Origin of the sequence: Aeribacillus sp. FSL K6-8210, assembly GCF_037963925.1 — a bacterium.
GTDB lineage: Bacteria > Bacillota > Bacilli > Bacillales > Aeribacillaceae > Aeribacillus > Aeribacillus composti.
Window position 1 is genome coordinate 3,912,351 of record NZ_CP150172.1, and the last position, 115,343, is coordinate 4,027,693.

Consider the following 115,343-nt stretch of genomic DNA (forward strand, 5'->3'; position numbering starts at 1 on the left):
AGATTGCCCTTGCCATCCGCGAAGAAGTATTAGCTCTGGAGAAAAACGGCATAGGAATGATTCAAGTTGATGAACCTGCTATCCGTGAAGGGCTGCCGTTAAAAAGATCGAAGCAAAATCAATACATCGAAAACGCCGTCGAAGCTTTCAAACTTGCCACCAGCTCCGTCAAACCGGAAACACAAATTCATACTCATATGTGCTATTCCCAGTTTGAAGATATGATGGAAGCGATCGATAAGCTTGATGCAGACGTTATCTCGATTGAATCGTCCCGCAGCCACGGAGAACTTGTTCATGCTTTTGAAAAGTACCAATATAAACGGGAAATCGGTTTGGGCGTTTATGACATCCACAGCCCGCGTATACCTTCCGTCCAAGAAATAACCGAAAATATCGACCGTGCATTAAAAGTACTCGATGTACATCAGTTCTGGGTGAATCCTGATTGTGGTTTAAAAACAAGAGCGGTCACCGAAACTGTCAATGCACTCAAAATCATGGTGGAAGCGACAAAAGCGTATCGGCAAGCCATCGCCGCAAAACAAATTTGATCCTATTAAGCAAAAGGTACATTTGCTGACACCGTTTCAGATGTTCCTTAGAAAGGATAAAGACCGCACAATTCAACGATGACTTTCGCTGTATGAAAAATAGCGCAACCATCATTGAACACAGTTTTCTCCAAACATAAACAAAAGGCGCCCGGATTAAGGCGCCTCTTTTGATTTTGCACGCCATTTGCGAATGATTGTTCCTAAAAAAATGATTCTACAGTCTGTTTCAATTTTGCCGCACTCTTCTTGACATCGTCCGCATAACTTATGGCGGATATGACGGCGACGCCGTCGGCTCCGTTTGCAACGACTTGTCCGGCATTTTCACTGTTGATGCCGCCGATGCCGACGATCGGAATCGCAATGCCTTGGTTGCGCATGCTGGAAATGATTTGCGGACCTTGCGCTTTTTTGGCGTCTTCTTTCGTCTTCGTCGAAAAAATGGGGCCGACGCCGATATAGTCTGCGCCTTGCGCAATGGCTCTTTCCGCTTCCTCAAACGTATGAGCCGACACTCCTAAAATTTTATCGCCAATTTTTTGGCGGACAATTTCGGCTGATTCATCCTCCTGACCGATATGAACGCCATCCGCATCAAGTTTCAAAGCCAGATCAACATCATCGTTTACAATAAAAGGAATTTGATGTTTTTGGCATATTTTTTGCAGTTCTTTTCCGAGCTTTAGCTTGTCCTCGCCCGTTAATGCGCCTGTTCCTTTTTCGCGGTACTGGAAGATGGTAATCCCCCCCGCTATCGCTTCTTCAAGCACATCAAGAGGATTTTTCTTGCAATTTACACTGCCCATAATAAAATACACTTTTAAAAGCTTTCGCAGTTCATCTGCTGTCACTTTCGGCATAATCCATCACCTGCGTATTGAGATTTTCCAAAAAAATTGCTGAAAACATTGGCCCCTTATTTTCGGCAAAATGAACCCCTTTTCTTCAAGTCGTCGCTTGTCACTTTTTCCAATTGATTCAAAAACTCGATTTGAAAGCTTCCCGGTCCCCTGCCTTCTGTCACACTGTATGCTATTTCCGCCGCCACACCATAAGAGACAAGGCTTGCCACTGAGGCAACGAGCAAATCTTGTTCAACTGCGGAAAAAGCGCCGATAATGGATGATAACAGACAGCCTGTGCCCGTTACTTTTGTTAAAATCGGATGTCCGTTCTGGACTTGATATGTCGTTTGGCCATCTGTCGCCACGTCTTCTTTCCCGGTTATGACGACAACAGCGTTTAACTGCTTTGCCGCTTTCTCAGCCAATAAAACTGGATCGGCAGCTGAACCAACGGCATCCACTCCTTTCATTTGGAGCTTTTCGCCGATAACATTGGCAATTTCAGGCGCATTTCCGCGAACGATGGAAACACGAACCTCTTTTAATATTTGTTGGGCAGCTTCTGTCCGGTAAGGTGTGGCGCCAGCGCCAACAGGGTCTAAAATGACCGGTACGCCGTTTTCGTTTGCCGATTTTCCCGCAAGTATCATCGCTTCCACGACATCACTTGTTAACGTCCCGATATTTAAGACGAGTGCGCCGGCTATTTTCGCCATATCCGCCACTTCTTCCTTTGCATATGCCATTACCGGTGAAGCCCCAATCGCCAACAAACCATTTGCTGTAAAATTGGTGACAACGACATTTGTAATATTATGAACAAGAGGATTTTGGCTGCGCACCTTCTCCAGTGCGGAACCTAACATTTCAATATTCATCATCTCACTCCTTCCAACATCGGAAAAAAAACGCTTATTTGCAGCATTTTTCCCGAAAGCAAAACGCTGTTAAGGACATTATATCAGATGCAAAACTTTTATCGGCACGCTGCAGTTTCGGTGGTTAAATTATGTTATAATACTATATTATCAAAATGGATTGTAAATCATTTCATATAAAAAATGTGTATGAATCATTATCCAAATTGTTGAAAGAATATACATGTTCATTTATAATGTTTCAGAATAAAGTTGAAAGGATCTTCAAAAATTTGTTTTCTATATTTTTTTTAGGAGGTACAACATGAATCAATATTTGAGAAAAATAATAGCCTTTGCGGCTATGGCAACTTTGCTGTTTATGCTTTCCGCTTGCGGATCGAACAATTCCGGCAAAAACGATGCAGCCGGCAATGATGAGAAAAAAACATTGAAAGTAGTGACAAACGCGGCATACGCACCGTTTGAATATATGGACAAAGGTGAAGTTGTCGGCTTTGATATCGATTTTATCAACGCAGTGGCGAAAGAGGCCGGATATGATGTAGACATCAAGCATACCGGATGGGATCCAATGTTTGCAGAAGTTCAAGGCAAACAAGCCGACTTGGCAGCTTCTTCTGTGTCCATTACAGAAGACCGCAAACAAACATACGATTTTTCGGTTCCATATTTTGAATCTACACTTATGATTTTAATTCCCGAAGACAGCGATATTCAAAATGCGCTTGATCTGAAAGGAAAAACGGTTGCCGTCCAAAATGGCACAACCGGCCAGACCGCTGCCGAAAAAATACTTGGCGGCGATGGAACGGTTAAAAAATTTGAAGACAACGTCCTCGCGATCATGGAACTTCTGAACGGAGGCGCAGACGCAGTTGTGGCCGATAACGCGGTTGTCAACGAATATATTAAAAACAATCCTGACAAAAAATTAAAAGCCATTAAAGATCCGGAAAACTTTGATTCGGAATATTACGGTTTGATGTTCCCGAAAGGAAGCAAATTGAAAGCAGAGCTTGACAAAGCGATCAATTCAATATTGGAAAACGGAACGTACAGTGAAATTTACCAAAAATGGTTTGGTGTAGAACCAGATATCGATATATTAAAAAATCAGCAATAATTTTTAGCATTTCGCCGGCATTTTGCTTGTCCGGCAATGCATGCGGGGAGATATATGTATGAATTTTCGTTTTGATCTGATAGCTGAATATGCGCCCTTTTTCTTCCAGGGAATGCTCGTCACAATTGGGCTTTCTCTTGCGGCGATCGCCATCGGCACTGTTTTAGGTCTTTTCATCGGCATCGGGAAAATTGCTCAAAATAAATTTATTCGCCTGCCCTTTTCATGGTACGTTACATTTTTCCGAGGGACGCCTCTTTTTGTGCAAATGCTGCTTGTCCACTTTGGCCTCGTACCGCTGATAATCGGCGATACAAATGGAGTTATTGCTGCCATTGTTGCACTTTCCTTAAATTCCGCCGCCTATATAGCGGAAATTTTTCGGGCAGGCATTCAATCGATTGACAAAGGTCAGATGGAAGCGGCAAGATCGCTTGGCATGAGCCATAAACAGGCGATGCGCTACGTTATTTTGCCGCAGGCGACAAAACGGATGATTCCGCCGCTTGGCAACGAATTTGTCGTCCTTATTAAAGAATCGTCGATTGCAGCGATTATTGCCACTCCAGAACTGATGTATTGGGGACGGGCAATGCAAGGGCAATATTATATTGTATGGGAGCCATACCTCACCGTTGCGCTCATCTATCTTGTTCTGACATTGTCCTTAAGCAAATTATTAAGCTTTGTTGAAAGGAGAACAAAATCCGGATGATTCAGGTGAAGCATTTAAAAAAGAACTTTGGAAAAATAGAAGTATTGAAAGATATCAGCGTCGACATTAAAGAAAAAGAAGTTGTCTGCGTTATCGGCCCTTCCGGTTCAGGGAAGAGTACGTTTCTCCGCTGTTTAAACAAGCTCGAGGACATTACTTCAGGACAAGTTATCATCGACGGACAAGATATTACCGATCCACACGTGGACATGAATAAAGTGCGCCAAGAGGTTGGCATGGTATTCCAGCAGTTTAACTTATTTCCCCACAAAACAGTAATTGAGAATATTATATTGGCACCTGTCAAAGTAAAGGGAGTTTCTGAAAAGGAAGCAATTGAAAGAGGGATTTCACTGCTAAAAAAAGTCGGGCTCAGTGAAAAAGCCGACAGCTACCCTGACGAATTATCAGGCGGGCAAAAACAGAGGGTGGCCATCGCCAGAGCGTTGGCGATGAATCCAAAAGTCATGCTTTTTGACGAACCAACTTCCGCCCTTGATCCGGAAATGGTCGGTGAAGTGCTGAATGTCATGAAAGAATTGGCAAACGAAGGAATGACAATGATTGTCGTAACACACGAAATCGGATTTGCCAAAGAAGTTAGCGATCGAGTGATTTTCATGGACGGCGGATATATTGTAGAGGAAAACACACCTAGCGAGCTTTTTAACAATCCTAAACACGAACGAACAAAAGCTTTTTTAAGCAAAGTGCTGTGAATAAGGCAAGTATCCGGCATGCGGGTTGACTTAAACTCCTTTTCAATCAAATCTCATACGAATTCATTTCGGACAAGCCGAAAAGCTTGTCCTTTATCTTTTTCTCAATGGAGCTTCTCCCCTCTTACGCACTACGCACTCGTTCTTCATATATTATTTGCCATCAGCATCCAAAAGTGTTTGGACGGTAAGCCTTTCGTATATTTCCCAGCCTGAAGTTCCTGCTTGGAAGTACTATTTGAATTGTCGTAGCATCGCGGCTTGTACCAAAGTTGTTCAGCTTTTGAAGACTGACATTTCTCATCTTGGATTAGAAAGCAGAAGGCACAGATGCCGATAACACATCCAATTTTTTTAGGTCAGTAACTTTTTTTCTAAAAAAAAACAGGGTCTAAGACCCTGTAAGCAAAAAAACATTAAATTTCATATTTATACTCGCGGTATGCATCGATCAAGAGGAAAATTGCCGTTATGATATGCATCACCATTCCAACAATCGGAATCCATGCAATGCAGGAAGTAATAATTCCTAAAATGCTGCCATGCTTGTTTTTATTTGTTATAATGGCAAAAATCAACGTCACAAGGTGCAGTACAAACATAAACGCCAAAGGCGTCCATAGGAAAGATAATATAATCGTTCCACCTATAACTGGAATTCCGAAAAATGCTTCAAGACCCCCGCTTACCCATTTTAAAATGTTGACTACTGACATATAAATCCACCTCTGTATCCGTTTTTTCAATATACGAATTGGCGAATTGAAATGTTTCAAATATTCTTCAGCCCGGCACAAAAACTATTTTTGCAAGACAATTCATCTTGTTAGAGTTTTCACAATTTTTATTTTATGATAAAATCTTACAACAAAATAATTTTTAACGGGAGTTTATGGAGATGACATATAAACTTTTATTTTTGGACATAGACGGAACAATTTTGACACCGGATGATCAAATTCAAGAATCTACGAAAAGAGCTGTAGCTGCAGTTCAGAAACAAGGTGTAGAGGTCTTTCTGGCAACAGGGAGACCTTTGCATGAAATTTCGCATATCGGCAAAGAGCTGAACGTTCAATCGTTTATTGGCTATAACGGCGCATTTACGGTTTATAGGGGCCGCGAGATTTTAAAAGAGCCGATGAATCCAGATATTGTTCAAAACTTTGTGCATACCGCCAAACACCATGGACATGAGCTCGTCATGTATACAAGAGAAAAAAATGTCCTTAGCTCGTTTGATTCCCCTGCCATAAAAGATTTCATTCAAAAATTTCATTTACAAAAAAATGAGTTGTTTTCGTATGATATCATCGATCAAGTTTTAGGAATGACGATATTAAATTTAGCTGATCGCGATGTTTCTCTTTATGAAAAAGACGATCTTATATACTTATCCCAAGTGAATATCGAAGGCCTGGCCCAATGCTACGATGTCATTAGGGAAAAGGTCAATAAGGGCAAAGCTGTCAAAGCAATATTAAATTATCTTGGCGTGCCAAAAGAAAGCGCCATTGCCTTTGGCGATGCCATGAATGATAAAGAGATGCTCTCAATAGTCGGCGAAGGTTTTGCAATGGGGAACGCAGATCCAAACCTTTTGCCATATGCGAAGCACCAAACAACAGACGTAACAAATTCCGGTGTCTATCACGGTTTGAAAAAGCTTGGTCTCGTTGAATAAGTAAGTAGACTGTGTAATAGTCTTTTCCCTGCCAAATAGACAGTTGTAAAAAAAGATTATGCAAAACTGTGTTTCGGTATTCAGCTGGAGCACAATGCAAAAATTGTTCATGATGTTGTTTTACAGTAAGAAAAATACAACATTTCTATTTTCAGGTAAAAAAGAACTCGATGCAACGTGATCCAGGCAGCTGTCTTTGCCAAAACGGCTGCCATGTGACCGAGTCCTTCTATTCTGCTTAGACGAATACCAGAAAATAGAAAACTGGTCTTCCTTCATCTTCAAAACGAAGTGAGTCATCTTTGTTCACATTGGAAAGAAAAAACGGGCGATGAAGGTTTTGCGGCAGGGAGAGGACCGAATTAATTTATTTGACGAAATAAACTGAAAGGTCAGGAAATGTGCTCCTAATTATGAGCGTGAACCGATACAATATATATTCCTTTATCCGCATAAAAAGAAACTATTAGACTATTATTGAAATCATGAGCAATCGATTGGTGTTCAGAATTACTGGAACATACTGAGTTAACTTTATTGCATATAGTTTATGAAGGTGTATTTATTTTATCCTCATGAGTGGAAAGGAGAAAAAGCTTTGATAAAAGCAATTATTTTTGATTTCGACGGTTTAATTATAGACACAGAGACTCCCTGGTTTGAGGCTTATAAAGAAACTTTAGGTTATTATAATGTTGATTTGCCCCTTGAACATTATGTAAAAAGCGTTGGGTCAGATAATACAGTACTTTACGAGTTTTTCAAACAACAATTGGGAGAAAGCTGTAATATTGAGGAAATTGATACCAAAGCAGAAAGCATTTATAAAGAAAAGATGAAAACACCTCAGGCACGTGAAGGTGTAAAGGATTATTTGCAAGAAGCAAACGATTTAGGATATAAAATTGCTATTGCTTCAAGCTCCACAAGGGAGTGGGTAACTCATTATTTAGATGAACTTGGGGTGTTAAACTATTTTAATACTATTATCACACAGGATGATGTTGAGAAGGTAAAACCGGCACCTGATTTGTATTTAAAAGCAGTTGATGCCTTAAATATCAGCTCAAATGAAGCATTAGCATTTGAAGATTCTTTAAATGGGCTCCAAGCAGCTCTAGCTGCTGGACTGAAATGCGTAATTGTGCCAAATCCAGTAACGAAGTCTTTACCTTTCGAAAATTATGATTTACGACTTCAATCCATGGCAGAAAAAAGTTTAAGTGATGTCATAAAACTTATTGAACAATAAAGAATTAAAATCTCGTATTAATGCTAAAGCTCTATCAAATAATATTTGATAATCCCGCTAGATAAAGAACCCCCAAGGAGGTCCTTTATCTAGCTGCTTCCTCAATGAACACCACCTGCAAATGTTTTCGTGAAATCATTTACGTGTGCACTCATTTCTTTATAACGAGTCCAATGAAGATAATGATTTCCTTCTAAAGTAACTATTTTACTTGAAAAACTGCGGCTTAATTGCGTTTGATAAAACGTTACCATTGGATTTCCCATCTTCGTTCACTCGATCTTCTTTCGAAGTAAAAATCAAGACAAAGGATACAACAAGAAGCAAATGAAATAAAAAATATATTGAGCAAACAGTCAATTTAACTTTCCCGCCTGATATGCCTAGAAATGGCTTTGGTCATTGTTAAATTCTCTTCGGAATAAGTACCTTTTTCAGCTACTAGGAAGGAAATCATCAGGAATGATATATAATGCCAATCGTGCAATTCCAGTTGGTGAAAACATACTTCATATATTCGGACATTGTTGGAGCTGACTCGCCGAAATACTCTAAAACCTGCGGCAAGGTGAAATCAATCCCTATAACTGCTTTCACTTCATCTGGATATGCATTAGCATAATACATGCTGTATATGCCAGAAATAGAGTGCGGCATCAATATGTATGGACCTTCTATATTTGATTTTTTTAGAGTGGTTCTAATTTCCTCCACTATATTTTCCACTGTTCGTTCCTTATTCGTTACGTTGCTCCATCCATATCCAAAGCTCTCTACTACGACCACTTTATGATTCTTTGCCAATTCATTTACTAAGGGTTCGAAATCTAACACGGGAGCTGCTGTGCCTAAACCGCTTAATAACACAATCGTGTTTTCTCCATCACCTTTTGTATAAACGTGCATATTCTTTCCATCTACTTCAACTAATTGTCCTAATGGTGGATATTTTGCTTATACACTGTCATGATGTGATGGAAAACGCCTCAATCAGAGCCGCTGTAATCATAAACAAAAAAATATTTTTTGGAATTATCCAAAATCAAGATTTCTTTTTACTGTTCATTCTTTCACTTCTCTCTATAAAACATTCTATTGATCGGCTATGCCAACGCCATTCGAACCATCTCTCCCGCCCTGATTCCTTTGCAATAGGCCAATTGCTTGCAGAGGTTAAACAAAAATAAAAAACGCGAATTTTCTAAAGGGTGCTTTTCGTCAATAAGGAAGCAGAGCCTTTTTCTTAATAATGACGAAATATTTGCTCTTTTCGTTTCAAAAAAATCCCCTCTAAGTATATGGGCCTTGTCCACTGTCTTCTTAAAGAATATCTTATCAAAATTGGTTCTTTTTTCTTTTACCTTGTCAAAAAATATTTATATAAAAATATTTGAATTCGAGATATTTTTCGGTTATGATAATATCAAAACAAAAGGAGGAAAATAAAAAATGGCAAATTTTCAATTAGATAAGGTGCACAGCTCTATTTCTTTCCAAGTAAAACACTTAATGGTTTCCAAAGCAAAGGGAGAATTCACACAATTTGATGTAGAAGTTGACGGCGATGTCGATCAGCTCGAATCTGCAAAAGTAAAAGTAACAATTCAAGCTTCTTCTATTGACACAAAAAATGAAGACAGAGACAACCATCTTCGTTCCGGGGATTTTTTTGATGTCGAAAACTATCCGGTCATCACGTTTGTCAGTGAATCTATTAAAAAGGTTTCCGACGATGACTATGAAGTAACAGGAAAATTGACAATTAGAAATGTTACTAGAACCGAAACGTTCAAAGTAGAATTCAACGGTCAATCGAAAAACCCGTTGGACGGAAGCATTGTCGCAGGATTTGATGTAGAAGGAAAAATCAATCGCGAAGACTATGGTTTAACATGGAACGCTGCTCTTGAAACAGGAGGATTCCTCATCGGCAAAGATGTAAAATTATTCGGCAGCTTCGAATTTGTCATTAGCTAATCTTTCGCAGGCAAGTGATTTGCCCTTGGCCGCACATGGCGGCTGAGGGCTTTTATTTTATGAAAATTTATCAAAAAATGTCATTCATACCTCTCTAATGAAAAATCCCCCTGCTTATAAAGTTTACTTTTCTTTTATTTTTTGTTATTATTCATAATATTTCAACCGGAGAAGGAGGAAAACAGCATATGTCCAATCAATCATTGCAACGCCACTTGCCGCCTTACCGAGCAGATCATGTAGGCAGTCTGTTGAGAACAGACCGAATTAAACAAGCCCGATTGAAAAAAGCAAATGGGGAAATAACAGCTGAGCAATTAAGAGAGGTGGAAAACGAAGAAATCACACGCATCGTCGAAAAACAAAAGGAAATTGGCCTCAAAGCGGTGACAGACGGCGAATTCCGAAGAGCTTGGTGGCACTTTGACTTCCTTGAAAATTTAGTAGGTGTTGAAGGATACGACACAGAGACCGGAATCCAATTCCATAAAAAACAAACAAAATCTCATTCTATTAAAGTTGTTGACAAACTAGATTTCAATGGCCATCCGATGCTTGAAGATTTCAAGTTTCTAAACAGCATCGCTTCCGGCCATACAGCCAAAATGACTATCCCGAGCCCGAGCATGCTTCATTTCAGAGGGACAATTGAAAAAAGCGCTTATGCAGATCAAGACGAGTTTTTCCACGATTTAGCCCAAACGTATAAAAAAGCAATTCAAGCATTTTACGATGCTGGATGCCGTTATTTGCAGCTGGATGATACATCATGGGCATATCTTTGTTCAGAAGAGCAAAAGGAGCAAATGCGGGCCCGCGGCTTAAATCCGGATACGTTAGGACAATTGTATGCGAAAACAATTAATGAAGCTGTTGCCAATCGTTCTGATGATATGAGAATTACGATGCACATATGCCGAGGCAATTTTCGTTCCACTTGGATTTCATCCGGCGGCTATGAGCCAGTGGCGGAAATATTGTTTGAAGGCGTAAATGTGGACGGCTTCTTTTTGGAATACGACAGCGAAAGAGCCGGCGGCTTTGAACCCCTTCGCTTCGTAAACCGGTCAAATTTATCCATCGTTCTCGGCTTGATCACGTCAAAATTTGGAGAATTAGAAAATAAGGATGAAATTAAACGGCGCATTGATGAAGCATCCCGATTTGTTGATCTCAATCAGCTTTGCTTAAGCCCTCAGTGCGGTTTTGCATCAACTGAGGAAGGAAACCTGCTCACAGAGGACGAGCAATGGGCAAAACTTCGCCATGTCGTAGAAATTGCCGAAGAGGTTTGGAAATAATCGTTTACTAAAGAAATACTTACATAAATGTGTAATGTTAAGAGCCTGTCGAACGTGAATTTCGTGCAATGAACTATCGATTAAGCGAGGCTTGCGGACAGAATGTGGCGGAATTTCGATAAAGGGCAGCAGCTTGCTTTACCTATATTGATTGGTTTCATCGTTCATTCCGAAGCAATTGCAGCATGTAAGAGTTCCAAATTGAACCTTTTTCTGCTTTGCGAAAGCTCTATTCGGGTTATGCATCAAGAATCAATATTTCTAGAAATGATACCCGTAAATTGCAGCAGCTCTGTTTTTCTTTTGGAAAATTTGATTGCAAATCGCCGACAATTTATTTTTGCAAAATAAGGTGCTGCCCGCTCATCAGTTTATTTAGGAAAATCACCGTAATGACCTGTTTCTTCCGTTCTATTATTCTGGAAAATATGTAAAAAAGGGGGGCTAATAAGTCGATTTTACGGCTTATTAGCCCCCATTAATGTTTTAGAAACGTTGTTATATCGGTGTTTATGATTTTTTGTTTTCAATGGCGATTTGACTTTCTAAGAGCCCCTTTTTCTTTTTGACAGCATCATCATCAGATGTTTCTGAACAATTTACGAACTTAACAGCAAATATTTATGCTTTACAGCAGAGCTTAATTCGTCGGGAGAGCCTTCAAACACGATCGAGCCTTTGTTTAAAATATATATGCGGTCTGCAAGCTCAAGCGCCATCGATAAATTTTGTTCAACTAAAAGCATTGTAAGACCTTGCTTCTTTAATTCACGAATAATCCGTTTCACTTCCTGAACCATCAATGGGGACAATCCTTCTGACGGCTCGTCAAGCAGCAGTAATTTAGGATTCGTTAGCAAAGCGCGTCCAATTGAGAGCATTTGCTGCTCTCCTCCGCTCAAAGCCCCTCCCATCGATGCTTCTCTTTCTTTCAGCCTTGGAAACGTGTCATAAATTTGTTCTAATGTCCAGCCATTTTCGGCAGGCCTATAAGTGGTCATTAAATTCTCCTTTACAGTCAAATTCGGAAATATTCTTCTCCCTTGCGGAACAAGAGCAACGCCTAATTTCGAAACCTGGAAGCTCGTCTTTGATTGAATTTCCTGTTCTTCAAACACAATTTTTCCTTTTTTTGATTGAATGATTCCCATGATAGAATGAATCGTTGTTGTTTTCCCCATTCCGTTTCTTCCCAGCAGGACGGTTACCTTGCCTTGTTCAACCGTTAACGAAACATTATGGAGGACGTGGCTGTCGCCGTAAAATGTATTTAAATCTGAAACTTTAAGCATGTGCTGCCGCTTCCTCCTTTCCAATATATATTTCGTTCACCCTCCTGTCGTTTCTCACTTCATTTGGATCGCCGTCAATGAGAATTCCTCCGTCATATAAAACGACCATTCTATCCGCCAGTCCAAATACGACCTCCAAATCATGCTCAATAATTAAAACGGTCAAGTCCTTCGGCAAATTGTGCAGCAAATCGACAATATAATCCGTTTCCGCCTGCGACATGCCGGCAGTCGGCTCATCTAATAATAAAACTTGCGGATTGATCGCAATGCCAAGCAAAATTTCGATTTGCCGCTGTTCGCCGTATGACAGCTTTTTCACTATTTCATTTGCGCGCTTTTCCAATCCCCAAGTTTTGATCAATTGGTTTGCTTCCTCGAAAAGCTTCGGGTATTTTTTTTCGTTTCTCTTTTTAAACCACACGTTTTGCAAATGATGTTTCCGCTGTAAAACTAATAATAAATTGTCAAGCACCGTCAGTTCGTTCAACAAATTGTTTCGTTGAAAGGTGCGAACGATTCCGGCGTTTGTCCGTTTAAAGTTGGCAACATTCGTTATATTTTCTCCTTTATAATAAATGGACCCGCTGCTCGGCTTCAGGTCGCCGGTTAAAATGTTGAAAAAGGTCGTTTTCCCGGCTCCATTCGGACCGATAATGCCTATCCGCTCACCTTTTTTCACTTCCAATGAAACATCCTTAAGAATTTCAAGACCGCCAAAATGCATGCCGACGCGATCAATCTTCAAGATTACAGGATTCTCCATGCCCCATCCCTCAATTCTTCACATCATTGTTATACAACGCATTGGATTTTTTTCCGGAAATAGCTGACAGCTTGTTGGATTTTGAAAATGACTGAAAGAGCAATTTTCCAAGCCCGACAATTCCTTTTGGGAAAAATACGACAAACAAGATAAAGATAATCCCGATAATCATCATCCACATGGTCGTATAAGAGCTGACAATCGTTTCTAAAATGACGATAAATGCTGCTCCCAAAACGGGCCCGATCATTGTTCCGGAACCGCCGATAAGAACCATAATTAAAACAGAGCCAGACATCGTCCAATATACATCGCTAGGCGAAATGAAGCTGTTAAAGCTTGTATATAACGATCCTGCTACTCCGCCGAGCCCGCCGGCTAAAACAAATGCGGCAAGCTTATATAGTGTTGTATGATAGCCCATCGATTTCAATCTTGTTTCGTTTTCGCGAATCCCTATTAATACTTGCCCAAAAGGAGAGTGTACGATGAGGCTTAAACCGCCGTAGATCAATATAAACAAAAGCAATATCAAATAATAAAAGTAAACCGGGTTTGAAAAATCAAGTGATCCAATTAAAGGGCTTGGAATGCCTGATAATCCGTTTGAACCGCCCGTGATAGTCGTTGACTGGTGGACAAATGAATAAATCATTTGCGAAAAAGCCAATGTTAACATAAGAAAATAAAAGCCGCTCACCTTTACGCAAAAAATTCCGATGATGGCGGATGCAATGATTGCAGCCGCAAGCGAGGCGAAAAGAGTAAGGAAAAAGTTTGGAGATATCTCCCTTGCAAGAATGGCGGACATATAAGCCCCGACTCCAAAAAACGCCGCGTGGCCAAGCGAAACCAGCCCGGTATATCCGACCAAAATATTTAAACTAAGAGCGAAAATAGCTAAAATTAAAATTTCAGTTACCAAATTTAAATAAAACAAAGAAAAGATAAAGGGGGAAAAGATGAGCAACATAACTGCGGCAATAAGAACGAAACCTTTTTTGTTCAATGCTTAACCACCTGCCTTCCGAGCAATCCGTTCGGTTTGACGATTAAGACGACCGCCATTAATCCGAAAACAACGAACAAGCTTAACTCAGGAACTAAAAATCGGCAAAAAGTCTCAACAATCCCAATCGTTAAGCTGGCCACAAACGTTCCAGCGATCGACCCTAAACCCCCTATAACGAGAACAACTAATGCCAAAATAAGCGTTTGGAATTCCATGCTTGGATAAAGCCCGAGGATCGGCGCAGCAATGACTCCGCCAAAACCTGCTAAATATCCCCCTATGAAAAACACGACGGTAAAAACTAGTTGAATATTTACACCTAAAGCACATATCATCTCTTTATCGCTCAGTCCAGCGCGAATGATCGCCCCCCAGCGCGTTTTTTCTTGAATGAACCACAACAGCCCCGCTAAAATTAAACCTATTGCAATTACAGCTAAACGATAGACAGGAAAGGCTTGATTAAATAAGGTTACCGTACCTGATAAACTTTGAGGCAAAGGGATCGATAAAACATCCGATCCCCATATCGCCGCTGTCATATCATGAATGACATACGCAAGCCCAAATGTTAACAATACTTGTGACAGGTGCCCTAGCTGATAAGTTGGCCGCAATAAGATCATTTCAATAATGAGAGAGCAAACAGCTACTGCTAAAGGTGCAATGATTAAGGCAAGCCAAAAATTTTGTCCAGAATGGACGGTAATCGAATATGAGACATAAGCTCCTATCATATACAACGATCCATGCGCCAAGTTCAATACTCCTAAAATGCCAAAGACGAGCGACAATCCGCATGTAATGACGAAGAGCAAAAGCCCGTATGAAATGCTGTTTACTAGCTGCGCCCCGATAATATCCATGATTATCACCTCTTTTTTTATCTATTTTCCTGGATCTCTCACCTCTTCAATAATTTCGATCACTTCGTTTTCCGTCTGTCCATTCACAAGCTTGGTTTCAATGATATACATGTTTTGAATAACGTGGTGGGTCTCCTTGTCAAACTTAATCGGGCCTCTCGGGCTTATGAATTCAACATTAGAAATCGCTTCTACCACTTTATCTGGATCTGAGGCGTCGCCGTCAAGCGTTGTCAGCGCTTCTGCAATAATTTTGGCAGCATCATAGCCTTCCAATGCTTCAATGGTCGGGCGTTCATTATATTTCTTTTCAAAAGCCTCTTTAAACTGTCTATTTTCTTCTGTTTTTATACTATAATCCCAGAAAATAGAGGAAATTGTTCCAACTCCTGCGTTTCCTTGTGATTTCCGCACGTCCTCTGAAACAAGCCAGCCGGAACCAATTAATTTCTTATCTTCTTTTAACCCGAATTGATCGTATTGCTGAACAAATCTCACCGCATCACTTCCTGCGAAAAATGCATATACTGCTTCAGCCTTTGCATTTTTAATCGTGGTCAAATAAGAGGAATAATCATTGTTTCCGAGAGGCGGGTAAACTTCACCGACAATTTTTCCTCCTGCGGCAGTATAAGCTTCTTTAAACGCTTCAGATACTTCCCGTCCAAACGCATAATCTGCTGCTGCAATGTACATTGTCTTTCCTACGTTATGAAACGCCCATTCTCCTAATGAATTGCCAATCTGCCACGAGGAAAAAGAAGAACGCCAAATATAGTCACTTCGTTTGCTTCTCGTTAAATCATTTCCTCCCGCATGCGAAACAAGGAACGGAATTTTTTTCTTATCCACTTCATCGCGAATGGCATAGGCTACCGCCGTGCTTACCGTTCCTGTTAAAATGTCCACTTTATCTTGATCAATCAATTTTCTCGCTTTCCTTAATGCTACTTGCGGATCAGCTTCACTGTCTTCTTTAATAATTTCGATTTTTTTGGATCCAATTTTCCAATCAATGCTGTCAAAATACAGCTCCATACCTTTGTGCAAATGCTTTCCAAGTGAAGCATAAACCCCCGAATCTGGAAGCAGCACACCAATTTTTATTGTTCCTCCGCTTTTGCTCCCGCCTTCTTCTTTTTTCGATGTTGACTGAATCGCGCTGTTGCCACAAGCCGATAAAACGGCTAAGAAAACAACTAGCATAATCAAAAATAACTTCTTTTTCATCAAAATCCCCCCGTACTTGTCAAGTAAAACGCTTTCAAAATTCGCCTCCCGTTTTTAAAACGCTTTCATTTTCCTGGGTATCTTTTCTCCTCCCTTTTCCTCCGGAACTAATATTTCAAATATTATAATATATCTGAATTTTTAAAATTTCAATATTTTTTATTCATTTCGTCAAAAAAACATATAGTTAATGAAATCTATGATCGTCGCAGAAAACGCTGGAAATTCTTGTTTTTCTCATCATTCAATCTTCATTTTTTCTTTAATAACGAAAATTTTATTATTTATTTTTTTTACACTCGTCATACAAACAAATGGCTTAATGAATAAATTTTATTCGTAATTGTTTAAGAAAGACAGATGATTATCCTAAGCTTTTATTTGCAGAGGACTTTCCGCAAAAAAATAAGCATTAAAAGTGATGCCCATCGTAACCCAAATAAAAAAACCTAGGGACTCTCAAAATTCCCTAGGGATTGCCTTTACAATGTGACTGTTATGCCCACCACATTTCAGCAACTTCTTCTTTAAAAAGAATTTGCTTTAATAAGCTTACTGCCTTTCCTAATCCTTCATCAATGGATGCCAGCATATCCTCATGTTCAATTGAAAGAACATAATCATATCCGGCAGCACGCAAGGCACTTACAATATCCTTCCACACTTTTTCACCTTGGCCATAGCCAACCGACCGAAATGTCCATGATCGGTCCAAAATTTTACTGTAATGCTTTGTATCTAAAACGCCATTCACTTGTATATTTGCTTGATCCAAATAAGTATCTTTAGCGTGTACATGAAATATGGCATTTTCACGTCCTAATTTTTTTATTGCTTCAACAGGATCAATGCCTTGCCAAATGAGATGGCTTGGATCAAAATTCGCTCCAATACTTGGCCCTACATTTTCTCTTAACTTTAATAAAGTTTCAGGATTGTAAACAATAAAACCTGGGTGCATTTCAAAAGCAATTTTATAAAATCCCGTTTGAACGTACAGCTCCCCCGCCGACAACTAGATGATTATAAAGCAATACTTTTTCTACTTTTTTAAAAATTAATTGTTTGTAAAACTTTATTAGCGTTAAAAGGGAAAAAAGGTTTTTAGAATAAAAAACAAATTGTTATATATTCCGAGGCGGCATTTTAAATGATTGACAAAGTCAATTCTTCAAACTACGCAACACATTGTATCCGATGGCAAATATCCAATCACAGCAATAACTGAACCATTGGGTGCCAATAGAAAAAAACCGGGTTTCTGGTCATAACAGGTAATCCAATATTATTCATCCAGACAGTTTAGCAGTCTTTTTTTCAGCAAAATGCAGATGTAAAGTGTAAAATATACTGCCAATTGCAAGAGACATCCAGCATACATGCACGTGTACAGTAATGAAATATTGAAAAACAAAACTCGAACAACTCTCCGATCAAAAATTAGAATTTTTTATTTATGAATGCCTATTGGATCTTACTATAAAATAATTTGAAATCGACATCGCCTTAATCTGCGATTAAAGCCCCAAATTTATCATTCAATTACCGCTCATTTAACTTCATTCAAATGCTAAATGAACAGTTACGGATAGACGGCTGAATGACTTTATTAAAAAAAAAGAACCCTTGATGCTTTAAGCAAGGGCTCGTTTTTCCACTGAATTATGCCGGTACCGCATAAATAATATATCGCTGTGGCGCATTTCCAATATAACCGAACGGATAGCATGTTGTTAACGTTAAAACTTCGTTTGGAGCAGTAGATCGGATCACTGTTCGGTCATCGGCATCAACAATCTCTGTTTCTTGAATCAAATATGTGAAACGACCATACTCCATTTCAACAATGAGTTCATCTCCAATTTTTAAATCGCCAACATTGCGAAAAACTGTATCCCGGTGTCCTGATAAAACGATTTGGTCGTTTTGCCCAGAAAAAGCAGTTCCTCTGTAATGACCGACGCCTTTCTCCAATTCGTCTGCATCCGTCCCCTCAACGATCGGCAATTGTGCTTTAAGTTTCGGGATGTGCAAAATGCCAATCACCTCGTCCATTTTCGGTTGAAAGTCGCTTGGTACAACTTCGCTTCTCTCCTTTTTCTTTAGACCTTCTGCACCAACAAGCTGATGGGCTTCCTTCAACGCCTCATTTTGTGCGCTGTGCATTGACCATAACTTCCATCCGCCATATGCGACACAAAACAAACCACAGCCAATAAACAAAATGGGCAGCCATTTTTTCACATGCATCCTCTTCCTTTAATTGAGACTGTTGTTAATTATTTTACCATAAAAAGTCGAGAAGACATCCGCTTCATTTTGCGGAGAAAACCAAAAAATAAAATAATCGGACCCCAGCTACTGTTCTTAGGGAAACCTGTTAAAGCAGCCCATAAAAATGCTAGGCGTCGGTCTGTTTTCAATTGATCTGAAATAAGTAAAAAAGTAAGAACGTCTCAAGGGCAGAATTTAAAATTGTTGTGAAGGACAAAGGGGCTTGTCTATAAGACTTTTTCGGCTTATAGACGTGCCCCTTTAAAAACGTTGATATTTGATGTTTTTTGTTTTCAATGGAGATTTGACTGTCTGAACAGCCCCAATATTGTCTATATTTCTTCAAACCCACATTAATTGACAAAAATGAAATTTGGCTCGTTCAAATATTTTTTTAGCTCGTTCAATGCTTTTTGTGCCAACACTCCGTCCATAATCCGGTGATCATAACTGAGCGATAACGCCATCATGGATGCAATTTCAATCGAATCATCGACCACAACAGTTTTTTTCTCGATTCGGCCGATGCCAAGAATACACGATTGCGGATGGTTGACAATCGGTGTAAACCATGCGCCGCCAGCTGATCCGATATTCGATATCGTACATGTAGAGCCTGTCATTTCATCCGCTTGAATGGAACCATCTCTTGCCTTTAGGGTAAGCTCGTGAATTTCTTTAGCAATTTGAAATAATGTTTTTTGGTCTGCATGCCGTATGACCGGCACGACAAGACCGCGGTCTGTATCAGCAGCAAAACCGATATGGTATTGTTTCTTCAAAATGATTTCTTCACGTTCTTCATGAAAGGAAGCGTTTAATTGTGGATACTTTTTCAAAACGATCGTCAACGCTTTCACAACATAAGCTAAATAGGTGAGTTTGATTGCTTCCTCTTCCGCAAACGATTTTATGCTTTGTCGATGCTGAACAAGCTTAGTAACATTCGCTTCATCAAAATGTGTTACATGCGGAATCGTCTTTTTCGAATGAACCATTGAACGTGCAATGAATTTGCGAATGTTTGAAAGCGGAATATATTCATCTTGTACCGAATTGGTCTTTGTTTCTTCCTTCTGATTTTTTTGCTGACTTTCCATCTCAGGCTGCTGATTTTTGCGCCTATTGATCACGGCCTCAATATCTTCTTTTAATATTTTGCCGTTTGGACCCGATGGAATTACCTCTTCAAGATTCACTTGATGTTCTCTTGCAAATTTGCGCACGGATGGAGCGGCCACTATGAATGAAGAATTTGTTTGCTTCTCTTTTTCCCGCTTCTTGTACTCGTTGCGAATATCTTCTTCCGTTACTTTCCCGTTTAAACCAGTCGGCTCCACAAGCCGCCAATCCACCCCTAGTTCTTTCGCTAATTTCTTCACTCGCGGCGTCGCCCTTTTCTCGACCTTTTGCTCCGTTGCTATTTGTTCTTCCGATCTTTCATTCGTTTCTTCTTGTTTTATGTCTGGCTGCCCGTCGCGTTCAGCTGTTTCAATTGTTGCAAGCACTTCGCCGACAGATGCTGTATCTCCTCTTTTTTTACGGATTTCCTTCACGATTCCGCTTGCAGGTGCATGCAGCTCCGATACCGCCTTTTCCGTTTGAACTTCAACAAGTATGTCATTTTGCTCCACCTCATCCCCTTCAGACACATGCCAAAATGCAATTAAGCTCTCATTATATTCTTCCGACAATTGCGGCAATTTAATTTCAATAATCATGTTGGCCTCCTGTGAAAGAAATGGTAGATTTATTCATTAACGAGTTTTATAGCTTCTTGATAAATTTTTTCTGCATTCGGTAAAACAAACTGTTCAAGCGGGCGGCTGAAAGGAATCGGCACATCTGGTACAGCCAATCGTTTGACCGGAGCTTCTAAGTCATACAAGCCTTCCTCTGCAGCTATGGCAGCAATCTCCGCCGTCATGCCGTATGATAAATAATCTTCATCTACTACAAGTAATCGATGAGTCTTTTTAATGGATTTCAGGATTGTTTCACGATCTAACGGGACAAGTGAACGCAAATCGATGACTTCTGCTTCAATTCCTTCTTGCTCCAGCTTTTTGGCAGCCTCAAGCGCATGATGAGTCGTCATTTGAATCCCTACAATTGTTATATCCTTCCCTTCCCTAACAACGTTTGCTTTTCCTAACGGCACCGTGTAGGCTTCTTCCGGAACATGACCGACTGATGCGTCTAATTGATCCATCCATCCTAAGCCTTGCAATGTTTTATGGAACATAAAGACTACTGGATTATCATCCCGAATGGCTGAAATCATCATCCCTTTTAAATCATATGGAGTGGATGGAGCCACCACTTTCATTCCCGGCAAATGCGCAAACGTTGCATACAAAGTTTGAGAGTGCTGAGCAGCATCACTGTACCCTCCGCCAACAGCGGTCATCAGCACGATCGGCAGCTTCACTCGACCGCCCGACATATAAGGGATTTTTGCCATATGGTTATAAATTTGATCCATGCAAACGCCAAAGAAATCGACAAACATCAATTCAACGATCGGCCGCATTCCTTCGGCTGCTGCGCCAACGGCCGCTCCAATAAATGCAGTTTCAGATATCGGGGTATCAATCACTCGATCTGATCCAAATTGTTGAAATAATCCTTCTGTCGATCCGAAGATTCCCCCGTAAACCCCGACATCCTCCCCCATAACAAACACGTTTGGATCCCGCTCCATCTCCAATTTAATCGCTTCCGCCATGGCTTTATTTCCCGTTAATAAGCGCGTTTTTGTTCCTTGCACAGCTTATAACCCCTTTCCTGTTTATTTACGAAACGTATAAATCTTTTAAAGCATCTTCCGGATTCGGATAATTGCTGCTGCGTGCAAATTGATAAGCAGCGTCTACTTCCTGTTTTGCTTTATTTTCAATGATGTCAAGATCGTTTTCCGCTATGTTTTGTTCAGAGATTAATAGATTTCGAAGGCGGACGATCGGATCTTTATCCCGAAGAAGCGACACTTCATTTTTATCTCTATACAACTCCGGATCCCCTTGGAAATGTCCCAAGTAACGATATGTTTCAATTTCAATAATCGATGGACCTTCGCCTCGTCTGGCGCGTTCCACTGCTTCTTTTGATACTTCGTACATGCTGATCGGATCGTTGTCTTTGACGTAATATCCTTTAATGCCATATGCAGCTGCACGAACATCGTTAGATGCTACAGATGTCGATGCTGTTTTCGGAACAGAAATTCCGTACTGATTATTTTCAATCACCACAATAAGAGGTAAATTCCAAAGTGCTGCCATATTTAATGACTCATGGAAAGCTCCTTGATTGGCAGCTCCCTCTCCAATAAATGAAACCGCAACCCAGTCTTTCCCTTTTTTCTTAGCAGCTAAAGCTGCTCCAAGAGCGTGTGGGATTCCTGCTCCAACAATTCCTCCACAGGAAAACTTGACATCCGGATCAAACAAATGCATATGTCCTCCCTTGCCTTTGCCAAGCCCGGTTTCTTTTCCGAAAATTTCAGCCGTCATTTTATTTAGGTCAACGCCTTTCGCGATGGCATGATGATGAGGCCTGTGCGGCGACGTAACCGTATCTTCTTTTTTCAAATGAACACATATGCCGACGGCTGCCGGTTCTTGCCCTGTTGCCAAATGCATCTCGCCAGGAACAGGACCCGCCCCAATATTGAAAACCGGATTTTTCCCTTCAGTATAAGCTTCTGCCATTTTGTCTTCGTAATAACGGATTTTGTACATGTTTTCATACATCCATAAAAGATCATTTTTAGAAATTACCAATGTATTCTCTCCCTTCTACCAAAATAGAAAACGGTTTTAAATAGTTAAATGCAAAAATTGTGCCAAACTACATTTTTTATGATTGATATATTTAGTTTCATTGAAAATGAATAAGATTTTTTATGCTACAAAAAAAACGTCCCGTTTTGGGACGCTTTTTAGAGACACAATGATACAATTTGATACGAAATGAAACAAAATGATATTAATAAGGGATTTGAAATCTTTGCATTTGCCGATAAAAAGTGCTTCGTGATATCCCTAAATATTGCGCAGCTTTTGTGATGTTGCCGTTATATAGACGTAAAGCTTGCAAGATCGACTGCTTTTTCATTTCATCTCGATGAATAAACACCGTTTCCGATTTTGGCTTGGAGTCCGTTTTTATAATTTCCTCAGGCAAATCTTTAATAGTTAAAACAGGCTTCGTCAATTTGTTTAAAGTTCTTTCTACTATATTTTGCAATTCTCTAATGTTTCCCGGCCAATGATAATGTATTAACGCTTGAAAAAAATCCGGTTTGATTTCAGGAAAAGGCTTATTTAACTTTTCACAATTTTTTTCAATAAAATGATGAACAAGGAGCGGTATGTCTTCTTTTCTTTCTCGCAATGACGGCAAAGTGATCGGCATGACATTAAGCCGGAAAAACAAATCCTCCCGAAAGCTGCCTTTTTCGACCTCTTCCCGAAGATTTTTGTTCGTCGCTGCGATGATGCGAACATCAACAGGCAAAACTTTATGCCCGCCGATTCGCACCACTTCCTTTTCTTGTATGACTCGTAAAAGCAATACTTGCATTTCCAAAGACATTTCTCCAATCTCATCTAAAAAAAGCGTACCGCCATCGGCAAGCTCAAATTTTCCTGCACTTCCCCCTTTTTTCGCTCCGGTAAAAGCACCGTCCGCATAACCAAACAGTTCGCTTCCTAATAAATCTCGAGGAATTCCGCCGCAATTGATGGCTATAAAAGGCTTATGCTTTCTGTCGCTTTCATTATGGATCGCTTGTGCAAACATTTCTTTTCCCGTACCGCTTTCTCCTAAAATTAATACATTTGAGTCCGTTTTTGCTGCTAGCTTCGCTTCGTTTACTTTTTGGAGAAACTGAGGATGCTTCCCGATCATATCAGAAAAAGTGATTTTCGCCTGATTGCCTGATAAATGATTAATAAATTGTCTTATCTTTTGAATCTCTTTTATAATCATCATTGAACCGATCCATTGGCTGTCTTTATAAATGGGGAGTTTATCAACTAGAACATGAAAAACTTTGTTTGACTGTTTTATTTTTAAGTGCAGTTCATGATTTTGAAGATGTCGAGGGCGATTGGAAATAATCGATTTGTTGCTAAAAACTTCGCTGATCTTTTTCCCTTCCAGGCAAGAATGATTCAATTGAAGCAGCTTTTTTAATTGATCATTCACTTTAATAATGAGCCCTTCCGTATCGAAAATGAGGATGCTCTCTTTCATATTATTGGTAGTCGCTTCAAGAAATCTTTGCATCATAATGTTTTTTTCTGTCTTTTCAATCAGCTCCAGCTGGTACTCAATCGCTTTCACTGCTGATACTACCATTCCTAAAGTATGTGGATGCACTTTTTCATATGGGCCTGAAACATTTAATACGCCGATTATCTTTCCTTTTGAATCGTGAATGGGCGCAGCCGAGCATGTCCATGCCTGGCAAATTTCCGAATAATGCTCCTCAGCATATATTTGTACAGGTTGATTGATCACAATCGAAGTTCCGATTGCATTCGTTCCCATTGCTTGTTCACTCCAATCAGCACCTTCCACAAATTGAATATCAGCTGCCATCTTTAACGTATCAGCGTCGCCAATTGATTTTAACAACTGTCCCTTTTCGTTGCAAAGAATCACTAAAAAACCCGAGCCCTTTACGATTGAATACAATCCTTCCATAAACGGAACCGAACATTCAATTAAAGGCTTGTAATGGTCTATTTTGATTTTTTTCATTTGACCGTATCGTTGAAAAGGATCAACATTCATTTCTTTGGAACGAATCCATGAATCCTTTACAATGGGAGATAATTTTTCGTCGAGCTTATTTTCAAAAATAAAGCGCTTCCAACATTGTTTGACATACTCTCTTTTCTTCATCATAAAACACCTCCTTCAATTGTTGATTAAAGCTTTTCGTCCAATTGCATCACATGCCAGCTTACAATGTTTATCGAATTTTTCTAATATTCTCCTATATTGTAGCATTACAAAAAAGCTGTGAGAACTAGCGATCCACTGAATGAAGCTCCTTTTATTTTTGAAACTTTTTAAACCAAAAATGCTGGAAACCCCTTTTACTTTTTCAATCATGAGAAATTGGGGCGCCCTTCTTTTGATATCCCGAAAATACAGAAATTTACAGTTGTCGATCGTACTGGACGCATCGACAAAATTGGTCATAAAAAAAACCGATTCCAAAAGATTGGAATCAGTCTTTCTTGCTGCTGCACGGAAGGCCAAATCATTCTCTTTTTTCCATTATGCATGTGTTTGGAAATTTGTATTGCCAGTTATCAACTTGATCGGATGGTGATTTGGCAAAGCTCTGTTTTTTCTAAAAGAAACGGTTTCATGGCATTTAAACAGTAATTCCTAATGTTTAAAATCAGTGATTTTTTAATATGTTTCATAAAAAAAGACGAAACGACTTTCAAACGACTCCCCATTGTGAACAAATATTGATCAGTGTGATGATGTTTTCAAACGGCTTCCTTCATTACATAACAACTGAATTGAACTGATAAAAAAATATATACAATGGTAGGAATTTGGGCAGCTATAAAAGAATAAAGGTTTTGGCAATGGGAAAGAAGTATAATATATTGAAATAATAAAATGCTCTATATTCTGGGAGGATAACATAACGTTATAACGGGGGGAACGTGAATCGTATTAAAACGATCATAAAAATTATTGTAAAAAAAATTATCATCGGAGCTGTCCTATTCATTTATATTATGTTTTCTTTCTCCTTTTCTTTCGTTAATTGTTTTAATTTGTTGGACAGCTCCATAAACCAATTTTCATCTTTTGTTAACAAGGCCAAATCAATTAATGCTTTAATCTGTTCTTCATTTTCTATTGGAGATACGGGCAATTTTTTTACCCAATGATTTAATGTTTCAACTGTTTTACCAACGACGATTTCATTGTCGCAAGCCATAACTTTTACTCTTATAATCTTTTGTGATGAATCTATCGTTTCAACATAACCGTAAATAAATTCGCCGCTTTTTGTTTTTCCTTTTACCCAATCCCCTACTTTCACTGGCAACTGATTGATTCCTTCCATTTTATACACCACCACTTGCAGTATTATAGAGATCTGTTTTGAAATACTAAATATCTATGTTGTTAACAGAAATTATTACATGATAATAAGGGGAACGCAAACAATTTAACCTGGGAAATAATAAAAATTTTAAAATTCCATTAAATATATAACTCAACTTTCGCACACAGAAATATTTAAGCATTGCTTGATATAATTAGGTATAGTGGCCAACCATTTATTCATTTGATTTTTAAAGATGGCCATGTTCAAAGAAACCTCGGCTTCCGCCAAAGTTTGGAAAAGGTCAATAAGTGATTGAAGGGCAGTAATAAAATCTATGTCTTTTACATCTTCGCAAAGGATGTAAAAAAGGTTGCCAATCGTCTTAGGATCCTCCTCTTTTCGCATTTGCCAAGCAATGAGAATATATCGTGTAAAAACAATGGTTGTATGGCTAATTAACATGTCGTAGGAACGTCCCTGGAATTCTTTCTCTAAATTTAAAAGGGATTTATTGCATTTGAAGAAGACTTCAATGTCCCAACGCATGCCGTAAATACGAATGATCTCTTCATTTTCTAATGTTGTATCTGTGCTGAGAATGGCAAGCCATTCGCTCCGTTTATTACGGTTTCGTACAAATAGAATTTTTACTGGAATTCCATTGTCTAAAGTAGCATAAACGGATCCGCGAATGTCTTTTTTACCCATGTGAGGTTTTGCCAATTTGTAAAGTTGATTCAGTGTGAAACGTTCACCATTGTAAACGTATCGCTGCTTTAATTGCTTCACCAAGCCAATGACAAATAACCCTTTGTTCGTAATCTTCTCAATTAAAGGCGCTTGTGTAAACCAGGAATCCATGAGAACATAGTCAGCTATAATCCCTTTTTCAAGCGCATGATCAAGTAAAGCTGAAGCCACGTCCGGTTTTGATTTCAGAGCTTCCTGGCGACGCTTATAGCCAGATGTTCGTTTATCAATATTGGTATTGATTTCTTGCAGGCGATTTTCCTTTTTCGGTGAACTTAGAAGAGCAAAATCAACGGGAATAAAAGTAAAACTATCGGTCCAGCCAAGGGTAAGCATTTGAAACCCTTTCAAGTACTGATGGGTAGAGTGATCAAAAACCTTAGCCAACAGTTCAACCGACTTACTACGGTTTCTTGAAAAGACAGAATCATCAATCACAAAAGCTGTGACACGATCTTTTGAAGTTAATGGTTGAAGCAGACGGATCATTTCACTGCTTAATGAAAGCAGAAACTTTCTCCAATGATAGGTTGGTGTATTTAAAAAGCGATAGACTGTATCCTTTCCGGGCAGATCCTGAGATCGTTTACTCATAAAAGCACGAAACCAGTTCTTATATTGGAAGACTAAAAGAAAAATCAGTTTGAAAACAGTAAGACAAGAATACCCGGAAAGTTTCGTAATATTCGCTTTTCTTAAATGATATCCAATATTTAATTCGGAAAATCCTTGTTTAATTTCTTTTGGTAATTGCGCAAAGTAGTCTTTATTCGTTATCATAGTGGTGACACCTTTCTTTTGGATTTGGTTTCGTCACCAATATTTTACCAAAAGAATAGGTGTCTTTCTTTATGTTTTAAAAAATGTCAAATGATAATTTTGTACTTCCCAAAACCATTTACATCAAGCATTTAAACAAGATTTTGGACTGCGAAAGCTGAGTATATAACTTATATTAAATGTTTTCATATTTATTGCAATAGACAAACGTTCAGCACATTTGTTCCATGTGAAACATAAATCAGACAGTCTGCTCAAATTTTACCTTTTGTGCAGCAAATCGTTATTGAAGGAAGGTGCAACTTTCGGCTGTCCTTTCGTTTAAAGATGAAAAAATTCTACCCTTTGTGATCAGCTGAGCAATAGCGAGAAAAAAAGTTTTTTTAAAATAATTCTTCATGCAAATGAACCATTACATGCTCTTCCTGAAGCATGTACACAATCGACGAAGGAAGCCCGTTAATACATCTTTTCCAAAGCTGGCGCACGATCTATCCACAAGCAATTTCATACTGTATTTTCCATTTTAAAAAACAAAAATTTCTAATTAGCCGCTTCCCACTCTGTGATAAACAAAAACTATTGCATTTCTTCCGTCTTTTCCTTATTAAGGATCGCTATGAATCTACTAAAATGAACATTTAGCATTTATTGATTTAAATAACCTTTTTTGTAGTCGGTGATGTTGGAAAAGGCGGCACAAATTCACTTAATAAATATTCATAAATTGCTTTTTCAACTGATAAGCCACTTTTTGTGATGCCCATATTACCAAAAAGCACATTAAACTCGAGAATATAAAAATGCCCTCCGCTTACCAGCACATCAAAACCAGCATGATTAATGTTCAATTGTTTCGAGACATTCAACACAAGATCACAAGCTTCTTTCGGTATAAATTCAAAACAGAGGCTTCCGCCTTGGGCAACATTGTGGAGAAACTCCCCTTCCGCCCCAACCCGCCAATAGGCGGTGAAAATATCTTTTCCAATGACACAAATGCGTAAATCTTTTCCGTCGTTTTCTAAATATTCTTGTACGTACAAAACATCATTTTGATTAGCATATTGATAAAAATCATACTCATTTTTAATTAAAAAGGTTCCTTTTCCCATTGAATTCCGGACTTCCTTTGCAACAAATGGGAACGGGAACGTTTCTAATACTTTTTCGATATTGCTTGGGGTGCTCGCCAATATTTCCGTATATGGAACATGCTCAGGCGCCACCGTCCAAAGCGCTCTCGTCATTTCTACTTTGCTAAAGCCCAGCTGCAATGATTCAATGCTTGGGAAAATTTTTTTCTTTAATCCGTATACTAGAGCAGGGGCTTGCCACGTCTCAGGAAAAAGAACAATATCCGCTTGTCGAATGGTTTCTAATTCTTTAAACATATTGTCAGGCTTTATATAGTGTACACCTGGAATTCCGATGGTCCGGTATGCATTAAAGGAAACCATTTTCATAAATTCGTGACCACACTCCAAAACATATAACAATTTTCTAAATAAATAATAGAATCTTCATGAATTTTTCGCAAATAAAATTTTCAATAGTTTCCCCTTTCAAATGCCGTGAGAAATTTTTTACTTCATTATGGCATCTTGAAAGGACGTAGAACAGGCGGATGTTTTTTTGCTATTACTTCGACTCTGAAGCGGAAAAAGGGAATCCCCTTGTTTTTATTTATAGTGATCCCGCCAGTGCTGCCTGAGAAAGCGTATCACCATTGCTCCCGGGGCGCAGGCAATATTTTATGATCTGCCATTCCGTCATTACTAAGTATGTGAGAGAGGCGTAATCGCAGCAACGACTTGGGTGTCCTTCTGACAATTATGGACGAATCCAGTCAGTATTCGGAGCGTGATGTATGCGACCAATGTAATCGAACAGACGATCAAGGAGATTCGGAAACGTTTGAAGTCGATGTACAGTTTGAACTCAAAAGCTGAGGAAAACAATTCAGGATTTTAATGAGAAATAGCGGAGAGAAAGCTTCAAGAATTTGCCGAGGCTCATGAAGGGATAACCGTCATCCGCCAGCTGTTTTCTAAGAAAAATTGTAAACATATACAAAAGCCAGTATAGAAAAATGAGCTGTTTTTCTATACTGGCTTCATCTTATTAGGACTTATCGAACCGTCCCTATATTAACTAAATAATGTAAAAAGGGGCATATAAGGAACACCGCTTTTCCACACATAAGAGTAAATATTTAGTCTTATGTTTGGAGACAATCTCCTTCTTTCAGCTGAATAACATTTTAGTGATACCTTATCGAATGGGTAATGTAAACATAATTATTACCCCCGTTGCCGTTGCAAAATACTGTTCTAAAAACCTGATACACACTAACACATTTTCAATTTGTAATGGCTATCTCATAGTTACCTTCTGCGTGAGAACGTTATTGCCCGAACCTAGTCGCAGGCGAATATAGGCTTCATAAGCCGATACATTTGGATTGATGCGCATCATGATCGTTTTCTTTGCTTTTCCATTTTCATCTGCTGTCAGTTTGCCGATATTGAAATAACCGTAAGTGGTTGGTGTGCCATCCTCAAATTGGATTTGCGAAATGCTTTTGCCGCCTGACAAATATATTTGGATTTGTGCATTTGCTACTGTTTGGCCAGGTGTTAAACCATTCATCACCACTTCTACCGGAAATGGTATACCTCCAAGCGGAATGAATTTCGGTGTTAACAATTGATATTTTTCTTCACCGCCAGGCGGCGTCTCAACAATTGACTGACCGATATTGACTGTTTTGGTGAAGACGTTGTTTCCAGCCCCTATTCGAAGGCGAATATATCCTGTTGTTCCGTCTTGTACCGTTGGGTTAAGTCTCATTGTCAGTACTTTTTCCGCCACACTATGCTGATTAGCTTGAATGCTCCCAACACTTTGATAACCGTAAGTGGTAGGCCATGTTCCATTCGGAAGCCGAACTTGCGAAATTGATGTACCACCTTCTAAATATACTTGAATTTCCCCATTTTCAATGACTTGTCCCGGTTTCATATCTGTTAATTTGAGTGTTACTTGAAAAGGTTCTCCGCCAGTTGGCAAATATTCAGGGGTTTCAATGTTATATTTAATATCTTTTGGAGGATCCATTTCCGAGCCAAATGAACCGTCAGCAAATGTCGATTGATCATACCAAAGATAACCTTCATTCGGTGAACGCCAAGGCTCCGGCTTCAGCTCCTCAGAATGTTCTGGGGTCTCCATTTCTAATATTGGTGAAGGCTGATCAAGCGGTATACCAAGTTCAGAGAAGGTCAGATAACTTTCTTTATGAGACAGCCATTCGACAATTTTCAATAGCAATTGGCCATTATCTTTTTCAGTAAATCCGTCGTACGTTCTCTTGACTCCTCCGTGTTCTTCATTTCTATATTTAGGGGTGCTGTCTTCCACCACAGAAGAGTCGCCGATGAAAGCGGCCTTTCCTCTTTCCTTTTTTCCTATCGCTACAAAGGGCCCTTCATGAATTCCGCCGCCAAAATAAACCCCTTCGTCAACTGCATTGCTCCATTTGTTTTCTTCTACAGTAAGCCCATCAGGCAAATAAACAATCCCTTTAGCAATTTCAGGATTCATAATAGCCAGTGTAGAACCAGCATGAATCGAAATTTCATCAATGCCACTCGTTATACCAAAGGATTCATCAGATGGTATAATCACATTTGCTGTTGTGTTATCTATCGAGTTAAAACGAAATCTTACACCAAATTCTTCACTTAGCCAATCGGTGCTTTCAACACCAGCCATTGCAGCTTGTTCACCTTGATCCATTCCTTTTGTTGGATTATCAAAAGCCCCTCTGCGCCAACCATTCATAATTTCATTTGAATCCCAACGGTTAAAATTTCGGTCGGCATTATAGTGGTCGGCAATAAAAAATACGCCTCCCCCTTGTTCTGCAAACTCGGCAATAGCATCTTGTTCAGACTTCTTAAAAGGAATTTGTGCCTCTGGAATAATAAAAACATCATAACCTTCTAAATCCTCCAGAGTAAGTGGATCTAAACTCCGATGCTCCTTCACTGTATATCCCGCTTCAAGCAATGCATTGGCAAAATCGGAAAATGCACCATCAATCACCCAATCGGACTGTCCTGCTGTTTGCCCATGGCTGTTATCAAACAAAACTTTCTTGCCGTTCGGATCGCTAGGAACTAAGATTGGGGCCGGATCATTCGGACCTTCTGCACTTACAGTTACGTTTTCCAAAGCAAAAATTAAAAACGCCAATACTGCCACAAGGCCCTGCAACAGCATCTTTCTCATAATTACTCTACCTCCATAATTTATTAACTCAACGAGGCAAAAGCCTTTTATTGAGTTCAGCCACTATTGCTGGAGCTTTCGATATACATTGCTGCCTTATGAGCATCTGCTAAACCACCTTCTTGCGCAAATAGCCGGAAATGATATCGACGATCGTAACCATGGCAATGATTCCTAATAAAATTATACCGACACGACTCCAGTCGCGAGACTGCATGGCAAATATAAGCGGTGTACCGATTCCGCCTGCACCGATGATTCCTAAAATGCTTGCGGAACGGAGGTTAATTTCAAAACGATATAAGGTGTAAGAGATAAACCCAGGAATGATTTGTGGAACAACGGCAAACCACAGCGTTTGCAAGCCGCTTGCTCCTGTTGCTTTCAAAGCTTCAATTGGTCCGAAATCAATATTTTCCACTTCTTCTGAAAACAATTTGCCAAGCATCCCGATGGAATGGAGTCCGAGCGCCAACACACCGGCAAAAGAGCCAGGGCCTACTACTTTAATAAATAACAACGCCATCACTAGTTCCGGAAATGTCCGGATAAAGCTTAAAATAAATTTTCCTGTTCCTGCCGCAATCTTCCCCTTCGTCATATTGTTAGCCGCCCAAAAAGCAAACGGTATACATAGAAAAGCTGAAATAAATGTGCCTAATATGGCAATCGCTAATGTATCTAATAGCCCTCGGAGCAGATCTTCGCCTTCGGGCAAGTAAACATATCCCCAATCAGGAGAAAGAATGCCGGATAAAATCGCTTTTGTAATTTGGCCGGCCGTTTCTTTAAATCCTTCTATTGGAATACCGGATAATGCCCATATATAAATAACAGCCAACAACACATATATACTCCAAAGCATGAACCGGTTCTTTTTTGGTTTAACTGGTCTTGCAACACTCTTCATAATAGTTTCTCCCGCAATTTAGTACTAATATGGTCGATCAACAAAACAACCATTAATGTAAAAATAATGATTGTACTCACTTTGTCGTATTCAAGAAAACCTAATGTTTTATCATAATATTCTCCGATTCCTCCTGCTCCCACTAGTCCTAATATAGCTGCAGCCCTTATATTAATTTCAAAGGTGTAAAGAACGAAAGAGACAAAGTAAGGGGACACTTGCGGAACGACAGAGTAGACGATCCATTGAATTTTATTGGCGCCAACTGCCGTCATCGCCTCCAATGGGCCTTTATCAATACTTTCCATCGCTTCATAAGTTAATTTCGCAATAATGCCCATTGAGAAAACAGCTAATGCAAATATTCCTGGTAATGGCCCCAATCCGAAAATCGCAACAAATATAGCGGCTAAAAGAAGTTCAGGAATGGTACGAATTAAATTTAAAATAAATCTGAACGGGTAATAAATCCAATTGCTGGCAGCGATGTTGCTTGCGCATAACAAAGCAAATGGAACCGCAAGCAAAGCTCCCATCGTTGTCCCAATAACCGCCATGCGGAATGTGTCAAGCATTGCCGGAACAATATCATCAAAATATGACCAGCTGGGAGGATACATTTGTACAAGCAAATCAAACATATTTGGAAACCCTTCAACAAAATCGATGAAAGAACTTTCCGTTTGATAGGCGCTCCAGCCGATCAGCAGCACAATCAACGCTGTTGTCAAGTAATGCTTTATTTTAGTAGGTGCTTTAGGAATTTCTTGTTTAGTTAATCGATTCATATTTAAACTCTCTATCCGCTTCATTTGTTCCCACCTCAAAAGGCTTTCCATATATTTCAGAAAACCGTTTATCTGTCGCTTCCCTAGCAGATCCGTCAAACACAATTTGTCCTGCTTTCAGGCCGATGATCCTTGTGGCATATTGTCTAGCTAAATCGACCGAGTGCAGGTTGACAACAAGCGTTATTCCTAACTCTTGATTGATCTTTTTTAAATCATCCATTACTTGTTTTGTTGTCAAAGGATCTAAAGATGCTACAGGCTCATCCGCTAAAATGATTTTAGCTTTTTGCGCCAAAGCTCTAGCAATCGACACTCTTTGCTGCTGTCCTCCTGAAAGTTGATCCGATCTGGTGTACGCTTTTTCAAGAATATTCATTCGTTCCAGAGCATTCATGGCCAAATCCACATCTTCTTTTGGAAACCATCCCAAAACGGTTCGGAGAGTAGAATGGTAGCCAACTCTTCCAGATAAAACATTTCGCAAAACAGTCGACCTTTTCACTAAATTAAAATTTTGGAAGATCATCCCAATGTCGCGACGGATGCGGCGGAGTTCCTTCCCCTTTGCTTTCGTGATGGATTTCCCGTCTATTGTTATTTCTCCGGAACTAATTTCATGCAATCTATTAATAGAACGTAGCAACGTTGATTTGCCAGCGCCAGATAAACCGACAATCACAACAAATTCCCCTTTTTCAATTTTCAAATCAATATTTTCCAATCCTACTACACCATTAGGATAAATTTTTGTAACACGATGAAATTCTATCACTCTGCATACCAACCTTTTTTAAATATTTATCTAAACATCCCGACGTTGCTTTATCTATTCATAGAGGATTAGCCAGTACGAACGATTCGCCTGGCTATATTTTATGAAAATACATTATTCAGTTTTCACTTTTTCAGCATACTCCCTGACGATATCGAAGTTACTGTCTTTCGATTCTATGTAGCCTTCATGCGTGTAAATGTCTTTTATAATCGCATGCCCTTCTTCGTCTTTTCCAATATCAATGAAAGCTTGCTTGATTTTTTCAACCCATTCTGAATTCATGTCGGAACGGACGGAAATCGTATCGTTCGGAATCGGTTCTGTAAACTCAATGACTTTCGTATCTTCGAAAACAGTTGGGTAATCTCCTGCTACGGTATTGCGGGCATCTTGGAAAACAACCGCACAATCGACATCACCGTTCAAAACAGAAATAATTGCTTGGTCGTGCCCTTTTACTGTTATTCCTTGTACATCTTTTAATGGATCAATCCCATTATCCATCAGCGTTGCGGCCGGCCAAACATAACCTGCAGATGAAGTGACATCTTGAAAAGCGATTTTCTTTCCTTTTAAATCTTTCACACTAGTAATACCAGAATCTTTTTTCACTACGAAAATTGATTTGTAATTGTCTACTAGTTCATCTGTTGGCTGCCCGGTCTCATCATCCACTCCGTAACGTTGCGCTTGAAGAATTACTTCAGCAGCTCCTCTTTCTTTCGCCAGCACATAAGCATTTGGCGGCAAAAATCCTACATCTACTTTTTTGGATTCCATTGCTTCAACAATGGTATTATAGTTCGTTGAAACACTTACCTCTACAGGTATACCCAAACGATCTCCCAATAACTTTTCAAGCGGCTTTGCTTTGGCCTCCAATGTATCTGCATTTTGAGAAGGTACAAATTGTACAGAAAGGGTTTCCGGAATATATCCATCTGATTCTTTGCTGCTATTAGTTTGTTGGGAATTGCTGGATTCCCCGCATCCGCTGATGACCACCGCTGTTAAAGCTAGTATTGTTCCAAAAGCTACTAATTTTTTAAACATATTAATTTCCCCCATATCTTTTTGAAAATCTAATTTCCATTTTAGCACCAAATTTTTAATTATTTGTAAATTTTGTTACAAAATATCACGAATATTTTATTAACTTTGTAAATTATTTCTTTTCATTTAATTATCTATTTTATTTTTACAACGATTTGTTATGATGAAAAAAAAGGAGGAGGAAAATAATGGAGAAAGAAACTGCGATTCATCTGCTTGTAACCAGCGATCTTCACGGCTACATTTACCCGACCAATTACAGAGACAAAGAAGAACAAAATTTCGGACTGGCTAAAATAGCCACGATTATAAAAGAAAAAAGAAAAAAAGGCAATGTACTTTTACTTGATAATGGAGACTTGATTCAAGGAAGCCCGTTGACTTATTACCATGCAAAAAACAGGCCCGACAGTGAAAATCCGATGATTCAAGTTATGAATGATCTCCAATATGATGCATGCGTATTGGGAAATCATGAATTTAATTATGGACGAAGTTATTTACAAAAGGCGATTGATCAATCAGCTTTTCCTTGGCTGTCCGCTAATATCTTGAAGCAAACAACAGGAGAGCCCGCTTTTGGAACACCTTATCTCGTCAAGGTATTGGACGGAGTCAAAATTGCTGTACTTGGTGTAACCACTCATTTCATCCCTAATTGGGAAGAGCCGCGAAATATTGAGGGACTTGTTTTCAAAGATGCATTGCAAACGGCTAAATTATGGGTGAGCGATATTCGCCAAAAAGAAAAACCAGATGTGATGATCGTCTCATATCATGGGGGATTTGAAAGAGATCTACAAACTGGAGAGCCTATAGAACAGCTGACAGGAGAAAACCAAGCATACCAAATGTGCCAAGAACTAGAGGGTGTTGATATTTTAATCACAGGCCATCAGCACCGCCCACTCGCAGATAAACTAAACGGCATCACAATCATTCAGCCAAGCCATAAGGGGCAATTTTTGGGTGAAGTGACGATGAAAGTTAGACAGAAGGCAAATGGAAACAGCCCCGCAATCGTTAGTCATTTCAACTTAATCAAAATTGATGAAAAAATGGAAGCGAATCAAGATGTTTTGGCATTGATATCCGATATTGAACAAGAAACGCAAAAATGGCTGGATCAGCCGATCGGAACCGTTATTGGTGACATGACCGTATCTGATCCATTGAAGACCCGATTACAAGACAATCCTTTTATAGAATTTATCAATAAGGTGCAAATGGAAACAGCCAAAGTTGATATTTCTGCCACTGCCTTATTCAATAATGACTTGCCTGGATTCAAACAACATGTTACAATGCGCGATATTGTTTCCAATTATATTTATCCGAACACATTAACTGTCATCCGCATCAGCGGCCAAGATATTAAAGATGCTTTAGAGCAAAGCGCCAAGTATTTTACGGTTCAAAACGGAACAATCTCTGTCAATCCCGCTTTCTTATATCCTAAACCGCAGCATTACAATTATGATATGTGGGAAGGAATTGAATACGAATTAAAAATCTCTAATCCAGTTGGCCAACGAGTTGTGAAGCTAAATTATCACGGCAGCCCATTGGAGCTTGACAAAGAATATGATGTCGTCATGAACAGCTACCGCGCAGGTGGAACAGGCAATTTTGATATGTTTAAAGAAAAACCGATCGTTAAAAATATCCCCATCGACATGACCGAACTCATTGCCAACTACATATTAAAGCACAAAACTATCATCGCAGCTTGCAATCATAATTGGAGGGTAGTTTTATAGTAGTAAAAGCATTTTCCGATTTGCCCGCTTTTTATTTAAAACAAATGCCACTAATAGGTATCAAAGAATACTTGTCCAAATATCACAAAGGCTTACAGCAACAAAAAGTCATTAATAACAAATTTGATATCAACGATGATTATATAAAAATGATTTTTTCGTTATGAAAATGTGAAGCGTTTTATTCGCACACATCAAAAAAGAAGATTTAGGATTTTCCTAATCTTCTTTTTGCATGAAAGTATATTTCACCATTCCCCTGAACAGGACATGGCTTATTTAAGCAGCTGTCTTAACTCTTCGGTCATTTGTTCAACCAATTCAGGTCTGCCATGAAACTGGGCTGGAGTATTTTGAAAAAGTTGAATACGCCAAATTCCTTCCGTTTTCACTGCAACAAGTGTATGATGAGTGTTCACATCAGGATTTAAATCGGACTGGCCGTGAGGAACCATACCGGCAATCGCTCGTAAAATAGCGATATCAGGAGCTAGAAACCGGACATTTTTCACTTTGCTGACAAATTTAGCTGTCTGGTGGTGTTCAAAGACGGACTGGAGATGTGCGAATATTTCATCGCGTCCAATCGACTGACTGCCATCGAAACCAATGCTTTCGCCATCCTTAGTAAACAGATCCGTCATTCCGCTAGCAGTTCGATTGTTCCACGCATTGATTAGTTGCTGGTACAGCTCTTGAACTTCATTTATTTGAGAATTTTCCATCGTTTATCACTCCGAAATGTAATTCTTTGTTCTATGATAGCCAATCAACTGAAAAATTATTTTTTATAAAATGTTGCCGATTTAATATTTACGTGCAGTTTTTTCTACTGAAACCTCTGCTTTGAAACGCTGAGACGAATGATCAAAAGCATTTTTTATAGAAGCTTGACAGCGTATAATACTTCAAAATGAAAATTTTCTTCTTTTTTCACTTCAAACGGCATTTATTTGATGTGCAATCACTTTAAAAGGGCATTATTTTTCCTTCTGTTATTGTAAGAATATGTTTGTTCTTCAATTAATCTGTTGGAAATGAATGCCTGCGACAGTCTGCAAATACCTTCCGATCCTCTAAAGCCACTACTATAATCAGCAAACAATCATTCTTACAATCATATTGCCATTCATTTACTGGGAGTGTTGCTACTGACGGCTCTTTTTTTCTATTTCCATACTGCTGCATATTTTTTTTGATATTTCGGATCTTCTTCCTTTTCAATTAAATCGAAGGCAAGCTGCTTGATCGCTTCATCCTGCACTTTATCATACAAGTTTCGCAGCCCTTGAATAATATCGAACCGAATAAGTGTCGCATGTTTTTCGTCAACACAGTTGTCAAACCGAGCTGCCAAATGACGGATAACCATCTCTTTTTGCTTTTCCCCAGCTAAACCAATCCTCCAAATAGCCTGCAAACTATGTCTGGCAGTTACAAACTTTTTATCATAGGTTACTTCCAAAACTTGAGGAAAATCCTCCAACATTCGCTGTTCGGGATCGCTGATCGCTAAGCGGCTTAAAAACTGAGCAGCACGCGAGCGCTTATGAGGGTCTTTACTTGTCAGCTCTTCCTTCAGCTGATCCCATACTTCATACGCCCAATCGACTTTTTCTTCAGTGATCTTCATAATGCTGCTGTACGCTTCGTACTGCGCATTTTTATCACTTGACTGCAATTCCGCAAAATAATGCCTCGTTCGTTCATCCACTATTTATCGCCCCAGTCATGCCTTATTATGCTTGATTTTACCTTAGGCAAAAGTGAATAGGCAATGGCTGCAATATGTAAATGCCGAACGATCATATCGGAAGTACAGATCCAAAAAGCCGAAGTTTGATATGGAAACTGGCTCATATTCCATGTGAATGCAAGTTTAAAATATTAGCAGAGAGCGAGCATGAAAAAAAGCCGCTGTATCACCAATAATTGGCGTTCAAGCAGCTTTTTTCAATTACTTATTTAAACGGATTTTTCCATTCCATTAGAACAGCATAGTTACGGGATTCCTCATCCTCCAAATAATTAGCCACAATTCCAAGAGGCGTCCGTCCGCAACGGAGAAGGAATGAAATAACCGGGTCTTTTAAATTTCCGCTGACGACAGCATCGACATATTGTTCAGCTGACATCTCATCCGCATATTTATAATATCCCGGCATTCTGCCGCCGCCGAGCAAGCGATCCAATCCTTTATGGACAACTACTTCGTACATTGATTGCATAAGCCATTTTCCTAAATCCAGCTTTCTGTGGGACGGACGGATGCAAATATCCACAACATATAAAGTGTTGCCATTCGGATCATGGTTACGGATATAGCCGTTGTCCGTTATCTCTTCCCAAGTATGATCAGGATGGGCGGGATCAAAATTCACGATTAAAGATGTCATCGATCCTGCTAACGTTCCTTCTACCTCAACACATAAAGCGCCTTCCTGAAACAATGTCACGTGATTCGTTAATTGCTCTTTATTCCACCAAAGTTCTGATGGAAAAGGCGGCGGAAAGCTTTCCTTTTGAATTTCAATTAATTCATCAAAATCTGCTTCATTATAATTCCTTATCACCACTTCGACATTGCGGCCTTGATTATTCAGATAAAATCTCTTTCTGTAGCGGCTCATCTCCATTCCCCTTTCGTCCATGAACACTTAAATCAGGATATAAATCAAAGCGGCGGTCTCTCCAAGTGGTGACAGATCCGTTTTCTCTCACTTTGTATAAGAGAGATAAATCAAGATCCGCCGTAATAATCATATCGTGGTTTATTTCCCCCTCCATCAAAATCCCGTTTTTCGGAAATGGGACGTCGTTCGGAGTAATGACCGCTGCCTGGCCGAAATTTGCCCTCATAAAATCAACGGTAGGAAGCGAACCTACTGTCCCTGTTGTCACCACATAGATTTGATTTTCAATCGTTCTGGCGTGGCTTGTATACCGCACTCGTTGAAATCCGTGGCGGTCATCTGTACAAGACGGACAGAACACAACGTCAGCTCCCATTCCTCGTACAATTCGAACGATTTCTGGAAATTCGATATCATAACAAGTCAACATGGCAATTTTTCCTTTTTCGGTCTCAAATATTTGAACCGTTTCTCCGGGAGTCAGATGCCATTCTTTCACTTCCGTCGGCGTCAAGTGAAGCTTCGCTTGTTCAGCTATCCGGCCATCGGGATAAAATAAATGGGCTGTATTATACAATCGTCCCTCTTTTTCGATAATATGAGTGCCTCCAATAATATGCATGCCCGTTTCTTTAGCAAGCGATGTAAATAGTGAATAATATCGGTCCGTATAATGAGGTAAATTTTGAATCGTCTGCTTTTGATTCGGAATGGACAGCAATTGAGTCGTAAAAAATTCAGGAAAAAGAACAAAATCAGCATCAAACTCTTCTGCGGTTTTCACATAATGCGTTACTTGGTTTGCAAAATCTTCAAAGCTTTCGATGGAATGAAGATGATATTGAACAGCAGATACACGTATTTTCATGTAGCCTCTTTCCCTTCATCATAATCTGTTCCCCGCTTATTACTGAACAAAGTATAACATAAAACCAGTTTATTTTAATTTGCTAAATACAGTATAATAATTATGCAAAAATAGTGAACGAAAATGAATTATCACGTGATATTACAATCTTCAGAAGACCGAAAAACTTTTGAACAGCCACACATTCAAAATGTGTTCTGGAAATTATAGAAAACATCGAAAAAAACGAACCGCTGTTCTTTTAATCGACAGCGCTATGGAATAGCGAAACGTTTAAAAAGATCAGAGGAAAAGTGTGGTGAAAGCATTGTTTAAAATTTTGCTGATTGAGGATGACACCACCCTGTTTCATGAAATAAAAGAACGGTTATTACAATGGTCTTATGATGTATACGGCATTACTGACTTTGGAAAAGTGATTGAAGAATTTACAGCCATCAAGCCTGATTTGGTCATCATTGATATTCAGCTGCCAAAGTTTGATGGATTTCATTGGTGCCGAATGATCCGCTCCCATTCAAATGTTCCGATTATTTTTTTATCATCGCGGGATCACCCGACCGATATGGTGATGTCAATGCAGCTTGGAGCGGATGATTTTATACAAAAGCCGTTTCATTTCGAGGTGCTTATCGCAAAAATACAAGCAATTCTCCGCCGAGTATACAACTATAATACAGAACAAATGAAGCTGAAGGCATGGTGCGGGGCGACGGTCGATTATGAGAACAATACGGTCACAAATGATAAAGGAACAATTGAACTAACTAAAAATGAACTATTGATATTAAAGCATTTGCTTGAGAAGAAAAACAAAATCGTCAGCCGGACAGAATTAATCAAAAGCCTGTGGGAGGATGAGCGCTTTGTCAGCGATAATACCTTAACGGTCAATGTCAATCGTTTGCGAAAAAAATTGGATGAGCTCGGGTTGGGACGCTTTATTGAAACGAAAGTCGGCCAAGGCTACATGGCAAAGGAAGAGGCAGCCGTATATGATTAAAAAATATATTATTGAAAGAAAGAGCTGGATCCTTCTCTTTTTATTCATGCAGCTGTTTATCCTTTTTATTTCTTATCTTGATTCAACCATTTCATTAAAGTCCGTTCTCTATATTGTCTTTTTATTGATGATTATTTTTTTCATTTTTGTCATCATCCGCTACAATAAAGAAACAAAGTTTTATAAAAGCTTGGAAGGATGGGAAAACAGCCTTGATTTAACAAGTATAGCGAATGCTGAAAGCCCTTTTGAAAAAATGATTGAACAGCGGATAATAAACCAAACGAAGCTTTTGAAACAAGAGGCTTCGCAAAATCGAATTGCGCTCGAGCAGGAAAAAGATGAATTGCTGTCATGGATTCATGAAGTTAAAACACCGCTGACAGCGATGCATTTAATCATTGAACGATTAGATGATGAAGTTATCAAAGCACAATTGACATATGAATGGCTGCGCATTCATCTGCTGCTTGACCAGCAGCTTCATCAAAAACGGATTCCTTTCATGGAAAATGATTTATATATTGAAAATGTTGCACTGGAACCACTCATTTTCAAAGAGATAAAAGCTTTGCAATCATGGTGTATGCAAAAAGGAATTGGGTTTGAGGTCGAGCTAGAGGCTGCCGAAGTGCTAAGCGATGCGAAATGGCTCGCCTTTATCATGAGACAGCTGTTAACAAATGCGGTAAAATACAGCGATTCATCCGATATCATCATTCAAAGCTATCGGCAAAATGATCAAACAATGATCAAAGTGAAGGATTTTGGCCGTGGCATTGACCCGAAGGATCTGCCGCGTATTTTTGACAAGGGCTTCACATCCACGACCGCACATCAGGACAATGCCTCAACAGGCATGGGATTATACTTGGCGAAAAAAGCCGCCGAAACATTGCTGATAGATATTAAAGTAGAGTCAAAGCTTGGAGAAGGAACGACTGTTACCTTAACCTTTCCAAAGAAAAATGAATTTGTCCGCATTACAAGCATGTGACAATTTTGTCACATGCTTTTTCATTTTGTTCGCTGAATCGAAGGAAAAATACAAGAAGGACGATTATGATAAAAATATCAAGGAGGGACGCGATATGTATATTTTAGAGGCAACAAAAATTTACAAAAGCTATGGAAACAAATTTAATAAACAAGAAGTGTTAAAGGGATTGGACATTCGTGTCGAAAAGGGAGAATTCGTCAGCATCATGGGGGCATCCGGCTCAGGGAAAACGACATTGCTCAATGTTCTATCCTCCATTGATCAAGTCAGCCAAGGAACGATCAAAATAGAAGGAACAGACATTGTCGGCATGAAAGAAAAACAGCTGGCGGAATTCCGCAAAAGACATTTAGGATTCATCTTTCAAGAATACAATTTGCTCGATACACTGACAGTGAAGGAAAACGTCCTGCTGCCTTTATCCATTACAAAAACAGCAAAAAAAGAAGCGGAACAAAAATTCAATGAACTGGCAACAGAACTGGGCATTTATGAAATAAAGGATAAATATCCAAACGAAATTTCCGGCGGCCAAAAACAGCGCACCTCAGCAGCAAGGGCATTTATTCACGAGCCGAGCATTATCTTTGCCGACGAGCCAACAGGCGCCCTTGATTCAAAATCGGCATCTGATCTGTTAAACAAGCTGCAAGAATTAAATCAAAAACGAAAAGCCACCATTGTCATGGTCACCCACGATCCGGTCGCAGCCAGTTTCTCAAGCAGGGTCATTTTCATAAAAGACGGGCAAATTTATACCCAATTAAATAGAGGGGAAGAAACAAGACAAACGTTCTTCCAACATATTATGAAAACCCAAGGGGTATTAGGCGGGGTGCAACATGAACGTTAAGCAGCTGATATTCCGTAATTTGAAAAAAAATCTGAAAAACTACTATTTATATGTATTTGCCTTAATGTTTACAGTAGCCCTTTATTTCGCGTTTGTCACATTGCAATATGATCCGTCAATGGATGCAACAAAAGGGTCGATTAAAGGGGCTGCTGCCATTCGAACAGCATCCGTATTATTGATTGTCATTGTGACTGTCTTTCTCTTGTATGCCAATAACATCTTCATTAAACGGCGCAGTAAAGAAATTGGCTTGCTTCAATTAATCGGCATGACAAAAGGGAAAATATTCCGCATTCTTACGGCTGAGAATTTTATCATTTATTTCAGCTCATTATTCATTGGAGTCTTTATTGGATTTGCCAGCTCCAAATTATTCATTATGATTTTGTTTAAAATTACCGGCGTCAATGCCATTGCAACGCTTACTTTTTCACCTAATGCTTTGATCCAAACAGTGATCGTTTTTAGTGCGATTTATCTTTGTATCATGTTGTTGAATTACGTATTTATTAAAAAGCAGAACATTTTATCTTTATTTAAAGTTGCTTCCACTACAGAAGTAAAAAAAGTATCCCTGTTGGAAATGATTATCGGGATTCTCGGCATATTCTTCATCATTATAGGCTACTATATTTCGTCTAAGTTATTTGGCGGCGATTTTACTACGATGAATGAGCTATTCCTTGCGATGATCTTTATACTAGGATCTGTCATTATCGGAACCTATTTATTTTATAAAGGGTCTGTCAGCTTTATTTTTTATCTCATTAGAAAAAAGAAGGATGGTTATTTAAATATTCATGAGGTACTATCTCTTTCATCGATTATGTTCCGAATGAAGTCAAATGCTTTATTATTAACGATCATTACAACCGTCTCTGCTCTTGCCATCGGATTGTTATCTTTAAGTTATATTTCCTACTATTCATCGGAAAAATCCGCTGAAAATTATGTCGCCGCCGATTTTGCTCTGACGAATGCGGAAGATGCAAAGCATTTTAAAGAAGCATTACATGCGCATCACATTCCATACAGTGAAAAAATGATTGATGTGATCCACGCAAACATCAATATGGAGAAAATATTAGATACAAAGCTGAAGGAATTGAAAGTTGACCCGGCATCCATGCCTCTCCCAATCATTAGTGACGACGATGTAGAAAAGATCAATCTGTCTCCAGATGAAACTCTTTTTGCAGGGTATAACGATATGATGCAGAAGTTTATGCCGCTGAAAAGTTCCGGTCAAATCGAATTAAAAGGCCGGCACGAAGTCATACCGCAAAAATATTTAGGTTTACAAAAGGAATACTACATTTCCTATTTTTTCACAGGCGGCGGCCTGCCTGTTGCCATTGTCGACGAAACGATATTTGACCGTTTACAAAAGGACATGGACATGAAACCGTCTGTTCATATAGGAATTGATATTCAAGATGAAGCTAAAATACAGGAAGCTAATGAAATCTTTCAAAAAACGACGTTTAGCGGCAATCATGATTCACGGCTCGCCATGAGCAGTAATCAAAAACGATCTATGGGGCTCAGCATGTTTATTGTCGGCTTTTTAGGTTTAACTTTTCTGATTACATCCGGCTGCATTCTTTATTTCAAACAAATGGATGAGAGCGAAGATGAAAAGCTAAATTATACCATTTTAAGAAAACTCGGCTTCACACAAGGCGACTTGCTCAAAGGAGTTCAAGCCAAACAAGCTTTTAATTTTGGGATTCCTTTGATCATCGGGCTTTTCCACAGCTACTTTGCCGTTCAATCCGGATGGTTTTTATTCGGCACAGAGCTCTGGACGCCAATGATTCTCGTCATGCTGCTATATACAGCTTTGTATTCGATTTTCGGCTTTCTCTCCGTACTTTATTATAAAAAAGTAATAAAAGCGGCTCTTTAATATTAAGGAACTGTCCAAAAAGTCAGTATAAGTTGACTTTTGGGAACCCCCTCTTTATTAAAAAAACCGCCCGTTTGAAAAACGGGTAGTTTGTTCAACTTTATAGAAAAATATAAGCCTCAGCTCCCCACAGGGTGTCTGAGGCTTATATTTCATTATATGAATAACCCCCGAAATCCTCCCAAATCTCAAACCGTAAAAAAATAAGAAAATCTGCACCGCTCGGCAATCAAGCTTTTATTTGGATACGACGGAAAAACGTTTATTAATGTGCTTACGGTTTTCAATTTCATCTACAAGTGCTATCGCATAGTCTCTATAACTGATGTAGCTTTGGCCTTCAGAGTTGACAGCAAGCACATCGCCTGAAACTTTATATTCACCTGTGCGCGGACCTTGCGGATCAAAAAATGCAGCTGGGCTAATATAAGTCCATTGAATCCCTTCAGAGTTTTCAAGATCTTGCAAATTTTGAGCTGAGCTTTTCGCTACCGGCAAATATTCTTTCGGAAAATCCGGTGTGTCAAAGAGGCGGGTTGTTTTCGCTTCATCGACAAACAGGCTGCCCGCTCCGCCTACAACAATAAGCCGCGTATTAGGCGCTCCTTTCAAGGCATTGATTAATACTTTTCCTGCCTCCACATGTTTATGCTCTTCACCAGGTGCAGTGCCAAATGCATTTACAACAACATCAAAATCTTTTATATCCTCTGATGTAATATCGAAAATATCCTTTTCAACAGCTGGTACATCAGTCACTTTAGAAGCATTGCGGACAATAGCCGTAACATCATGTCCTCGTTCCTTTGCTTCCTTTACTATTAAACTTCCTGCTTTTCCCGTTGCACCAATAACGGCAATTTTCATTAACAATTTTCCTCCCTTTATGTAACTAATTCAGTTACAAATTATATGTAACTATTATAGTTACAAATATAAATCCCTGTCAACTTATTGATTGAAGCTGTCATCCGGAAATCATTGCCTGCCAACCTGTTTGACAAAATTTCAAATTTGTCACTAAAATAGTGACAAATGGTGGTGGAAACTTATGATTAACAGCCGTTTAGCAGTGGCGATTCATATTATGATCTTAATAGCATCAAATCCCCTTGAGCATATGTCTTCAGAATTTATTGCCAAAAGCGTCAACACGAATCCCGTGGTGATCCGGCGAATTACAAGCATGCTCAAGAAAGCGGGACTATTAACTTCCCATGCCGGCAGAACCGGAGCAAAATTAACAAAAAACCCTGAAGACATAACACTTTTGGATATTTTTAAAGCGGTCGAACCGAAAGATGAATTATTCGCTATTCACGAAAATCCGAACCCCAATTGTCCCGTTGGAAAAAACATTCAATCCGCCCTGGACAGCACATTTACGCGCGTTCAAAAAGCGATGGAAGACGAGCTGTCCAGCCAATCCCTAAAAGACGTAATGGGCCATTTCTTACAATAAGAATGGCCCATAAAAAATGAAGCTGTAGTTATCTCCTCTTTTTCGGCACTTATAACCGTTTCGCTGTTTTGAATAAGGTGAATGATTCATTTTTACTTTCGTAAGTTTGCACGCATGCAGGGAATCTTTGAAATCGATTTTATTCCTCCATCAAGTGCTTGATTTCAAAATAAAAAGCATGGATAAATTTTTTCGTATTGATTCGTATAGACGATGCAGCTGCAGGCCGATCGGCTTTTAATTCCTCCATTTTTTGACGAACAGCAGTGAAATCAAAAAATTTGGATGAGTAATTTTCAAACTTTGGATGGATGAAGTCTGTGAGCCCAAGTGACGCTAAGTTGTTCAAGGAATGATAGATCGCCCTCCGCACACGTTGTTCAGACGCTTTAATTTCCCTTTTCAGCTCCTCTTCACTGGCTGCTTCTCCAAGCTTCTTCAACGCAATATTTCTAAATATCTCCTTTAATGAAGGAAATCCGCCGGCAAATGTTTTCTCTTGTTCGTAATCATATAAAAACTGCATGATTTCAATGAGATCTTTACTGCCGCTTTCTCCGGCAATGCCTAGTTCTGAAAGGAGGAATCGTGCACTGGCAGAAAGAGAATTTTCTTTATAAGGATTTACATTTTGCTTTAGAAGATGATCAACGTTCATAACACTATATAAAGAGTGATGGATATCCTGAATGGTTTTTTCCAAACGTATATGACCCATCACCTTCTTTAAGATTGACAATACTTCAATTTTATTAATCGGCTTCGTTATATAGTTTTCGATTCCGTATTCATAAGCTTGGCCGATCATATCCTTTGATTCCACCTGCGATATCATAACAATTTTTCCTTTAAAAATCGGCTTGATTTTCTTAATCGTTTCAATGCCGTCCTGAACGGGCATTAACAGGTCAACTAATAAAATATCGACTTTCTTCAAATTTAAAAATTCACCGCTAACATCAGCACCGTCTGCTGCTTCGCCTACGACTTCACCAAGTTCCTCGTCTTCAATGATATGCCATAGCATAGTACGAATTGACTCATCGTCATCTATTATAAAAAACCTCATAAAATCACCTTTTCTGGGTTAAATTTCCAATTGGCAGACGAACGATAAATGTTGCCCCTTTGCTATCTTCCTGATGCGCAATCATTACTTCCCCGTTAAGCTTTTCTGCCAATTCTTTCACATATGAAAGCCCAATACCTGTTGATGAATTACCCGTGCTGTCGAATTTCAAGGTGAATCCTGGTTTAAAAATAATATCTTTATATTGATCGGGAATTCCGGGACCATCATCATGAACGCGTATTTGGAGCCAATCATTTTCCCGCTCCACTGCAATCTCAATGCTGCCAGTTCCTTTGATGGCCTCCACTGCGTTAGCGACAAGGTTATTCACAATGGAAATAAACGTATACACATGATACTCAGGATGTGACCCATTATATGCAATACTGAATTCAATGTTTTTCCCCAACAGCTCAGCATACTTCTCATGTGTTCGAACAATGATTGATAAAAGTGATCGGACATCTAAATAATCAAGGGAGCTTTCTTCTGAAATTACTTTTGAAAGTCCAGACAAAATGCGTTGATTATCTTTTTTGATCTCATGAACCTCGCCGGCAATCCTCAAGGCATGCCGTGAAAGCTCCTCCAGCGACAGCCTTTTCTTCCCTTTCCTGATCTCCTGCAATTTTTGATACAGGTTGTAAGATTGCCTCGTAATTTCCTCAGCATCTTGAACGGATTTTTTTAATAGCACCGACTCTTCGTAAAGGTTCGATACAAGCATGATCATATGTTCATTGCGTTTTTGAATTTCCGCTTCCCTTAGCTTAGATTCATGCAATTTTATCATACTAAATAAACCGATCACAAAAAAACTTCGGAATATGGCAATAATCATAATTTTATTAAAGGCATCTAAAGTCATAACCGTTCCAATCATAATATTTTCAGCGAGTAGCTCGACAATCCCGGCTGCCAATTCTATCACAATCCCCAAAAGGCCGATCACCCATGGTCGATTGTAAAATCGGTGAATTCTTAAAACAGAAAAAACAAGCGCATACGTGAAGTAATAGAAAAAATAAGGGGAATTTGTATGAATGGAAGCCATCCAATCAACAGATGTAAGGGATATCAAATCGAGAAGAACCCGAAATGTCACAATTGATAAGCCTGCAAGAACACCACATATAACAGCTGGTACCTTTCTCAGCCACAATAAAAAAATAAACAATGTTGGAGGTCCAAAACTCACCCGATAAACTTCATTAAATGGATAAAATTTAATTTCGCCAGCGAGCGGAACCAAAATGATCATTGCAACCAATAATTGAAGTTCTTTTTTTTCAAGAGAGTGCAAGTTCAATATTACCACAACCTTGTTATAATGGTTCCTCTTAAAAAATTGAATAAAAGTTAGAATTTTAAAAACGAAGTAAATAATCAATTTGTAGAATTTTGTAGATTTATCGTCTGATCTTGTAGTTTCAATTTTAAATTAGATGAGATAACTCGTAAGCGCTATCGCAAACAACTCTACTAATTATTATAGCTTATTATTTCGACGAGTAACCATTTAAAAGATAATGATAATCAATTTTGTCATCCATTCGTTTTGGAGGCAATTATAAAAGAAAAGAGGTGCTATGATGAAAAGAATAAGCTTGGCTTGGCAAATTTTAATAGGTCTTGTACTAGGTATTGTTGTTGGTACTATTTTTTATGGTAACCCAGATGTTGCGAAATTTTTGCAGCCAATTGGGGATATATTTTTACGATTAATTAAAATGATCGTCATTCCAATTGTTATTTCCAGCTTAATTGTCGGTATTGCAAGTGTAGGTGATACAAAAAAGCTCGGAAAGCTTGGCGGAAAAACAATTTTGTATTTTGAAATTATTACAACTGTCGCCATTATTGTCGGACTTTTAGCAGCTAACATTTTTCAGCCTGGTTCCGGCGTCGATATGAGCTCATTAGAGAAAACAGATATTCATAGTTATGTCGATACGGCAGAAGCAGTTGAAAGCCACGGAATAGCTGATACATTTGTCAACATTGTTCCACCAAACATTTTCCAGGCATTTGTTGAAGGAAATATGCTGGCGATCATTTTCTTCTCTGTATTTTTCGGACTTGGAGTCACAGCCATCGGAGAGCGTGGAAAACCGATCATTGCCTTTTTCCAAGGTACAGCTGAAACGATGTTCTGGGTGACGAACCAAGTGATGAAATTTGCACCATTTGGTGTGTTTGCCCTTATCGGTGTGACTGTGTCTAAATTCGGTATCGAATCATTGGTGCCGTTGGGTAAATTAGTAATTGTCGGCTATGCAACAATGTTATTCTTCGTTGTCGTCATTCTTGGATTTGTTGCAAAATTAGTCGGTCTAAACATTTTTCACATCATCCGTTTACTTAAAGAAGAGCTTATCCTTGCCTATTCAACCTCAAGCTCAGAAACAGTTATGCCAAGAATAATGGAGAAAATGGAGAAATTTGGATGCCCAAAATCCATTACAGCATTTGTCATTCCAACAGGTTATTCCTTTAACTTAGATGGTTCAACCCTATACCAAGCATTAGCAGCACTGTTTATAGCACAAATGTATGGCATTGATTTGTCCATCGCTGATCAAATTTCATTGGTGCTAGTATTAATGTTGACCTCAAAAGGAATTGCAGGCGTTCCAGGCGTTTCATTTGTTGTATTGTTGGCTACGCTGGGAGCAGTAGGCATCCCGCCTGAAGGTCTTGCATTTATCGCAGGTATTGACCGTATTCTCGATATGGCTAGAACAGTGGTCAATGTCATTGGAAATTCATTAGCCGCTGTCGTTATGTCTAAATGGGAAGGTCAGTTCGATGTTGAAAAAGCTATTTCATATATCAATTCTTTTAAAAATAATAAGCAATCCGCAGCTTAATATAACCGATATAATTCCAAAAACTTTGCAATCAAAAAGCCGGAGTGGTTATGATACCCTTCCGGCTTTTGCTATAGATTGAAGATAATGATTTCAACAGCTTTGTTAGATTCATTCGTAAAAGATGATACTTCTGATCTTGATCGTTTTCTACATAGTTAAACGTTAAGAAAAAACAGAGCGTATTTTCCATCATTTCTGTCATTTCCTATTATTTCTTTATCTTTGTTTGTTCCAAAGTGCAATTCTTTCCCAAAAAGCTTTTCGCATGTAGAATGATTTTTCACAGGAATAAGCAGACAGCTCAAACTCGAAAAAAAGGTGTCACCTATAATGATTATTAAATAAAACTTGAAACTGTTTCCAAATTCAAGTATTATATAGAAAGACTTAGAAATAGGCACGTTTGAAAAAGTGAAAATTAATAATTTTATAGTGGACGGATGTTTATTATTTTCTTGTTGTCTTCAACACAAAATCACAATAGCCGAATCTGAAATAATTGGTATATCGCTTAATTTTGCAAAATTACCATAAAACAACTTCTTCGTTTATTAGAGAGATAGAAACTTAAAAAACTTTGAACATATTTTTAAAAAGATAAATCAGGAGTTCCATTGCTTTCAATTCATTTCAGATTAGAAAAACCGTAAATTAAATTTATGGTATCTTAGGCTATTTAACTTATATAAGTTAGGGCCTTTGTTCAATCTAATTTTGAATAGTGGACGTGGTGAGCCGTCCGCGATTGCAAAAGTGAGCATTGCCTTATTTGCGCCATTTGCAAAAACACCACGTCCACAAAAGTTAAATCTCAAGGGAGTACTGTTTTCATATCTCTAATCTCCTAATGATTATTTTTCTTTTTAATACTAATATCTATAAAATTGTTGATAACGTTTGCAAGCAAAGAATCTCCAATTACACAAAACCATTTGTTTACCTTTTCCCTAATTCATCAATTAATTTTAATAAATTAGGATCTTCTATATAATTTTCTATAGTGATAATTCTTTTGTTTTTATGAGATAATCTTGCTCTTTCTAATAAATCTTTATGAACGACGATAATGTCAGTGTCTTCTGGAACATCCTCTATTCTATAATGTTTTACTTCAATACCGTCAATATTTGCTTTTTGCAGTCTTTTTCTAAATGTGGTTGCACCTAATGCACTGCTGCCGGCACCTGCATCGCAAGCAAATGAAATTTTACTTATTTTTGTATTAGACAGTTCATTAGATGGATTTAAAATTTGTTTCCCTTCAGATTTCATTGCTTTTGACTTTTCGATTGAACTTGTAAAATCTTCTTCATCTGTTTTTTTATCAAACTTTAATATTATTGCAGTAACGATGAAGGATACTACCGCAGCTACGATTACACCTGAAATGATTCCTAGGAAATTACCTTTAGGGGTTAAAGCTAAATAAGATATTATGGATCCCGGACTAGGTCCAGCTACAAGACCCGCATCGAAAAGATAAAAAGTTGTAATACCTGACATCCCGCCGGCAATCATTGCTAAAATTGTTAATGGTTTCATTAATACATATGGGAAGTATAACTCATGAATGCCTCCGAAGAAATGAATTATTATAGCACCCGGAGCAGTCCGCTTAGCAGCCTTTTTGCCGAAAAAGCTAAAAGCTAATAATAATCCAAGACCAGGTCCTGGGTTTGACGCAACGGTAAAGTAAATTGATTTTCCTGCTTCAAGCGTTTCTTGCATACCTAAAGGATAATATATTCCTTGATCAATGACGTTATTTAAAAACAATACTTTAGCTGGCTCATTAATAAGAGATAATAATGGTAAGTACCCTGTATCCACTAGAGATTTAATAGCGGATGAAACAACATTATTTGCCGCTTCAATAACCGGTCCTATAAAATAAAAGGAGAAAATCATTAGAAAGAAGCCTAAAATACCAATTGAAAAGTTATTAACAATCATTTCAAATCCTGCAGGTATTTTACCATCTATCAATTTATCAAATTTCTTTATAAGCCAGCCTCCCAAAGGACCAATAATCATCGCGCCTAAAAACATTGGTATATCGGATCCAACTATTAGCCCTATGGCTCCGATGGTACCCATTACAGCGCCCCTTTGGCCGGCAACCATTCTCCCTCCTGTGCTTGCTAAAAGCAAAGGCAATAAATACTTGATTGCCGGATCAACTATACTAGCAAGATTCTCATTTGGAAACCAGCCAGAAGGTATAAACAAAGCTGTTAATAACCCCCATGCAATAAAAGCTCCAATATTCGGCAAAACCATATTGGTCAAGAATCCTCCAACAGCTTGGATGCGTGCACGAAAAGATGGGGTTTTGGCTTTAATTACATTTTCCATGTATAACACCCTTTCTTCATATCAATATTTATAGAAGAAATTTCTATACTTTTTTGAAAAAAAAAGATGTTTAAATTTTAAATTTAATCAAAAAAACATTTTTTATTCTACCATTTTAATAACATTCATTATTTCTTCTTCATTGCTTGAATTTCTAAACTTATTTACAACATCTTCATCAATTAGTATAGAAGATAAGTCGGATAGCAAACCTAAATGACTTGAATTGTCTTCAGCCGCTAAGACGATAATAATATTCACTTCTTTTCCCTCTGGGAACTGCACGTTGTTTTGTAATTTCAAAAAAGAAATGCCTGTTTTGATTACTCCTCCTTCGTTTCTTGCATGCGGCATGGCAATTCCCGGAACAATTACTATATATGGACCATTTTTATTGACATTATCAATCATATCTTGAATATATTTAGGAGTAATATTACCTTTTTTTAATAAAGGATCGGAAGCAACTCTTATAGATTCCTCCCATGAAGATACTCTATTCAAGAAATTTATATTACCTTTTAAATATTCACTTAACACACCGTTTCACCTTTCTTCATGATTCTATTTACACTACCATTTCTGTATTTTTAGTTGATAATAAATTTCTTTAATTTTTTCTCTAATTGTTTTATTTTCTAACTCTGTAAAATGTAAAATGGCTTGTTCGATCCCATTTTCACAAATGTAGTTTTGCAAAATTACAGACTCTTCATCATCAGGGTTATCGAATAAAAATGCAGCAGCAACGGCAACTGATAAATATTCTATTGAAAGTCCTAAATCAAAAAGTTCTCTAGTGGGTTTAATTAATCGTTCATTATAGCCCAGTTTGCGAATCGGCGATCTTCCTACTCGCAAAATCGAGTCGCTAATATTTTTGTTTTTAAAGCGCTTTATAATTCTTTCAATAAAATCACTCATATCTTTTGGATCCATATTAAATTTCCTTAAAATATATTGGGAAGCTTCATTTAGCGTTTCCCGTACAAGATGTTCAATTTTTGCATTTCTCAAAGCGCTCTGTATTGTAGATTCTCCTGCTAAAAACCCAATATAAGCAGTTGCCGCATGACCCATATTCACTAAATATAATTTTCTTTCAATATAAGGCTGTAAATCTTCAACATAGATTGCGTTTTTTATAATAGGCGAATCTGCATTAACGATTTCTGATTTGTTAATGATCCATTCATAGAACGGTTCTACAAGAACACTCTCACCCCCTTCGCTATGTTTTGATAAAGCTAGGCGATCAATAGCTGAATTAGGAAAGCCAACAAAAGTACATATATTTTCCATTTCTTTATTTGAAACATATCTCTTTATCTCACGTTTCAAACTGGAAGAAGCGTTAATTGCATTTTCATTTGCGATAATGTCGATCTTCTTTTTATTTTCTTTTGCTCTTTTCAAAAGGCCTTGAGATAATATATTAGCTATTTTAGGTATGTTATTGATGCCGACAGATGTTGTAATTAAATCTGCATTCACAATAGCATTGATCACTTCTTCTTCTTGTGTTACACTGTTTAATGCTGAAACCGGAGAGATAGTCTCTATCGTATGATTATCATCTAATATCTCAACCTGATAACTATTGTAATTGTTAAATTTATCAACCGTTTTTTGATTTATATCCACGAAACAAACTTCATACCCAGTTTTGTTTAATAAGTAACCAATTAAACCTTTCCCTATATTCCCTGCACCAAAATGCAACGCTAGCATAATATTATCTCCCTTTACAATACTTAAAACTCTTTATCAAAGAATATCCAATCCAGCGAAGCTATTAACTTTTTACTCTAAATTCGCGTGATATTGCCAAAGACTAGACATATCAATATTTTGCTCTCTAATCATCATTAAGGCTAACGCGTCGCCTAATAACAATAAGCTTTGTTCAAATAAGCTTGTCATTGGTTGTACAGATTTCACTTCATTTGGCAGCTGTAGTTTTGTACCTACTGGTATCCTTACGAAACAATCTGAATACTCATTCATTGAGCTATTTGGATTTGCACCTATATGAGCAACTTTTGCTTTAAATTGCTTTGCCTTCTTTGCAATGATTAATGGAAAAGCCGTTTCTCCGCTTCCCGATCCCACTATCAACAAGTCTTTTTCAGTTATTGCAGGCTCAGTGATTTGGCCGACAATATAAGTTTTAATACCAAGATGAGCTAATCGTTTAGCGATAGCTTTCAAAGATAATAGAACTCTTCCAACCCCGACAAAAAATACTTTATCTGCTTTTTTTATCTCGATTAACAATTTATTGACTTCATTCATATCAATTTGGTTTAAAGTAGTGGTGAGTTCGTTTGTAATTTCCTTTACAATATCATAGTAATTAACCATTATTTCCCCTCTTTTCACAATAAACCTTCTATGATGCATTTTTCCATCGCTTTTTTATTCTCAGCTAAACTTTTGTCTCGAATAAATAAGCTTGTACTCCCGGCAACTAGTATGTCGGCCCCAGCTTTTACTAAGCTTGGTATTGTGTCTAAAGATACTCTGCCATCAACCTCAATATTTGTATCCAATTCTTTTTCTTTTATTAATCGCGCCAAATCTTCTACTTTTTTTATTGCATAAGAAACTTGCTTTTCATTTTCATCAGTTGCAAAGCCTGGATTGATTAACATTAACAAAATGGTATCGCACTGCGGCAAAATATAATCCAGGACAGACAGGGGAGTTGCTGGGTTGAGTGCTAAACCTGCTTTAATTCCATTGTTTTTTATTAAGTTAATGTATCGATCAATATGAGTGCTCGTTTCATAGTGAAATGATATTTGTTGTACATCAATTTTGATCATCTCTTGTATAAAAAATTCATTATTATTGGACATAATGTGGACATCAAAATTCATATCAGTTATTTTTCGTAATTGCTTAATAGTATCTATTCCCAATGGCATACTAGGGCTAAAGTGTCCATCTATAATATCAATATGTAAAGTATCCAGTCCTTCTTTCTCAATTTCTTTTACACTTTTTTCTAAATTACATAAGTCAGCACACATTATAGAAGGTGCAATCGTTATTTTTTTATTATTTTGCATGTTTGTGCCTCCATTTGCATGTGTTTGCATGTTTTCCTTTATTATAAAACGCATACAATGAAAAGTAAAGCATGTTTTTGCGTTTTCATGCCATTATTTGCGCGAATGCGTTTTGATCAATTGTTGAAATTATGATAAACTATAAGAAAGACTTAAAGGAGTAAAGTCACTATGCTAAAGGAAGAACGTCAACAAAAAATCTTGCAGATTTTAAATGAAGAACATAAAGTTATTGCAAGCGATTTAAGTAAACGCCTGTCAGTTTCGGAGGATACAATTCGAAGAGATTTAAAGGAGCTTGATAACCGCGGACTTATTAAAAGGGTTCATAGCGGAGCTTTGAGGATAGGGCCTCCTGTTGTTGATTTTTCAACAAGGCAGCACATGTTTAATGAAGTTAAAATTAAATTAGCTAAAAAAGCTTTATCCTTTATAAAAGAAGACATGGTTTTATTAATTGATGGAGGAACGACTAATTTACATCTAGTAAACCAATTACCTTTAACATTAAAAGCCACCGTCATTACAAACAGCCCGCCAATCGCTATGGCTCTGACTAATCATCAACATATTGATGTTATTATGATCGGCGGAACTTTATTCAAACAATCAATGGTTAATTTAGGAATAGACACTGTCGAATCTTTAAGTAATATGAGAGCAGATTTATATATCATGGGAATTTACAAAATTGATCCTTATATAGGAATCAGCGTCCCAAGCTTATCAGAAGCATTAGTAAAGCGGAAAATGGCTTCCATCTCTTCTGAAATATTAGGGATGGCAACATCTGATAAATTAAGCACTGTTTCCAATCACATTGTATGTCCTACTAAAGATTTAACATACTTAATAACAGAAAATATTAGTCCTAACATTAAAAAGATATATGGCAGCCAACAAGTAGTGGTGGTTGATTGATAATGCATTAACAAATTTGATAATCAGCAGTTTGATGAGAAAAAACGAGGGTAAATGAAATCAGATTCAACAAGCCGCTGGTATTGCTAATATATACCATATTGCTAAATTTCGAAGACCGCTTGGTTAATTCCAATTTAATTAAAAGAGGATAGTCTTCCTTCAGGGTAGACTATCCTGCAAAAAATCATGTATCTTTGATGATTGATTAAGCCGTCAAATCCCCTTTAACCCGTTCCGAATAAATTGGATCGTGTATTCCATTTCTTTCTCGTCATCCCATGGATAGTCCGGCATGACCAAAAAGCGGGTAATGAAAAACCCAACGATCGCGTTAATCGTTAAACGAATGACAGTCTCGGTGGGAAAATCACCTATTTGCCCATTTTGTTTAAAATGGTTGACAACTTTTATAAACTGAGGCAAAACTTTTTCAGTAAAAACCGCGCTAAATTTTTCTTGAATTTCTGCATGGAACGCCATTTCCTGAAAAAAAATTTTTAACAATGGGACATTGTTTTTGACAAATTGATAGCGGTTGCGGATGATTTTCCTTAACAGATCTTCAAAATCATCAAGTCGTTGATCCTGGAAAACTTCATTGATAAACCTTTCAGCAAATAAGGGGACGGCAAATTCTATAATGATCGGTGAAACGATGGATATCAGCAAATCTTTTTTTGTTTTATAATGGCGAAAAATCGTTCCTTCCGCTACCCCGGCTCTTTTCGCAATTTCGCTCGTGGATGTCGCAGCATACCCTTTTTCGGCGAAAATTTCGACTGCCGCTTGAAGAATTTTTGCCTGCTTTGGCGTTAAATCTTGATTCGCTGCCTTCATGAACTCGTCCATAAAATTTTTCTGGTCCATACACTTTCCTCCTTATTTCTCTCTTTTATTGTTATAACCTGCGATGTTTTTTCAATGCAAATATATTTAAGACATAGAAAAGCAGCACAAAGCCGAACAATATTAGCAAATCCTGCCAAAGATCGACCAAGTCTTTTCCTTTAATCATGATTTCTTGAATGGCGTCCGCTCCGTAAGTAAGCGGCATAAATTTACTCAACACTTGCAACCACTCTGCCAATGTCTCCAAGTTAAAGATTCCCGAAAAAAATGCTTGTGGAATGATGACAATCGGAATAAACTGCATGATTTGCAGCTCATTATTTGCAAAGGCTGATAAAAGGGTAGCAAGCGCCAGCGCAGTGATGGCTAATAAAAATGTAACTACTAACAGCTGCCAAAAATCCCCTGCCATCCAAATATCAAGTACATATACGCAATACGTGACAATAACGAACGATTGAATAATCGTGAATAAGCCAAATCCTAGCAAATAGCCTGTTACAATCTCCCATCTTTTAATCGGCGTCGACAGCAATTTTTCTAATGTTCCTTGTGTTCTTTCCCGCAAAAATGAAATACCGCCTAGCACAAAAACAAAGAAAAAGACAAAAAAACCGATTAGTACTGAACCCGTCTGATCAAAAAGATTGATTTTGTCAGAGCCATAATAATATTCGACATCAGGCTGAATATTTTTTTGGTCTGACAGGGAGCTGAAGGCGGTTTGAATCACCTTCATAACCGCTGAATTGGCTGTCGGGTCGCTTCCTTCCAGCAAAACATACGGAACATGATTTTTTATCGTTATAAATGCATCTAAATCCTCTTTTTGAAAAGCCTCCTTCGCTTCACTTTCGGACATTTGAACAACATCTTTCTCCAATTCATTTTGCAATACTTGCTCAAGCGGCGCCGGTATATTTTCTGCTGCTATTTTCGGTTCGTATGGGTCGCCGTCTAATACAAGCCATACAAGAGTGATAACTAAAAGCGGCGCAAAGATCAATAAAGCAATCGACCGTTTATCCCTTAACAGCTGTCTTATAATTCGGATGACAACAGCTCCTACTCTCATTTCTCATTCCTCCCGTATGCTAAAAATGCTTCTTCAAGTGAATCGACCTTTTGGTTTTCCTTTAGCTTTTCCGGCGTGTCACAAGCAATGATATAACCGTCTCTTAGCATGGCCAGACGATCACACTTTTCCGCTTCATCCATGACATGTGTCGTAACTAAAATGGTCATCCCGTTGTTTTTTAGTTTTCTTAATTCACTCCATATCGATTGGCGAAGCACTGGATCGATTCCAACCGTCGGTTCGTCTAAAATTAATAGATCCGGTTTATGCATGAGCGAAGCAGCTAGAGACAACCGCCTTTTCATCCCACCTGAAAAGTCCTTGACAACTTTATCCATATGATCAGTTAAATCGACAATTTCCAAAACTTCCTGAATCGCTTTCTTCCGTTCTTGGCGTTTTAGCCCGTAAATAGCGGCTATAAATTCCAGGTTTTCTTTCGCGGTCAACTCCTGATAAAGAGCATCCGATTGCGCCATATAACCGATTGATTTCATTAGCTCGAGTGAAGGAACCTTTTGATCTTTGATAAAAATTTCTCCTTGATCTCCCTCTAAAATTCCTGTGATCATTTTGACCAACGTCGTTTTCCCGGAGCCGGATGGACCAAGAAGCCCGAAAATCTCTCCCTCATTTACGTCCAAATCAATATTTTTTAGCACTTTTTCCTTCCCAAATGAAATCGCAGCTTTACGGACAATAATCATTGAGGCCATTTTTTCCCATCCTTTCGTATAAAATGAGTGAGTACTCACATACATTATAGTTGTGCAAACGAATTTTGTGAAGTGAGTAATCACTCATTTTTTTGCGAATGATAGGAAAATTTTTTTAACAGATTCGGCTTTAATAGTTATCGTCTTAAAAAAGCTGACCGCTGCGGATTTATACAAAAAGCAACAATAAGCATTTGAACTAGAAAAAACATCCACACAAATTGACTGAGGAATGAACATCAGAAGATGCGCTTTTTTGCACAAATTATGCCCATTTATTAATAGGCAGGAGAAATCGGGGCAATCGGTTAGCTATTGGCTCATTAGGAGTGTTTTACAGGAACGACTAGATGAAGATAGCTTTGGTATTCGTTCCTTAGAGGAAATTAAACAAGCATTTTTAGTTATTTTACATAATGATTAAAGGAGATTTTAGATACAATACACATTCAATAAAAATGGTTGAAGTGATACTATATGGGCAAGTGGTACTGTAAAACAATAATGATTGATTCAATATAATAATTCTTCTCATGCGGATTTCTGTTTACGGATAAGGCTGACATATGTGACTTTCAAATTCTTACAGTTGAAAGAAGTGAAAAAAGATGAGCTTAGAGGCATTAAACAAACAAGTGAAAACCGATCTTTCCTATCTCGCCTTCGGAGGTCCAAGCTGGGTGCGAACGCTAAAAAAACCTGAAGGGCATGTCTACGATGTCGTGATCGTCGGCGGCGGCCAAAGCGGCTTAGGTGCGGCTTTCGGTCTTCTACGCGAACGGATATCCAACATTCTTGTCATTGATGAAAACCGAGAGGGCTGGGAAGGACCGTGGGAAACCTACGCCCGTATGGTGACCTTGCGAACACCTAAACATTTGACCTCCATCGACCTTGGGATTCCTTCCCTAACCTTCCGCGCTTGGTGGGAAGCACAATTCGGACCGGAAGGCTGGGAAGCGCTAGACAAAATTCCTCGGGGAGATTGGATGAATTATTTGCGCTGGTTTCGGAAAGTTCTCAATCTGCCCGTCATCAATGAAGTAAAGTTGAAGTTGATAGAGCCGACTGATGAAGGGATTCATCGGCTTCATATTGAAGGAACGGGTGCACCATCTGACATATTGCTCGCACGAAAGGTTATTTTAGCCACGGGAATTCAAGGCGGCGGCGAATGGCATGTTCCTCCTTTCATTGCTGAAAAATTGCCGCATCATCTCTATGCCCACTCCTCAGAAGCAATTGATTTTACAGCACTACAAGGGAAAAAGATCGGAATTTTGGGCGGCGGCGCATCTGCCTTTGATAATGCCAATTTTGCCTTATCAGAGGGTGCTGCCGAAGTTCATGTCTTTGTCCGCCGCAAGAAATTGCAGCGTATCAATCCGATCCGCTATATGGAAGTTTCCGGTCTAATTGAACGTTTCCAAGCTCTATCGGACGCTGATAAATATGCAATCATCGCTCATTTCTTTAAATATAATCAGCCGCCGACCAACGATACCTTCGGACGCGCAGCCTCATGGCCCGGTTTTCACCTGCACTTAGGAGCACCATGGCTTGATGTTGAAGCTGCAGATCAAGGTGCAGTAGTGACCACACCTCAGGGCAAGTTCACCTTCGATTTTCTGATCATCTGCACCGGACTCGTCACTGATCCTGCTTTGCGTCCGGAGCTGAGACTTGTCGAAAGCCACATTGCTCGTTGGGGAGACCGCTATCATCCCCCGAAGGAGCTGGCCAATCCAATGCTTGATGCCCATCCTTATCTCAGCCCTGGTTTCGCTTTTATAAGCCGCGATGAAAAGGGCAAAAAGCTTCTGTACGGAATTTTCGCTTTCAACTATTCGGGTTTGATCAGCTGCGGCATTACAGCAGCTGCTCTTTCCGGCCTGAAATACGGGATACGCAAGCTCGTGTCAGAAGTAGCGGATCAGCTTTTCTTAGATGATCGCGAAAAGATATTGAAAGACTTCTATTCCTATAACGAAATCGAATTTGTCGGTGAATGGACTAAAAAGGAGTAAGGCCTTAGAATAACCGTTGGTGGTGTGGGGGCTGTCTCAAGCTGATTTTTCAGCTAAGAGGCGCCCCTTTTTCAAATAAAAATAACGTTTATATTTTTTTCGGACAGCTGTTTGTAATGCAAGGAATTTATGGTCTGAGAAAGCGGCCTTTTAACACTCTTTAAAAATAAATAAGGTGAATCGAATCAAAGTTCGATCCACCCAATTAAATTTTTTCAGTTTCCTTCGAACAATTAATGGACCACAGCTGGACCAATTAATGCTGCTGGTTTTTCCCCTAAAGCCAGCTTGCTAATGTTTGTATAGCTAATATGTTTATATGATTGCAGCAATTGTTTTAATTCCGGAAATCTTTTATCTTTTTTTAGTTTTTCGATTTCCTGATGATAGATAGACAATACATAATCATCCTGAAATTTCGGTTGGAATCGATCCGGGTCTTCATCCATTAGTAAAGAGCCCATATATTGATATCCATATTGTAATTGACGAGTCAAATGGACGATATTTAAAAATTTACGATAAATAGTTGGTGTTGTTGCCTTTAAGTTTTCGATAGCGGTTTGTGCATTTTTCAACTCATCGTAACTAGAGTCTATTATCACACTATATCATTCCTTTGTTCCGTATTAATCCCACGGTTTATTCAGTGAAAGTCTGGACACGAGTTCTTTATTTTGTTGTCTTTTTAACTTGCGAATGCTTTCACGTTCTTTTCCTGTTTCGTAGAGATATTTTTCTTCCTCTGTTTCTGGAATAATAGGCGGTACTTCCAACGGTCTTTTATTCTCATCCAAGGGAACAAAAGTGAAAAATGCAGTAGCTGCAATTCTTCGTTTCCCAGTTTCTAGATCTTCTGCAATCACTTTACAGAAAATCTCCATGGATCTTTTACCTGTATAGCTAACAAATGATTCAATACAAACCGAATCACTTACCCGGATCGGTTCAAGGAAATTAACGGAGTCGGTCGACGCCGTAACACATTCCTTTACCCTTGTATGTCTGCGGGCGGAAAGCGTCGCACATGCATCCATCTTCTTCATTAAAACTCCGCCAAATAATGTATGATAATTGTTCAAATCATTAATGAGCACTTGATCTGTTTGAACAACACGTGTTTCTTTAACTTTTTTTGCTTCCATCATGATCACCTTACGTATAAAAATACTTTTGAAGCGTACGCTTCATCCGTATTAAAATTTTTACAAAGAGAATTATAATATAGCTGGTTTGCAAAGATACAATGCCAATCCTATATACAATTCATAACAAAATAGTATGGAAGCGCTCTTTAACCTAAACAAAAAACCACCCGTGTGATGAGCTGTCCCCAGTCAAGTAGACAGGAATAAAAAAGCACATATAGAAAAATCCCTCCATAATAGACAGATGAACAGGCTTTCTTTTTCCTGTCTACTATAAAGGGATCGTATCATTGAGCTTGGTCGTGTGTTACATTCTATTCCAAATAAACTTTTATTTCATCATTTGCTTTATCAATTCTCGGTTGAGTTCTTTAAAGATTTCGTTATGGGATGATACCATGCCAAATTTATCAGCCTTAGGTTCAATAAATTGTTTAGCGCTATTTACCGCATTTGCGGCATCCTGAAAGGCCCCCGCAATCAAATGCAATTTCCCATCGTATTTTAGAATATCCCCCGCTGCATAAAGTCCCGGTACAGAAGATTCGCTATGGGCGTTGCCCGCAATGTAGTGATTGTCAATCATTTGAATATTCAGCTCGCTTTTTTCCAGCAAGGAGGAATCGCGCTCATAGCCATGATTCACAATTACTTCATCAATCGATAAATAGGTGATCTCTCCTGTTTCACGGTTTGTTAGCTCGACTCGTTCAATCCGTTCATGGTCCTCGCTGGCAATCAATTTGGTAATCGAGGTATGAAAATAACAAGTAGCCGAGCTGTTTAGAAGCTGCGTCACCTGCGATTCATGACCTTTTAACATCTCCCCTCGATACGTCAAATACACTTTTTTAGCAATCGGCACTAATTCATTCGCCCAATCAATAGCCGCATTGCCTCCTCCTGAAATGATGACCGTTTTATTTTTGAAGAGCTTTAACGATTTCACTGTATAATGCAGATTAGCCACCTCAAACTTTTCTGCACCCTCGATCTCCAGTTTTTGCGGCTTCAATATACCGCTTCCCACTGCGACAATGACCGTCTTGGAAAAATGCTGCCGTCCAGAAGCGGTCTGCAATATAAAAGTGCCATCTTCCTTTCGTTTCATCGATTCAATCTTTTCATTTAGAACCACTGTAGGATTAAATGTTAATCCTTGCTTGACAAGCTGCTTAATTAATTGCTCTCCTGTAATCGGTGCATGTCCTCCAACATCCCAAATCATTTTCTCCGGGTAAACATGAAGCTTGCCGCCCAATTGCGGCTGATACTCAATCAGCTTTGTTTTCATTTCCCGCAATCCGCTATAAAATGCCGCATACAACCCCGCTGGTCCGCCGCCAATAATCGTCACATCGTATAATTCGTCATGTTTCATCTATTTCCACCTCTCCTAGAACTCAGGAAATGATTATCATTCTCAATTAAATATACATTGTTTTTACCTCTTTTACAACGAATAGTGATTGACTATTGAAAAAAATGTTTACACCATATAGAGCTCGTATTGTTTATGGACGGTCGGACCACTGTCTCGCATTCGCACAACGAGAGCAAGTCCCAGACGGTCCCTAACCGTTGGAAACATCCGTCTTTCTTCAAGCTATCTATGAAAATCGTTTGTAGATGCAGGAAAGCAACGGACATCTAGAACCTCTATCTATTCTTCATGAAAAGATAGCGGCCGCTTCCACGAACATATGAAACATGATATTCATATGAATCCTTCCTAGCCCCTGCTTAAGTACAAGAGACGGCTCCACACAAAAAAGACACTTTTTTCTTGTTTCTGCTTCAAGTAAAAAAAGCTTCCTTTCATAAAAGGAAGCCTTCTTATAGTTGACTCAATCGGATTTAGAATCCTGGCCGGGATTAGCCGTCGACAGCTTTTCTTTTGCAAATCGTATAAATTCCTGCGCAATCTGTGATAAGCTTGCATCCTTTCTCCAAATCATTGCCAGATTCCATTCGATTTCCGGATTAGTGACGGTGATCGTTTTAAAATCATCTGTTAGTTCTATACACGTACTTTCAGGCAGCAAAGTAATACCTATATTGTAGGCAACCAATTCTTGAATAAACTCCAGTTGTGATGTTTCCGAAATAATTTTCGGTTGAAAACCGGCTTCTTTACAAGAATTGATGACAAGATTTCTTAGCACAAAATCCCGGTCGAACATAATAAAGTCCTCTTTTTTTAGCTCCTGCAAAGACACTTCTTGTTTTCCCGCCAGACGATGAGACGAAGAGACAACTAGTTTTAATTTCTCATTCACAAATATAATACTGTCAAGATTTTCATTTTCCTCAGAAAGAACAACGACCCCAAAATCCAATAAATTATTGAGAACCTTCTCTTCAACTGGTTTGGAACCATCCTCTTCTAGTAGGAAAATCACCTCTGGATATTCTTCATGAAACGATGCAATCAATTTTGAGAAGAAAATGGAATTCGTAATCGTAGGTAGCCCGATGCGAATTTGTCGTTTTCTTTGCATAAACATTTTATCTAGTTCTGCATCCAATTGCTGCAACTGATTTTCAATTTTTAAAGCATGTTTTTTTAAAATACGGCCTGCATCCGTCAATATCAGCTTTTTTCTAGTACGTATGAAAAGCGGTGCTCCAATTTCATCCTCCAATGATTTGATAATTCTGCTGAGAGCAGGCTGCGTAATGAACAGGTTCTCAGATGCAGTGGTAAAATTGCCGGTACGTGTAACCTCAAGAAAACACTTCAATTGTTTAATTTCCAATTGAATCAATCACCCTATTACATTTTAATGATAATAAAGTTTACCACACTTTTCACTTTAGCGCTTTAAATTTGTTTCATCAAATAGGCGAAGCATAAAGCCTTGATGTTAGACTAAAAAAATGGATACGGAGAACAGAGAGAAATAAACATAATTGGTTAATCGCATTTAAGAAACAAGAGTTTGTATATTTTATTGCAAATTCACTATTACATGGAGAGGCTTGTTCGTCTTGCAAATTCTTATCACTTGCTTTCGCAAAAACTCATACGTTAGAGGCTCACAGTCAAGCATATAGAAATGAAAAAAAGTGAATGTTCTGATTTGCCACTAGCTGTTCTAGGAGGCGCCATCTTTTCTCCTTAAGCCGAGATATTTTTAAAATCGATTTTCATTTCGTATTTGGACTTTTTTGGCAGGTAATGGTCATTTCTATTATTGCCACATTACTTTGATTTTATTTACTAAAGAAATCCCTCCGTTAAAGCAAAAAAATTTTTTTTCTAACACTCATTTTCGGATATGCATGCAACATTTCTCAATGAAACAATAACCATTTTAACATGTTATAGGTACTCTAATTTGTTACGATTCAAAACAACATCATTACTTTCTCGTATTGCTGTTTTCTAAAGTGCTTTTTTAGGTTTGTTTTGAAATATGCAACTTAAAAGCCCTCTCATACCTGCATTCTAAAAATAAAACGGTAAATATAAAAAAATCTTGTTTACCAGTTCCATAATAGCAATAACAGGTAGCGGCAAAATGGAAAGAACATAAAACCTAAATTATTAAAGCATTTATCCACTATTAATACTACGGCTATCTTTACTAGAAAAACATTCTTCATTTAAAACTTGTCAACATTTTTTTCAGCAATCCGCTTGGAGTTGCTTCACTATTTGAAAGACAGCCTATCTCACCAAAAACTAGAAAACTATCTTTTGCTCTTGAAACCGCCACATTCAACAAACTTTTTTTTGCATCAATAAAATAACATCCATCATCCTTACCATATACAGTGGACATAATAATCACATTTCGTTCTCCGCCTTGGAATGTATGCACAGTTCCAACATCAACCACTTTTTTAAGCTCTTCTGGCAAAATTTTCTTAATCTCTGCAACCTGCATTTTAAAAGGGGTTATAATACCTAGAATATTTTTGGGGTTTAACGTTGGGAACTCAGCTTTGTATGCAGCTTTTATTTGTTCAAAATTCTTCATTATCCAATTTACAATTTCTCTGGCTTCCTTTTCATTATATCTACTACCCGCTCGTTTACTAGATTTCTGACTATCTACTTGATAATGCCCAAAATGAGGAATTGACAGTTTCCTTAATGGACATTTTTCATCATTTCTACCATAGCCCCTTTTTGGTTCTAAATTCCCTTTATAGACTAGATAATTACAGTATTCAATAATATCATTATAGCAACGACGATGCTCGCTTAAAAACAACCCTCTTTCACCAAACTTTTCGTATTGACAGCTTTTGCAAGCAACTTTCATCACACTAGACTCTGAAGTGTTTAAGCCTAAAGTTCTTAATTTTTCAAACTCGTCTTTATTTTGGATCACTTTGGCTGCTATAGCTAATGAAATATCTAATGATTTATTAATATTCCAAACAGGTTCAATTTGATATATATCTCCTACTACAACTGCCCGTTTAGCTAATGAAAACGAACATGCAGCAATTTCAGGAGTCACTTGTCCTGCCTCATCGACTATTAATAAATCAATTTTATTATATAAGTACTGTTCTACTCCATCATACGCAAGAAAAAGCTTTGGTAATTGGTAAAATGTCATCACATAGCAGGGTGTAAGCATACTTAAGTTTTCATAAAACAGCTCTAAAACATTTTTGAAATTTTTTCCCCTTTGTTCAGCACTTAATTTCTTTGCTTTTAACCATTTACATTCATAATAATGGACCGATAGCCAAAAGGAAGTATACCTTAAGCAGGTGTCTAATAATTTATTCAAATCATCTATTTTTGATTTACTTGAGATCTTAAAGTCTTCTCTGTTTATCAATTTTAGGTTTATTAAATTATCAATAACGGACTGTATAGATGATTTTAATGCTTTTACTTTTTTTGAAACTTCTTCCTTCTCCCTGAGATTTGTTCTGACTTCTTTAGCTATCGAACTGTATTTATCAAAAATTTCATCTATGTCCATCGATTCTTTTAAAAAATCTTCCTCTGGACTAATAAAGATACTTAATCTGTTCAAAATTTTCTGTTTGAAAGTTGGTATAAATTTTAGCCATCGATAATAAAATGGAATTCTTCTATATTCATTTTGCCATTCATTTTTCCGATGGTTTATATAATCTAATTTTTCTCTATCAGCTGCTATTTCTTTTTCAATCGCTTGAATAAAAGCATTTATACTTTTCTCACCATTACAAATTTCAAAAAATTCATGGAATAACTGTAAAATATCATCAGTATATTTTTTTATTTCCTTTAACCGTTGCCAAATTATATCTTCACATTCGTTTAAAGTGTTTATTTTTGTATTAAAATAATGAGAGCATTCCCGTAAAAATTTTTCTTTGGAAGCTTGAATGTTTTCGTCGCTTTCCACTCTCTCAAAGAAGTTTTCACCTTTTTGATTCGTATGTTGAAAACCTTTTTTTTCCGCTTCATTCACTTTTCTTGTGGATGGAAAATAGACCGCAAAACTATTAACACCTTCTATCCATCTATTTTCTAAATTACTATGCTTCCACTTTTTTGTAATTTTCCCGAATGATTCTATAATATTTGTAACGGCTTGATTATTTGTAGATGAAGCTACAATTAAAGGAGGTTTTTCTTTTTTTAAAGCTCTCTCGACATATAAATTGGCAACCAAAGATTGCAATAACGTCGTTTTTCCCGTACCAGGAGGTCCATTTACGGCCAAAATATCACCATCCTCCATATTATTGAAATGTATCAAACACTCCCTCTGAGAAGGAGACAGCTTATGAATCCCATTCATTTGACCGATGTGCTTTTTTGACTCCTCTATTGAATTTTTTATTAGCGGCTTTATAGGACTAAATTCTTGTTTTATAAAGTTTAAATATAATTTGGATTTTAAATAATCTCCTTCTTGTAAAAAATCATATAGCTTTAAAATACTTCTTGTCGAAACAATAGAATTATCTTTCAGCAAATAGATTTTATCTTCAAGCTCTATCCCATTCACTGATTGATCTGTTATCTTACTTCCTGTGACGGCTTCATACATTTCTTTGCATAAATTAAAATAAGTTTTCCAATCCGTGCTATTTTTTAGTTCGTTGTGATGGTTAGTCATAAAATCATCAAAAGCTTCTAAATGGCCTACTGCTAATGTAGTATCGACTATAGGATATAGATATTCTCTTGGTATCCACGGAGATTTATTTTCTGAAGGATAAAGTTCCCCATTTTCATCTAATAATGCGGGAATAAAAAATATGCCAGATAACGTATCATTATTGTTATTAACCCCTTCTTGCACTGTAAAAATCCTTTTAATCGTTTTCGCTACAATTATTACTTCAAGTTTATTTCCACTTTTTTCTTTAAATATTTTTTGTAAGTTGTTTTCTGATATCTTACCTAGTTCAACTTCTTCCAAAGATACAATTTCATATTCACTGTTTTTAAAATCAATCGGGAGTTTTGCGGCAATACTATCTCTGAAATACTTCGTCATTCGTAAATTGCTGTCCATAAACTCACTCCATTGAAGTTGTTTATTATATTATAATATATTTCGAAAGATAGTTATTTTCTAAAATTTTTGACCAAATTAAAAAGACATTGATCATTCAATCAGTTCTTTATGTGTCCCTTGTTCTATAATTCCTTCTTTCGTGATAACTAGAATTCGATCGGCATTTTTAATTGTAGCTAAACGATGAGTTCCTTTTATCATAGCTATTTTAAGAACTTTTATAAAACAAAAAACAGCCTAACTAATTTAGTTAGACTGTTTATATGACAAGATCCAAAAACTCATTCACTTATGGTACGTTTTTGCAAACTTTATGAGATGGTAAAACTTTATCTGAGGAAACCAAAACGTTATCTCCTTTATATCTATATCCTTCCGGTTCTCTTACATTCGAATTTTTTTAATTAATGGCCTTACAGTAACTTTTTTCATCATCGCTTACGATTTTAAAAAATCTATTAAATTCTTAAGAGTATTAATTAATGTATCCTTGTTTATAATATCAGCGGTAGTGGTTAATACATTGAAAAAATTGAGAAATTATGATAAATTAGATTAGAAACACATTTTTGTTTAAATTAAAAAATATTTACCCTATTATAATTTTACAACATAAAGTTCCTTCAGTCAACCCCTATTTCTCATTATTTTTAAAGTCCTGCGGTAATATGTCAAGGTGAAAAATCATAGAAATTGGAAATTCCCTTGTCCGATGATCCGAAAAAAGGCAATACTGAAGAAACCCAGTATTGGTACATGTAATAAACTGGGTCTAAAGGTTGATATTGGTATACCAGATCGATCCTCTTATCGATCTTCCCCCTTTCTTGGCGTGTAGATTTGACCGTTGCGTAGCAGCGCATCGATCACACGCACGAGTTTTCTAGCGGTGAGGACGAGGGCTCGTTTATGTTGGTGTTTGGGCACTTCCTCATACTTCTTCCGGTAGTACGCACGAAACGTCGCATCATGCCGTTGTACCGAGTTGGCAGCCTCCACTAGGTAGTAACGGAGATAGCGATTGCCGGAACGAATGAGGGAGGTGTCCTCGGCTTGAAAACGGCCCGATTGGTGCTTGGACCATGTCAAGCCGGCATATTTTGCCAAGGCGGCCTGATTGTGAAACCGCTCGATTTGCCCGATTTCGGCCAGGATGCCTGCGGTATAAACCGGTCCGATGCCTGGGATGGTTTGCAGTGTGTTCGGAATGCCTTCAAGATGGCGGGTAATGGCTTTATCGAGCTCTTTGAGCTGCGATTGCAGGCTGCGGATTGATTGAATCGACAGCCCTAACAGCAAGTCGATGGAATCCTCGACACACTTGGACAACCGATACGACGAACGGGCCGCCTTTTGAATCGACTAAAATGAAATTTTTTCAGATTGTGGTGGGCTGGCCCACCACGATCTGAACTAGCTCCCATGAAGTTATCAAAGAACAAAAATCTAACTGGAAAATACCTCAAAAGAGGATTCTAAAAATACTATACGAGGAGTGCTTAATATGAATACAGAACTTCGGCAGGAGCAAGAACGATTAGACAGCATAATGGCGATCATTGTGGAGCAAATCGGCATGCTGGAAAACGAAACCTCCCAGCGTCGAAAAGAAGTGATTGATTTCCGCAAACATTTTTGGGATGACGTCAAGGTGAATACTGATACGTTCGACGATTATCTTGAGACGATCATCGCCTTGAGACAACAGGCGCAGAACCTGTCCGTGAGCCAAAGCACCCACAGACAAGCCTTCAAGAGGTTGTCCGCGCTGCGCCGCATGCAGGAGGTGCCTTATTTCGGTCGAATCGATTTCATTGAGGAAGGGTCTTCAACTGCTGAACGAATCTATATCGGTATCTCCACGCTCACGGATACAAGCGGAGAGAACATCCTGATCTACGACTGGAGGGCGCCGGTCTCGAGTGTCTACTACGATTACGCGCCCGGCCCGGCCGAATATACTACTCCCGGAGGCACAGTCCGCGGCATGCTGGAGAAAAAGTGGCAATATATCATCCGCGGCGGCGTTATCAAGTCGATGTTCGATACGAGTCTCACCATTGGAGACGACATTTTACAGCAGGTGCTTGGCAGAGTGACAGACAAACATATGCACAACATCGTGGCCACCATTCAACGGGAACAAAACCAGATCATCCGTCATGATCGCGGGCGGCTGCTCATCGTGCAAGGACCCGCCGGCAGCGGCAAGACATCGGCCGCCCTGCAGCGGATCGCTTACTTGCTCTACAAGTATCGGGATAAGCTGAGAGCCGATCAAATCATTTTATTTTCACCTAATTCGATGTTTAACAGCTACGTATCCAATGTGCTGCCCGAACTAGGCGAAGAGAATATGCAGCAGGCCACCTTCCAGGAATATTTGGAATATCGGCTGAGCAAAGAATTTCAAATCGAGGGTCCATACGAGCAATTGGAATATGTGTTGACTGAAGCGGATGACTCTTTATACCGGACTAGAACTGCGAGCATCCGATTCAAGGCATCAACCCGTTTCTTCGAGACGATTAAAACATACTGTAAGTCGCTGGAATTATCCGGCATGCTATTCAAAGATATTCTATTTAGAGGAAAACCGATCATCACCGCCAAACAAATCACAGAAAGGTTTTATAGCAGCGACACCTCGCTCCGTTTTCACAGCAGACTTGAAAAGCTGGCAGATTGGCTAAACAAGCAAATCGATGAAGCGGAGAAGCTTGAACGGACTAAGCCATGGGTGCAGGAAGAAATCGAGCTGCTTAGCAACGAGGATTATCATAAAGCTCATACTCTCTTACGGAAAAAACGCGGCTTTAAAGCAGAAACGTTGAACAACTATGAGAACGAGATCGAAGCGCTGGGCCAATTGATCGTTCGCAAGAAGCTGAAACCGTTGCGCAAACGGATCCGAACGCTTCGTTTCATCGACATGAAGGGAGTATACAAGCAGCTTTTCGCCGATCCAACGCGGGTCAAACAGTGGATGGAAGTGGAAACACCCGAGGAGTGGGAGGATATTTGCCGATTGACTGTAAAAACGCTAGACGAAGGCAAACTGTTTTACGAAGATGCAACTCCGTATTTATTTTTGAAAGAGCTGATTCAAGGCTTTCAGACGAACGTCTCGATCAAACACGTGCTTGTAGACGAAGCGCAAGATTATTCTCCGTTTCAATTCGAATTTTTGAAGCGTTTGTTTCCTTCGGCGAGGATGACTGTGCTCGGCGACTTTAACCAAGCGATATTCGCTCATGCCAGTGAAACGGTCGATTTCCACACGCTTACCAGCCTATACGGACCGGATAAAACGGATTCGATCACCTTGACCCGCAGTTACAGATCCACAAGACAGATCATTGAATTTACGCGCGGACTCGTGCCCGATGGCGAACGGATCACTGCTTTTGAACGCGACGGCGATAAGCCTGTGTTGACGAGAGTGTCCGATCAAGCTGAACTGCACCGCTGCATTGCTTCCAAAGTCGTGGACTTGCGGAAACGGGGATATAATACGATCGCGATTATATGTAAATCTGCTGCGGAAAGCACCGCCGCATACGAAGCACTGAAAAGCGTTGAAGATATAAAACTTGTGAAGAGCGGCTCTACCGAATATGAACAAGGTGTTGTCGTTATACCGGCGTATTTGGCGAAGGGCATCGAATTCGACGCCGTCATCATTTATAACGCTTCATCGCACGTATACGGCGTTGAGAGCCTGCGCAGATTGTTCTACACCGCCTGCACCCGGGCTATGCATTACTTGCAGCTTTACAGTGTAGGCGAACCGAGCCCCTTTTTACAGAACGTTGCGCCGGGTAGTTTCCTTCAGATCCCGGGTTAACACGAAACTGGTCTGGTGTCTGAAATGTATCACTGTCATTAAACGGCCATATATAATATAAAAAACCACTTGCCAGCATCCCTTCAATACCATACCCCGAGTTAGGCAACTTGTTTAATGGAAGGTAATGAAGGGATGTCAGCAGTGGCTGAAATAATTAAATCAGACATGTGAAATTCTATATGATGTGTTAAAAGTTCTGTAAGCAGCAAGGTTCCGTAATTTTTCGGTAAAAGCTTTTTTACTAGGATATCGCGAACAGATCAATACACACTATCCAATTTATGCCCGGCGCATATATACACGGACGGTGATGGGCGCAAAGATTGCCACAATGGCAGCAGCCCCGATGAGAGAGACGGCGAAATCTGAGCCAATAGTTCCATCATTGATCAGATCACGGACGGCAGTAATAATATGCGAGATCGGATTGATCTTCGCAAACCATTGGAGCCAATCGGGCATCGTCTTGACTGGCACAAAAGCATTGGAAAGAAACGTAAGTTGAGCTTTTCATCCTAACAAGCCTCGCAGCAGTTTGTAATCGGGAATTGGTTTTCCCAATCCTTGTTTCCTAAACGTTCCCGGTACAATGGTCACTATAGAGCATGTCGCTTTGCCATCAAGTGGATTAAATGACAGATTTCATCGTATCTTTTAGCACTGAAACGGAATAATTAAATTGTTCTTGTTCCTTTTCGTTCAGTTCAATTTCGATTATTTCGTGCACGCCGTTACGATTAAGCTTGGCTGGTACTCCAATATATACATCATTTTGTCCATATTCACCTTCTAGATAGGAAGATACTGTCAGGATACTATTTTCATTTTTAAGAATTGCTTTTGTAATTCGGACAAGGGACATTCCTATTCCATAGTATGTCGCCCCTTTTCGCTCAATGATATGATAAGCAGCGTCACGGACGTTTACGAAGATCTCCTCTAAACATTCTTTCTTTAAATCTTTCTTTCGCTCTAAAACATCATCAAGATTCTCTATTCCGATCTTGGCATGGCTCCAAACCGGAAGCTCGGTATCTCCATGTTCCCCTATGATAATTGCATGAATATTTCTTGTATCCACATTGAAATACTTCCCTAATTCAAATCTTAGACGTGCAGAATCTAAGACTGTTCCTGAGCCAATGACGCGTTCCTTTGGCAGTCCTGACTCCTTCCAAGTGACATAAGTTAAGATATCTACTGGATTTGTTGCCACTAAAAATATGCCATTAAATCCACTTTTCATAATCTCTTTTATAATTTGTTTAAATATTCGCGTATTTTTCTCAACTAACTGCAATCGGGTTTCACCTGGTTTTTGTGCCAATCCCGCAGTGATAACAACTAAGTCCGCATTGGCGCAATCTTGATAAGAACCGCTCCATACCTTTATTGGCGAAGGTGCAAACGGCACTCCATGATTAAGATCCATCACCTCGCCTTCAGCTTTTGCTTCATTTATATCAATTAAAACTAATTCCTCAACGACCCCCTGATTAATTAGTGAATAGGCATAACTGCAGCCTACAGCACCTGTTCCAACGATTACAACACGATTTACTTTTTCTTTATTCATGGTTATACATCCCCCTTAAAATGTTATATGATTAAAATAGGAACCAGCTAACTAATCCAATTACAGCAAGCAAACATAAGCTATATTTAATTGTCACTTTAAATAAATCACTTTCTTTTCCTGCAAATCCAACTGCCGCAGCTGCAACTGCAATTGATTGAGGTGAAATCATTTTAGCCATTGTACCACCCATTACATTGACAGCAACCATCGTTTCGGGTGCTATTCCAATTTGTGAAGCAGTGACAGCTTGAAGTGGAGCAAATAAGGAACCGCTGTTTACAACAGAGCTGGACTAAATCCAAGCCCTACTAAAATTGCTGCTGTTATGGCAACAGGTGCTCCAAATCCTGCAGCTCCTTCTAAAAATGCCCCAAATGAGAATGCCCCAATAAGAACTTGCAATTCTTTGATCCGCTGTAATAAAAGAAATACTTTTTTCTATAATGGCAAATTTTCCGGTTTTTTCTGTTATTTTATAAAGGAAAATAGCAGCAAATACGATTGATGCTACTGGCCATAAACCGACTAAAATTCCATATATCGCAGACATCAAAACTAAGATTGCAGGCATTTTATAAATAAAGACGGCAAAAATGCCTGCAGCAATTATGCTGAAAAGCCCTGCTATATATCCTTTTAATTTAAATACTGTCAGCAAAACAATAAAAACGATGATAGGAACGGCAGCTATAATAGCTGAAAGCCATATATTTTCCAATGGATTATAAACTTGCTCCCATACATGCATCTTGTTCAGCCCCTATACTTTAAAATCGACGAAATGATTTTGTGATATATTTCACAATATGTATTACATCCTCCCCCTAAATTATTTATTTTGCTTACAAAGTTAGTATAACATCTGTTTGTGAAATTTTTCACAATATATATGAAAAAAATATGAACTTTTGAGACATGTCGAGTAAAGTAATGATAAAAAGGAGAAAATCATTTATGAAGGAATAAGAGGGTTAGATAATCTTTAAAATTTAATATAAAAATATAATAATTAACTAGATGAAAAGTGATGAGGACGACTAAACTTACTATTTTATAAAAAAAAATTTTACGTAAATTTTTTTACATGTCTATTTTCTTGACATAATACCAAGACGAATATAGTAAAAAAGGGCTGTTCAGAATGAGGCATCCAAGTTTTTTGATGGAAGATCTACACACTAGGAATAAGTAAACTAAAATTCATTTTACCCATAATAACAAAATGCAACTGTTCGTAAATTCACCGGTCTAATCAACTTAGAACTCCGGAATCTTCTTGATCGTCAGCAATTCACCATGATGTAGAGCGAGTTGTTTAGGATTCGATAATTGATTCAATAAGAGTTTTCTCCGTTCTACAATTTTTAAAGGGTGTCGGTGTGTATTTAAAATGTGAGCAATTTGAATGGTACATGTCTTATAGTAACTGCATACGTCGAGAATATATTTATGAAGCAATGGCAATCCAAAATCATCATATGCTTCTAAAGTTTCAGGATCACACAAACCATAAACGATTTCAATTTGCACGGGATAATCGAATCCATCTACTTTTTCATCACTTTCTGTTAAGTCAAGAGTTTGATCAAGAGCTATTTTACTCCCATTTAAATTAATAAAACCACTTTTAGAGTATATACCTGATGGTAGTTTAATATCTGAGGCAAGGTAATAATAATATGTCATAGAAAACCCCTCTCATTTAATGACTTCATCTGTATTTGCGCTAGATAAATTAATTCGGGTCGCAAAACGTCCTTGGATTTTGGAAAAATCTTTTTTCGCTATGGACATTAAGTGACGCTTTTATTTTTTCTTGAGATGTGACAATGACCCATGCTTGGCCCATTGTTGCACTTCGTACACCCTCATTAATCGGACGAAAAATTTCTTTTTTAAATATTTCTTTAACTAACACATAATCTTCTCCTCTATGATATTCTCGTTAATTGATACTGATCTTCATTATGTAAAATCCCAAATAGTCGTAGGTCTAATCCGGTAAAATGACCGGGGTAAAAAAGTATAATTGGTTTACGTTTTTTTGCAAGCAAAAAGTGCAGAGAATTGCAAAATCCTTATGCAGTGATATGCAATGGGGATTTACATGGAGGAGGAGCCATGATAACCTTTTTTGGTTTTGCCAAAACTGTTGGCTAAAGAATCATGGCTACAGAGGATCCATGTCAAGCCCTTGATGGATAGATCACATATATGTATATTTATTCAAAATTTTGATAAAGATATACTGCAACACTCTGTATTTTTTTCTTGCAGAAAACAGATGAAGACTTGATGGATCAAGTTTGGATTAATTTAATCCATAACAGCATTAAATTTACACCAAATCATGGGACAATAACGATAAAAATATTGAAAAACGATACGGATAGTATAGAGGTAATCATTAAAGATACGGGAATTGGGATGACAAAAGAGGTTCAAATGCGCATATTTGAGCGCTTCTATAAAGCCGATCCATCAAGAAACAGATCAAATGGCGGGAGTGGATTAGGACTTTCCATCGTAAAGAAAATCATTGAAATGCATAAAGGTGATATACAGGTTGAAAGTTCACCTAAAGAAGGTACGGAAATAAAAGTAAAATTACCAATAAACAATCCTGGCACATAAAAGTGAATAAAAGATTACAATTACTTATTACTTTCACAAGAATACCATTTTTTGAAAAACGGTATCCTTCTAGTTTCATTGAGAAAGAAAGTTGTTTAATCACTTCAAATTCTGGTAATTCTAGTGATATAGAAAGCACTTACGAAACCTCCTTATGTTTGTGTGGTAGCTAACATTATTGCCAGGTTTTCGTAAGTTGTTTTCTTCTTTTTTGCCAAAATCACCAAAAGTAGTGATGAATCATACTTTTTTGATTCACTCCAATTCTAGGAGCAATTTAAGGCATTTTTTTGGTGAATATTAAATAGATATGAGGTAAGAAGGGGCTGTCCGATAAGTCCCTAAAATGAAGCAAGTGGAGAAAAACAATTCGTTTCTCTCCACTTGCTTTTATATTTTTTCGATTTTTATCTGAAAGTAGCTGGCGGATGCCGGCTACTTTCAGTATGTTGTGGGCTAATGCCACAATCCCAAACTCAACATGTACCTTGTCGAGGCCCCGCAAAGAAAATCTGCGGAACGACCGATTGCCCTTGATGTGACCGAACACACTTTCTGCCTCGACTTTGCGTCGAGCGTAGATTGCGGCTTTCTCTTCACATTCAAGGGCTGTTTTGGCCTTTGCTTTCATTTCTTCGAAGATGGGATTCCAGTGAACTTGACGATTTCCCTTCGCTTTTGTGCATTTCGCTTTCAATGGGCAATCGGTACAATCTTCACATTCGTATATTTTGAAGCTTTGTTCATAGCCAGATGGATTCTTTTTGTTTTGGTATTTTTTAAACGTTACTCTCCTTCCATTCGGGCAAATAAAACAATCATCCTCTTCACAATAGGTCCAGTTTTTGGCATTTTTAATGTCTTTTTTGTATGTACGTGTTTGTTCTTTTACATAGCTCCCATAAGGAATTAGAAACTCAAAACGGGGCTCTTTCTCATCACCAACTGCATATACATAGTTTTCTTCACTACCATAGCCTGCATCCGCAATAACTGTTTGGGGCATCGGTAATGAACTGGAGGCTAGCTTCTCCATATGTGGGATAAAGCAACGTGTATCGGAAGATAAACTGATTCTCTGTCCCCATTTGCACGTTGTATCCGGGCTTGAGCTGACCGTTTTTCATATGGTCTTCTTTCATGCGCATGAAGGTTGCGTCTTTGTCTGTTTTCGAGTAGCTGTTACGGTCACCGAACATTTCCTTTTGTTCCTTGTATCTTGCCATTCGGGGCAGGAAATCTTCACGAATTTGTTTCACCGATTTCTTTAATTGACTGCGTTTTTTTCGCTTCTCTTTCCGAATGGATGTATCGGTCTCCTTTTCGATTTCTTCCGTTAGCGTTTCAACTTTTTCTTCTATTTCTTTTGCGATTTCCTCCAGGTTTTGTTCGGTGATCTCTGTATGTTGATCGCTTTCCTTTTGCCCTGTTCCGGCTTCTAATTGGGTTAATTCATGAATGTGCTTTAGTGTTTCTTGGATTTTTTCTTTTAATTTCTCTTCGAATTTCAAAGTGGATTTTTTCCACACAAAAGAATACTTATTGGCATCGGCTTCGATCTTAGTGCCATCCAAAAAGTAGTTTTCCATCGTGATGTAATGTTCTTTTATCAATTTGAGAATCATGACTTCAAAGAGCTCATCCATGAAAGCTTTCATCCGTTCCCCTCGGAACTCATTAATGGTGCGAAAATCTGGTTGTTGCATCGCTGAAAGCCACATGGCAGGAATATTTTCTTTAACGAGTTTTTCGATTCCTCGGCAGGAATAAACCTTTTGAGAATAAGCATACAGAATGATTTTCAGCATCATTTTGGGATGATAGGAACTTCTGCCGCCGCCTTTATAATGAGAAAACAATTGTTTATCTGGTATCGCCTCCACCATTTCGTCCACGACACGTGCCACGTGATGTTCGGGTATAAGAGATTCAATATCATAAATCATTTGAACTTGACGGTTGTCATATGGTTTGAAAGTAGGGGCTAAATTTCTTTTGGCAGGAGTTTTTTCTTCTTTTCCATCTAGAGGAAGTGTCATTTGTGTGTTATAATTTTCACGAGTAATCATTTGATTGCTCATAAAAAATCGTCCTTTCTGTAATGTTGTGTCGCAACTTCATTTTACTAGAAAGGACGATTTTTTTGTGCATTTTTTTTTAAAAGTGAAAAAATGAGGGGCTCCAAGATTTGACGCTTACATACATACGTTCCTACTTTCATTAGAATCATCTCCTCTTTAATCATTCACTGCTACTAGTGTGTTTGAATATTTATACCAACTGTATGTCACTATCTGCAAAAAGACTTTATATCGTAAATTTTGAAATATTCAATTCCTCAAGCCATATGTGAGTTTCATTAGTTAATTCAGTCCAATCCTCTTCCGTAAGCTTCGACTGTTTCTGCAATGATATCTTTTGCACTGTTTGTTTCCATAGTCACTTCAATGGAACGAACTCCTCCACCGAAAAGTGCTTTAACAACGGAAGCACTTTTGGTATACGGAACGGTTCTGAGGATGAATCGCCGGGAACACACCCGTAACATGCAAAATTTTTGCTCGTTTTATATAATCTTCTGGCAGCAATTCCGGAGTCAATGTTTCCGTGGGTGAAGGATTACGGTAGTAAAAGGTTCTACCTTTTCCGGATTCAAATACTTCTTTAAAATTGAGGGATGTTGCGTACTCTTCCATTAATTTCACTTCTGAAATATCTATACCTGTTTAGTGCAAAATGAAAGTACAGAGTTCTGCAACAAAAAAGTGCAGAGAATTGCAAGAAAAAATACATAGGCTTGCCGGCTCAATGAATTTACCTTTCAACTGAGTGAGAAGGGAGCGACTGAACGGCAGAAAGCGCATGCCGCAAGCGGTAGCTCTCACCCGTAAACGCGAGAATGTGGGCGTGATGGACCAAACGATCCACCAGCGCTGCCGTCAGGCGGTTGTCCCCAAACACTCGATTCCACTGTCCAAACTCTAAATTCGATGTCACGATGACACTTTTTCGTTCATAACAATCGGCAATGATGTGAAACAGCAGTTCCGATCCCTGCTTTTGGAAAGGTACATAGCCGAGTTCGTCCAAAATCAACAGCTCGCATGTGTCGATTTGCCGTTTGAGCCGTCCGAGGGTGCCGTCTTTTAACGCCTCTTCGAGCTGGTCGACAAGATCGGCGACACGGAAAAACCGAACTTCATGGCCCCGTTCACACGCTTTTAATCCTAATGCGGTGGCGAGATGGGTTTTTCCTGTTCCCGGCGAACCTAAAAGCAGGACGTTCTGTTTTTGCTCCAAAAAGCGAAGGTCGCAAAGTTCTTCCTTCGAGGTCGTGGTCGGCCAATGAATCTGATCCGACCATTCGTAATCTTTGAGCCATTTCAACTCCCGGAACTTCGCCTTCTTGATCAAACGAGCCTGTTTTGCTTTCTGACGGAACGACAGCTCCAACGCCAACACATCACGCAAAAACTGTTCCTTGGTCTCGTAGGCCACCTCCTCGAATCGATCTGCGATGTACGCCAAATGCAGGGCTTTACAAATCTCTTTTAAATCCATCTTCATGCCCGGCTTCCCCCTTCCCTTGACGGACAAAGACGTTGATCATACACATGTAAATCGGTTTCATAGTCGACTAAAACGGAAGGGGTATCGGCTTCTTCCCATTTCGCGGGATACTCCGAACGCTTCGCCTCCATCAACACCCCGATCTCATGGGGCGCCAAATCCCACCGTTGATACTTGTCAAGCCACTGAGCGATCTCATAGACGGTGTACCGGTCCAGCAGCTTCTGCACCCCTCGAATGCGTGAAGCCGTCTGTTTCGGTTGTTCCATGAAGTATTTCCTAATGGCCTCCGGTAAGTAAACTCGAAACCGCGAATACTCCACCACCCGGGGCTTTTGCGCCCATTCCGCCAAAATGTCCTTCCAAGGGAGCTCCCGTTGCTTTTTCGTGTACGGCCTTGGCGCTTCCAGGTACACCTCCCCTTCTTGGGACAAAACCATGAAACGATCCCATTCCTTTTTGACAAGGACACGGTTGGGGACCGGGATCCCATGAACCACAAACGCCTCCCCATCCACCGTTACTTCCCCGTATTTATTGACATTGGCGTGGTGGAAGGAGAAGATCGGGAGATCTCTCTCCGGCAGGACAAGCAACTCCTTTTGTTCTTCCTGCCATAATTCCTCAATGGTTCTCCCTTTTTCATAGTGGGGGCGGGCTCGATCTTCGATCATCTTGCGATGCAGCCACTCCGCCAGTTCTTCATCCCCCTTGATCAACGGAGCAGGGACAAAGCAGTGTTGACGAGTATAGTAAACTTTCCGTTCGACATTCCCTTTTTCGTGTCCGCTATACGGATTGCACGCCTGTACGTCAAACCGGTAATGAAGCCGGAATCGCTCAAATGCTTCAGTATATTGACGTTCGCCTCCTTTTCGGATCGAAACCACCGCCGCCGCCAAATTGTCGATGCGGAGTTTTCTCGGGACGCCTCCGGCTTGGCGAAACAGCTGAGTGAGCCCGTAAAGAAAACATTCGCTGTTTTCCGCTGGCAATGGATACGCATACGCGGCGTTGCTGTACGGAAAGCTCAAAATCAGAATTGATCGGTCTTCCTCTTTTCCCTCCTTCGTCACAACGGACATGGTGCCGAAATCCACCTGCGCTTCCCCCGGAGGGTGTTCCAGCCTCTCGTAACGCTGTTCCTTCTCCAGCTTAAGCTGATGTCTTCGTTTTTGAACGTAGGCGCAAACCGTTCGATAAGACCCTTTAAAGCCATGTTCCTGCTTTAATTGTTCGTACATCTTCTTGCTTGTCCGCCGTTGTTTTCTTGGCAGTTTGGCGTCCTCCTCCAGCCAGTCATCAATGATTTGACCGTATCCTTCTTCCTCCATCATTCCCCGTTTTCTCTTTATTTTTTGTCTGACCGAAATGTCTCCATCCGCATATTTCTTGACTGTTCTCCAGTTAAATCCCGTCCTGCGGACAATTTCGGAAAGCGATAACCCTTTCTTTTCACGCAAATGTTTGATATGATGAATTTCAGGCATTGCTAGCATCCTTTCATTACCTCCACTGTTTTGTTCTTCACAACCTTAAACAGTAGAGGGTATTTTAGGAGCTGGCAAGCCTTTTTTTATGCCATGAAGCTCTGCACTTTTTTGTTGCAGAACTCTGTACTTTCATTTTGCACTAAACATGTGGGACGACCTCAACACCTAGATGCGCTTCCTTATCGTCCAAAACAATGTGCCATAAAGTAGGTCGACAAATACCCCCACGACTCTTTGACAAACCGTTCCTCTCCCCATTGTTGGATTTTCCCGATCGATCGACAAGCTTGTTGTTGGGTATCTCGCTCCCAACCGAAAGATTCCTTCACCGAAGCAAAATACATATAAATCCATGAAATTGTTTGGATAAATCGTCGGAGATAGAAAGAAATGAGTTGTCTTTTTGATGGATTTGTGCCGGTTTGATGAAGCACATCATGGAGCCACTGAACGATGGTACGAGTCGTATGTTGAAAGTATGGGAGAAGAAAGTGAGGGAGGATGGATACCGTTTGGAAACAAATCGAACAACGAAAACGGCAGATCAAGAGACGATATTCCTTTTCTGCGGTGATGGCATTCCGTTCATAAAAACCATGGCGATGAAGAAAATGCTTCGCATGACAATGTGGGCACTCCTCCACCATAGGAAAGTCATTGTTTTTTCCTAATTCATGATAGGTTTCGAGATCGACTCCAAAATCATGAATCAAGATCACAGATCCTCCATCCCCCTATGAAATAATTCACAAAAAATTTAGCACATTTTTTCAGAGGATGGCAAAGATGATTCCGAAGGAATTTGAAAAAATCGTACTCTTTTTAGATGAGATAAAATGAAAGTTTACAATAAGGGGGTAACTTACATTTCACCCAAATATTGAACAGCCAGAGAAATATAAAATCGAATGGAATCCAAGTAATTCTGTATATCTACCCATTCATCCGGCTGGTGAGCCATTTGGGGTTCTCCTGGTCCATAAATCAATACCGGCACTTCAGGTAAATGCTTAGAATACACCGAAGCATCCGTATAGTAGTTTACACCACCTGCATCTTCCTTTATCTGGAATAAAGCTTTTTGTGTGTCTTTCGCAAGTTTAATAAAGGGATGATTGGATTCCGTATGTACACATGCTAAATCATTAATCTTTTCCAATTTATAAGTCATAGAATTTTGTAATGTGACTTTTTCTAATAAATTACGAATGTCTTTTTCAATGTCCTCATGATTTTGTCCTGGCACTGTTCGTATATCTAATTGGATTGTACACTGATCAGGTACAACATTTGTACTCACGCCGCCATGAATGGTTCCGATATTTATGGTAGATTCTCCTAATATATCATGGCTTTCAAATGGAATGGAATAGTCCTTCAGCTCATTGATAAAAGCGTTCATGCCCATTATGGCATTAACCCCAAGTGAAGGCATCGAGCCATGAGCTGTTTTTCCAAAAATTGAGATTTTCAACCAAAGAACTCCCTTATGGGCAATTTTAATCTTATTGGCTGTTGGTTCACCTATAACAATTGCAGCAGCATCGTCAATTTGCCCCTTTTCAACAACTCTTTTGGCACCAATACAATCAACCTCTTCACCAACCGTACCAACAAAACGAAGTTCTCCGTTTAATGGAATCTGCGCTTTATTCAAACATTCTAAGGCAATAATCATGGATGCTACTCCACTTTTCATATCGGTTGAACCTCGGCCATACAGTTTATTTCCTTTTAATACTCCACCAAAAACAGGATGATTCCACTTTACATTTCCAGGTGGTACGGTATCCAGGTGCCCGCTAAAGATGAGTGCTTTTGAATTCTTATCATGATTCGAACTTTTGTACGATACAATGAGGTTTTCCCTTTTATCTGATAAAACATCCGTAACTATTTCAAAATTATACCCCCTCAAACGATTTATAATGGCATCTGAAACAGCTTTTTCATTACCTATAAGGGTTACACTGTTGATTTCAATTAGTGAACGCAAAAATGCTATTGCGTCTTTTTCATCAATCAAGTCAAAAATCTTCGAACAATCTATCATGCACCTTACCTCCCTTAAAAAAAAAGAAGTAGTCTTAAATAACTACTCCAAATGTCGATTCCATCACATTTCCTGGTTGAAAATCACACTTCTCCCTTAAATTCCAATAAATCCTGGCTTAAAAATCCTTTCAAAAACTCTAATGCTTTCATCATATTCAGGAATATGAATCGATTAGGAATGTCTCTTTCAGAATGGATGATTTCCTGGTCATTAACCGTAAACATAACAACAGGTATGCCTTTTTTGAAAAATGGAGTATGGTCTGAACCTGGAGGAGGAGGACTTTTCATTTTCCAACGGGGAAAAAGACGATTGCTGTTCAGCTTCTGCCAAATCATCTGTTCTAACCAATCGGCCCCCACCCAGCATTCCAATTCTTCTCCCCGGCCAAATCCATCAAGATTGATCATCAAATCAATTTCTTCCCATTCACTTTTTGTCAGTTTTTCCACAAAGGCGTTACTGCCGGCAAGTGCAAACTCCTCTGCTCCGAAGAAGACACACTCTATCTGAAAAGGCAGCTTTTGATTTTGAAGCCATTGAATGAGCGCTAATAAAACGGCTACTCCCGAAGTATTATCATAAGCACCTTTTGTATTATACATCGTGTCATAATGAGCACCAATTATAATCTTAAAAGGCTTTACTTCTTTTGGAATAGGATTGGCAGAAAATTTAACACAAATATTCTGCCCTTCTTTATTTGGTGTTTGAATAACTTCGAGCTCAAAACTCACTCTTATTTCTTTCTGTTGGTTTAACTCTTCTTGCCAACGTCTATACGTATCTTCACCAACAAAAAGATGCGGCTTCGAATTATGACTCATAATCAATGTTTGCGATAGGGCTTTACCTCCTTGGCGTGCACTAATATAGGCTGCAATATTTCCGTCTTGAGCAAAAACACCAAAGCGAGGCCAATTGTACATGTCCCAAATCACGGATTCTCCTATTTCCACGAGTCGGCCTTGAACTACCTTACCACCAGGACTTCCAAGAGCCGGATAGGATTCTATCATTTCCCCAACAGGTGATTCCATGTATAATTCTGAAAAAGACACCAGCTCCCATCCAGGATAGGTGAAAGATTGGATTTCAACCGCTATTCCTAGATGGTTCAGTTCATGGATAAGATAATTTACTGCCTCTTTTGCTCCATTACTTCCCATTACCCGCGGACCGAAACCGACAAGACTCTCCCACCACTTCTTTAATTGATCCTGTTGAATATCATTCACGTTCTCAGCTCTCTCTATCAAAAACTCGTCGTGGATTATCAATGAGCAATGTGTCAATTTCTTCTTGGGAGACGCCCATTTTCCTTAAACGTGGAACAAAATTTTCCAGAATATGCGAATAGCCCCATCCTCCATACGTTTTAAGACAAATTTTTAGAAATACATCCTGGGAGAGAAGTAGTGATTCTCCATATCCTTTTTCTATTAAATGAATGATGGCTTTAGCATTTTCTTCATCCGAAGGAGATTGACCTTCCGGGAATAAAAGGTCCATTCCAATCATGTCATATTCCAAAAAGGCACCTCTTTTAGCTAGAGACGTTTGGTATTCAACATCATTCATACTTGGATTCATATGACCCAGAATAGTCTTGTGTACGGATCCGCCTTCTTTTTCGACTATATCAAGAACTTTATGTCCATAGCGTTCCCATCCGGGAAGATGGATGGTTAAGACATGCCCTGTCTTTTTCTGGGCACGTGCCGCTGCACGTAAAACCCTTACTTCAAGTTCAGTCATATCAGGACTAATGCCGATTTCGCCAATGATACCTGCCTTGATGTCAGTACCGTCAATTCCAACTTCCAAATCTGAAAGAATATCATTCTCAATTTCTTCAATTGACCAATCCTTGACATATGACGGCATGCTATTTTCCAGATAATATCCACAACCCATGATAATGTTTAAGCCCGTTCTCCTTGATAAACGATACAATGCCCTTGGATCTCTGCCAATGCCGACAGGGGTAACATCCACAATGGTCTTTCCACCAGCGTAATAGAATTCCAAAGCTTCTTTTACCGCCACTTCTTCATCGATCATTAAGCCATTATCTTTATTACTATAAGGATTTAACCTTAATTTACCTAGTATCCCCATCGAAACAGGCTGGTCGGCAAATTGTTTCGTAGGTCCATTGGGATCTTCCCAAAGATGTGATCGATCAATATATAAGTGTTCATGCATAAGAGTGATTCCTAAATCTTTACTATCCACTTTACCTTGTACCGTTTGTACGAAAGCCATCTTCCTCATCCCTTTCTACGATAACCAAAGACTCGAATATTTAAGATTACAGCCAACAATAATACCAATCCTTGAATGATTTGAATAATATCAGGAGAAACTTGCATAAGTGTCAATCCATTGTTGATCACTCCAATTATGGCAACTCCGATTAAGGAGCCAATCATGGTACCTTTTCCTCCCATTAATGAGGTGCCTCCAAGTACCACCGCTGCAATCACATCTAATTCGAACATAGTTCCAAGGTTTGAAGAACCAGACCCTAACCTTGAAGAAATAATTAGTCCCGCAAGTGCAGCTGCCCCTCCACTTAACACAAAGGTTAATAGTTTTACTCTTCGGGTATCTACACCTGAACGTCTAACGGACTCTTCATTGGCTCCAATTCCCGTTACATATATACCAAACCTGCTGCTCTTTAGAGCAATTGCTCCAAGAATAGCGATGATAATGGCAATCAACGCTGAAACAGGAATCTCAAATAATGTCCCTATTCCAATATTCGTTAATCCATGTTCTCTTGAAATAGCAATGGAATATCCTCCTGTAATGAGCAGTGAGATTCCTCTTACATAAATCATCGACGATAGGGTTACAATAAATGGCGGGATATTATGATAGGCTGAAATATAGCCATTTAAAAGACCTACACCCACTCCTGCCAGAAGAACGATAATGAATGTGATAGAACTATTCATTCCAGAATCTAACAATGTTGCCGTAATCGCACTTGATAAGGCAATTACAGAACCAACCGAGAGGTCGATGCCCCCAGTTGTAATAATAAAGGTCATGGCTACCACTACAATTAAATTGGGGGCTAATTGTTGGATTAAATTCATAAAATTTGAGGAACTAAAAAAGGAACTTGTTGTCATTCCAAAGTAAGTAGAAAGAATTAATAATATAAAGAAAATACTCAGTATTTGCTTATGTTCACTTATCCATGAAAATAATTTTGTATGAAATGTGTACTGTTCAAGATTTAAACCATTTCTCTTCATTTCCTCTTTGCTCATCAAGATACCTGCACCCCCTCTGGATTTCCCATTATCGAGCTAATGACTGTTTCGAGTGTGTATTGATCAATCGGACGGTTATCGATGCATTTTCCCTCATGCAGAACCATAAGGCGGTCACAAACTTCAAATAAATCTTGAAGGCGGTGCGTAATCAGAATGACACTGACACCTGCTTTTTTTACCTTATTTATTAATCCTAACACCATATTTACCTCTTTTACTCCAAGAGCTGCTGTGGGTTCGTCCAAAATTAATACTTTTGGTTGAAAAGTCATTGCTCTGGCAATCGCAATAGCTTGACGTTGTCCTCCCGACATATTTTGAACGGTTAATTTGGTTGAGGAAATATTAATACCTAACTTATCTAATTCTTCACGGGTTCTCTCGTGCAATTTCTTCTTATCTATAAGTCTTCCACCGAATTTTAGCGGTTCACGTCCAAGGAAAATATTGTTAGCAACATTCAATGTATCACAGAGCGCTAAGTCCTGAAAAACCGTTTCAATTTGTAAGTTCTTTGCATCTTTTGGCTTTTTAATGGAAACCTTTTCTCCTTCAAAATAAATCTCGCCTTGATCCGGGATTAAAACACCGCTCAATATTTTCATTAACGTTGATTTTCCGGCCCCATTATCTCCTAATAAACCTAGACACTCGCCCTTATATAAAGTTAAATCCACACCCTGTAACGGTTTTACAGCGCCGAAGCTTTTTTGGATATTTTTCATCTGAATACGAATATCGCTCCTAGACATCATTGACACCTCCATTTTTTAAAAAAGCGGAATGTAATGCACCCCTTTGTCAAGACACAAATTGATAATATTTAAGTTATCCATTCTCTCCTTTCGCTATGAATGTGGTGAGTGTGCGATAAAGGCTTGACATGGAGCCTCTACGGGCACGATTTTTTGCGCTGGAGCGATGGACAGATAACATCGCATGGCTAAAACAGCCTATCATGCCCGTCTCTCCATATAAAGCCTCTCATCACGTTCGATGGTTAGGATGCTTGAACCATCTTAGGTTGCTTGTACACTGTTGCTGGCGTCAAATAGTCCAAAGATTGGTGAGGTCGGTCTGTATTATAGAACGTAACATAGAGTCGAATGCCTTTTCGCAACTCTTTAGGATTCTCGAATTCATTGAGATAGATACATTCATACTTTAAAGCTCTAAAGAATCGTTCCGTACGACTATTGTCTGTTGCTCGTCCTTTGCCATCCATTGATACCTGGATGCCATACTCTTTCAACAGCCCGAGATAGTCAGCGTTTGTAAAATGGCTGCCCTGGTCACTATTGATGATGGCCGGCTTACCATGACGCAATGCCCGCTTCAGACAGTCGATGACAAATCCTTTCTCCAGCGTACTAGATAACTCGTAATCGATCACTTTGCGGCTGAACCAGTCGATGATGGTAAACAGGTACATAAAGCCCCGTCCCATACGAAGGTAGGTGATATCCACTCCCCATACATGGTTCGGACGGGTGATCTCCCATCCACGGAGCAGGTAAGGCCGGCAGTACTTGGCATGTAGCCTCTTACTAAGGTTGGGTTTAGGGTAAATAGCTTGTATACCCATAAGGCGCATGAGACGGCGTACGCGTTTATGATTCACATCAAATCCTTTCTCACGAAGTTTCGCAGTCATGCGCCTGTAGCCAAAGTAGGGATGAGCTGTATAAAGCATATCCATTTCGTGCATGAGCATGATGTTTTCTGAGCTTTCTGTTTGCCCCTTTGATTGGCGATACACGCTAGTACGATGAATACCTAATAACTGTGCCTGACGCTTGATGCTGATCGATGGGTGATTGAATTCGACCATAGCCTTTCGTTCGTCAACAGACTTATTTGAGCCCAGATTTTTTTTTCAGCCAGTCAACTTCAACCGTTAACTGACCTACCAATTTCTCTAAATTTTCTTGTTTGGCCTCATATTCTTTACGGATTTTATCCACTTCGCTTGAGCCTTTTTCAAAGACCATCGAGGATCGTTCTAGAAATTCTGCTTTCCAACGACTGACCATGACTGGGCTTAATTCATATTTGGCGGCTATTTCATTGACGGTTTGCTCTTCACGCAACACCTCAAGAACCACCTTAGCTTTAAATTCTGCGGTATATCGGTTTCTTTTTTTCATGGTATCATTAAAACTTATTTATCACGCTCATGTGTCTCACCTTATGGGAGCATTATAGAAAAGCTATACTATCCACTGTTCCGCATAACTTTGTTACTTAAACATGGCTCTATATTCATCTACATTTTCTTTGGTTACAATGGATACTGGTACATTTATTTGCTTATCTACCTTTTCTCCATCGATTAGTTTTTTGGCTGCTTTAACGGCTTCACTGCCAAATTCATATGGGTGTTGTTGCAGAACAGCTTCTACAAACCCTTCATCAATTCCTTCAATCACTTGTTTGCTTAAATCCCAGCCAAATAGTTTTACCTTATCTTGAGCCTTTTGAGAACGAACAGCTGAAACTGCCCCAATAAAAGCAGGCTCTCCTGTTGCAAAAGCAAACGTTAGATCTGGCGAACCAGTTAATAGGTTTTCAGCGGCAGCAAGAGCTTTTTCCTGAACGTTTTGGCCATCTACTGTATTGACAATTTTCAAGTTTTTATTTCCAGAAATAGTATCCTTGAATCCATCTTCACGCTTAATTTGAATTTCAGAGTTTAGAGCACCGATAGTACCTAATTTAATAGGTTTATCTTTCCATTCCTTATTCACATAATCGTTAAAATATTTGCCGAGCTGTACACTGGATTCATAGTTATCAACACCAATCTGTACATCTACAGCATCACTTTCAATAACGGAGTCAACCGAAATAATAGGAATTCCTGCATTCTTTGCTTTTTCCACAACGGATTTCATACCATTGGAATCAATCGCATTTACAATGATGGCATCGACGCCGGAACTGATAAAATCTTCAACCGAATTATGTTGGTTCACGGTATTATTATTGGCATTGTAGACATTCAAATTAACGCCTAATTCTTTTGCAGCGTCTTTAGCACCTTTGACCATGTCTGTAAAAAATAAAGCCTCCTGATTAATAACCGTCATGCCAATCGTTACACCATCGTCCTTTTTGGAATTGCTGTCCTTACTGGCGGTGCTGGACGTATCGTCTACTTGACCACATGCAGAGATTAGAAATACCAGCATGCCGATTAAAATAATACTTACCCATTTTTTCATTGCCACAAAAATTCCTCCTCTTATGAAATGATTGATTTTATAAAATCCTCAACTTCCTTTCTATACGGAAGAGAAGGTTGAGCCCCTTTTTTTGTTACAGAAAGCGCAGCAGCTGCGACTGCTTTTTTTGTCGCTGTTAATAAATCCTGTTCTTCTAACCAATACGTTACAAGAGCCCCGCAAAAGCAGTCACCCGCAGCAGTCGTATCGACAGTTTGAACAATCGGGGATGGTACATGCTGTATCATCTTTTTTTCTCCAATGATGGCTCCTTTATTTCCCATTGTTATCACCACGTGTTCATGACCCTGTTCCAATAATTCTTTAACCATTAATTTTCCTTCCTCTATATTGGTTACAGGGGAACCCGTCAGCTGCTCGGCTTCAACTTCATTCATAATCAGGAAATCAACCAATCTCCTTATCTGAGCATCAATTGGTACTACAGGCGCCAAATTGAGAAAAATCGGGATATTTAAATGCTTTAAAGAGCTGATGATATAATTGGCAACTTCTACTGACATCTCCATCTGAAGGAGAGCGGCGCCGGCTTTTTGGGCTGTTTCCAGCGACAGATGCACCTCTGCTTTTGTTAATTCCTTATTAGCATTTTGATTTGTAATAATAAAGTTTTGTCCTGATTCATCCACCACAACTATTGATGAACCGGTAGCGGTTTTGGGAGAGGAGTAAACATAATCTGTTAAAATCCCCTCATTCACAAACACTTTTTTTATAAAACTTGCATAAGAATCGGTACCCACTTTCCCAACCAAGGCTGCTTGTTTCCCTAATCTCTGCACTGTTACAGCCTGATTTGCCCCTTTCCCCCCAGGTATCTCCTTAAATTCCAATGAAGATAATGTTTCACCTATTTGTGGAAATCTGCTGACGTAGGCAACTAAATCAATATTTATGGTTCCATAGACAATAACATCCACCTTACTCAATCAAATCGATTTCCCCTTTCCCTAACCTTTTGCACTTCATTCATAAATTTGACTACTTCTTGTTTTGACACAGGATTCCACCATTTCCCCCCTTCTTTTAATGAACTTCCTATAATACAGCCATCAGCGACAGAAAGGATCTTTTCTGCATTATTTACATTCATTCCACTTCCAACAATGACAGGAAGATTAGTATAATTTTTTATCCCTTCTACTTCAGAAATTTCTGTTTCATTACCTGTTCGTGTCCCAGTTGCGATTAAAACATCTGCATCAAAAAAGACCGCATCATGGGTTTGATCAGCCAGGCTCCGATCTGCAATAATCGAATGGCTGCCATGTTTAACATGGACATCCACAAACATCCTAATATTTTCCCCTTTGATATGTGCACGGTACCGGGCAGCTCTTGCAGAGGCTCCTTCAACAAATCCTTCATTTGCGATGTAGGCATTTACCCATTGGTTAACCCGCACAAATGGTAAATCAGCAGCTTTAGCTACAGCTAGGGCCTGTATAGCTCCATTAGCTAAACAATTTACTCCTATCGGTAAATCTGTTTGACTTTTCAATCTATTTGCAACAGAGGTCATGGCCGCTACGGTTTCAAAACCTATGTCCTCAGGCTTTGAAAAAGGAAGATCCCATGCGTTTTCAATGATGACTCCATCAACTCCGCCTTCTTCAAGTGCAGCTACATCTCTTATTGCCCAATCATATACCTCATCTAAATTGCCGCCCCTAAAATGCGGGGCACCAGGCAAGGGTCTAAGATGAACCATACCAATTACCGCACACTCTACTTTAAAGATTTCTTTCAGGTAGTTTGGCTTATCGGGAAAAATTTTATCTGACATATACGCCACCTTTTCTTTATCAAAATTCATTCTATTGGTTATTAGAAAGGTACTCTAAAATACGAATCCAAATGGTTGGATAGTTCTCCCAATCCATAAATTCTTTTGTTCCCCAGTGTGGAGCACAGTCACTTGCAAAACAGGCAGTTTTTCCTTTACCATAACGGCCGACAACGATAAAAGGATCCTCTTGGATATGAACTAATACATCAGCATCTGCCTTTGCTTTAAATTTGTTATATCCAAGGAACGTCGGCCATTTTTCAATATTTTCAGTTATTGGATGCTGCTTGATTGTTATTGGATTTACCCCTTGAGGGATTTCCACTCGATCATCCATATCAAGCATTTCAACCGGGAGCACTTCAGCTAGGACTGTATTTCTGTAATTTGCTTTTCCCTCTATACCCATAAAGGACAAATAGCCTCCAATCATTAATAATCCGCCGCCGCCATCTACATATTCTCGAATTAACTCCAGGGCATTGGGAACAACCTGCATTTGATAAAAAGTAGAATTCTGCAGTAAGAAAGTATTACTTCCAATATCACTTAGGACAATCGCATCAAATCTCTTTAATTCTTCTAAAGATTTAGGAAAACGAACTTGCACTTCATGTGAAGGCATATAGGTGACTTCAACCCCTCCCTCTTTCAAACAGTCCAATAAGTAGGTTGCTCCTTCTTCATATTTTGTTGAAGTAAAACTGTCATAGCCCTTTGTATGAATCATATGAATGACCCAGGATTCTCCAATAAAAAGTATTTTCATAATCTTATATCCTCCTCATTTTTTCATTCTCTGCCATTTGTTTATGGGGTTATATAATTAAATTTTTTCACTTCCTCTAATGTAGGCATACTTGGCTGTCCGCCATTTTGACAAACAGATAATGCTGCAACTTTATTAGCAAATGAAATCGCATCCATCATGGTTTCACCTTTTCCCAAAGCATAGGCCAATCCACCATTAAAACAGTCTCCTGCTCCGGTAGTATCCACAACCGGTACTTTATAACCTGGAAAAACTTTCACATCTTGTTGATCGGTTTTATAAATAATTCCCCCGGAACCAATCGTTGTAATAACATGGTCTACTCCCTTTTCATGAAGAATATTCATCCTATCATGTAAGCCGCTAGAATTAATTTCTTCATTTGTTAAAAGCTTTAATTCTGTTTCATTAGGAGTTAAAATATCAATATTTTTCAGCAAATCATAAGATAGCTTTTGAGCTGGTGCTGGATTTAAAATCACTGTTTTATTAAATTTCTTTGCCACACTTGCAGCATAAGAAACAGTTTCTAAAGGAATCTCCATTTGTATTAGAACAATATCAGAATCCCGGATCTTGTTTTGATTTAATACAATATCATCAATGGTGCAATGATGATTTGCACCTTGAAGTACGACAATTCGATTTTCAGTATTAGCCACGAAAATCAGAGCCATGCCACTCGTTTCACCTTTTACAATTTTAACGGCGGAAGTATCAATTTTCTCTTTTGCCAGGGATTCTTTTAACTGAACACCATATCCATCCTCTCCTACGGCGCCAATCATACATACATCTGCTCCAAGTCGTGCAGCTGCAACCGCCTGATTAGCCCCTTTTCCTCCTGGAAAATATTGAATGCCTTCTCCCAAGATGGTTTCCCCGCTATCCGGAAACTTTGAGGATTTTACAACTAAATCCATATTTAAACTGCCAATAACGGTGATTTTAGGTCTCATCCTTTCACCCCAAATTTTTTCGTCGAATCTCGAATGACCAATGAAGTATTTAATTTGATGATACTTTCATGAAAGTATGTATCTGTAATATAGTTAATTAGGGTTTCCGCCGCTAAATTCCCAATCTCATAGGTTGGTTGAGCAACGGTAGTTAATTCGGGATTGGTGACTTCCGTAAGGCTAATTCCGTCAAATCCGCATACAGCAACTTGCTCCGGCACCTTAACCCCTCTACGCTGCAATGCTTTGAGAGCCCCGATAGCCATCATATCGTTCCCTGCAAAAATGGCATCCAGATCTGGATTTCTGTCTAGTAATATATTGGTCGCCCTACTTCCCCCTTCAATTGTAAAATCTCCTGGAGCGATTAAACTTGGTGTAAAATAGGGAGAATTTTTGACTGCCTCTTCATAGGCTAATAGGCGTTCCCTCGCTGTACTAATTTCTTGTGGACCATAGATATGGGCGATTTTTTTACAACCTATATCTTGTAAATGCTCAACAGCTTTTTTTGCCCCTTCATAGTTATCCACAAGGATTACGCATTCTGTTTCCATATCTGGTATTCGGTCTAAGACAACTAATGGTATCTTAGAACTCTTGATTTTTAAAGCATCCATTGGGTCAAGAACACCCGCAGCGAAAATAATCCCATCGACGTACTTCTGCTTTAATAAATCTACGTGAGAATTCTTCTTCTCACTTGGTTCACCATAATTGCAGAGATTCAATGTAAATCCTTTAGAATTCGCCAGATCTTCAACACCTTTGGCTAAAGTAGCAAAAAATGGATTTGTTATATCTGGAACAAATAAAGCAATTGTTTTCGTTTTCTTGACTGTTAAACTTCTTGCTACCTGATTGGGTTCAAACCCCAATAATTTGATAGCTTCTTCAATCTTTTCTTTTGTTTCTGAACTTACATAACCTTTAGAGTTTAGCACTCTCGAAACACTAGCCACTGAAACACCTGCTAGTTTTGCTACATCTCTAATTGTTGGACTCATTCATATCACCCACATTTTAGAAAACCGGTTACACATATTTTTAAAAAAATATCAATAATAATTTATTGAATATTTATAATTTATTAAATGTTTTGTTAACTAAATTTTCTGTTTTTATAGGCGTTTGTCAACCACTTTTTTTAAAAACCCGACAATTCAAAGGAATTGTTTTGGACCAAGGAAGTAGTTGATCAAGCTCATCCATATTGCTTATATCCATATTGGGAAGCCTTTCAAATAAGTAGCGAAGATAATAAAATGGATTTAATTTATTCTCTTTTGCTGTCTCCACAATACTGTAAATGATTGAGCTGGCCTTAGCTCCTTTCGGAGTATTGCTAAAAATCCAGTTCTTCCTTCCGATCACAAATGGTTTAATGGATCGTTCACTTCGATTATTATCGATTTCTAATCGTCCATCCTCTAAAAATGCCACGAGTTTTTCCCATTGGTTGAGGCAGTATGTAATGGCTTGACCTAATAGACTCTTTGGTAAAACATTGCTTTTCTCTGTTTTTAGCCATGCTGAAAAAGCGTATTGGGAAAACACCCCATTTGCCTTCTTAAACCTCATTTATTTGTCAATAATGTATCACAAGGTTTTTAATAGAGTCTTAACCTTTGTAAGGTAAGTTAACAAATTTTTATAAACATTTTGTGTTCATCTTCATTTTGTTTTTTCATGGCAGACTAGGTGAATTTATTTTTTTAAGCAAGAGGCAATCCGTCGATTATTAAAACTAGTTTAAAGTTTATTGAGGCGCTCTTGTTTGAAATAATTTTATTCCTAGCCCTATAAAAGTAAGCGTAAAATAATCCCCACCTTTAAATGATAGGGATTAAATACTATTATTGTGATAAGTTATTAAAAACCCGACAATTCAAAGGAATTGTTTTGGACCAAGGAAGTAGTTGATCAAGCTCATCCATATTGCTTATATCCATATTGGGAAGCCTTTCAAATAAGTAGCGAAGATAATAAAATGGATTTAATTTATTCTCTTTTGCTGTCTCCACAATACTGTAAATGATTGAGCTGGCCTTAGCTCCTTTCGGAGTATTGCTAAAAATCCAGTTCTTCCTTCCGATCACAAATGGTTTAATGGATCGTTCACTTCGATTATTATCGATTTCTAATCGTCCATCCTCTAAAAATGCCACGAGTTTTTCCCATTGGTTGAGGCAGTATGTAATGGCTTGACCTAATAGACTCTTTGGTAAAACATTGCTTTTCTCTGTTTTTAGCCATGCTGAAAAAGCCTCCAACAATGGTTGGCTGTGTTTAAGTCGTTTTTTATATCGTTCTTCTGGTGTACATTCTTTCAAATCACGCTCGATGGCAAATAGCTGATTACAGAAATTGAGTCCTTCCCGAGCTGTGACTGCTGAATGACGTTTGGATTCAGGAAGTACGTTTAAAGCCTCATCGAACTTTCTGCGGGCATGAGCCCAACATCCAACTAATGTTACGCCGGATACCTTATGGTATCCTGCATATCCATCGACATGCAGGTATCCTTTAAACCCTTTTAGGAATTCTTTGGCATGTTCTCCTGCTCTAGTTTCCTGATAGTCATAAAGGACAAGTGGTGGATCCTCTCTTCCAGTCCGATAAAGCCACATGTAAGATTTCGATGTACTTGACCTTCCAGGTTCATGTAAAACCTGAACAGTTGTTTCATCCGCATGTAGAATGTCTTTAGAGAGGAGATGCTCTTTCATTCGTTGATAAATTGGCGCAAGCCATTTTTCGGCACCATAAAGCATCCAATTGGCCATGGTTTGCCTGGATAAGATCACACCTAATCGTTTGAACTGTTGTTCTTGGCGATATAGAGGTAGCCCCTCTACATATTTTTGATTCATAATATATGCCATGCTTGACGGTGAAGCTAAACTTTTTGGATACACAGATTTTGGAGCAGGTGCTGTAACGCTCAAGTTTGACAGAGTACACTAAAGAAAAGCCCGAAAATACTGGTGTTTTGGACTTTACCCACAACACGTACCACTACACTTGTTAGTGGCACGTGTTTTTTTCTAATACTCTAGGAGGCGCTTGTGTGACAAGTGCTTCAAATGCTAGATTTGCTTGACCTTGTAATTCTGTACGAACGATTTGCTCTTCACCATTCACGCGTATTTTCGAGGCCTTCATCTGGCTTACATCATGCAAAATATCCTTTACACTTGTTTGGCATCCTATTTCTTTTAGCTTATAGGCCAAAAAGGATTCCATGACAAGCGCAAGGAAACAAACCATGATATGGCCTCGAATACGAGATTCCACTCGATGGTACATCGGGCGAAGTTCTAGATTCGACTTCAGGTTACGAAAGGCTTGTTCCACTCTCCACAACTCTTTATAGGCAAGTGCTGCCTCTTCATCCGTTAATGACGAGTTGGTCCGAATGGCGTACTTTCCGTCAAACTTTTCGTCATTGGATACCTTCTCTTCATCAATTTTGGCCGATGCTTTTTCTATCGTTAAAAACTTGGAATACGCACGGTTTTTGACGAGTCCAGATGGACCGAGTTCATCAAGCTTCGATTGAAGGTTTTCTAACACGACTTGACGACTCGCTCGATCACGTTCTTCAGCGTCCGGATTGTAACAGAGTACATACGTTTCGCCATCGATTTTCTTTGACTTCACTTTTAGATTCGGGAGAACCTTCTTATATGGCCCACGGATGGATAATAGCTCTTGGGCTTTCTTCGACTTTCGTAATTTGACACCCACAATATATTCCATGCCCAGTTCACGAATTTGATCTAAGTTGGCTTCACTAACCATTCCGCGGTCTCCCACTAGAATGACTTTCTGAATAGGATAGCGCTTCTTCAGATCTCCAACCACCATGCCAAATGTCTTCGTATCATGCATGTTTCCAGGGAAGACTTGATGCCCAATCGGAATCCCTGTTTTGGTCATTAATAAGCCAATCACGACTTGTTTTCGATCTCCACGATGATCTTTGGAGTAACCATAGTGAGCCAGCAGTTCGTCTGCTTCCTCTCCTTCGAAATAGGTGCTTGTCGTGTCGTAAAACACGATATCTACTTCTAATGAGGTTAAATCGGTTAAATGTCCATAAAGTTGTTCCTCAATTTTTTCTTTTTGTTCACTTAAGAAGTCTAATGCACGATAGTAGTGATGGAGTTGAATGTCTGAAAGACCTTCTGCATAAATCGTGTCGATCCATTGTTTGAAGATATAATGCTTACTATTGGGATCCATGAGACGGTTTAACACCATGGCAAAAATGGCTTCGTCATACCGAGAAGCAGTCTCGGAATCATCCATGATTTTACGTAATAGCCGACCAAGCCCTAACTTTTCCCATACCTTTCGGAACAGATAAACCGGCCCAAACTCTTTTGTCCAAAGCACGGAGACAGAAGAGGAAGACCCTTGCCCGTGAATTCGGTCAAAGTAACGCTCTGAAAATTTGGCTAATCCCTCGATTATGTTATCGACAGAGCCATTCTCTAATAAATGTTCTAACCTCCCTAGATTACAAAGCGTTTGTTGCCGAACTTTATTGTCTACACGAAATGTACGACATATTTGTAGATATTGACGAACAGAACCATTTTTATTTTTTTGCTTATTAATTCGAATATACATAGCACTAATAGTATAACATATATTACATATTATTGGATATACAAAAGTTATCCACATAACACTACATAATGATTATATTTTCGATAAAAAAAGTGGATAACTATTGGTATAATCACCTTTAGTTATCCACATGTAGTGAAATGGTGTCAAACTTGAGTGAAAGATATTTAGATGATGTATAAAAGTTTGTGTAAAGCATTTTGCTAGACCAAAAGAAAAAAGGTAGGGTATTCTCTGATTTGACCAACAACACATTCCAGAGAAAGGAGAACCCTACCTATGTCTAAAAGTATACCGAATGTAGACTGGGTCAATCAACTGGAAAGTGCGATTCGCCAGTTTGTAAAGGAAAAATTAGAACTCATCATGCGTGAAGAAATAAAACATTTCCTCGAAATGGAACAGACTGGAACGTCAAATATGAGAAACGGCTACTATCAGCGAAACCTAGATACGCAGTATGGTCGTATCGAAGGCCTTTCTGTTCCAAGAGACCGAAACGGGGAATTTCAAACGCAGTTGTTCACCCCTTACCAACGCCATACCGGCTGGCTCGAGGAAGCCATCATCAAAATGTATCAAAGTGGGATGAGTACGCGTGAAATTGGCAAGTTTATCGAACGAATTTTAGGAAATGCCTACTCACCAACAACGATTAGTCATATCACGGATGTGGTAAAGGAAGACATTGCGAAATGGCACACACGTCCTCTACAAAAGCGATATTCGGTCTTATATTTGGATGGGTTGTACGTGAAACTTCGTCGAGATACGGTAGAAAAAGAGGTCATTTATGTCGTGTTAGGTGTAAACGAAGAAGGGTATCGTGAAATTCTCGACTTCTTCGTAGGAGGACAAGAAAGTGCTTATGTATGGCAAGAAATTCTTCAAAACCTCTACAAAAGAGGCGTCAAGGAAGTACTTCTAGGCGTAAAGGAAGTACTTCTAGGCGTATTCGATGGACTACCGGGTTTAGAGGAAGCCTTTAAGACGGTTTATCCGAAAGCCGATGTGCAGCGCTGTGTCGTTCACAAAGTACGTAATACCTTAAATCGTGCGGAAAAAAGATCAATTTGAAGTGGCAGAGGATCTCAAACTGATTTATCGCGCACCGAATAAGGAGATGGCGTTACAGATGTTTCAACAGTTTGAGTCGAAATGGTCCAGCAAGTATCCGAGAGAAGTTCAATCTTGGGCCAATGAGTTGGATGTCCTCCTTACATTTATGGATTATCCAAGCAGTATTCGAAGTTTGATTTACACGACCAATGCCATTGAACGAACGATCAAAGAGATTCGGAAACGTCTAAAGCCGATGAACAGTTTGAGTAGTTTAGAAGCCGCTGAAAAAGTCGTGTATTTGACCATCCAAGATTTTAATGAGAAATGGGCAGGGCGAAAGTTGCGAGGATTTGCCGAAGCACATGAAGCCCTCGAGCGAATGTTTGAAGAACGTTACAATTAACCAAATAATGTAAATCAATGAGATAAGGGGGATTCTCTCTTTCCACACAGGAGACTGAATATTCAGTCTCCTGTGTGGAGGAAATATCCCTCTCTATATCTAAATCCATTTCAGAGATACCCTATCTATCTTACATTACACAAAATTCTTGACAGTACCGATATTTAGACCCGCAACATTAATAAATTAATAATAAATAGGTATATGTCCTAGTCAGTTTCGTTCCTTCCGCATAAGGTGTGTATTAGGTGAATTCATTACACAGAGAGGAAGGAGAACATGTATTTTGTACCTTATTTCATGCCTAATCCAAACGGAAATGTGACCTTCAATCATCAAATCTCGCCATACGATTACTGGTACCCCACTGTTCAAAACGATTATCGCACGCCAACTCTAAGATTAAGAGACTATGGACCTAACCCTTTCACAATTAATATTAAAAATGCAGCAAGACGAAATAGAAACTATCGAACTGCTCTATGGACAGGGAATCACCTGCAAGTGACATTAATGAGCCTTAACCCTGGGGAAGATATCGGATTAGAAATACATCCTGATGTTGATCAATTTTTACGCATTGAACAGGGGAAAGGAATTGTTCGAATGGGTAAGAGGAAAGATCGTCTTGATTTTGAAAGAAGAGTGAACGAAAATACAGCTATATTTGTACCAGCTGGAACATGGCATAATGTCATTAACACTGGCAATGTCCCTCTAAAACTCTATTCCATTTATGCACCGCCTCATCATCCTCATGGAACAGTTCATAGAACGAAACAAGAAGCGATGGTTGAGGAAAGAATGCAGTATTGGTATTAACTGTGAAAAGCGATAAAAGCTTTGAGAAGGAAAAGTCTCAAAGCTTTATTTTTTAGTTTTTCATTTATGAGGTGAAGCCATTAAACAAATTTTAGGTAGCCTTTTTTAAACCTCCTTTACTTATGATAAGGCTCCCCCCTCATAATCCGAAATGCCCGATAGATTTGTTCGAGCAAAATGAGGCGCATGAGCTGGTGGGGGAAGGTTATTTTGGAAAAGGAGAGGGCTTCGTCCGCCCGTTTCATTACCTCTTTGCTTAAGCCGAGAGAGCCTCCGATTAGAAAGGCGATTTTGCTTTTTCCGTATGTGGCCAGTTTATCTATACTATGTGCGAACTCTTCCGAGGATTTCATCTTGCCTTCAATGGCAAGGGCGATGACGTATGCATCGGACGGGATTTTGGCTAAAATTCGTTCGCCTTCTTTGTTTTTGATTAGTTCCATTTCCTGCGGGCTTATTTGTTCAGGAGCCTTTTCATCAGGAAGTTCAATGATGTCAACTTTTGCGTACGATGAAAGACGCTTTAAATATTCGTCGATTCCCTGCTTTAAATATTTTTCCTTCAGCTTCCCAATCGCTATAATTTGAATGTTCAACTTTCATATTTCCCCTTTTTTATTTTATCAACATGTTGATAACTATTTCCCACATAAAATAACAAATATTCCACAGATTTTATCCACAATTGTGGATGAATACCTCTATATTTCGTGTCCGAAAATCAGTTCCCAACTATATATACTGCGGTTTTTTTGCACAATTCACAGGTTGTGGATAAGCTGTGATTAAATTCAATTTTTTGAATATTTGGTGCTATTTCATACTGGTCTACATACATGTCGATTGCTAAATCAATATGATCCTCGCAGCAATACATTTATAATCCTCCTACCCCATAATGAAAACAGGAAAGCTGATTCCGCCTTCCTGTTCTTTAAAAAGATTTTTGTTCAACGAGCTTCAGCTTCACTGTTTTCAACTCGCCATTTCGATAGAATTTTACTTCCACTGTGCTTCCAACCTTTTGGCTGTATAGCTGCTTTCGAAGCTGGAGAACATTTTCAACCTTTTTCCCAGCAAGCTCTATAATTACGTCCTTCTCTCTCAAACCTGCGCGTTGAGCTGGCGACATCGGCTCAACACTCATCACAATCACGCCGTTTTTAACGCCCTTTGGCAAATTTAATGCCTCTTCCCAATAATAGCTTGGGATGTCTTCAAGAGACTGAAGACCGATTCCCATATATGGACGCTTCACTTCGCCGAATTTTTCAAGATCATTAATAATCGGAATTGCAATGTTAATTGGGATAGACAGTCCGATTCCTTCCACCGCGGATTCAGCAATTTTCATGGAATTAATTCCAATTACTTTCCCGTCTAAATTCACAAGTGCTCCGCCGCTGTTTCCTGGATTAATCGCGGCATCCGTCTGCAGCACTTCCGCCTGCCAATCCACTGTTCCGTTTTCATCAATATCAACAGGAATGGTCCGTTCTGTTCCAGAAATAATCCCTTGTGTAACAGACCCAGCAAATTGCAAGCCGAGCGGGTTTCCGATTGCCAACACCGGCTCACCCGGTTTGACTGTGTCCGAATTGCCGAATTCAGCAACCTTCTTAACATGCTTTGCATCCACAACCAATACTGCTAAATCCATCAGCTGATCACTGCCGACAAGTTCAGCGGGAATGCGTGTTTCGTCGTTTAATACAACTTCCAATTGATGCGCTCCGGCTACAACATGATGATTTGTTACAATATAGGCTTTATCGCCTTCCTTTTTGTAGATGACCCCTGATCCTGTTCCTGCTTCTCCCTCTTGTGTTTGATCCCAGAAGCTTACTTGCTGAATATTGACGACTCCGACAACCGCATCACTCACTTTATTAACTGCTTCTGTAACTGCTGAATTCACATTTACATTTACTGTTTTGACTGGCCCTTGGACATTTCCTGTTTCCCCTTCCTCAGTTTGCTCTGGACTGATGTTCAGATTATATGGAAGAATATTGAATTGTGCTAATGCTGGAAGGGAGAAAATAACTAATAACGCGCCTAACACGGCTCCGATTAACCCAGCCAATAATGATCCGCCCCAGTTTCCCCTTTGTTTTCTGTTATTATACCGTTCAAAATCATCATCATAATATCCCATCGCCTCATCATTCCTTTCCGATGACGAATGATTTTATCTACATTATTATAGTATAACGCGAGCTGGCAGGAAAAATATATGACAACATTAACATACCCAACGATGGGGAAATTCAAACATTTAAACAGCTACGAGAGGCGTCGGTTTCTTTGGATCTGTATCATATAATTCAAATTGTTCTCCGACAACGAATCCTTTTTTCTCTAATACTTGCTGGACAGACATTCGTGCGAGCTCTTTCATATTATTTTCTTTACTTAAATGCGCCAAATAAATTCGTTTCGTCTTGTCGCCAATGACATCAGCCATAGCAAGTGCAGCATCTTCATTTGAAACATGTCCAACATCAGATAAAATTCTTCGTTTTACATTCCAAGGATACCGGCACATTCGCAGCATTTCTACGTCATGGTTGCTTTCAAAAATAAAAACATTTGCACCGCGTATGATCCCTTTCATTCTGTCGCTTACATATCCAGTATCAGTAATTAACGCTAGTTTTTTTCCACGGTGGTGAAACACAAAAAACATTGGTTCTGCTGCATCATGGGAAACGCCAAATGATTCAACCTCTAAACTTCCAAACGATTTCGTTTCGCCGATTTCAAAAGTAAACTTTTGTTCTAAATGAATTTCGCCGATTTCTCTCTCCATTGCTTTCCACGTTTTTTCATTCGCGAAAATCGGAATTTCGTATTTTCTCGCTAAAATTCCAAGTCCCTTGATGTGATCGCTATGCTCATGGGTGACTAATATACCGCTTAAATTTTTTATGTCCCGTTGAATTTCTTGAAACAAATTTTCCATTTGTTTACCACTTAATCCTGCATCGATTAACAGGGAATGTTCATCTGTTTCTACATAAATGGCATTCCCTGTGCTGCCGCTCGCAAGAACACTGAAATTAAGGCTCATTTCCTTCACTCACTCCAAATTATTATTCTCTTTCTCCGGTTTAATGACCTGACCTTCCAATGCATTCACATAATAATCTTCTGTTTTATTGACAACTACATGCCATGTCGGAGCCAAAATTTGCTGTTCCGACAGCGGGTATTGTGTGTAATATCCGTATTCTACATCGGTTACTTTACTGTTAGATTTCAAATCATTTTTTTCATAAAGAGCTTCCAATGCTTTAATCGCAGGCAATATTTCCTGCTTCTCCAATTCTTTTATATCTTCTAGCAATGTTTGCTGATAAGACACAATTTCATTTTTATCATTTAAATAAAAGACAATCATACCGATTCCATCACTTACATCTTGAAAAATAATTTTTCCTTTGTATTCCTGCAGACAAATAATTTCCCTTGTTTCTTTGCTGTAGCGCCAAAACTTGTATTGACTGCCCGCAATGATTTGTGTTGTTAAAATTTGCTTGATCTTATTTTCGATACTTTCTCCTACAATTGGAATCGGTTTGTCAAAACTCATCCGAAGCTTTGTTACCGAACGAGTCAACTCCTCATCAGGCAGCATCGGCTTTTGATTTTTCAGTTGTTCGATTTCTTCTTCCTTAAATATTTTGCTTTCTGCCGTTATATAAGAACCTTCTATTACTTCTTTTGGAAGCTTCCCAAATTGTATATTTTCCGCTGCAAACTGCTCTTCAATCGTCGTTTTCGTGATCATATCATATTTGGAGCTTTTGATTTTTTCAACATACTGAAAAGCTAAATAAATATCAAGGATCAGGAAGGCAATAATAAACACCGTTTTCGTTTTACTCCAATCCAATACCTTCCCCTCCTTTACCCGCTTTTTTCACATTCAGCCTTTGATATTTATCGTTTTCGAGTTCAATGCACCATATCGGCTCCAAATTTACGATATTTTGCCGTGACGACTGTTGTATGTCATAAGCGGGAAAAATACGTTTTATTTTGTCGGCTTCAATGCTTGGATTATCCTTAATAGCTTCAATTATATCTGCTGCTTTAGGTAAAGTCGTTTTATCTTCCCGGATAAAACCATCCAAATAAAATAACGGACGCTGATATAAGGCAATATCATTCTTTCCCCAGCTTTGCATAATCGTCGTGATCGAATAATGCGAATCGCTGAACGAAAATACTGGCAAATTTCGAACCGTTAGACGAAAATAAATTTTCTGTTCTTGATCCGTTTTTTCGAAGCGATAATCATTTAATCCTGACAGCCAACCGCCATGTTTGTTCAAAAAATCAATGCTCTGCAAGATCAATTTTCCTTTTTCCGTCGTTAAAGACTGGTCAATTGTCGGATTAACGTAAACAACCCTTTCTTTATCTTCGTTGATGACAAGCTGACGGGAGCTGTCTGTATACACAAATTCGGAAGCATTGACATCCCGTTTTACATAACTTGGATCACTAAACAATGCATTTTTAAACTGCTCACCGCTCATTGATTTTGTAAAATATTGAAGGCGATGAATCGGAAACGGCTTTTCAGGCAAAAATAATCCGTTCCAAAACACGTAGCTTTCAAAGCTTTCTTTTTCTTTATACACTTCCGTCCACAAATTGCTTAAAGCGGTTTTCACCTGTGCTTCTACAACATATTTATGCTCGTAGTCGACTAAATAAAGCTTTCGGTTCGCTTTCTCGTTTGTCAGAGGAATGTAAATCCGATCAAATTCTATATTGAAATCTTCTTCATCCGTCCAGTCGGTTATTGATAAGAGGGCTGACATCGGAATCGAGTCGTTAAAAATAACTTCAAAGTTAGGGGTTGAATTATGTATTTCCCTGTTTATCCATTGATTAAAACCATATTGCTTTTCAATCTCTCCAGAAATATTTTTGAATTCTTCTAGCTCCCACTGACGGATATCCTTCCAAATTCTTTCGATGACGATTTCGTCATAAGTTGCGTAATGTTTTATTTTTTCATGAATCATAATATGATCCGGCTGCACGACTTCATAAGGCTTTTTTGTTACATTGCTTAACGGGTTGTTTTCAATATAGTTGGAGTTCGAAATTTCCCCGTAGTTTGGCTGATATGTCCAAATATTCCAGGTGAAGAATAAACTTGTCAGCACTAAAAATGTTAAAATAATGGATTTTATCGTTTCCCGGTTCATAGCCAATCATCCTCTTGGTTCTGTTCATATGGCAATGTGAAAAATACAGTCGTGCCTTTTCCTTCTTCACTTTCCACCCAAATTTCTCCTCCGTGTGCTTCCACCATCTCTTTTGCAATTGCAAGACCTAGACCGGTTCCGCCCATTTTGCGTGATCTAGCCTTATCAACACGATAAAAACGTTCAAAAATTTTTTTCACACTTTCTTTCGGAATTCCAATGCCTTCATCTTTTACACTGACTTCAATATGGTCAACTTGTTCTTTTACTTGAAAAGAGATTTTTCCGCCTTCAGGAGAATATTTCAATGCATTGGAAATAATATTATCGAGCACTTGCGTAATTTTATCGGGTTCAATTTCTACATAAAGGCTTTTTTTCGGAATGTTTCGTACAAATGTGACATGCTGCTGCTTAGACATTTCAAAACGGTCAATAATTCTATGGAAAAAGTCTGTGAAATTCACCATGTCTTTATTTAATTGATAATCTTTACTATCTAGTTTTGATAGCTGGAGCAAGTCATTAACCAGCCTAATCATCCGCTCCGTTTCGTTTTGCGTCACTTGTAAAAATTTTGGCGCGATCGTTTCTTCTTTCCAAGCCCCTTCCGCCAATGCTTCCAAATAACTGCGCATTGTAGTAAGCGGCGTCCGCAGCTCATGAGAAACGTTTGCGACAAATTCACGCCGCTCTTGGTTGATTCGTTCCTGCTCTGTTACATCGTAAACTACAGCAATCAATCCGTTAATATGATCTTCATCAATTTGTATTGTAGAAAAGCTGATTCGTAATATATACGGTTTTTCCTCTGTGCTGAAATCTAACAGCATCGGTTCTTGCTGGTTCACTAAATCTTCAAAAGTACATTCATCCGTTAAATCTAAAAGCTCCACAATTGATTTTCCTAAGGCTGTTTCACGTGAAACATTCAACATTTCATGGGCCGGATTGTTCATGACAATTACTTTTCCATGCCGATCTGTGGCTATGACACCTTCTGTCATATGAGTAATAATAGACGCCAGCTTTCTGCGCTCTTCTTCAGTTGTTTCCTGTGCTTCCTCCAATTTTTCCGTGAGATGATTGAATGTTAATGCAAGCTGTCCAATTTCATCTTCTCCATACACTTTTACTTTTCTGGAAAAATTCCCTTTTGCCAGCTCCAACGCTTGCCTTCTCATATCTGACAACGGACGGGTTATAGTGCGGGCAAGAAAAATTCCTAGCGCCGCGGTAATAAGAAGGGACATCCCTGTGCCTGTTGCAAAAATTTTGTTAATCGTCCGCAATTGTGAAAAAACTTCCTCCATTGAGGCAACGACATAAACAACGCCAATTGTTTCTCGTTTATAATCTGTGACGATCGGAGTCGCTGATACGTACATTCGATGCTTCGTTTGCGGATCAAGCAAAATATTGCTTTCAGGCGAACCGACGATTAAAGTCCGTTTAATCATATTTTCAGTTGTTCTTTTCCCGATCACATCTTTGTTGTAATCAGATGTCCCGATGACACGCGCATCTTGGTCCACTACGCGAACTTCATGAATTTCCTCCCGTTTAAAATCTTGCAAAATAGCAGATATCTCATCTTCCATATTCAATGATTCGTCCACTTCTTCATTCGTCATCGCTTGCTCAATCTGGTAAGCCAGCAAATCAATCCGCTGCGAAAGGGAAGATTTAAAATTTTCTATAAGAGAAGATTCCAATTCCTTAACGAAGTAAATACCGATGATTTGCATAGCCAAAATAATCAGAAGCACATAGATCAGCACAATTTTAAAATGTATCGAACGTAAAAAACTCACTCGACTGCTATACATGTTCACTGCTCCTGTTCAGGATTGCGCAAATAATAACCTACCCCTCTTCTTGTCACAATCCATATTGGATGGCTTGGGTTGTCTTCAATTTTTTCCCTAAGTCTTCTAACCGTGACATCTACAGTTCTGACGTCTCCGAAATAGTCATATCCCCAAACGGTTTGCAGCAAATGCTCTCGGGTCATGACCTGTCCAATGTGCTTCGCTAAATAGTGAAGCAATTCAAACTCACGATGAGTAAGCTCGATCGTTTCTCCCCGTTTTGAAACGACATATGCATCAGGATGAATAACGAGAGAGCCGATTTGAATTTCCGACTGTTCAGAAGCCGCTTCCCTTGCAGCATTTGTTTGCTGTCTTCGTAAATTTGCCTTTACCCTTGCCAAGAGCTCTCTTGTGCTGAATGGTTTTGTCACATAATCATCAGCACCAAGCTCCAGACCAAGCACTTTATCGATTTCTGAATCTTTCGCAGTCAACATAATAATCGGCATTTCATATTTTTTTCGAACTTCCCGGCACACTTCCATTCCATCCTTGCTGGGAAGCATAATATCTAACAATATCAAGTCAGGTTTAATTTCTTCCACCATTTCAATCGCGCTTGTTCCATCATAAGCACAGTATACATCAAAACCTTCTTTTTTAAGATTAAACTCTAATATATCTGCAATTGGTTTTTCGTCATCAACAACTAATATTTTTTTATTTTCCATCATTTTCTCCCCTTTTGATCTATTAACTTTACTTTACCACGATTACATTCATCTCATCATCAACTTTCAATACAAATGGAAAAAACAAGCAGAAAACCCCTAGCTATTGCTAGAGGTCTTAAATTCAATAGGTTTTGGAACTTAGAGTAAACCCCTGTAAATTCCTATCAAACCTATTATATCAATTTTTATCTTATTGTAACAGCTTGAGATGAGAAATCAAATTTCTATTTACAACCACAAATGTTACCAATTTTGGTTTAACTTACTTATAGCCAAAAATAGCACGGATAAACCGTGCGTATGAAGTGGCTCGGGACGGAATCGAACCGCCGACACAAGGATTTTCAGTCCTTTGCTCTACCGACTGAGCTACCGAGCCGTATAAAGTTTTCAAGAATGCGAACTCTTTTTCCCTCTCTCAAGCCTTTCATATATGTGGATTCTCGAATGTGAGGCAGCTTGTATAATATTTCTCGATTGTAATGGTGAGCCATGGAGGATTCGAACCTCCGACCCTCTGATTAAAAGTCAGATGCTCTACCAACTGAGCTAATGGCTCATAAAAAATTTTTTCCTTCTAATCCATTTTAAAATTTGTCAGATGTCCCTTCCTCTTCCTGATTTTTCGAGGATGTTAGATGCGTCGGGACAACTCGTCGCCTATTCGATGAAGCCTTGCTCGTTGCTCTACCAACTGAGCTAATGGCTCATAAAAAATTTTTTCCTTCTAATCCATTTTAAAATTTGTCAGATGTCCCTTCCTCTTCTAGCTTTTTCGAGGATGTTGGATGCGTCGGGACAACTCGTCGCTTATTCGATGAAGCCTTGCTCGTTGCTCTACCTACTGAGCTAATGGCTCATAAAAAATTTTTTCCTTCTAATCCATTTTAAAATTTGTCAGATGTCCCTTCCTCTTCCGGCTTTTTCGAGGATGTTGGATGCGTCGGGACAACTCGTCGCCTATTCGATGAAGCCTTGCTCGTTGCTCTACCGACTGAGCTAATGGCTCATAAAATTTTTTTTCTTCTAATCCATTTTAAAATTTGTCAGATGTCCCTTCCTCTTCTAGCTTTTTCGAGGATGTTGGATGCATTGTGCGAACAGTTCGGAGCCAATACGCTCATTTTTCTCAAGACGTGTATAATAATATCATTTCTAGAGGGACAAAACAACGATTTTTTTTAATTTCACAAAAAAAAGAGGGAACAGCCGATCCCTCCAAGTTTATTATATTGGACTGTATACACTGCGGACAACATTTGTTTGTGAACGATCTGGACCAACTGAAAAGATGGAAAGTGGGATACCTGTTAACTGGGAAATCCGTTCAACATAATGGCGTGCATTGTCAGGAAGATCGTCCAAGCTTTTTGCCCCCGTAATGTCTTCCTTCCAACCCGGCAATTCCTCATAGACAGGTTCGCACTGTGCAAGTACTTTTAAACTTGCTGGAAATTCTTCTAAAATTTCACCTTTGTATTTGTAGGCGATGCATATTTTTAATGTTTCGATTCCTGTCAATACATCGATGGAATTTAAAGATAAATCAGTTATTCCGCTTACCCGGCGCGCATGGCGAACAACAATGCTGTCAAACCAGCCCACTCGACGCGGACGTCCTGTTGTTGTACCATATTCCCGTCCAACTTCACGAATTTGATCGCCAATTTCATCGTGGAGCTCTGTCGGAAACGGACCGTCTCCTACACGAGTTGTATAAGCTTTTGATACGCCGACAACATGTTTAATTTTCGTAGGACCTACACCTGCTCCAATTGTCACACCGCCTGCTACTGGATTGGAAGATGTAACAAAAGGATATGTACCTTGATCGATATCAAGCATAACACCTTGAGCGCCTTCAAATAAAACACGGCGTCCTTCATCAAGCGCGTCGTTCAGCACAACAGATGTGTCGCATACATATTGTTTGATTTGTTGGCCGTACTCGTAGTATTCATTTAAAATCTCTTCCAGTTTAAACCCTTCAACTTCGTATACTTTTTCAAACAGGCGATTTTTTTCTTCTAAATTTCTTCTCAATTTTTCTTCAAAGACTTCACGATCCAATAAATCAGCGATGCGGATGCCAATACGGGCTGCTTTATCCATATAGGCTGGACCTATTCCTTTTTTCGTCGTCCCGATCTTGTTGGCTCCTTTTCGTTCTTCTTCCACTTCATCCAATTTTAAATGATAAGGCAAAATGACGTGAGCGCGGTTGGAAATTCGCAGATTATTTGTTTGAATTCCCCGTTTATGCAAACCGTTCAACTCTTCTACCAGCGCTTTAGGATCGACAACCATTCCGTTTCCGATGACACAAATTTTATCTTGATAAAAAATACCGGATGGGATTAAATGCAGTTTATATGTTTCACCGTTAAATTTGATTGTATGGCCAGCATTGTTTCCACCTTGGTAACGGGCGATCACTTCCGCATTTTGAGAAAGGAAATCGGTTATTTTCCCTTTTCCTTCATCCCCCCATTGTGTACCAACAACAACAACTGATGACATGTGTGCACCTCCGTGTTCACCAAAAATCCAATACAAAGAAACAAGTTTATTCTACCAATTGTAGCAAGTAGAGTCAATAAAATCCGAACGTTCACTTTATTATTAAATATTTTGTTCGTGTTATATAAGATACTTACAAAAAACAACTGCCTCATCAAGAGACAGCAGGAGGAATATGATCGTCTTCATATCTCCTTTCAAGATTTACAAATTTATTATATTCTTTTACAAATGCAAGCTGGACAGTTCCTACAGGGCCGTTCCGCTGCTTGGCTATAATGATTTCAATAATATTTTTGTTTTCTGATTCCGTATTGTAGTAATCATCTCTGTATAAAAAGGCGACGATATCTGCATCCTGCTCAATACTACCGGACTCCCGAATATCTGACATCATCGGGCGTTTATCTTGACGCTGCTCGACGCTTCGTGAAAGCTGGGATAATGCGATGACCGGCACTTCCAATTCACGTGCCAAAGCCTTAAGAGATCTTGATATTTCCGAAACTTCCTGCTGGCGGTTTTCCCGATTCCGCCCGCTTCCTTGAATTAATTGCAAATAATCTATGATAATTAAACCAAGGCCCTTTTCCTGTTTTAACCGTCTGCACTTGGCGCGAATATCACTCACTCTTATGCCAGGTGTATCATCAATATAAATGCCGGCATTTGATAAACTCCCCATTGCCATCGTCAACTTTCCCCAATCATCCGGGGTTAAATTTCCCGTTCGCAAATTTTGGGCATCTATGTTTCCTTCTGCGCAAAGCATACGCATGACAAGCTGTTCCGCACCCATTTCCAAGCTAAAAATCGCTACATTTTCGTCCGTTTTCGTCGCAACATTTTGAGCGATATTTAAGGCAAATGCAGTTTTACCGACAGACGGGCGGGCCGCTACGATAATTAAATCATTTCGCTGAAAACCGGCCGTCATACGATCCAATTCGGAAAAGCCTGTAGGAATTCCTGTAATTTCCCCTTTGCGATTGTGGAGCATTTCAATTTTATCGTATGTTCGAACAAGAATATCTTTAATGTTTTGAAACAATCCGGCTTTTCTCCGCTGCGCCACTTCCATGATGCTTTTTTCGGCTTCTGTTAAAAGTGTTTCCACATCGTCTTCCCGATTATAGCCTTCTTGAGCTATAGCCGTTGCTGTTCGTATAAGTCTTCTCAATATCGATTTTTCTTCAACAATTTTCGCATAATATTCGATATTTGCTGCTGTAGGAACGGATCCCGCTAAATCGCTTAAATAAGAAACCCCGCCAACCTCTTCCAAAATTTTCGCATCCGCCAAGTCTTTTGTCACAGTTACTAAATCGACGGGCTCTCCTTTTTCCGAAAGCCTCAACATCGATTGAAAAATCTTTTGATGGCTGGATCGATAAAAATCTTCAGGAACTAATATTTCGGAAGCTAACATAAGCGCTTCAGGTTCTAAAAAAATTGCCCCAAGCACTGCCTGCTCTGCTTCTATATTTTGTGGTGGAATTCGATCACTGACCAGAAGATCATTCAAGATGATCACCGCCTTACCGTGGACACATAAATTTTTTCTCCAAAAAGTATAAAGAGAAATGTGGCATTACTTCAAGATCAACTTCTTTCCATAATACCACATTGCTCCTTGCCATTATTCTTCTGTAACATGTACCTTTAACGTCGCCGTCACTTCCGAATGAAGCTTAATCGGAACATTTGTATAGCCTAAAGAACGAATCGCATCTGGAAGATCAATTTTCCGTTTATCGATTTGAATATTATGTGCTTTTTTTAATTGATCAGCAATTTGTTTGCTTGTTACAGAACCAAATAATCTTCCGCCCTCACCGGCTTTCGCTTTTAATTCAACCGTGATTTTTTCAAGCTGTTCTTTTAATTTTTTTGCCTGCGCTAATTCTTCCGCTGCCTCTTTTTCTTCTTTTTTCTTTTGCGCTTCCAGCTGTTTTAAATTGGCACTCGTCGCTTCAACAGCCAAACCTTTTTTAAAAAGATAATTTTGGGCATAGCCGCCAGCTACATTTTTTACTTCACCTTTTTTCCCTTTCCCCTTTACATCTTGTAAAAAAATTACTTTCATTCTTCATTTCTCCCTTCTAAATATTGTTGAACAGCTTCTTTTAATCGTTTTTCTGCTTCATTTATCGTAACATGCTCCAACTGGGTCGCGGCATTTGTTAAATGCCCTCCACCTCCAAGTGCTTCCATTATTAATTGAACATTAAAATCGCCCAATGATCTAGCACTAATACCGACTGTATGTTCATCACGCTTCGCAATGACAAACGACGCCAATACGCCGTTCATTGATAAAAGAGTGTCAGCTGCCTGAGCAATGATCACTTGATCGTAATATTCATCTTCTCGATCTGCTTTTGCTATTGCAACCCCATTATTCATAATCTCTGTGTTTTGAATGAACTTGGCACGTTGAACAAATTGTTGAATATCCTCTTTCAACAATTTTTGGACAAGGATTGTATCCGCTCCTTTTGATCGCAAATAAGACGCCGCATCGAATGTTCTAGAGCCTGTTCGAAGCGTGAAGCATTTTGTATCTACCGTAATACCTGCCAACAATGCAGTTGCCTCTATTGTACTCATTTTAAATTCTGCAGGCTGATATACTAAAATTTCCGTAACAAGTTCAGATGTAGATGATGCATAAGGTTCTATATAAACAAGCAGTGGATCTTGAATAAATTCTTCTCCCCTGCGATGATGGTCAATGACTACTACATGGTCAATTTCGCTCAGCAATTTTTGTTCAGCCACCATTGAAGGTTTATTCGTATCTAGAATCACGAGAAGAGAATGATCTGTTGCAATATTCAGGGCTTCATCCGGAGTAATGAATCTGGACCATAACTCAGCGTCCTTCTTTACTTCCTCCACAAGCTTTTGAAGTCCTTGGCCGAATTCTTCATGGTTTACAACAATAAAACCTTCTTTATGATTGATTTGCGCCACCTTCAATATTCCTATTGCTGAACCAATTGAATCCATGTCAGGATTTTTATGACCCATAATAAATACTTTATCACTTTCACGAATGATTTCTTTTAATGCATGGGAAATCACTCGAGCTCTAACGCGTGTGCGTTTTTCGATCGGATTTGTTTGTCCGCCGTAAAATTTAACCTTGCCATTTCCCCGTTTAATAGCAACTTGGTCTCCTCCGCGGCCTAAAGCAAGATCTAGACTCGACTGCGCCAGATGCCCCAATTCAGACAGATCTTTAATGCCGGCTCCAATCCCGATGCTTAAGGTGAGAGAAACATTTTGAATAACCGCTTTTTCTCTGACTTCATCTAAAATAGAAAATTTCGTTTTTTCAAGCTCAGCCAAAATTTTTTCATTAAAAACCGCAATAAAACGTTCAGAGGAAACTCTTTTTAAAAAAATACCGTTATCGACTGCCCATTTATTTAATATGGATGTCACAAGGCTGTTTAAATTGCTCCGCTTTTGATCGTCGAGCCCTTGTGCGATTTCATCATAATTATCTAAAAATATATAAGCTAAAACAATCCGTTCGCTTTCATACTGCTTTTTTAGTTCCGTGTGGTCCGTTTCATCAAAAAAATAAAGAAGCCTTTCTTCTTTTTTGACAATGACGCGAAATTTACGGTTTTGAAGAGTCACGATATCGGAATCTATCCCTTTTTGAAATAACACTTTTAATGTTTCAGAAATTTCGTCAAGAGGACGACCGACCAGCTTGTCGTTCTTAAAATATGAAGCTAAAAATGGATTGACCCATTCCACGGCAAATTGATCGTTGATAAGCATAATGCCAATCGGCATCTTCATAAAAACTTCATCGCCAGCTTTTT

Annotated in this window: 97 protein-coding genes, 2 tRNA genes and 7 pseudogenes (2 of these 106 cut by a window edge); 21 read left to right on the top strand and 85 right to left on the bottom strand. The window is 38.9% G+C overall.

Translation table 11 applies throughout. From position 1 onward, the window contains the following. On the top strand, nucleotides 1-554 hold the 3' end of the coding sequence (gene metE / locus NSQ41_RS18900) for a 5-methyltetrahydropteroyltriglutamate--homocysteine S-methyltransferase (RefSeq protein ID WP_339198061.1). 1,729 nt of this gene lie to the left of the window's left edge; the window shows 554 of its 2,283 coding nt (coding positions 1,730-2,283); its start codon lies off the left edge, out of view; the stop codon is at nucleotides 552-554. 203 nt (nucleotides 555-757) lie between these two features. On the opposite strand, the gene thiE is transcribed toward metE, so the two are convergent. Continuing rightward, the gene (thiE, locus tag NSQ41_RS18905; protein WP_339198064.1) at nucleotides 758-1,417 is read right to left on the bottom strand and encodes a thiamine phosphate synthase; all 660 of its coding nucleotides are present in this window, start codon (nucleotides 1,415-1,417) and stop codon (nucleotides 758-760) included. Nucleotides 1,418-1,473: 56 nt separating this feature from the next. Next, complete coding sequence (gene thiM / locus NSQ41_RS18910; RefSeq protein WP_339198067.1) at nucleotides 1,474-2,280, bottom strand: hydroxyethylthiazole kinase; 807 nt, start codon at nucleotides 2,278-2,280, stop codon at nucleotides 1,474-1,476. 304 nt (nucleotides 2,281-2,584) lie between these two features. Between thiM and NSQ41_RS18915 the strand changes: the two genes are divergently transcribed. Genes NSQ41_RS18915 through NSQ41_RS18925 form a run of 3 tightly spaced genes read left to right on the top strand, consistent with a single transcriptional unit; the run spans nucleotide 2,585 to nucleotide 4,840 of the window. Beyond that, nucleotides 2,585-3,406, top strand: coding sequence for a basic amino acid ABC transporter substrate-binding protein (locus NSQ41_RS18915; protein WP_339198070.1), 822 nt, complete (start codon nucleotides 2,585-2,587; stop codon nucleotides 3,404-3,406). 58 nt (nucleotides 3,407-3,464) lie between these two features. Then, a complete protein-coding gene (locus NSQ41_RS18920; protein ID WP_339198073.1) occupies nucleotides 3,465-4,121 on the top strand; it encodes an amino acid ABC transporter permease in 657 nt (218 codons plus the stop codon). Then, entirely contained in the window at nucleotides 4,112-4,840 is a 729-nt protein-coding gene (locus tag NSQ41_RS18925; protein ID WP_339200059.1) for an amino acid ABC transporter ATP-binding protein, read from the top strand. The genes NSQ41_RS18920 and NSQ41_RS18925 overlap by 10 nt, the downstream gene beginning before the upstream one ends. 416 nt (nucleotides 4,841-5,256) lie before the next feature. Here the strand turns inward: NSQ41_RS18925 and NSQ41_RS18930 are convergent, their stop codons facing one another. Beyond that, a complete protein-coding gene (locus NSQ41_RS18930) occupies nucleotides 5,257-5,556 on the bottom strand; it encodes a hypothetical protein (protein WP_094244754.1) in 300 nt (99 codons plus the stop codon). Nucleotides 5,557-5,738: 182 nt separating this feature from the next. Between NSQ41_RS18930 and NSQ41_RS18935 the strand changes: the two genes are divergently transcribed. Beyond that, nucleotides 5,739-6,524 carry an HAD family hydrolase gene (locus tag NSQ41_RS18935; protein ID WP_094244755.1) on the top strand — a complete coding sequence of 262 codons (786 nt, stop codon included), beginning with the start codon at nucleotides 5,739-5,741 and terminating at the stop codon, nucleotides 6,522-6,524. Nucleotides 6,525-7,125: 601 nt separating this feature from the next. After that, entirely contained in the window at nucleotides 7,126-7,776 is a 651-nt protein-coding gene (locus tag NSQ41_RS18940) for an HAD family hydrolase (protein WP_339195854.1), read from the top strand. A gap of 101 nt (nucleotides 7,777-7,877) precedes the next feature. On the opposite strand, the gene NSQ41_RS18945 is transcribed toward NSQ41_RS18940, so the two are convergent. Continuing rightward, nucleotides 7,878-8,030 (bottom strand): hypothetical protein, encoded by a 153-nt coding sequence (locus NSQ41_RS18945; protein WP_339210672.1) that lies wholly within the window; start codon nucleotides 8,028-8,030, stop codon nucleotides 7,878-7,880. A gap of 202 nt (nucleotides 8,031-8,232) precedes the next feature. After that, entirely contained in the window at nucleotides 8,233-8,682 is a 450-nt protein-coding gene (locus tag NSQ41_RS18950; RefSeq protein ID WP_117016880.1) for an alpha/beta hydrolase, read from the bottom strand. 543 nt (nucleotides 8,683-9,225) lie between these two features. Between NSQ41_RS18950 and NSQ41_RS18955 the strand changes: the two genes are divergently transcribed. Then, nucleotides 9,226-9,753 carry a YceI family protein gene (locus NSQ41_RS18955; protein WP_066251402.1) on the top strand — a complete coding sequence of 176 codons (528 nt, stop codon included), beginning with the start codon at nucleotides 9,226-9,228 and terminating at the stop codon, nucleotides 9,751-9,753. Between the two features lie 188 nt (nucleotides 9,754-9,941). Next, nucleotides 9,942-11,054, top strand: coding sequence for a cobalamin-independent methionine synthase II family protein (locus NSQ41_RS18960; RefSeq protein WP_339210674.1), 1,113 nt, complete (start codon nucleotides 9,942-9,944; stop codon nucleotides 11,052-11,054). 599 nt (nucleotides 11,055-11,653) lie between these two features. Here NSQ41_RS18960 and NSQ41_RS18965 read toward each other — a convergent pair. The 19 genes and pseudogenes from NSQ41_RS18965 to NSQ41_RS19055 form a co-directional block, all read right to left on the bottom strand. After that, nucleotides 11,654-12,346 (bottom strand): ABC transporter ATP-binding protein, encoded by a 693-nt coding sequence (locus tag NSQ41_RS18965; protein WP_066251407.1) that lies wholly within the window; start codon nucleotides 12,344-12,346, stop codon nucleotides 11,654-11,656. Beyond that, the gene (locus NSQ41_RS18970; protein WP_117016884.1) at nucleotides 12,339-13,112 is read right to left on the bottom strand and encodes an ABC transporter ATP-binding protein; all 774 of its coding nucleotides are present in this window, start codon (nucleotides 13,110-13,112) and stop codon (nucleotides 12,339-12,341) included. The genes NSQ41_RS18965 and NSQ41_RS18970 overlap by 8 nt, the downstream gene beginning before the upstream one ends. Nucleotides 13,113-13,122: 10 nt before the next feature. Beyond that, a complete protein-coding gene (locus NSQ41_RS18975; RefSeq protein ID WP_327856166.1) occupies nucleotides 13,123-14,121 on the bottom strand; it encodes a branched-chain amino acid ABC transporter permease in 999 nt (332 codons plus the stop codon). After that, on the bottom strand, nucleotides 14,118-14,990 hold the full coding sequence (locus NSQ41_RS18980) for a branched-chain amino acid ABC transporter permease (protein ID WP_063389096.1): 873 nt from the start codon (nucleotides 14,988-14,990) through the stop codon (nucleotides 14,118-14,120). The genes NSQ41_RS18975 and NSQ41_RS18980 overlap by 4 nt, the downstream gene beginning before the upstream one ends. Before the next feature lie 21 nt (nucleotides 14,991-15,011). Next, nucleotides 15,012-16,220 carry an ABC transporter substrate-binding protein gene (locus NSQ41_RS18985; RefSeq protein WP_063389097.1) on the bottom strand — a complete coding sequence of 403 codons (1,209 nt, stop codon included), beginning with the start codon at nucleotides 16,218-16,220 and terminating at the stop codon, nucleotides 15,012-15,014. Between the two features lie 496 nt (nucleotides 16,221-16,716). Then, nucleotides 16,717-17,196, bottom strand: a pseudogene (locus tag NSQ41_RS18990) (sugar phosphate isomerase/epimerase); the annotation flags it as partial. 686 nt (nucleotides 17,197-17,882) lie between these two features. Further along, nucleotides 17,883-18,464, bottom strand: coding sequence for a class D sortase (locus NSQ41_RS18995; RefSeq protein ID WP_339198083.1), 582 nt, complete (start codon nucleotides 18,462-18,464; stop codon nucleotides 17,883-17,885). A gap of 383 nt (nucleotides 18,465-18,847) precedes the next feature. Next, nucleotides 18,848-20,215 (bottom strand): 2-oxo acid dehydrogenase subunit E2, encoded by a 1,368-nt coding sequence (locus NSQ41_RS19000; RefSeq protein ID WP_339210676.1) that lies wholly within the window; start codon nucleotides 20,213-20,215, stop codon nucleotides 18,848-18,850. Between the two features lie 29 nt (nucleotides 20,216-20,244). Then, nucleotides 20,245-21,264 carry an alpha-ketoacid dehydrogenase subunit beta gene (locus NSQ41_RS19005; RefSeq protein ID WP_063389107.1) on the bottom strand — a complete coding sequence of 340 codons (1,020 nt, stop codon included), beginning with the start codon at nucleotides 21,262-21,264 and terminating at the stop codon, nucleotides 20,245-20,247. 25 nt (nucleotides 21,265-21,289) lie between these two features. Next, entirely contained in the window at nucleotides 21,290-22,279 is a 990-nt protein-coding gene (locus tag NSQ41_RS19010; RefSeq protein WP_339210677.1) for a thiamine pyrophosphate-dependent dehydrogenase E1 component subunit alpha, read from the bottom strand. Nucleotides 22,280-22,484: 205 nt separating this feature from the next. Further along, complete coding sequence (locus NSQ41_RS19015; protein ID WP_339198090.1) at nucleotides 22,485-24,413, bottom strand: sigma-54-dependent Fis family transcriptional regulator; 1,929 nt, start codon at nucleotides 24,411-24,413, stop codon at nucleotides 22,485-22,487. A gap of 850 nt (nucleotides 24,414-25,263) precedes the next feature. Then, nucleotides 25,264-25,605: an IDEAL domain-containing protein gene (locus NSQ41_RS19020; RefSeq protein WP_063389111.1), complete on the bottom strand. Its 342-nt coding sequence runs from the start codon at nucleotides 25,603-25,605 to the stop codon at nucleotides 25,264-25,266. Nucleotides 25,606-25,758: 153 nt separating this feature from the next. Continuing rightward, nucleotides 25,759-27,120, bottom strand: coding sequence for a transposase (locus NSQ41_RS19025; protein WP_339210680.1), 1,362 nt, complete (start codon nucleotides 27,118-27,120; stop codon nucleotides 25,759-25,761). A 656-nt stretch (nucleotides 27,121-27,776) separates the two neighbouring features. After that, the gene (locus tag NSQ41_RS19030; RefSeq protein ID WP_339198093.1) at nucleotides 27,777-28,586 is read right to left on the bottom strand and encodes a hypothetical protein; all 810 of its coding nucleotides are present in this window, start codon (nucleotides 28,584-28,586) and stop codon (nucleotides 27,777-27,779) included. 910 nt (nucleotides 28,587-29,496) lie between these two features. Beyond that, nucleotides 29,497-31,416, bottom strand: a complete 1,920-nt coding sequence (locus NSQ41_RS19035; protein ID WP_339210681.1) for a DNA-binding protein — start codon at nucleotides 31,414-31,416, stop codon at nucleotides 29,497-29,499. Between the two features lie 109 nt (nucleotides 31,417-31,525). Continuing rightward, nucleotides 31,526-32,326, bottom strand: coding sequence for a phosphonate ABC transporter, permease protein PhnE (phnE, locus tag NSQ41_RS19040; RefSeq protein WP_108897361.1), 801 nt, complete (start codon nucleotides 32,324-32,326; stop codon nucleotides 31,526-31,528). Next, nucleotides 32,323-33,114: a phosphonate ABC transporter, permease protein PhnE gene (gene phnE / locus NSQ41_RS19045; RefSeq protein ID WP_339200060.1), complete on the bottom strand. Its 792-nt coding sequence runs from the start codon at nucleotides 33,112-33,114 to the stop codon at nucleotides 32,323-32,325. The genes phnE (NSQ41_RS19040) and phnE (NSQ41_RS19045) overlap by 4 nt, the downstream gene beginning before the upstream one ends. Continuing rightward, nucleotides 33,098-33,889, bottom strand: coding sequence for a phosphonate ABC transporter ATP-binding protein (phnC, locus tag NSQ41_RS19050; protein ID WP_063389115.1), 792 nt, complete (start codon nucleotides 33,887-33,889; stop codon nucleotides 33,098-33,100). Before phnC ends, phnE (NSQ41_RS19045) begins: the two co-directional genes overlap by 17 nt. 114 nt (nucleotides 33,890-34,003) lie before the next feature. Further along, nucleotides 34,004-34,945 carry a phosphate/phosphite/phosphonate ABC transporter substrate-binding protein gene (locus NSQ41_RS19055; RefSeq protein WP_082830382.1) on the bottom strand — a complete coding sequence of 314 codons (942 nt, stop codon included), beginning with the start codon at nucleotides 34,943-34,945 and terminating at the stop codon, nucleotides 34,004-34,006. Nucleotides 34,946-35,133: 188 nt separating this feature from the next. On the opposite strand from NSQ41_RS19055, the gene NSQ41_RS19060 reads away from it, so the two are divergent. Next, nucleotides 35,134-36,705 (top strand): bifunctional UDP-sugar hydrolase/5'-nucleotidase, encoded by a 1,572-nt coding sequence (locus NSQ41_RS19060; RefSeq protein WP_339210684.1) that lies wholly within the window; start codon nucleotides 35,134-35,136, stop codon nucleotides 36,703-36,705. 275 nt (nucleotides 36,706-36,980) lie between these two features. On the opposite strand, the gene NSQ41_RS19065 is transcribed toward NSQ41_RS19060, so the two are convergent. The 4 genes from NSQ41_RS19065 to NSQ41_RS19080 all read right to left on the bottom strand — a co-directional run bounded on the left by NSQ41_RS19065 (nucleotide 36,981) and on the right by NSQ41_RS19080 (nucleotide 40,206). Then, a complete protein-coding gene (locus tag NSQ41_RS19065) occupies nucleotides 36,981-37,430 on the bottom strand; it encodes an SgcJ/EcaC family oxidoreductase (protein WP_063389118.1) in 450 nt (149 codons plus the stop codon). Between the two features lie 443 nt (nucleotides 37,431-37,873). Then, complete coding sequence (locus tag NSQ41_RS19070; protein WP_339210686.1) at nucleotides 37,874-38,419, bottom strand: hypothetical protein; 546 nt, start codon at nucleotides 38,417-38,419, stop codon at nucleotides 37,874-37,876. A gap of 247 nt (nucleotides 38,420-38,666) precedes the next feature. After that, nucleotides 38,667-39,335 carry a GNAT family N-acetyltransferase gene (locus NSQ41_RS19075; protein ID WP_311066684.1) on the bottom strand — a complete coding sequence of 223 codons (669 nt, stop codon included), beginning with the start codon at nucleotides 39,333-39,335 and terminating at the stop codon, nucleotides 38,667-38,669. Further along, nucleotides 39,301-40,206 carry a carbon-nitrogen hydrolase family protein gene (locus NSQ41_RS19080; protein WP_311066685.1) on the bottom strand — a complete coding sequence of 302 codons (906 nt, stop codon included), beginning with the start codon at nucleotides 40,204-40,206 and terminating at the stop codon, nucleotides 39,301-39,303. Before NSQ41_RS19080 ends, NSQ41_RS19075 begins: the two co-directional genes overlap by 35 nt. Before the next feature lie 307 nt (nucleotides 40,207-40,513). Between NSQ41_RS19080 and NSQ41_RS19085 the strand changes: the two genes are divergently transcribed. The 4 genes from NSQ41_RS19085 (at nucleotide 40,514) to NSQ41_RS19100 (ending at nucleotide 44,974) form a co-directional block, all read left to right on the top strand. Further along, entirely contained in the window at nucleotides 40,514-41,209 is a 696-nt protein-coding gene (locus NSQ41_RS19085) for a response regulator transcription factor (RefSeq protein ID WP_144598308.1), read from the top strand. Further along, nucleotides 41,202-42,206, top strand: coding sequence for a sensor histidine kinase (locus NSQ41_RS19090; protein ID WP_063389122.1), 1,005 nt, complete (start codon nucleotides 41,202-41,204; stop codon nucleotides 42,204-42,206). The genes NSQ41_RS19085 and NSQ41_RS19090 overlap by 8 nt, the downstream gene beginning before the upstream one ends. 94 nt (nucleotides 42,207-42,300) lie before the next feature. Next, the gene (locus tag NSQ41_RS19095) at nucleotides 42,301-43,062 is read left to right on the top strand and encodes an ABC transporter ATP-binding protein (protein WP_339210688.1); all 762 of its coding nucleotides are present in this window, start codon (nucleotides 42,301-42,303) and stop codon (nucleotides 43,060-43,062) included. After that, a complete protein-coding gene (locus tag NSQ41_RS19100) occupies nucleotides 43,052-44,974 on the top strand; it encodes an ABC transporter permease (RefSeq protein ID WP_339198103.1) in 1,923 nt (640 codons plus the stop codon). The genes NSQ41_RS19095 and NSQ41_RS19100 overlap by 11 nt, the downstream gene beginning before the upstream one ends. A 237-nt stretch (nucleotides 44,975-45,211) precedes the next feature. Here NSQ41_RS19100 and NSQ41_RS19105 read toward each other — a convergent pair whose 3' ends face one another. Then, nucleotides 45,212-45,841, bottom strand: coding sequence for an NAD(P)-dependent oxidoreductase (locus NSQ41_RS19105; protein ID WP_094244775.1), 630 nt, complete (start codon nucleotides 45,839-45,841; stop codon nucleotides 45,212-45,214). Between the two features lie 184 nt (nucleotides 45,842-46,025). Between NSQ41_RS19105 and NSQ41_RS19110 the strand changes: the two genes are divergently transcribed. Beyond that, a complete protein-coding gene (locus NSQ41_RS19110; protein WP_063388285.1) occupies nucleotides 46,026-46,436 on the top strand; it encodes an Rrf2 family transcriptional regulator in 411 nt (136 codons plus the stop codon). A 139-nt stretch (nucleotides 46,437-46,575) separates the two neighbouring features. Here NSQ41_RS19110 and NSQ41_RS19115 read toward each other — a convergent pair whose 3' ends face one another. Both NSQ41_RS19115 and NSQ41_RS19120 read right to left on the bottom strand, forming a co-directional pair. Continuing rightward, on the bottom strand, nucleotides 46,576-47,505 hold the full coding sequence (locus NSQ41_RS19115; protein WP_339193666.1) for a response regulator: 930 nt from the start codon (nucleotides 47,503-47,505) through the stop codon (nucleotides 46,576-46,578). 4 nt (nucleotides 47,506-47,509) lie between these two features. After that, complete coding sequence (locus tag NSQ41_RS19120) at nucleotides 47,510-48,817, bottom strand: sensor histidine kinase (protein WP_082829613.1); 1,308 nt, start codon at nucleotides 48,815-48,817, stop codon at nucleotides 47,510-47,512. A gap of 283 nt (nucleotides 48,818-49,100) precedes the next feature. Between NSQ41_RS19120 and NSQ41_RS19125 the strand changes: the two genes are divergently transcribed. Then, complete coding sequence (locus NSQ41_RS19125) at nucleotides 49,101-50,378, top strand: cation:dicarboxylase symporter family transporter (protein WP_063388282.1); 1,278 nt, start codon at nucleotides 49,101-49,103, stop codon at nucleotides 50,376-50,378. Between the two features lie 939 nt (nucleotides 50,379-51,317). Here NSQ41_RS19125 and NSQ41_RS19130 read toward each other — a convergent pair. From NSQ41_RS19130 to NSQ41_RS19150, 5 genes are all read right to left on the bottom strand, one after another. Next, entirely contained in the window at nucleotides 51,318-52,736 is a 1,419-nt protein-coding gene (locus tag NSQ41_RS19130) for a PTS mannitol transporter subunit IICB (protein ID WP_066251470.1), read from the bottom strand. 102 nt (nucleotides 52,737-52,838) lie between these two features. After that, the gene (locus NSQ41_RS19135) at nucleotides 52,839-53,276 is read right to left on the bottom strand and encodes a PTS sugar transporter subunit IIA (protein WP_066251473.1); all 438 of its coding nucleotides are present in this window, start codon (nucleotides 53,274-53,276) and stop codon (nucleotides 52,839-52,841) included. 33 nt (nucleotides 53,277-53,309) lie between these two features. Continuing rightward, the gene (locus NSQ41_RS19140) at nucleotides 53,310-54,467 is read right to left on the bottom strand and encodes a mannitol-1-phosphate 5-dehydrogenase (RefSeq protein ID WP_117016899.1); all 1,158 of its coding nucleotides are present in this window, start codon (nucleotides 54,465-54,467) and stop codon (nucleotides 53,310-53,312) included. Nucleotides 54,468-54,539: 72 nt separating this feature from the next. Further along, the gene (gene hxlB / locus NSQ41_RS19145; RefSeq protein WP_066251479.1) at nucleotides 54,540-55,100 is read right to left on the bottom strand and encodes a 6-phospho-3-hexuloisomerase; all 561 of its coding nucleotides are present in this window, start codon (nucleotides 55,098-55,100) and stop codon (nucleotides 54,540-54,542) included. Nucleotides 55,101-55,114: 14 nt separating this feature from the next. Beyond that, the gene (locus tag NSQ41_RS19150; RefSeq protein ID WP_066251481.1) at nucleotides 55,115-55,810 is read right to left on the bottom strand and encodes a ribulose-phosphate 3-epimerase; all 696 of its coding nucleotides are present in this window, start codon (nucleotides 55,808-55,810) and stop codon (nucleotides 55,115-55,117) included. 171 nt (nucleotides 55,811-55,981) lie between these two features. Here NSQ41_RS19150 and NSQ41_RS19155 point away from each other — a divergent pair, with 171 nt between their 5' ends. After that, on the top strand, nucleotides 55,982-56,731 hold the full coding sequence (locus NSQ41_RS19155; RefSeq protein WP_066251483.1) for a DeoR/GlpR family DNA-binding transcription regulator: 750 nt from the start codon (nucleotides 55,982-55,984) through the stop codon (nucleotides 56,729-56,731). A gap of 216 nt (nucleotides 56,732-56,947) precedes the next feature. On the opposite strand, the gene NSQ41_RS19160 is transcribed toward NSQ41_RS19155, so the two are convergent. Genes NSQ41_RS19160 through NSQ41_RS19170 form a run of 3 tightly spaced genes read right to left on the bottom strand, consistent with a single transcriptional unit; the run spans nucleotide 56,948 to nucleotide 59,377 of the window. Beyond that, a complete protein-coding gene (locus NSQ41_RS19160) occupies nucleotides 56,948-57,601 on the bottom strand; it encodes a TetR/AcrR family transcriptional regulator (RefSeq protein WP_144598302.1) in 654 nt (217 codons plus the stop codon). Nucleotides 57,602-57,632: 31 nt separating this feature from the next. Then, on the bottom strand, nucleotides 57,633-58,658 hold the full coding sequence (locus NSQ41_RS19165) for an ABC transporter permease (RefSeq protein WP_311066690.1): 1,026 nt from the start codon (nucleotides 58,656-58,658) through the stop codon (nucleotides 57,633-57,635). Continuing rightward, complete coding sequence (locus NSQ41_RS19170) at nucleotides 58,655-59,377, bottom strand: ABC transporter ATP-binding protein (protein WP_144598303.1); 723 nt, start codon at nucleotides 59,375-59,377, stop codon at nucleotides 58,655-58,657. Before NSQ41_RS19170 ends, NSQ41_RS19165 begins: the two co-directional genes overlap by 4 nt. A 608-nt stretch (nucleotides 59,378-59,985) precedes the next feature. Between NSQ41_RS19170 and NSQ41_RS19175 the strand changes: the two genes are divergently transcribed. Then, complete coding sequence (locus tag NSQ41_RS19175) at nucleotides 59,986-61,404, top strand: NAD(P)/FAD-dependent oxidoreductase (RefSeq protein ID WP_339210690.1); 1,419 nt, start codon at nucleotides 59,986-59,988, stop codon at nucleotides 61,402-61,404. A 233-nt stretch (nucleotides 61,405-61,637) separates the two neighbouring features. Here NSQ41_RS19175 and NSQ41_RS19180 read toward each other — a convergent pair whose 3' ends face one another. The 6 genes and pseudogenes from NSQ41_RS19180 to NSQ41_RS19205 form a co-directional block, all read right to left on the bottom strand. Then, nucleotides 61,638-62,009, bottom strand: a complete 372-nt coding sequence (locus NSQ41_RS19180; RefSeq protein WP_063388277.1) for a hypothetical protein — start codon at nucleotides 62,007-62,009, stop codon at nucleotides 61,638-61,640. Nucleotides 62,010-62,033: 24 nt separating this feature from the next. Then, nucleotides 62,034-62,549: an acyl-CoA thioesterase gene (locus tag NSQ41_RS19185; RefSeq protein WP_082829614.1), complete on the bottom strand. Its 516-nt coding sequence runs from the start codon at nucleotides 62,547-62,549 to the stop codon at nucleotides 62,034-62,036. A 334-nt stretch (nucleotides 62,550-62,883) separates the two neighbouring features. Beyond that, nucleotides 62,884-63,933: an NAD(P)/FAD-dependent oxidoreductase gene (locus NSQ41_RS19190; RefSeq protein WP_144598304.1), complete on the bottom strand. Its 1,050-nt coding sequence runs from the start codon at nucleotides 63,931-63,933 to the stop codon at nucleotides 62,884-62,886. Between the two features lie 466 nt (nucleotides 63,934-64,399). After that, a complete protein-coding gene (locus NSQ41_RS19195) occupies nucleotides 64,400-65,311 on the bottom strand; it encodes a LysR family transcriptional regulator (RefSeq protein WP_066251505.1) in 912 nt (303 codons plus the stop codon). An 846-nt stretch (nucleotides 65,312-66,157) separates the two neighbouring features. Further along, nucleotides 66,158-69,037: an AAA domain-containing protein gene (locus NSQ41_RS19200; RefSeq protein WP_339198123.1), complete on the bottom strand. Its 2,880-nt coding sequence runs from the start codon at nucleotides 69,035-69,037 to the stop codon at nucleotides 66,158-66,160. A gap of 810 nt (nucleotides 69,038-69,847) precedes the next feature. Then, nucleotides 69,848-70,402: pseudogene (locus NSQ41_RS19205) on the bottom strand (IS110 family transposase); the annotation flags it as partial. A gap of 142 nt (nucleotides 70,403-70,544) precedes the next feature. Here NSQ41_RS19205 and helD point away from each other — a divergent pair. Continuing rightward, entirely contained in the window at nucleotides 70,545-72,887 is a 2,343-nt protein-coding gene (gene helD, locus NSQ41_RS19210) for an RNA polymerase recycling motor HelD (protein ID WP_339210692.1), read from the top strand. A 282-nt stretch (nucleotides 72,888-73,169) separates the two neighbouring features. On the opposite strand, the pseudogene NSQ41_RS19215 reads toward helD, so the two are convergent. The 6 genes and pseudogenes from NSQ41_RS19215 to NSQ41_RS19240 form a co-directional block, all read right to left on the bottom strand. Continuing rightward, nucleotides 73,170-73,385 (bottom strand): annotated as a pseudogene (locus NSQ41_RS19215) (ABC transporter permease); the annotation flags it as partial. 133 nt (nucleotides 73,386-73,518) lie between these two features. Continuing rightward, a complete protein-coding gene (locus NSQ41_RS19220; RefSeq protein ID WP_339198129.1) occupies nucleotides 73,519-74,466 on the bottom strand; it encodes an L-lactate dehydrogenase in 948 nt (315 codons plus the stop codon). 31 nt (nucleotides 74,467-74,497) lie between these two features. After that, nucleotides 74,498-74,698, bottom strand: a complete 201-nt coding sequence (locus NSQ41_RS19225) for an L-lactate permease (protein WP_235600454.1) — start codon at nucleotides 74,696-74,698, stop codon at nucleotides 74,498-74,500. A 63-nt stretch (nucleotides 74,699-74,761) separates the two neighbouring features. Beyond that, the gene (locus tag NSQ41_RS19230; RefSeq protein ID WP_339210694.1) at nucleotides 74,762-75,217 is read right to left on the bottom strand and encodes an L-lactate permease; all 456 of its coding nucleotides are present in this window, start codon (nucleotides 75,215-75,217) and stop codon (nucleotides 74,762-74,764) included. Between the two features lie 509 nt (nucleotides 75,218-75,726). Beyond that, nucleotides 75,727-76,155: a hypothetical protein gene (locus tag NSQ41_RS19235; RefSeq protein ID WP_339193689.1), complete on the bottom strand. Its 429-nt coding sequence runs from the start codon at nucleotides 76,153-76,155 to the stop codon at nucleotides 75,727-75,729. A gap of 49 nt (nucleotides 76,156-76,204) precedes the next feature. After that, a complete protein-coding gene (locus NSQ41_RS19240; RefSeq protein WP_144598567.1) occupies nucleotides 76,205-76,387 on the bottom strand; it encodes a hypothetical protein in 183 nt (60 codons plus the stop codon). Between the two features lie 365 nt (nucleotides 76,388-76,752). Here NSQ41_RS19240 and NSQ41_RS19245 point away from each other — a divergent pair. Next, nucleotides 76,753-77,103 (top strand): annotated as a pseudogene (locus NSQ41_RS19245) (ATP-binding protein); the annotation flags it as partial. A gap of 277 nt (nucleotides 77,104-77,380) precedes the next feature. On the opposite strand, the gene NSQ41_RS19250 reads toward NSQ41_RS19245, so the two are convergent. The 20 genes and pseudogenes from NSQ41_RS19250 to NSQ41_RS19345 form a co-directional block, all read right to left on the bottom strand. After that, nucleotides 77,381-78,109, bottom strand: coding sequence for a transposase (locus NSQ41_RS19250; protein ID WP_339210696.1), 729 nt, complete (start codon nucleotides 78,107-78,109; stop codon nucleotides 77,381-77,383). Continuing rightward, a complete protein-coding gene (locus tag NSQ41_RS19255) occupies nucleotides 78,072-79,184 on the bottom strand; it encodes a transposase (protein WP_339210698.1) in 1,113 nt (370 codons plus the stop codon). Before NSQ41_RS19255 ends, NSQ41_RS19250 begins: the two co-directional genes overlap by 38 nt. Nucleotides 79,185-79,917: 733 nt before the next feature. Next, on the bottom strand, nucleotides 79,918-80,670 hold the full coding sequence (istB, locus tag NSQ41_RS19260) for an IS21-like element helper ATPase IstB (protein WP_095142763.1): 753 nt from the start codon (nucleotides 80,668-80,670) through the stop codon (nucleotides 79,918-79,920). After that, a complete protein-coding gene (istA, locus tag NSQ41_RS19265; RefSeq protein ID WP_339210699.1) occupies nucleotides 80,667-82,172 on the bottom strand; it encodes an IS21 family transposase in 1,506 nt (501 codons plus the stop codon). The genes istB and istA overlap by 4 nt, the downstream gene beginning before the upstream one ends. Nucleotides 82,173-82,345: 173 nt before the next feature. Further along, nucleotides 82,346-82,885, bottom strand: coding sequence for a DUF6431 domain-containing protein (locus tag NSQ41_RS19270; protein ID WP_339210702.1), 540 nt, complete (start codon nucleotides 82,883-82,885; stop codon nucleotides 82,346-82,348). A 143-nt stretch (nucleotides 82,886-83,028) separates the two neighbouring features. Further along, nucleotides 83,029-84,219 (bottom strand): M20 family metallopeptidase, encoded by a 1,191-nt coding sequence (locus tag NSQ41_RS19275; protein ID WP_339210704.1) that lies wholly within the window; start codon nucleotides 84,217-84,219, stop codon nucleotides 83,029-83,031. Between the two features lie 83 nt (nucleotides 84,220-84,302). Next, entirely contained in the window at nucleotides 84,303-85,460 is a 1,158-nt protein-coding gene (locus NSQ41_RS19280) for a M20/M25/M40 family metallo-hydrolase (RefSeq protein WP_339210706.1), read from the bottom strand. 4 nt (nucleotides 85,461-85,464) lie between these two features. After that, the gene (locus NSQ41_RS19285) at nucleotides 85,465-86,490 is read right to left on the bottom strand and encodes a phosphotriesterase-related protein (protein WP_339210707.1); all 1,026 of its coding nucleotides are present in this window, start codon (nucleotides 86,488-86,490) and stop codon (nucleotides 85,465-85,467) included. 5 nt (nucleotides 86,491-86,495) lie between these two features. Beyond that, nucleotides 86,496-87,509, bottom strand: a complete 1,014-nt coding sequence (locus NSQ41_RS19290; RefSeq protein ID WP_339211668.1) for an ABC transporter permease — start codon at nucleotides 87,507-87,509, stop codon at nucleotides 86,496-86,498. Continuing rightward, on the bottom strand, nucleotides 87,509-88,240 hold the full coding sequence (locus NSQ41_RS19295) for an ATP-binding cassette domain-containing protein (RefSeq protein ID WP_339210709.1): 732 nt from the start codon (nucleotides 88,238-88,240) through the stop codon (nucleotides 87,509-87,511). Before NSQ41_RS19295 ends, NSQ41_RS19290 begins: the two co-directional genes overlap by 1 nt. 275 nt (nucleotides 88,241-88,515) lie before the next feature. Beyond that, nucleotides 88,516-89,662, bottom strand: a protein-coding gene (locus NSQ41_RS19300; protein WP_339210711.1) for an IS3 family transposase whose coding sequence is annotated in 2 segments (ribosomal slippage) — nucleotides 88,516-89,391 and nucleotides 89,393-89,662 — 1,146 coding nt in all. Because the reading frame shifts where the segments join, the coding sequence is not laid out codon by codon here. Between the two features lie 93 nt (nucleotides 89,663-89,755). Continuing rightward, nucleotides 89,756-90,739, bottom strand: a complete 984-nt coding sequence (locus tag NSQ41_RS19305; RefSeq protein WP_339211669.1) for a substrate-binding domain-containing protein — start codon at nucleotides 90,737-90,739, stop codon at nucleotides 89,756-89,758. Between the two features lie 20 nt (nucleotides 90,740-90,759). Further along, nucleotides 90,760-91,680 carry a ribokinase gene (locus NSQ41_RS19310; RefSeq protein ID WP_339211671.1) on the bottom strand — a complete coding sequence of 307 codons (921 nt, stop codon included), beginning with the start codon at nucleotides 91,678-91,680 and terminating at the stop codon, nucleotides 90,760-90,762. Nucleotides 91,681-91,685: 5 nt separating this feature from the next. Beyond that, complete coding sequence (locus tag NSQ41_RS19315; protein ID WP_339210712.1) at nucleotides 91,686-92,546, bottom strand: BtpA/SgcQ family protein; 861 nt, start codon at nucleotides 92,544-92,546, stop codon at nucleotides 91,686-91,688. 31 nt (nucleotides 92,547-92,577) lie between these two features. Beyond that, complete coding sequence (locus NSQ41_RS19320; RefSeq protein WP_339210715.1) at nucleotides 92,578-93,318, bottom strand: glutamine amidotransferase; 741 nt, start codon at nucleotides 93,316-93,318, stop codon at nucleotides 92,578-92,580. A 41-nt stretch (nucleotides 93,319-93,359) separates the two neighbouring features. Beyond that, entirely contained in the window at nucleotides 93,360-94,280 is a 921-nt protein-coding gene (rbsK, locus tag NSQ41_RS19325) for a ribokinase (protein ID WP_339210717.1), read from the bottom strand. Further along, nucleotides 94,277-95,287 carry a LacI family DNA-binding transcriptional regulator gene (locus NSQ41_RS19330; protein ID WP_339210720.1) on the bottom strand — a complete coding sequence of 337 codons (1,011 nt, stop codon included), beginning with the start codon at nucleotides 95,285-95,287 and terminating at the stop codon, nucleotides 94,277-94,279. Before NSQ41_RS19330 ends, rbsK begins: the two co-directional genes overlap by 4 nt. Nucleotides 95,288-95,414: 127 nt before the next feature. Then, a pseudogene (locus NSQ41_RS19335) lies at nucleotides 95,415-95,810 on the bottom strand (transposase); the annotation flags it as partial. 326 nt (nucleotides 95,811-96,136) lie between these two features. Beyond that, nucleotides 96,137-97,222: pseudogene (locus NSQ41_RS19340) on the bottom strand (IS66 family transposase); the annotation flags it as partial. Between the two features lie 85 nt (nucleotides 97,223-97,307). Continuing rightward, the gene (locus NSQ41_RS19345; protein ID WP_339210604.1) at nucleotides 97,308-98,918 is read right to left on the bottom strand and encodes an IS1634 family transposase; all 1,611 of its coding nucleotides are present in this window, start codon (nucleotides 98,916-98,918) and stop codon (nucleotides 97,308-97,310) included. 279 nt (nucleotides 98,919-99,197) lie between these two features. Between NSQ41_RS19345 and NSQ41_RS19350 the strand changes: the two are divergent. Both NSQ41_RS19350 and NSQ41_RS19355 read left to right on the top strand, forming a co-directional pair. Continuing rightward, nucleotides 99,198-100,383, top strand: a pseudogene (locus NSQ41_RS19350) (IS256 family transposase). Nucleotides 100,384-100,662: 279 nt separating this feature from the next. Then, nucleotides 100,663-101,205 carry a cupin domain-containing protein gene (locus NSQ41_RS19355; RefSeq protein WP_117017583.1) on the top strand — a complete coding sequence of 181 codons (543 nt, stop codon included), beginning with the start codon at nucleotides 100,663-100,665 and terminating at the stop codon, nucleotides 101,203-101,205. 116 nt (nucleotides 101,206-101,321) lie between these two features. On the opposite strand, the gene rlmH is transcribed toward NSQ41_RS19355, so the two are convergent. From rlmH to NSQ41_RS19425, 14 genes are all read right to left on the bottom strand, one after another. Further along, the gene (rlmH, locus tag NSQ41_RS19360) at nucleotides 101,322-101,801 is read right to left on the bottom strand and encodes a 23S rRNA (pseudouridine(1915)-N(3))-methyltransferase RlmH (RefSeq protein ID WP_339210722.1); all 480 of its coding nucleotides are present in this window, start codon (nucleotides 101,799-101,801) and stop codon (nucleotides 101,322-101,324) included. A gap of 125 nt (nucleotides 101,802-101,926) precedes the next feature. Next, the gene (locus tag NSQ41_RS19365; protein ID WP_339198152.1) at nucleotides 101,927-102,082 is read right to left on the bottom strand and encodes a CxxH/CxxC protein; all 156 of its coding nucleotides are present in this window, start codon (nucleotides 102,080-102,082) and stop codon (nucleotides 101,927-101,929) included. Between the two features lie 57 nt (nucleotides 102,083-102,139). Continuing rightward, nucleotides 102,140-103,363, bottom strand: a complete 1,224-nt coding sequence (locus tag NSQ41_RS19370) for a S1C family serine protease (RefSeq protein ID WP_339198154.1) — start codon at nucleotides 103,361-103,363, stop codon at nucleotides 102,140-102,142. Nucleotides 103,364-103,483: 120 nt separating this feature from the next. Next, nucleotides 103,484-104,278 (bottom strand): MBL fold metallo-hydrolase, encoded by a 795-nt coding sequence (locus NSQ41_RS19375; RefSeq protein WP_339210723.1) that lies wholly within the window; start codon nucleotides 104,276-104,278, stop codon nucleotides 103,484-103,486. A 9-nt stretch (nucleotides 104,279-104,287) separates the two neighbouring features. After that, entirely contained in the window at nucleotides 104,288-105,103 is an 816-nt protein-coding gene (yycI, locus tag NSQ41_RS19380) for a two-component system regulatory protein YycI (RefSeq protein ID WP_094244808.1), read from the bottom strand. Next, nucleotides 105,090-106,433 carry a two-component system activity regulator YycH gene (gene yycH / locus NSQ41_RS19385; protein ID WP_339198157.1) on the bottom strand — a complete coding sequence of 448 codons (1,344 nt, stop codon included), beginning with the start codon at nucleotides 106,431-106,433 and terminating at the stop codon, nucleotides 105,090-105,092. Before yycH ends, yycI begins: the two co-directional genes overlap by 14 nt. Next, nucleotides 106,430-108,262 (bottom strand): cell wall metabolism sensor histidine kinase WalK, encoded by a 1,833-nt coding sequence (gene walK, locus NSQ41_RS19390; protein ID WP_339210725.1) that lies wholly within the window; start codon nucleotides 108,260-108,262, stop codon nucleotides 106,430-106,432. The genes yycH and walK overlap by 4 nt, the downstream gene beginning before the upstream one ends. 2 nt (nucleotides 108,263-108,264) lie before the next feature. Then, on the bottom strand, nucleotides 108,265-108,978 hold the full coding sequence (gene yycF / locus NSQ41_RS19395) for a response regulator YycF (RefSeq protein WP_063387767.1): 714 nt from the start codon (nucleotides 108,976-108,978) through the stop codon (nucleotides 108,265-108,267). Between the two features lie 309 nt (nucleotides 108,979-109,287). Continuing rightward, nucleotides 109,288-109,360, bottom strand: a tRNA-Phe gene (locus NSQ41_RS19400). Between the two features lie 104 nt (nucleotides 109,361-109,464). Next, nucleotides 109,465-109,540 (bottom strand) — tRNA-Lys (locus NSQ41_RS19405). Between the two features lie 668 nt (nucleotides 109,541-110,208). Next, entirely contained in the window at nucleotides 110,209-111,501 is a 1,293-nt protein-coding gene (locus tag NSQ41_RS19410) for an adenylosuccinate synthase (RefSeq protein WP_339210727.1), read from the bottom strand. Between the two features lie 154 nt (nucleotides 111,502-111,655). Further along, complete coding sequence (dnaB, locus tag NSQ41_RS19415; protein ID WP_063387765.1) at nucleotides 111,656-113,026, bottom strand: replicative DNA helicase; 1,371 nt, start codon at nucleotides 113,024-113,026, stop codon at nucleotides 111,656-111,658. A gap of 114 nt (nucleotides 113,027-113,140) precedes the next feature. Then, the gene (rplI, locus tag NSQ41_RS19420) at nucleotides 113,141-113,587 is read right to left on the bottom strand and encodes a 50S ribosomal protein L9 (protein WP_339210729.1); all 447 of its coding nucleotides are present in this window, start codon (nucleotides 113,585-113,587) and stop codon (nucleotides 113,141-113,143) included. Beyond that, nucleotides 113,584-115,343 carry the 3' portion of a DHH family phosphoesterase gene (locus tag NSQ41_RS19425; RefSeq protein ID WP_339210731.1) on the bottom strand. 217 nt of this gene lie beyond the right edge of the window, so only the last 1,760 of its 1,977 coding nucleotides appear in the window; its start codon lies beyond the right edge, outside the window; it ends in the stop codon at nucleotides 113,584-113,586. The genes rplI and NSQ41_RS19425 overlap by 4 nt, the downstream gene beginning before the upstream one ends.

Bases quoted from the DNA above. Each gene is read 5' to 3' on its own strand.
- thiE (WP_339198064.1), bottom strand. From the start codon at position 1,417: ATGCCGAAAGTGACAGCAGATGAACTGCGAAAGCTTTTAAAAGTGTAT.
- thiM (WP_339198067.1), bottom strand. From the start codon at position 2,280: ATGAATATTGAAATGTTAGGTTCCGCACTGGAGAAGGTGCGCAGCCAA.
- NSQ41_RS18915 (WP_339198070.1), top strand. From the start codon at position 2,585: ATGAATCAATATTTGAGAAAAATAATAGCCTTTGCGGCTATGGCAACT.
- NSQ41_RS18920 (WP_339198073.1), top strand. From the start codon at position 3,465: ATGAATTTTCGTTTTGATCTGATAGCTGAATATGCGCCCTTTTTCTTC.
- NSQ41_RS18930 (WP_094244754.1), bottom strand. From the start codon at position 5,556: ATGTCAGTAGTCAACATTTTAAAATGGGTAAGCGGGGGTCTTGAAGCA.
- NSQ41_RS18935 (WP_094244755.1), top strand. From the start codon at position 5,739: ATGACATATAAACTTTTATTTTTGGACATAGACGGAACAATTTTGACA.
- NSQ41_RS18945 (WP_339210672.1), bottom strand. From the start codon at position 8,030: ATGGTAACGTTTTATCAAACGCAATTAAGCCGCAGTTTTTCAAGTAAA.
- NSQ41_RS18950 (WP_117016880.1), bottom strand. From the start codon at position 8,682: ATGCACGTTTATACAAAAGGTGATGGAGAAAACACGATTGTGTTATTA.
- NSQ41_RS18955 (WP_066251402.1), top strand. From the start codon at position 9,226: ATGGCAAATTTTCAATTAGATAAGGTGCACAGCTCTATTTCTTTCCAA.
- NSQ41_RS18960 (WP_339210674.1), top strand. From the start codon at position 9,942: ATGTCCAATCAATCATTGCAACGCCACTTGCCGCCTTACCGAGCAGAT.
- NSQ41_RS18965 (WP_066251407.1), bottom strand. From the start codon at position 12,346: ATGCTTAAAGTTTCAGATTTAAATACATTTTACGGCGACAGCCACGTC.
- NSQ41_RS18970 (WP_117016884.1), bottom strand. From the start codon at position 13,112: ATGGAGAATCCTGTAATCTTGAAGATTGATCGCGTCGGCATGCATTTT.
- NSQ41_RS18980 (WP_063389096.1), bottom strand. From the start codon at position 14,990: ATGGATATTATCGGGGCGCAGCTAGTAAACAGCATTTCATACGGGCTT.
- NSQ41_RS18985 (WP_063389097.1), bottom strand. From the start codon at position 16,220: ATGAAAAAGAAGTTATTTTTGATTATGCTAGTTGTTTTCTTAGCCGTT.
- NSQ41_RS19000 (WP_339210676.1), bottom strand. From the start codon at position 20,215: ATGATTATTGAAATTAAATTGCCGCAATTGTCGGAAGAATATAATGAG.
- NSQ41_RS19015 (WP_339198090.1), bottom strand. From the start codon at position 24,413: ATGATGAAGAAAAGAGAGTATGTCAAACAATGTTGGAAGCGCTTTATT.
- NSQ41_RS19020 (WP_063389111.1), bottom strand. From the start codon at position 25,605: ATGGAAGGAATCAATCAGTTGCCAGTGAAAGTAGGGGATTGGGTAAAA.
- NSQ41_RS19025 (WP_339210680.1), bottom strand. From the start codon at position 27,120: ATGATAACGAATAAAGACTACTTTGCGCAATTACCAAAAGAAATTAAA.
- NSQ41_RS19030 (WP_339198093.1), bottom strand. From the start codon at position 28,586: ATGAAAATGGTTTCCTTTAATGCATACCGGACCATCGGAATTCCAGGT.
- NSQ41_RS19035 (WP_339210681.1), bottom strand. From the start codon at position 31,416: ATGAGAAAGATGCTGTTGCAGGGCCTTGTGGCAGTATTGGCGTTTTTA.
- phnE (WP_108897361.1), bottom strand. From the start codon at position 32,326: ATGAAGAGTGTTGCAAGACCAGTTAAACCAAAAAAGAACCGGTTCATG.
- phnE (WP_339200060.1), bottom strand. From the start codon at position 33,114: ATGAATCGATTAACTAAACAAGAAATTCCTAAAGCACCTACTAAAATA.
- NSQ41_RS19055 (WP_082830382.1), bottom strand. From the start codon at position 34,945: ATGTTTAAAAAATTAGTAGCTTTTGGAACAATACTAGCTTTAACAGCG.
- NSQ41_RS19060 (WP_339210684.1), top strand. From the start codon at position 35,134: ATGGAGAAAGAAACTGCGATTCATCTGCTTGTAACCAGCGATCTTCAC.
- NSQ41_RS19065 (WP_063389118.1), bottom strand. From the start codon at position 37,430: ATGGAAAATTCTCAAATAAATGAAGTTCAAGAGCTGTACCAGCAACTA.
- NSQ41_RS19075 (WP_311066684.1), bottom strand. From the start codon at position 39,335: ATGAGCCGCTACAGAAAGAGATTTTATCTGAATAATCAAGGCCGCAAT.
- NSQ41_RS19080 (WP_311066685.1), bottom strand. From the start codon at position 40,206: ATGAAAATACGTGTATCTGCTGTTCAATATCATCTTCATTCCATCGAA.
- NSQ41_RS19090 (WP_063389122.1), top strand. From the start codon at position 41,202: ATGATTAAAAAATATATTATTGAAAGAAAGAGCTGGATCCTTCTCTTT.
- NSQ41_RS19095 (WP_339210688.1), top strand. From the start codon at position 42,301: ATGTATATTTTAGAGGCAACAAAAATTTACAAAAGCTATGGAAACAAA.
- NSQ41_RS19100 (WP_339198103.1), top strand. From the start codon at position 43,052: ATGAACGTTAAGCAGCTGATATTCCGTAATTTGAAAAAAAATCTGAAA.
- NSQ41_RS19105 (WP_094244775.1), bottom strand. From the start codon at position 45,841: ATGAAAATTGCCGTTATTGGTGCAACGGGAAAAGCAGGAAGTTTAATA.
- NSQ41_RS19110 (WP_063388285.1), top strand. From the start codon at position 46,026: ATGATTAACAGCCGTTTAGCAGTGGCGATTCATATTATGATCTTAATA.
- NSQ41_RS19115 (WP_339193666.1), bottom strand. From the start codon at position 47,505: ATGAGGTTTTTTATAATAGATGACGATGAGTCAATTCGTACTATGCTA.
- NSQ41_RS19125 (WP_063388282.1), top strand. From the start codon at position 49,101: ATGAAAAGAATAAGCTTGGCTTGGCAAATTTTAATAGGTCTTGTACTA.
- NSQ41_RS19130 (WP_066251470.1), bottom strand. From the start codon at position 52,736: ATGGAAAATGTAATTAAAGCCAAAACCCCATCTTTTCGTGCACGCATC.
- NSQ41_RS19140 (WP_117016899.1), bottom strand. From the start codon at position 54,467: ATGCTAGCGTTGCATTTTGGTGCAGGGAATATAGGGAAAGGTTTAATT.
- hxlB (WP_066251479.1), bottom strand. From the start codon at position 55,100: ATGGTTAATTACTATGATATTGTAAAGGAAATTACAAACGAACTCACC.
- NSQ41_RS19150 (WP_066251481.1), bottom strand. From the start codon at position 55,810: ATGCAAAATAATAAAAAAATAACGATTGCACCTTCTATAATGTGTGCT.
- NSQ41_RS19155 (WP_066251483.1), top strand. From the start codon at position 55,982: ATGCTAAAGGAAGAACGTCAACAAAAAATCTTGCAGATTTTAAATGAA.
- NSQ41_RS19160 (WP_144598302.1), bottom strand. From the start codon at position 57,601: ATGGACCAGAAAAATTTTATGGACGAGTTCATGAAGGCAGCGAATCAA.
- NSQ41_RS19165 (WP_311066690.1), bottom strand. From the start codon at position 58,658: ATGAGAGTAGGAGCTGTTGTCATCCGAATTATAAGACAGCTGTTAAGG.
- NSQ41_RS19170 (WP_144598303.1), bottom strand. From the start codon at position 59,377: ATGGCCTCAATGATTATTGTCCGTAAAGCTGCGATTTCATTTGGGAAG.
- NSQ41_RS19175 (WP_339210690.1), top strand. From the start codon at position 59,986: ATGAGCTTAGAGGCATTAAACAAACAAGTGAAAACCGATCTTTCCTAT.
- NSQ41_RS19185 (WP_082829614.1), bottom strand. From the start codon at position 62,549: ATGGAAGCAAAAAAAGTTAAAGAAACACGTGTTGTTCAAACAGATCAA.
- NSQ41_RS19190 (WP_144598304.1), bottom strand. From the start codon at position 63,933: ATGAAACATGACGAATTATACGATGTGACGATTATTGGCGGCGGACCA.
- NSQ41_RS19200 (WP_339198123.1), bottom strand. From the start codon at position 69,037: ATGGACAGCAATTTACGAATGACGAAGTATTTCAGAGATAGTATTGCC.
- helD (WP_339210692.1), top strand. From the start codon at position 70,545: ATGAATACAGAACTTCGGCAGGAGCAAGAACGATTAGACAGCATAATG.
- NSQ41_RS19220 (WP_339198129.1), bottom strand. From the start codon at position 74,466: ATGAATAAAGAAAAAGTAAATCGTGTTGTAATCGTTGGAACAGGTGCT.
- NSQ41_RS19230 (WP_339210694.1), bottom strand. From the start codon at position 75,217: ATGCATGTATGGGAGCAAGTTTATAATCCATTGGAAAATATATGGCTT.
- NSQ41_RS19235 (WP_339193689.1), bottom strand. From the start codon at position 76,155: ATGACATATTATTATTACCTTGCCTCAGATATTAAACTACCATCAGGT.
- NSQ41_RS19250 (WP_339210696.1), bottom strand. From the start codon at position 78,109: ATGCCCCAAACAGTTATTGCGGATGCAGGCTATGGTAGTGAAGAAAAC.
- NSQ41_RS19255 (WP_339210698.1), bottom strand. From the start codon at position 79,184: ATGAGCAATCAAATGATTACTCGTGAAAATTATAACACACAAATGACA.
- istB (WP_095142763.1), bottom strand. From the start codon at position 80,670: ATGAAGATGGATTTAAAAGAGATTTGTAAAGCCCTGCATTTGGCGTAC.
- istA (WP_339210699.1), bottom strand. From the start codon at position 82,172: ATGCTAGCAATGCCTGAAATTCATCATATCAAACATTTGCGTGAAAAG.
- NSQ41_RS19275 (WP_339210704.1), bottom strand. From the start codon at position 84,219: ATGATAGATTGTTCGAAGATTTTTGACTTGATTGATGAAAAAGACGCA.
- NSQ41_RS19285 (WP_339210707.1), bottom strand. From the start codon at position 86,490: ATGGCTTTCGTACAAACGGTACAAGGTAAAGTGGATAGTAAAGATTTA.
- NSQ41_RS19290 (WP_339211668.1), bottom strand. From the start codon at position 87,509: ATGAGCAAAGAGGAAATGAAGAGAAATGGTTTAAATCTTGAACAGTAC.
- NSQ41_RS19295 (WP_339210709.1), bottom strand. From the start codon at position 88,240: ATGAAAAATATCCAAAAAAGCTTCGGCGCTGTAAAACCGTTACAGGGT.
- NSQ41_RS19305 (WP_339211669.1), bottom strand. From the start codon at position 90,739: ATGAAAAAATGGGTAAGTATTATTTTAATCGGCATGCTGGTATTTCTA.
- NSQ41_RS19315 (WP_339210712.1), bottom strand. From the start codon at position 92,546: ATGTCAGATAAAATTTTTCCCGATAAGCCAAACTACCTGAAAGAAATC.
- NSQ41_RS19320 (WP_339210715.1), bottom strand. From the start codon at position 93,318: ATGAAAATACTTTTTATTGGAGAATCCTGGGTCATTCATATGATTCAT.
- rbsK (WP_339210717.1), bottom strand. From the start codon at position 94,280: ATGAGACCTAAAATCACCGTTATTGGCAGTTTAAATATGGATTTAGTT.
- NSQ41_RS19330 (WP_339210720.1), bottom strand. From the start codon at position 95,287: ATGAGTCCAACAATTAGAGATGTAGCAAAACTAGCAGGTGTTTCAGTG.
- NSQ41_RS19345 (WP_339210604.1), bottom strand. From the start codon at position 98,918: ATGTATATTCGAATTAATAAGCAAAAAAATAAAAATGGTTCTGTTCGT.
- NSQ41_RS19355 (WP_117017583.1), top strand. From the start codon at position 100,663: ATGTATTTTGTACCTTATTTCATGCCTAATCCAAACGGAAATGTGACC.
- NSQ41_RS19365 (WP_339198152.1), bottom strand. From the start codon at position 102,082: ATGTATTGCTGCGAGGATCATATTGATTTAGCAATCGACATGTATGTA.
- NSQ41_RS19370 (WP_339198154.1), bottom strand. From the start codon at position 103,363: ATGGGATATTATGATGATGATTTTGAACGGTATAATAACAGAAAACAA.
- NSQ41_RS19375 (WP_339210723.1), bottom strand. From the start codon at position 104,278: ATGAGCCTTAATTTCAGTGTTCTTGCGAGCGGCAGCACAGGGAATGCC.
- yycH (WP_339198157.1), bottom strand. From the start codon at position 106,433: ATGAACCGGGAAACGATAAAATCCATTATTTTAACATTTTTAGTGCTG.
- walK (WP_339210725.1), bottom strand. From the start codon at position 108,262: ATGTATAGCAGTCGAGTGAGTTTTTTACGTTCGATACATTTTAAAATT.
- yycF (WP_063387767.1), bottom strand. From the start codon at position 108,978: ATGGAAAATAAAAAAATATTAGTTGTTGATGACGAAAAACCAATTGCA.
- NSQ41_RS19410 (WP_339210727.1), bottom strand. From the start codon at position 111,501: ATGTCATCAGTTGTTGTTGTTGGTACACAATGGGGGGATGAAGGAAAA.
- rplI (WP_339210729.1), bottom strand. From the start codon at position 113,587: ATGAAAGTAATTTTTTTACAAGATGTAAAGGGGAAAGGGAAAAAAGGT.